73 protein-coding genes and 3 pseudogenes are annotated in these 83502 nt (G+C 58.6%); 45 read left to right on the forward strand and 31 right to left on the reverse strand.

Annotated elements, in window-relative coordinates; all coding sequences use genetic code 11:
• Together IP89_RS15060 and gmtX are read left to right on the forward strand one after the other, a co-directional pair.
• Positions 1-2567, forward strand: a 2567-nt coding sequence (locus IP89_RS15060) for a VPA1269 family protein (protein WP_043310414.1), incomplete at its 5' end; no start/stop codon positions are given.
• The gene (gmtX, locus tag IP89_RS15065; RefSeq protein WP_043310415.1) at positions 2560-3195 is read left to right on the forward strand and encodes a gamma-mobile-trio protein GmtX; all 636 of its coding nucleotides are present in this window, start codon (positions 2560-2562) and stop codon (positions 3193-3195) included. The genes IP89_RS15060 and gmtX, both read left to right, overlap by 8 nt.
• A 133-nt stretch (positions 3196-3328) precedes the next feature.
• Here the strand turns inward: gmtX and IP89_RS15070 are convergent, their stop codons facing one another.
• Positions 3329-4150, reverse strand: coding sequence for a hypothetical protein (locus tag IP89_RS15070; protein ID WP_081963263.1), 822 nt, complete (start codon positions 4148-4150; stop codon positions 3329-3331).
• Between the two features lie 261 nt (positions 4151-4411).
• Positions 4412-5371 carry a hypothetical protein gene (locus tag IP89_RS23390; protein ID WP_156115065.1) on the reverse strand — a complete coding sequence of 320 codons (960 nt, stop codon included), beginning with the start codon at positions 5369-5371 and terminating at the stop codon, positions 4412-4414.
• 541 nt (positions 5372-5912) lie between these two features.
• On the opposite strand from IP89_RS23390, the gene IP89_RS22810 reads away from it, so the two are divergent.
• Positions 5913-6464 carry a hypothetical protein gene (locus IP89_RS22810; RefSeq protein ID WP_156115066.1) on the forward strand — a complete coding sequence of 184 codons (552 nt, stop codon included), beginning with the start codon at positions 5913-5915 and terminating at the stop codon, positions 6462-6464.
• A gap of 539 nt (positions 6465-7003) precedes the next feature.
• Here the strand turns inward: IP89_RS22810 and IP89_RS15080 are convergent.
• A complete protein-coding gene (locus IP89_RS15080; RefSeq protein ID WP_052081100.1) occupies positions 7004-7429 on the reverse strand; it encodes an antitoxin Xre-like helix-turn-helix domain-containing protein in 426 nt (141 codons plus the stop codon).
• Positions 7430-7506: 77 nt separating this feature from the next.
• Positions 7507-8412, reverse strand: a complete 906-nt coding sequence (locus tag IP89_RS15085) for a LysR family transcriptional regulator (RefSeq protein WP_052081101.1) — start codon at positions 8410-8412, stop codon at positions 7507-7509.
• Positions 8413-8529: 117 nt separating this feature from the next.
• Here IP89_RS15085 and IP89_RS15090 point away from each other — a divergent pair, with 117 nt between their 5' ends.
• The 7 genes and pseudogenes from IP89_RS15090 (at position 8530) to IP89_RS15110 (ending at position 14322) form a co-directional block, all read left to right on the forward strand.
• The gene (locus IP89_RS15090; protein WP_043310417.1) at positions 8530-9228 is read left to right on the forward strand and encodes a CoA transferase subunit A; all 699 of its coding nucleotides are present in this window, start codon (positions 8530-8532) and stop codon (positions 9226-9228) included.
• Positions 9229-9256: 28 nt separating this feature from the next.
• Positions 9257-9913 carry a CoA transferase subunit B gene (locus tag IP89_RS15095; RefSeq protein WP_043310418.1) on the forward strand — a complete coding sequence of 219 codons (657 nt, stop codon included), beginning with the start codon at positions 9257-9259 and terminating at the stop codon, positions 9911-9913.
• A gap of 86 nt (positions 9914-9999) precedes the next feature.
• Positions 10000-11178: an acetyl-CoA C-acetyltransferase gene (locus tag IP89_RS15100; RefSeq protein ID WP_043310419.1), complete on the forward strand. Its 1179-nt coding sequence runs from the start codon at positions 10000-10002 to the stop codon at positions 11176-11178.
• A 1000-nt stretch (positions 11179-12178) separates the two neighbouring features.
• Positions 12179-12475 (forward strand): annotated as a pseudogene (locus IP89_RS23920) (HAMP domain-containing protein); the annotation flags it as partial.
• Entirely contained in the window at positions 12470-13333 is an 864-nt protein-coding gene (locus IP89_RS23925; RefSeq protein ID WP_371261954.1) for a methyl-accepting chemotaxis protein, read from the forward strand. The pseudogene IP89_RS23920 and the gene IP89_RS23925, both read left to right, overlap by 6 nt.
• 53 nt (positions 13334-13386) lie before the next feature.
• Positions 13387-13575 (forward strand): annotated as a pseudogene (locus tag IP89_RS23930) (LysR family transcriptional regulator); the annotation flags it as partial.
• A gap of 72 nt (positions 13576-13647) precedes the next feature.
• Complete coding sequence (locus IP89_RS15110; RefSeq protein ID WP_371261955.1) at positions 13648-14322, forward strand: LysR substrate-binding domain-containing protein; 675 nt, start codon at positions 13648-13650, stop codon at positions 14320-14322.
• Here the strand turns inward: IP89_RS15110 and IP89_RS15115 are convergent.
• Both IP89_RS15115 and IP89_RS15120 read right to left on the reverse strand, forming a co-directional pair.
• Positions 14307-14753, reverse strand: a complete 447-nt coding sequence (locus IP89_RS15115; protein ID WP_043310423.1) for a heme-binding protein — start codon at positions 14751-14753, stop codon at positions 14307-14309. The genes IP89_RS15110 and IP89_RS15115 overlap by 16 nt on opposite strands.
• A 1-nt stretch (position 14754) precedes the next feature.
• Complete coding sequence (locus tag IP89_RS15120) at positions 14755-16095, reverse strand: amidohydrolase family protein (protein ID WP_043310425.1); 1341 nt, start codon at positions 16093-16095, stop codon at positions 14755-14757.
• 283 nt (positions 16096-16378) lie between these two features.
• On the opposite strand from IP89_RS15120, the gene IP89_RS15125 reads away from it, so the two are divergent.
• Entirely contained in the window at positions 16379-16756 is a 378-nt protein-coding gene (locus IP89_RS15125; RefSeq protein ID WP_043310426.1) for a nuclear transport factor 2 family protein, read from the forward strand.
• A gap of 176 nt (positions 16757-16932) precedes the next feature.
• On the opposite strand, the gene IP89_RS15130 is transcribed toward IP89_RS15125, so the two are convergent.
• Both IP89_RS15130 and IP89_RS15135 read right to left on the reverse strand, forming a co-directional pair.
• The gene (locus tag IP89_RS15130) at positions 16933-18090 is read right to left on the reverse strand and encodes a S9 family peptidase (protein WP_043310427.1); all 1158 of its coding nucleotides are present in this window, start codon (positions 18088-18090) and stop codon (positions 16933-16935) included.
• Between the two features lie 116 nt (positions 18091-18206).
• A complete protein-coding gene (locus IP89_RS15135; protein WP_043310428.1) occupies positions 18207-19130 on the reverse strand; it encodes a LysR family transcriptional regulator in 924 nt (307 codons plus the stop codon).
• A gap of 280 nt (positions 19131-19410) precedes the next feature.
• Between IP89_RS15135 and IP89_RS15140 the strand changes: the two genes are divergently transcribed.
• From IP89_RS15140 to IP89_RS15220, 17 genes are all read left to right on the forward strand, one after another.
• Positions 19411-20352 carry a VOC family protein gene (locus IP89_RS15140; protein WP_043310429.1) on the forward strand — a complete coding sequence of 314 codons (942 nt, stop codon included), beginning with the start codon at positions 19411-19413 and terminating at the stop codon, positions 20350-20352.
• Positions 20353-20354: 2 nt separating this feature from the next.
• Positions 20355-20696, forward strand: a complete 342-nt coding sequence (locus tag IP89_RS15145) for a Rieske 2Fe-2S domain-containing protein (protein ID WP_043310430.1) — start codon at positions 20355-20357, stop codon at positions 20694-20696.
• Positions 20697-20838: 142 nt separating this feature from the next.
• Positions 20839-21963 carry an FAD-dependent oxidoreductase gene (locus IP89_RS15150; protein ID WP_043310431.1) on the forward strand — a complete coding sequence of 375 codons (1125 nt, stop codon included), beginning with the start codon at positions 20839-20841 and terminating at the stop codon, positions 21961-21963.
• A gap of 139 nt (positions 21964-22102) precedes the next feature.
• Positions 22103-23800, forward strand: coding sequence for a DUF1302 domain-containing protein (locus IP89_RS15155; RefSeq protein ID WP_043310432.1), 1698 nt, complete (start codon positions 22103-22105; stop codon positions 23798-23800).
• An 11-nt stretch (positions 23801-23811) separates the two neighbouring features.
• Positions 23812-25176, forward strand: coding sequence for a DUF1329 domain-containing protein (locus IP89_RS15160; RefSeq protein WP_043310433.1), 1365 nt, complete (start codon positions 23812-23814; stop codon positions 25174-25176).
• Between the two features lie 55 nt (positions 25177-25231).
• Positions 25232-26329, forward strand: coding sequence for a YCF48-related protein (locus IP89_RS15165; protein WP_043310434.1), 1098 nt, complete (start codon positions 25232-25234; stop codon positions 26327-26329).
• 4 nt (positions 26330-26333) lie between these two features.
• Entirely contained in the window at positions 26334-28781 is a 2448-nt protein-coding gene (locus tag IP89_RS15170) for an RND family transporter (RefSeq protein WP_043310478.1), read from the forward strand.
• A gap of 131 nt (positions 28782-28912) precedes the next feature.
• The gene (locus IP89_RS15175; RefSeq protein WP_043310435.1) at positions 28913-30109 is read left to right on the forward strand and encodes an MFS transporter; all 1197 of its coding nucleotides are present in this window, start codon (positions 28913-28915) and stop codon (positions 30107-30109) included.
• Between the two features lie 18 nt (positions 30110-30127).
• The gene (locus tag IP89_RS23070) at positions 30128-30718 is read left to right on the forward strand and encodes a malonic semialdehyde reductase (RefSeq protein WP_081963265.1); all 591 of its coding nucleotides are present in this window, start codon (positions 30128-30130) and stop codon (positions 30716-30718) included.
• A complete protein-coding gene (locus IP89_RS15185) occupies positions 30715-31491 on the forward strand; it encodes an SDR family NAD(P)-dependent oxidoreductase (RefSeq protein WP_043310437.1) in 777 nt (258 codons plus the stop codon). Before IP89_RS23070 ends, IP89_RS15185 begins: the two co-directional genes overlap by 4 nt.
• An 11-nt stretch (positions 31492-31502) precedes the next feature.
• Complete coding sequence (locus IP89_RS15190) at positions 31503-32075, forward strand: cupin domain-containing protein (RefSeq protein WP_043310438.1); 573 nt, start codon at positions 31503-31505, stop codon at positions 32073-32075.
• On the forward strand, positions 32072-33064 hold the full coding sequence (locus IP89_RS15195) for a fumarylacetoacetate hydrolase family protein (protein WP_043310439.1): 993 nt from the start codon (positions 32072-32074) through the stop codon (positions 33062-33064). The genes IP89_RS15190 and IP89_RS15195 overlap by 4 nt, the downstream gene beginning before the upstream one ends.
• Positions 33055-34044 carry an NAD-dependent epimerase/dehydratase family protein gene (locus IP89_RS15200; protein ID WP_043310440.1) on the forward strand — a complete coding sequence of 330 codons (990 nt, stop codon included), beginning with the start codon at positions 33055-33057 and terminating at the stop codon, positions 34042-34044. The genes IP89_RS15195 and IP89_RS15200 overlap by 10 nt, the downstream gene beginning before the upstream one ends.
• On the forward strand, positions 34041-34826 hold the full coding sequence (locus IP89_RS15205; protein ID WP_043310441.1) for a cyclase family protein: 786 nt from the start codon (positions 34041-34043) through the stop codon (positions 34824-34826). Before IP89_RS15200 ends, IP89_RS15205 begins: the two co-directional genes overlap by 4 nt.
• A 14-nt stretch (positions 34827-34840) precedes the next feature.
• Entirely contained in the window at positions 34841-36484 is a 1644-nt protein-coding gene (locus IP89_RS15210) for an arylsulfatase (protein ID WP_043310442.1), read from the forward strand.
• Positions 36485-36582: 98 nt separating this feature from the next.
• On the forward strand, positions 36583-37497 hold the full coding sequence (locus IP89_RS23075; RefSeq protein WP_256203152.1) for a formylglycine-generating enzyme family protein: 915 nt from the start codon (positions 36583-36585) through the stop codon (positions 37495-37497).
• The gene (locus tag IP89_RS15220) at positions 37487-38320 is read left to right on the forward strand and encodes a cache domain-containing protein (RefSeq protein WP_043310444.1); all 834 of its coding nucleotides are present in this window, start codon (positions 37487-37489) and stop codon (positions 38318-38320) included. Before IP89_RS23075 ends, IP89_RS15220 begins: the two co-directional genes overlap by 11 nt.
• 7 nt (positions 38321-38327) lie before the next feature.
• Here IP89_RS15220 and IP89_RS15225 read toward each other — a convergent pair whose 3' ends face one another.
• From IP89_RS15225 to IP89_RS15250, 6 genes are all read right to left on the reverse strand, one after another.
• Complete coding sequence (locus IP89_RS15225; RefSeq protein ID WP_043310445.1) at positions 38328-39677, reverse strand: MFS transporter; 1350 nt, start codon at positions 39675-39677, stop codon at positions 38328-38330.
• A complete protein-coding gene (locus IP89_RS15230; RefSeq protein ID WP_043310446.1) occupies positions 39674-40408 on the reverse strand; it encodes a hypothetical protein in 735 nt (244 codons plus the stop codon). The genes IP89_RS15225 and IP89_RS15230 overlap by 4 nt, the downstream gene beginning before the upstream one ends.
• A gap of 303 nt (positions 40409-40711) precedes the next feature.
• Positions 40712-42652, reverse strand: a complete 1941-nt coding sequence (locus IP89_RS15235; RefSeq protein ID WP_052081102.1) for a hypothetical protein — start codon at positions 42650-42652, stop codon at positions 40712-40714.
• 518 nt (positions 42653-43170) lie between these two features.
• A complete protein-coding gene (gene fdhA, locus IP89_RS15240; RefSeq protein ID WP_043310447.1) occupies positions 43171-44370 on the reverse strand; it encodes a formaldehyde dehydrogenase, glutathione-independent in 1200 nt (399 codons plus the stop codon).
• Positions 44371-44430: 60 nt separating this feature from the next.
• Positions 44431-45510: an aromatic ring-hydroxylating dioxygenase subunit alpha gene (locus IP89_RS15245; protein ID WP_043310448.1), complete on the reverse strand. Its 1080-nt coding sequence runs from the start codon at positions 45508-45510 to the stop codon at positions 44431-44433.
• A gap of 37 nt (positions 45511-45547) precedes the next feature.
• The gene (locus IP89_RS15250; protein WP_043310449.1) at positions 45548-46501 is read right to left on the reverse strand and encodes a PDR/VanB family oxidoreductase; all 954 of its coding nucleotides are present in this window, start codon (positions 46499-46501) and stop codon (positions 45548-45550) included.
• 268 nt (positions 46502-46769) lie between these two features.
• Here IP89_RS15250 and IP89_RS15255 point away from each other — a divergent pair, with 268 nt between their 5' ends.
• Positions 46770-47240, forward strand: a complete 471-nt coding sequence (locus IP89_RS15255) for a MarR family winged helix-turn-helix transcriptional regulator (protein WP_043310450.1) — start codon at positions 46770-46772, stop codon at positions 47238-47240.
• Between the two features lie 61 nt (positions 47241-47301).
• On the opposite strand, the gene IP89_RS15260 is transcribed toward IP89_RS15255, so the two are convergent.
• Positions 47302-48540: an NAD(P)/FAD-dependent oxidoreductase gene (locus IP89_RS15260; protein WP_052081103.1), complete on the reverse strand. Its 1239-nt coding sequence runs from the start codon at positions 48538-48540 to the stop codon at positions 47302-47304.
• Positions 48541-48833: 293 nt separating this feature from the next.
• On the opposite strand from IP89_RS15260, the gene IP89_RS22815 reads away from it, so the two are divergent.
• Positions 48834-49448 carry a TetR/AcrR family transcriptional regulator gene (locus IP89_RS22815; protein ID WP_052081104.1) on the forward strand — a complete coding sequence of 205 codons (615 nt, stop codon included), beginning with the start codon at positions 48834-48836 and terminating at the stop codon, positions 49446-49448.
• A 79-nt stretch (positions 49449-49527) separates the two neighbouring features.
• On the opposite strand, the gene IP89_RS15270 is transcribed toward IP89_RS22815, so the two are convergent.
• The 9 genes and pseudogenes from IP89_RS15270 to IP89_RS15305 form a co-directional block, all read right to left on the reverse strand.
• Positions 49528-51261, reverse strand: coding sequence for an amidohydrolase (locus IP89_RS15270; protein WP_043310451.1), 1734 nt, complete (start codon positions 51259-51261; stop codon positions 49528-49530).
• A 66-nt stretch (positions 51262-51327) separates the two neighbouring features.
• A complete protein-coding gene (locus IP89_RS23935) occupies positions 51328-52032 on the reverse strand; it encodes a methyl-accepting chemotaxis protein (protein WP_371261956.1) in 705 nt (234 codons plus the stop codon).
• Between the two features lie 153 nt (positions 52033-52185).
• Positions 52186-52962 (reverse strand): annotated as a pseudogene (locus IP89_RS23940) (cache domain-containing protein); the annotation flags it as partial.
• 99 nt (positions 52963-53061) lie between these two features.
• The gene (locus tag IP89_RS15280; RefSeq protein WP_052081106.1) at positions 53062-53622 is read right to left on the reverse strand and encodes a DUF3237 domain-containing protein; all 561 of its coding nucleotides are present in this window, start codon (positions 53620-53622) and stop codon (positions 53062-53064) included.
• A 97-nt stretch (positions 53623-53719) separates the two neighbouring features.
• Positions 53720-55591, reverse strand: coding sequence for a CocE/NonD family hydrolase (locus IP89_RS15285; protein ID WP_052081107.1), 1872 nt, complete (start codon positions 55589-55591; stop codon positions 53720-53722).
• A 68-nt stretch (positions 55592-55659) separates the two neighbouring features.
• The gene (locus tag IP89_RS15290; RefSeq protein ID WP_177326887.1) at positions 55660-56502 is read right to left on the reverse strand and encodes a TorF family putative porin; all 843 of its coding nucleotides are present in this window, start codon (positions 56500-56502) and stop codon (positions 55660-55662) included.
• A 207-nt stretch (positions 56503-56709) separates the two neighbouring features.
• Positions 56710-57171, reverse strand: coding sequence for a DUF3237 domain-containing protein (locus IP89_RS15295; RefSeq protein WP_043310453.1), 462 nt, complete (start codon positions 57169-57171; stop codon positions 56710-56712).
• Positions 57164-58267 (reverse strand): extracellular solute-binding protein, encoded by a 1104-nt coding sequence (locus IP89_RS15300; protein ID WP_043310454.1) that lies wholly within the window; start codon positions 58265-58267, stop codon positions 57164-57166. The genes IP89_RS15295 and IP89_RS15300 overlap by 8 nt, the downstream gene beginning before the upstream one ends.
• Before the next feature lie 24 nt (positions 58268-58291).
• The gene (locus tag IP89_RS15305; RefSeq protein WP_043310455.1) at positions 58292-59524 is read right to left on the reverse strand and encodes a serine hydrolase; all 1233 of its coding nucleotides are present in this window, start codon (positions 59522-59524) and stop codon (positions 58292-58294) included.
• Positions 59525-59654: 130 nt separating this feature from the next.
• Here IP89_RS15305 and IP89_RS15310 point away from each other — a divergent pair, with 130 nt between their 5' ends.
• Positions 59655-60260, forward strand: coding sequence for a TetR/AcrR family transcriptional regulator (locus tag IP89_RS15310; protein ID WP_043310456.1), 606 nt, complete (start codon positions 59655-59657; stop codon positions 60258-60260).
• 155 nt (positions 60261-60415) lie between these two features.
• Here IP89_RS15310 and IP89_RS15315 read toward each other — a convergent pair whose 3' ends face one another.
• On the reverse strand, positions 60416-61369 hold the full coding sequence (locus IP89_RS15315) for a PDR/VanB family oxidoreductase (RefSeq protein WP_043310457.1): 954 nt from the start codon (positions 61367-61369) through the stop codon (positions 60416-60418).
• Positions 61366-62424: an aromatic ring-hydroxylating dioxygenase subunit alpha gene (locus tag IP89_RS15320; protein WP_043310458.1), complete on the reverse strand. Its 1059-nt coding sequence runs from the start codon at positions 62422-62424 to the stop codon at positions 61366-61368. Before IP89_RS15320 ends, IP89_RS15315 begins: the two co-directional genes overlap by 4 nt.
• Positions 62425-62611: 187 nt before the next feature.
• On the opposite strand from IP89_RS15320, the gene IP89_RS15325 reads away from it, so the two are divergent.
• A complete protein-coding gene (locus tag IP89_RS15325; RefSeq protein ID WP_043310459.1) occupies positions 62612-63322 on the forward strand; it encodes a GntR family transcriptional regulator in 711 nt (236 codons plus the stop codon).
• Between the two features lie 19 nt (positions 63323-63341).
• Here the strand turns inward: IP89_RS15325 and IP89_RS15330 are convergent, their stop codons facing one another.
• Positions 63342-63812 carry a MarR family winged helix-turn-helix transcriptional regulator gene (locus IP89_RS15330; RefSeq protein ID WP_043310460.1) on the reverse strand — a complete coding sequence of 157 codons (471 nt, stop codon included), beginning with the start codon at positions 63810-63812 and terminating at the stop codon, positions 63342-63344.
• Between the two features lie 260 nt (positions 63813-64072).
• On the opposite strand from IP89_RS15330, the gene IP89_RS15335 reads away from it, so the two are divergent.
• From IP89_RS15335 to IP89_RS15350, 4 genes are all read left to right on the forward strand, one after another.
• The gene (locus IP89_RS15335; protein WP_043310461.1) at positions 64073-64903 is read left to right on the forward strand and encodes a p-hydroxycinnamoyl CoA hydratase/lyase; all 831 of its coding nucleotides are present in this window, start codon (positions 64073-64075) and stop codon (positions 64901-64903) included.
• Between the two features lie 54 nt (positions 64904-64957).
• Positions 64958-66406 (forward strand): aldehyde dehydrogenase, encoded by a 1449-nt coding sequence (locus tag IP89_RS15340; RefSeq protein WP_043310462.1) that lies wholly within the window; start codon positions 64958-64960, stop codon positions 66404-66406.
• Positions 66407-66538: 132 nt separating this feature from the next.
• A complete protein-coding gene (locus tag IP89_RS15345) occupies positions 66539-68401 on the forward strand; it encodes a feruloyl-CoA synthase (protein ID WP_043310463.1) in 1863 nt (620 codons plus the stop codon).
• Positions 68398-69645 carry a thiolase family protein gene (locus IP89_RS15350; RefSeq protein ID WP_043310464.1) on the forward strand — a complete coding sequence of 416 codons (1248 nt, stop codon included), beginning with the start codon at positions 68398-68400 and terminating at the stop codon, positions 69643-69645. The genes IP89_RS15345 and IP89_RS15350 overlap by 4 nt, the downstream gene beginning before the upstream one ends.
• Positions 69646-69651: 6 nt before the next feature.
• Here IP89_RS15350 and IP89_RS15355 read toward each other — a convergent pair whose 3' ends face one another.
• A complete protein-coding gene (locus tag IP89_RS15355) occupies positions 69652-70521 on the reverse strand; it encodes a helix-turn-helix domain-containing protein (RefSeq protein ID WP_256203153.1) in 870 nt (289 codons plus the stop codon).
• Between the two features lie 254 nt (positions 70522-70775).
• Between IP89_RS15355 and IP89_RS15360 the strand changes: the two genes are divergently transcribed.
• The 5 genes from IP89_RS15360 (at position 70776) to IP89_RS15380 (ending at position 77645) form a co-directional block, all read left to right on the forward strand.
• Complete coding sequence (locus IP89_RS15360; protein ID WP_043310466.1) at positions 70776-71504, forward strand: TorF family putative porin; 729 nt, start codon at positions 70776-70778, stop codon at positions 71502-71504.
• A gap of 37 nt (positions 71505-71541) precedes the next feature.
• Positions 71542-73407: a CocE/NonD family hydrolase gene (locus IP89_RS15365; RefSeq protein WP_052081108.1), complete on the forward strand. Its 1866-nt coding sequence runs from the start codon at positions 71542-71544 to the stop codon at positions 73405-73407.
• Positions 73408-73473: 66 nt separating this feature from the next.
• Positions 73474-74052, forward strand: coding sequence for a DUF3237 domain-containing protein (locus IP89_RS15370; RefSeq protein WP_052081109.1), 579 nt, complete (start codon positions 73474-73476; stop codon positions 74050-74052).
• An 88-nt stretch (positions 74053-74140) separates the two neighbouring features.
• Positions 74141-75322, forward strand: coding sequence for a 3-(3-hydroxy-phenyl)propionate transporter MhpT (mhpT, locus tag IP89_RS15375; RefSeq protein ID WP_043310467.1), 1182 nt, complete (start codon positions 74141-74143; stop codon positions 75320-75322).
• 604 nt (positions 75323-75926) lie between these two features.
• Positions 75927-77645 (forward strand): AMP-binding protein, encoded by a 1719-nt coding sequence (locus tag IP89_RS15380; RefSeq protein WP_043310487.1) that lies wholly within the window; start codon positions 75927-75929, stop codon positions 77643-77645.
• Here IP89_RS15380 and IP89_RS15385 read toward each other — a convergent pair.
• A complete protein-coding gene (locus IP89_RS15385) occupies positions 77631-78233 on the reverse strand; it encodes a Crp/Fnr family transcriptional regulator (protein ID WP_043310468.1) in 603 nt (200 codons plus the stop codon). The two genes, IP89_RS15380 and IP89_RS15385, sit on opposite strands and share 15 nt — an antisense overlap.
• Positions 78234-78474: 241 nt before the next feature.
• On the opposite strand from IP89_RS15385, the gene IP89_RS15390 reads away from it, so the two are divergent.
• Both IP89_RS15390 and IP89_RS15395 read left to right on the forward strand, forming a co-directional pair.
• Positions 78475-79527, forward strand: coding sequence for an aldo/keto reductase (locus tag IP89_RS15390; RefSeq protein ID WP_043310469.1), 1053 nt, complete (start codon positions 78475-78477; stop codon positions 79525-79527).
• An 18-nt stretch (positions 79528-79545) separates the two neighbouring features.
• Entirely contained in the window at positions 79546-80523 is a 978-nt protein-coding gene (locus IP89_RS15395; protein WP_043310470.1) for a quinone oxidoreductase, read from the forward strand.
• A gap of 241 nt (positions 80524-80764) precedes the next feature.
• Here the strand turns inward: IP89_RS15395 and IP89_RS15400 are convergent, their stop codons facing one another.
• Positions 80765-81691: a LysR family transcriptional regulator gene (locus IP89_RS15400; RefSeq protein ID WP_043310471.1), complete on the reverse strand. Its 927-nt coding sequence runs from the start codon at positions 81689-81691 to the stop codon at positions 80765-80767.
• A gap of 110 nt (positions 81692-81801) precedes the next feature.
• On the opposite strand from IP89_RS15400, the gene IP89_RS15405 reads away from it, so the two are divergent.
• The gene (locus tag IP89_RS15405) at positions 81802-82554 is read left to right on the forward strand and encodes a 3-oxoacyl-ACP reductase family protein (RefSeq protein ID WP_043310472.1); all 753 of its coding nucleotides are present in this window, start codon (positions 81802-81804) and stop codon (positions 82552-82554) included.
• A gap of 11 nt (positions 82555-82565) precedes the next feature.
• Positions 82566-83159, forward strand: coding sequence for an NADPH-dependent F420 reductase (locus tag IP89_RS15410; RefSeq protein ID WP_043310473.1), 594 nt, complete (start codon positions 82566-82568; stop codon positions 83157-83159).
• Between the two features lie 102 nt (positions 83160-83261).
• Here IP89_RS15410 and IP89_RS15415 read toward each other — a convergent pair.
• Positions 83262-83502, reverse strand: a 241-nt coding sequence (locus IP89_RS15415; protein WP_043310474.1) for an IS30 family transposase, incomplete at its 5' end; no start/stop codon positions are given.

An 83502-nucleotide genomic window follows, 5' to 3' on the forward strand; every position in this document is an offset into this window, starting at 1 on the left:
AGAACCATCCTGACTACTGCAAGCGCTACCGCGAAGACCCGAGGCTGCCGGCCAACCCCTATAAGGCCTATGCTGACGCCGGCTGGATCGACTGGTACGACTACCTCGGCAACGAAAACCCTAACGCTGCGCTAGCGGGCTACCCGGTTATGTGGGCAAGTGTTGAGAGGTGGCTGAAGACCCAAACGAACATCACCGGAAAGAAATCCGCGATCAGGGTTCTTCTGGGCGGTTTCTATCAGGATCAGAGGTTGCCCGACGAACCCAGGCACCTGCTGCTGCGGGCCAATCCATTCCCTACTGAGGCCTATCAGCTGTTCATTGAAGCCCAGGCTGAGTCCCTGAAAAGGCCTTATCACAGTGCGATCACGGCCTTTTTCGGCTGGCTCTTGGATGAACACTGCACCGATGCAGACGCGGACGAGCGCATTGTTCTTGCTGAGTACCGGAACCCCTTTCAGACTGTGCTGGCCGGCTTTGCCGATAGCTTGCAGGCCTACCGGTCCAACCAGTCCACCAAGCCGCCGCTCGGTTATGAATACATCCTCCGGTCGCGCAATTTCCTCGTGCCGAACGGCGAGCAGGTATTGCAGACACGGCCCAGCCTGAGGGATTTGCCCCACCTACGAGACTTCTTTGCGACCCGCGCCGACTGGATTTATGTGGACGAGTCGTTGATTGATCGCGACGATCCGAACTGCATCTGGCGCAAGGTCAAGGCTGACCGCAAGATGAAAGACAAGCGCGAAGTGGTAGATTGCTATCAGATTTGGTCGCCTGTTCGCTTCGTGGCGCTCTACACGCTGCTGCGTTTTCCGCTGCGCGGCCAACAGATTCTCTGGCTAGACAGCGGCGAAGCAGATGACGAAATTGCCGTTCTTGATCCTGAGCATGGCGGTGTTCGCTGGGAGAAGAACACCGCCCCTCTTGCTGGAAAAGGGAGCAAGAAACGCCGCCGGCAAGCTGCTGTGCAGCGTGGCGATAACGACGCCCCGAAGCTCTATGTGACTACCAATAAGACCGGACGCAAGGACGGCGGCTACGAAGTTCCGTGGATTCCTGATGACCTGCTCTATTGGTTCCTCTTGCTGCGTGACTGGCAAGCCAAGTACAACCCACTGAAAGAGCCGACGCGCTGGTCTGACATCAAACTTCGCGCCGAAACCAATGAGAAGATTTTGCAGGCGCGTGGCACCCAATGCTTTCTGTTCCGCACGGACGCCTCGGGTCAGCCGGCACTCACCACAACGGCTTTCACCCACACCTTGCCAGCATTGCTCTACGCGATTCAGCGCTCTGGCGAAAACCTTGCCAGCAAAAGCCCCAAATTCAAAGCCAACAATCAGCGCTATCTCAGTCCCTACACACCGCACAGCCTGCGCGTCAGCCTGATTACGGCGCTCATCGCAGACGGCGGCGCGCCTATTCACCTGATCTCTAAGCTGGTCGGCCATACCTCGCTGGTTATGACGATCTACTACACCAAGCTGAACAACGATCAGATGCGCCGCACAATGGGCGAGACTGAAAAGCGCACCGCTCATATCGCCACTCAGCGCCATGCCGAAACGGTAAGGACACAGGGATTACAGCCGCTTCTCAATCAACTGATTGCAACAAGCGGTAATCGCTCGCTGCTCGAATCTGACGTGCCCAACTCGGCCTGCATGGTGTTCGATTGCGGCATCTGCCCAATGTCAGGCGCCGCATGCCATATCGGCGGCGAGGCTATCGCTGACAGAAAGGTTGAAAGTCTCTATGCACCTGTCGAGGCAGGCTACCTCGGTAAGAGGAACTGTCCGCGCTGCCGCTTCTTCGTTACCGGGGTTCCGTTCCTCGGTGGGCTGGTGGCGCTGGCCAACGAAATCGCATTAGAGATTCACGCGGAAAGTGCACGTTTTCAAAAGTACACGGAAGAGGTTGAACTTTTGGAACAGGCATTTTACGACCTGTGCCAGGCGAGTCAGCTAGACACCCAACAGGAGCAGGCAGAGCTTAAGCGATCGAGAGCAATCCAAGAGCAGAGCGCTGGGAAGCTCGATGGCCTGCTGGCTGACTATGTAGCCGTCAATCACTACGTTCAGGGCTGCCTGAAACTCATCAATGAAGGAGAGCAGAGCGGCGAAGGTGAGAATGGCGTCAGACTGATGGCTGGTGGCGATCTTGCCGAGGTTGGTGTCGCCTTTGAAGATTCCAAGACGAATTACCATTTGCTGGCCGAAATCTGCCAGAACGCGACCATCTATCGTTCAGCCAACCCATCGCGTGCCGTACCTCTGATCGCCCAGGCTATCGATCGTATGGCCGAGAACAACGGCTTGGCACCGGCTATGTTCAGGCTCGACGACGAACAGAAGCTGGTCGTTGCCAACGAGATGAACCGGATTCTCTTTCAGCGTTTGGGTTCCTGGGAAATGATCGACAATGTGGTCTCGGGCAAACTGATGCTGCTCGACATTGACACTCACGAGCCGGAACTGACGAGCATTTCGACCGAGATCGGACAGCTTCTCTCCAATCCCAATCGCGTGCGCCAGTTGACCCACGAGGCTCCTATCAGTGAGTGACCAACTTGTTTCGCCGCAGGACACCTACGAGCGGCTGATGAGCGAGGCCAGCGATAGTCGTCGTAAGCGCAGCCTGGAAGCCATCAACGAAGCGTGCCGGCTGCTGCATGAGCGGCATTCCTCGGACTTCTCTTACAAGACCATCATCACCCTTGGCAAAGACCGTGGGCTGCCGGTTCCCGGCGAAAAGGCCATAGTCAATACGACTGGCGCGCATTACCGGGAACTGATCCAGTCTTGGAGACTCACGTCGCTGCCCAAGGCCAGTAAGACAAAGGCTGATCCAAATGATTGGATCGATCACATCCAAGACCCAGTGCTGCGTATGAGTGTGAGACTGCTCGCTAAAGAGTTGCGGGCGCTCAAGGCCAAGGAGTCGCGTAAGGCTAAGCACAGTGGCGCACCGATCATCCTGGGAAGCACAGCGTTGTCGGCCCTTACCACTCGGACGCTCCTCAATGCTGCTGAGTTGGCAGCATTGAAAGCTGCGATTGATCCCTCGTTGCTTGGTCAAGCGGGGCTGTCGATTGGCAGCAGGGGCGAATTGGTGGATGCGAAAGGAAGGAGAATCCACAAACCTGGCTTCCGAGATGCGATCGAGAAAATTCTAGCAGTGCAGGTGGAGTGATTACGGACGTCTAGGTCACGCGGCTCAACTTGCTAGCGAGTGTCGAGATGGGAGGGAAAAAGAGAAAACCCTACAGGGGGTCACAAGAAGGAGCGACTACGCAGGCGGGGGCGCAGTCGCGTTAGCTATTGATTCAATTTGGTAGCGAGTCGGCGTATTCGTAACCCGCGCTAGTCACCTCGAATATCGACCCCTTCACGCCTCTACCGAGCAAATAACCAGCTGCGACCAGTTCACGCAATGCCCCTTGCCATTTCGCAGCTTCGCGCGCTCCGCCATCACCCCCAAACGATTTTCTATTCGTCTGGATCGAACTGTCACCAAGGCTTGCAAGGCTCATAACGGTGCCACTTGAGTCCTGCGCCGCTTCTTTAATCAGAACGTTGGCCGCCTCGCTCAACCCTCGCGCCACACTGGGAACGCCAACAGCCGCTACCTCCCGAGTAATAGGCTGTGCGCCTAGCAAGGTGTTGATGTGGATACCCAGATGGCGATTTAGCGCCTCTATGAACTGCGACTCATCATCAAACTGGTGGTACAGCCCACGGGACTGGCAGGACTTCCTGAACTCTTGCAACCGGTCGTATTCATCCCGGTCCACCGACCCCAGAGCCACCGGCTGCTCGGAGAAGTACAACAGCGTTGGCTTTCCTGCCTGAATATGTCGCTCAATTTCCTCAACCGTTCCGCTTTCGAAATCGGCAGTTGGTGTTCCAAGACGAGTCCAAAACACACCAACAAGGAGATCAGCCTCCGACAATAGCGTCTGGTTAATGATCTCCTGTGCAGGGGCACCCATGTTAGGGGCCGAACTCGTCTCCCATCCTAGGGGAAAGAGAATTGCCTTGCGGTGCTTGGTATTCACCTCATTCCAGAGATGTACGGACTGCCGAATTTTTGCCCTCGCCCAAGCCACGTCGCCCGGAGAGGCGATGAACACGTTGTATAACGTCACTCCATAACTCACGACGACTACCTCTTCATGTGATAGGACGTCGCGGTTATAGCATCACGTCAATGCGAGCACTATCCGGTCATCACTAGATGTTATCGGAGACTTTGGCCGTCTCAATGCCTTTCATACCCGCCCTGCCTCCGCCGGAACAGCAGGCAACGCAGGACTGGTGTTCTCCCGCGGCAGAGTCACCTCGCCGGCCGACATGGGTCAAAGGATGTGGTGCAGTGAAAAGGCCCAGGTCGCACTGGGCCTCAGATATCAATCTTCGGACTCTCGTTCGTAATGGGCTTTAAGTTCAGCCTCAGCACCAACGGTAAGAGATTCCACGGCCGCTTGGATTTCAGCTTCCGCAACATCAGGATCACCAGCAACATCACCGATCTCGGACAGCACCACTGTTAGCTGCACCCCAACATTGGGCTCTGGTATAGCGATGATGTCCGAGGGGGCACCCACTGGCTTAGGCACCGCCGCCAATTGCTTTGGTTGCTGGCCACGCAGCGGTACTTCCTTCACGGTTGCAGTTGCAGTGCCAAGCTCTCGAAGCCGAATGTCCTGCAACGCAGTCGGAACAGCGGCAGTTGCCGTGATTGCAACCGCCATGTTTATTTTCCCTGCCTTCGCGTCTTTACTACTGCAAGCGCTTGTGCACTTCGTCATTGAAACGCTGTTCTTCGCGTAGGCGTATATCGGAACGAACCGAATCGCCTTGCCGTGGTGATCGACTCTCAGAACCACAACCGCTGCTGGGTAAACAGGTTTTGGCCTAACTACTTTCGCAGTGTCCTCCGCCTCCGGGCCTTTTTCACCATTCATTTCCAGCAGCGGGCCACGATAGGCCACTATGCAGCGGGCATCCGCCAATGTTTGGCCTGTAACAAAAGCTCTGAACTTCGTAGACTTTGAAGACTTTTCTTTTACCCCTTTCACATATTTACTTGCTGCTGCACCACCAGCTTTGATTGCCAAATTGACCACAATAGGCACCCATATCGCCTCAGTTAACGCCTCAACCTCTCCTTTCTGGGTGCAATGCTCTTCTAGAATCTTCCCACCTGCGCCCCATATTGGATTTTGAGCCTTCGGGTTTTTAAGCACCTGAAGTATCCCAACATCATCTTTCTCTGCTTGAGACTCAATCTTGTCTGTCATCGCGATCTTGAAAGTTTCACACCCTCCCAACGACAGCATCATTATCAAAGCCAATACCCTGCGCATATCTGCTCTCCTTGCATTGTGTTGGAGCGCTGAGCGTAGATTCCGTAGCGGCCATGTGCCACCTCGCCCTAGATTGTCCGCCGGGGTTGGCGTCTCAATGCCCCCCATTCCCGCACTAGGCGCCGCAGGCACAGGCGGCGACACTGGGCTGGTGTTCTCGCGTACCTGCGCCACCTCGCCCTGGATGTTCGGCGACTTGATGTTCATCGCCGTGGTTGTGACAGGCTGCGGAATGTTTAGGTCGTCACCAGGCTGGTTCTTGTGGCCGGCCTGCTGCTAGAGCACGTCCGCGATAGGCGCGATCATAGGCAGCATCCATCTAGCAGAAAGCGGTCCGTGCTGTGCTTAATGGACAGTGAAGGTGACGCCCAAATACTGGGCGTTAACCATTGGGAATGGGTACGCCTGCGTAAGCAAGTTGACGACTTTCCGCTGCTGGACGAGACGGCACTCGATGCCGTTAAATTCCCTGAATTCATGGCTGGAGAGCTCAGTAGAGCTCAAAAGCAATAGCCCTAGGAGGGCTATCTAAGGGAGCAAAGTGGAAGAAGACGAATACAGGGCGTATAAAGAAGTCGCCCGCGAAATGGCGGTTGGGGAAATTGCTGACGCAGCCGCGCCGTTCAACGCTCCTGAGTTGGTGCTGGGCGAAATCACTGAGGCTGCAATTGACCAGTATGATCGTTGGCTCTCCAGGTACGACTTTGGCTGGGAGCGAGTGATCAGATGGAAGGCCAAGCCCGCGCACTTACCTGCCTTGGACATCGCTGTTTGGCACAACAACACCCTAGCCGGTCTTTGCTGGGCCAGTCCTCGTGACAGCAGGGACAAGGTCTTTGTCTTGTATCTCGAAAGGAACCCCGACGACCAATTGGTGACTAAAGGGTATATAGCCCCGCTTTGCTTAACCGCTGTACGAAACTATGCAAGCCTGCTGGATATGAAATACGTGGTGATTAGCGATCCAATTCCAGAGGTTCGCAACACGTATCTCGCGCAGGGCTTTCAGCAGATCCATGGCATTGGCCTTGCCTACGATCTGTCGCAGGACTATGATCCGGCCGAAGAAGAGGGACTCCACGATGAAATCTAAAGTCAAGAGCGATCCTCGCGCTATAGCACGGGCAAAGATCATGCGGATTCAGCGTTCTAGCTGCTATCGCAGCTTTCTGACTCCAGAGTCCGTAGATGCGTTTGGCCGCGTAAAAAGCTCGGCGTACGCTGGTAAGTCTTTGTCGCCTGCCTGCGAGTCAGAGAACGCTCCGAGAATGTAATTCTGAATCGAAAAGAACCGGGCTTTGCCCGGTTTTTTTTTGCCTGCTTTTTCATGTCCACTGGCGGAGCAGACCGAGGTTCAACCGTGCGATGCATAGCCATGGCCAGGTTCGGGCCGTCGCTAACCGGTCATTAGGTGCCTCTCACGTGAAGCCTGGTAAATAAAAAGGGGCGGTTACCCAGGTCTTCAGAAACTGGAAAATATTTCCGCAACAGCACTGTTATGGCGGGCGGGAGCGGCGCTATACGAGTCGCGAGGGGATGAGGGAGGTGCGCCCAACTCAGCGAGATAAGGAGTTAAATCGGTGAGAAGAAAGGAGCTGTAGCCATCTGAGCCTCTCTGCTAGGGGGCTAGATCTAAGATACAGGGCTTGAAGCATCACCATGAAGAAATCGGAGCGCATCGATCTTTTCGAGCGTCTCATGCAGAGATCGCAAGTCACCTTTAGCCATGACCTCAAGCGGCGAGTGCCCGTTGAAGAACTCGTTGTGATTTGCCATCGAGGGGAAGCCGTAAGCGTTTTCAGGGTTGGCGAAGACCGTACGGAGCACTGCGTGAATGTTTAGCACCAGGCTGATCCGCTGCAACTGCTCGGAGTCTAGGGGAACAGACCATTCTGGTCCCTGTTGCTTCGCGCTCGTGTAAGTACTTTGCGAAATACCGAGGATGTGACAGGCCTGCTCTGACGAGCCTTTCCACTTGTCTAGGACGTTCAGCGCTGCGCGCAGCCCGATAACGCCTTGCTCTCTCGTCACACTGTGGAGTGGCACATCTGCGGCCATGTTCAAGTCTCGGATGAGGTCCTTTTGGACAGTGTCGGTCTAAGTCAATCCATTGATCAAGCAACCTAACTCCTGCCTTAGCTCGTTGCGCTACAGGCCCACCCACCATAGTTCGGGACGAACAATTGCTGCAGGGTCTCTGCCAGCGCCTGTGCCGCAGCTGACAATTCGATCCCGTCCTGCTTGATCAGCCCGATTCTCCGTTCGATTTGAGGATCGTTGATGGTAATGCAGCAGGCCCCCAGCTCTTGCATCTGCTGCTCACAGATACTGGGCACGATACTGACCCCCAATCCTTGCTGAACCATCCGTCCAATGGTTGTGAATTGATGGCTTTCAAAAGCTACCGGTAACTGCCCAACCTGAGACTCAATGACCCTTCGAACTGCTGAGGGTCTTTGCAAGGCAATGAATGGGTGCGCTTTCAAAGCGTGCCAGTTGATCTCTGTCAGTGCATGGAGGTCGCTGTTTGGGGGCACTACGGCAATGAATCGATCCAAATAGATCGATATGAACTCCAACCCATCCAGGTTATCTGGCTCTAGAACCACGCCTAGTTCGACCCTGCGATCGCGAACCATCTCCACCACTTGCTCGTTGATCACGTCATGCACGGTGACATTGATCCTCGGATGCCGGTCCCGAAACGCTTTGATTGCTTGAGGCAAGCAGTTGGCGGCGAAGGAGGGCATGGCTGCGATCGAGACACGGCCGAGCTGCAAGGTGAAGTGCTGACGCAGAAGGTCTTCGGTGTTCTCCCACTCTGCCAGCAGTCGCTGTGCGATCGGTAGCAGGGTCTCGCCCTCTGGCGTCAGCGCAACGCTGCGTGTTGTGCGAGACAGCAAAGGCCCACCCAACGAGGTTTCGAGGTTCTTTATTGCCAGGCTAAGTGCCGGTTGCGACATGTGCAGGCGCAAGCAGGCCTGCGCAAAGGACAGGCTCTGGGCAACGGCAAGAAATGCACGAATCTGCTTGATGGTCATTGTTCTGCTTTATAAATCAATTCAAATGAAAAACAAAATTAACAAATTAGTCTGAATTGCAGAAGCTACCGCCATCGCTGGCTAGGGGTCAGCAAGAACAAGAAGAGGCGCATAGCAATGGCTGGGCTGGACAAGCGGGTGGGTAGTTACGAAGAGGCTCTAGCCGGCCTCGAGAGTGGTATGACTCTATTGTCCGGAGGCTTTGGCCTGTGCGGGATCCCAGAGAACCTGATTGCCGAGATCCAGCGTCGAGGAGTGCGTGAGCTGACCGTGGTGTCGAACAACTGCGGTGTCGACGGCTTTGGGCTGGGCGTTCTGCTAGAAGACCGGCAGATCCGCAAGATGATTGCCTCGTACGTAGGCGAGAACGCTTTGTTCGAACGACAGCTTCTGGACGGGGAGCTGGAGGTCGAGCTGACCCCGCAGGGAACCCTTGCGGAAAAACTGCGAGCTGGTGGTGCAGGCATTCCTGCTTTCTTCACTGCAACCGGCTACGGCACTCCTGTCGCAGAAGGTAAAGAGGTTCGTGAGTTCAACGGCCGTCATTACATCCTGGAGCCAGCGATTACCGGAGACTTCGCCATAGTCAAAGGCTGGAAGGCAGATCACTACGGCAACGTGATCTACCGGCACACAGCTCAAAACTTCAATCCCCTAGTGGCTAGCGCCGGTCGAATCACTGTGGTCGAGGTGGAAGAAATCGTGGCTCCTGGCGAGCTCGATCCCACCCAGATTCATACCCCCGGGATTTACGTGGATCGCGTCATCCAAGGGCGATTTGAGAAGCGCATCGAGAAGCGCACCGTTCGCTCCTGAACCCAGAATTCGAAGAGGATCGCCCGAAATGGCTTTGACCCGTGAACAGATGGCTCAGCGAGTTGCGCGTGAGCTCCAGGATGGTTACTACGTCAATCTTGGTATCGGCATTCCTACCCTGGTTGCCAACTACGTACCAGATGATATGCAGGTGATGCTGCAGTCCGAAAATGGCCTACTTGGTATGGGCGGCTTTCCCAGTGAGGAAGAAGTAGATGCCGACATGATCAACGCAGGCAAGCAGACCGTTACCACAGTAAAGGGCGCGTCGATTTTCAGCTCGGCAGAGTCCTTTGCCATGATCCGCGGAGGCCACGTAGACCTCACTGTGTTAGGTGCTTTTGAGGTCGACGTCGAGGGCAACATTGCTTCTTGGATGATCCCTGGAAAGCTAATCAAGGGCATGGGGGGAGCAATGGACCTGGTGGCCGGGGCGGAGAACATCATTGTCACCATGACTCATGCCTCGAAGGACGGAGAGTCGAAGTTGTTGCCTCGTTGCTCTTTGCCTCTGACTGGTGCGGGCTGCATTCGCAAGGTACTTACTGATCTGGCTTTCCTCGAAATCGAGGGTGGCGCATTCATCCTGCGAGAGAGGGCGCCGGGTGTCAGCATTGCGGAAATCGCTGAGAAAACGGCAGGGCGGCTGATCGTGCCAGACGACGTTGTTGAAATGCAGTTCTAACCCGTTTCTGCCCACGCGAGCTCCTCTTATCTGGTGTTCGGAAAGGACGTGGGCACTTTCTTGCTGTTTGCTCAGGGGCTCTAGCCATGCATGAAGTCGTCATCGTTGCCGCCACCCGTACCGCCATCGGTAGTTTCCAAGGCTCCCTGGCCAGCGTGCCCGCCGTGGACCTTGGTGCCGCGGTGATCAAGCGCCTGCTGGAGCAGACTGGCATTAACGGAGGGGACGTCGATGAGGTGATCCTTGGCCACGTGCTGACCGCTGGCGCCGGGCAGAACACCGCTCGCCAGGCCTCGATCAAGGCCGGCCTGCCCAACGCCGTACCGGCGCTGACCCTGAACAAGGTCTGCGGCTCCGGCCTCAAGGCCCTGCACCTGGGCGCTCAGGCGATTCGCTGCGGCGACGCGGAAGTGATCATCGCCGGCGGCATGGAGAACATGAGCCTCACTCCTTACATCACTTCTTCCGCGCGAACTGGCCAACGTATGGGGCACGGCATCTTGGTCGATTGCATGATCCAGGACGGCCTGTGGGACGCCTTCAACGACTACCACATGGGCGTAACCGCGGAGAATCTGGTGGAGAAGTACGGTATCAGCCGTGAGGAGCAGGATGCCTTCGCTGCCGCCTCCCAGCAGAAGGCTGTAGCCGCCATTGAGGCCGGCCGTTTCGTCGATGAAATCACCCCAATCCTGATCCCTTCGCGCAAGGGCGATCCGGTCAGCTTCGCCAAGGATGAGCAGCCGCGCGCCGGCACCACCGCCGAAGCCCTGGGTAAGCTCAAGCCAGCCTTCAAGAAAGACGGCAGCGTCACTGCTGGCAACGCTTCCAGTCTCAACGACGGCGCCGCCGCAGTGCTGCTGATGAGCGCCAATAAAGCCAAGGCCCTTGGTCTGCCAGTGCTGGCCAGGATCGCTGCTTACGCCAACGCCGGCGTCGATCCGGCGATCATGGGTATCGGCCCGGTCTCGGCGACCAAGCGCTGCCTGGAGAAAGCCGGCTGGCAGCTGGCCGACCTCGATCTGATCGAAGCCAACGAAGCGTTCGCCGCCCAAGCCCTGTCGGTGGGCAAGGAGCTGGGCTGGGACGCGGCCAAGGTCAACGTCAATGGCGGCGCCATCGCCCTCGGCCACCCCATCGGCGCCTCCGGCTGCCGGGTGCTGGTGACCCTGCTGCACGAGATGATCAAGCGCGATGCCAAGAAGGGCCTGGCTACCCTGTGCATCGGCGGCGGGCAGGGCGTGGCCCTGGCAATCGAGCGCTAAACCCTCGAGTTTGTATCCGGCCATCGCATGGCCAGATACCTCGTAGCGGCAAATGCGATTAGCGAGTTGGGGATCTCATTCGCTAGCGTGCCAGTGCTCGCTATAACAACAAGAAAGGCTGTCGTATGAAGTTCCTGCCGCCATCTCTTTTTAGGCTCAATTTCTCTGCTGATCCGCGACTCCACCTTGGTCGCTCCTGTGCACCTGCCAGCTGGAGGTCACAATGAATCAGCTGGGACGTCTGCTTGGAAACCTGTCTGTTGGAGCCAAGTTGTGGGTCGGCTTTGGCTTGGTCCTGCTGCTAACCGCGGGGGTTGCTGCGACAGCTTTCAGTTCGATTTCTACGCTGCAACAGCGTAGCGAGCGTTTGCGTGGTGAGCTGCAAGTACAGGCTCGGGTCTTACAGGCTCGCATTGCTGAGAAGGATTTTGCGCTAGCACTGGATGCTCGCTCGGCTGAGCAAGTACGCCTGATCGTTGAGCAACTACAAGGGCAGCTTTCTGGTGATGGAAACGTCACTCATCAGGAGATGATCTCGGCGGCGCAGGCATACCTTAAGCAGTTCGAGCAGTATGCTTTGTCGTTGCGCCAGCTCCACGAGGCGCGGCTGCAGATGCAGCAAACGGCTCGTGTAGCTGCAGAGAGTTTTACTGCAGTCTTCCTCGATCAGATCGATGCGCTAACCACCGCGGCCGAGGGGCAGGGTGGGGAGGCCATGGAGCAGTCCGCTCTGCTGGAGCAAAGCGCAGCGCTGCGGGACAAGCTGACCCAAGTACGAGATAGCGAGCTGTCCTATAGCTTGGGGAGCGACCAGAGTCGTCGAGCCGACTGGGAGATGGGCATGAGTGACGTGCTTGCTGCCATAGACACTCTGGCGCTGCGAGTCGGGGAAGAGGGACAGACCTCGTTGCGAGAGGCTCGCGAAGCTCTTGCGGCCTATCGGAAAGCATTTACTCAGTTCGCAGATAGCCGTGACCGGATTAGCAAAGCCACCATCGGCATGCAGCAACAAAGCGAGCAGCTGGGCGACTTACTGGCTGCTCTGGAGCAGGAACAAGCAGGAGCAATCGCGGAAGATGGCAGCAGTGCCTACAGGCAGCTGAGCGTCATCACCCTACTGGCGTTAAGCCTTGGTATCGGAGCCAGTTTGCTTATTCGTCAAGCCATTCTGCATCCGCTGCGGCAGGCCGTAGCATTGGCGCAGCGTATTGCTGAGGGGGATCTGGGTGGCTCCCCTGAGAAAGCGATACGCAAGGATGAACTCGGGCTGCTTTTGCGTACATTCGGAGGCATGCTCGACAGCTTGAGAGGGCTGGTGGGGCGTATCAGTCAGGGAGTGGATCAGCTCAACGGGACGGCTGGCACCTTGGCCTCAGTGATAAGCAATACCCACGCAGGAGTAGAGCAGCAGCGCCAGGAAACTGAGGTCGCCGTGAGCTCTATGCAGCAGATGAGCGCAACTGCTCGCGAGGTTGCACGTAACACCTGTGAGGCCAACGATGCCGTGGTGCAGGCCAATGAGCAGGCGCGAGATGGCAATCGACTGGTCCAGCAGGCTGCTGACAGGACCGAGCTACTGGCGCAGGAGATGACTGGCTGTGCCGAGGTGATGAACGAGCTCCTCGGAGAGTGCTCGGCAATCAGTGGGGTGCTTGTCGTCATCAAGTCAGTTGCTGAGCAAACCAATCTGCTTGCATTGAATGCTGCGATCGAGGCTGCTCGAGCGGGTGAGCATGGTAGAGGCTTCGCCGTGGTCGCCGACGAAGTGCGAGGGTTGGCTCAGAGAACACAGGCTTCCACCGGTGAGATCCAGACACTCATCGAACGTTTGGGCCAAGTTGCACAACAGGCGGCTACGCGTCTGCAAGAGAGCCGAGTTCTGACCGACGAATCTGCAGGTCTTGCTGGGCAGGCGTCTGTCGCGCTGCAACGTATCACCCAGGCCGTTGCCACCATCGAACGGATGAATCAGCAAATCGCCACTGCTGCCGAGCAACAGAGCATGGTGGCGGACGAGGTGAATCACAGCATTACCCGCGTTCGCGCGGTAGCAGAAGAAAGCTCGCGGCAAAGTGTATCGCTGCAAGCTTCGACTTCAGATCTACAGCAGGTCAGTGGCGTACTCAATCTTGCTGTGGGCCACTTCCAGACCTAAGCACTGATGCAGCGTGTGATACTCGACTTTTCCAGATCGATCTTGAGCTCGACATGCGTTATCGACGGTTGAATCTAAACCTATTGGTCGCCCTGGATGCGCTGCTCGATGAAGGCAGTGTTAGTCGGGCAGCGGAACGTTTGCATCTTGGACAGTCTGCAACTAGCGCAGCCCTAGGACGGCTTCGGGAGCACTTTGGCGACCCTCTGCTTGCCCCAGTAGGTCGCCGGTTGGAGCCTACTGCTCTGGGGCGTAGCCTTCACCCGAAAGTCCGAGAGGCGTTACGCCTGGCGCGCGAGGTTGTGGAGGCTCCGTTGCATTTCGAGGCCGCTGGTTGCGAGCGGCATTTCACCATAGCTGCATCCGACTATGTCGCAGCGGTATTGCTGCCGGAGGTAAGCCGGCGGCTGTCGAGCGAGGCCCCCGGTGTTAGCCTGAGTATTCGGGATCTACCTCGGCCAAGAGACGGCGACGTGGTCAGTGAGGCACTCGAATACCGCCATTGCGATCTGGTTATCGTCCCGCCGCAGCGCAGCAACACCATTTACCCCCAAGCAGAGCTCCTGGCCGATGAGTTGTGCTGCATAGTAAGTGCTGATCACCCAGGGCTTGAGTTGGGGTTGAGCCTTGCGGACTACTGCGCAGCCGAACACGTGGTGCGCGAGTTTGCTGATGGGGAGCAATCAGGTGTAGAAGCTATGCACCTGCGCGAGCTAGGGATCGAGCGTCGCCGAAGCGTGGCTGTGGGCAACTTCGCATTGATGGCGGAGTTTGTGGTGGGAACGCCGCGGGTCGCTACGCTGTTTCGTCGCCAGGCTGAGGCGTTGGCGAGACGTTACTCAGTAAGAGTGCTTCCATCACCGTTGGCGTTTCCGCCGGTATGCCAGGTTTTGCAGTGGCATCAGCACCAGGACCTAGATCCGGCCCTGGCGTGGTTTCGCAGTTTGCTGATTGAGCAGGGCGCTCGCCTGGCTCAGTCCGATTGCTGACGCTCTCCGGTATCTGCTACTAGGCCGAGCTCTGCAATCGCGACTAGGGCGCAGTGCTCGTCGTTGTCTGAAGTGTCTCCGCTGACGCCGATAGCACCGAGTAAATTGCCCTCGCTATCGCGAAGCAGCACGCCGCCGGCCGCCGGAATCACCTCTCCATCCGTAAGGCTGTTAATGGCGTCGAAGAATGCAGGCATTGCTTGCGCTCGTCGTGCGAGTTCCCGCCCGCCAAAGCCCATACCGAGGCAGCCACGAGCTTTGCCAGTAGCAATGCGAGGGCGTAGGAAGCTAGCGTGTTCATCACGGAGTACGGCAAGCGGGTGACCGGAGCTATCCAACACTGCCGCCGCCATGGGCTTCAGACCAAGGCGGCGCGAAGCAAGTAGTGTTTGCTGAGCGAGCCGGGTGGCGATTTCGAAATCGATGGGCATCTCAGTGGCTCCATTTCCCGAGTTGGCTAACGCGATCCCGGGTGTAAAGGTCGGTCCACTTGAGCGAGTTGAAGTCGGAAACTTGCTTGGGGTTGTAGGCGCGTTTCTCGACGCTGATTAGCTGCCCACCCTTGATGACCTGTAGACGGCTTGGGTCCTGCAAGACACGGATATTCTCGAGCGGAGATCCATCCACAATCAAAAGGTCCGCATGCTTGCCGACCTCTAAAGTGCCAAGCAGGTGTCCCTGGGGCATGAAGCGTGCGCCGTTGGCCGTGGCACACAACAACGCTTCTGCCGGGGTAAACCCTATTAACTCAACCAGCAGCTCCAGCTCACGAGCATGCCACTCGCCGTATGGGGTGACGGCAAAGCCACTATCGCTGCCGCAGGCAAATGGAACTCCTGCAGCTTTGGCACGACGCAGTACGGAGGCGCCGAGCTCCAGAGTCCGTGCGCAGTAGCCGGCATAGCCCGTGGAGATGGCCGGATCATGTGGCTGGCAGAAATCCACGGTGTTTTTGGGGAACGTCATGGTGGGGGCCAGGGTGCTGCCTGACTCGAGAATGGCCTCGATGCAGTCGTCGTCCATGTAGAAGGCATGGAAGATCAGATCAACGCCGGCACGAGCGGCATTCATTACGGCTTCGCGACCATAGGCGTGGGTTGCCACTAAGCAGCCAAGACGGTGGATTTCCTCGACCATCTCGCGGGTTTCGTCAGCGGTGAAGGCAGCGATGATCTCGCCATTGGGGCGGCGGTGCGTGCCGTCCATTGCAATCTTGATCAAGTTCACGCCGTCTTTGGCTTGTTTGCGGATCTCAGCGATGGCGTCGCTGCGACTGGTGATCAGGGCCGCGGTGAAATACTCGGGCGCGCCGACACGGCTTGGAAACCAGTCATTGAGGCTTTGCCGGTTAGTTATGACACGGCTGCTGGCTGCGATTCTTGGGCCTTCAAAAAGTCCCGCATTGACCGCATTGCGAACAGCAATGCTGAGCTGTCCGCTGTCTCCTGGGCAAACCATGCTGGTGACGCCTGCGGCCAATACGTGTTGGGCGAAGAACATGCCGCGCAGCGCACGGAACTCGTCGCTAGTCCAGATATCGATGTCCTCCTCGCTCTGCGCGTTACCGAAGGCAAGGTGGGTGTGAACGTCGATCAGGCCTGGCATGACAAAGCCCGCATGCTGTTGACGATCATGTGAGCGCATAGCGGGGGCTTGGTTGCGGGGGCCGGCATAGGTGATCAGGCCATTTTCGATCACCAATGTTTGGTGCTGTGCAGCTTGCATCGAGGTGCTATCGAACAGGCTGGCGCAATGCAAATGGAGGGCGCTCATAAGGCGTTTTTCCTTGTTGTTATGGTGCTGGAGGCAGGCTAGGTCGCCAGCATTGGCCATAACCAGCAAATGTCCTCAATGCTCTGCTATCGATACGGTCGATACCTTCTGGAAGCCCCGTAGACGTTGGTTCTCAGGTCAATTGGGTGGCGACGAAGTACAGCATCGCGATTTGCGATAGCTAGCATGCTGAGTCGCGATTTTCCTGCCGGTCGGGCTGGAACTAGGGTGCGCGTGCCATCGACAGGATGGCGTTCGCATGTACCCAAAGGAGGGCCGCGTAATGAGTGAAGTTCAGGAGATTCTGCAGTTGGAGCAGCAACGCCAGCAGGCCTTGATGAGTGAAGATCAAGCCGCTATCGAGAGGTTGTTCGCCGAGGACCTGGTGTACGTGCATACCACAGGGTTGGTGCAGACCAAGGCCCAGTATCTCGAGTATGCCCGCACGGCAGTTCGGTACTTGGAGGTGCAGCGTGGGGAGTTGCAGGTGCAGAGTTTGGGGGAGGGCGTACTGCTGATGAGCGGCCCCCAATGCAATGTCCTACAGAAACGTTCAGGCGGAGACGCGATTCGGGCTGAGGGATTTGCATCCCAGGTCTGGGTGAAACGAGAGGAGAGCTGGCAGATGGTGCTGTTCCACGGCACAAGGACCATGTCGTAAGCCAATAGCTGGGGAGTCTTTTCAGTCAGGGGTTTGGTTGTTATGAGCCTTGCTCCATGACTGAAGCCTATCTGTTGGGAACTGATAACAAACAAAAAGCCAGACGAAAAAAACGGCAGGGCGTACGCACCTGCCGTGGGAACACCTCGTAGCGTCGATTCTACTTAGTGAGGAGATCAGGCAACACGACCGCCAAGGGTCTCTGCAATCCAGTCGGCGATGTACTGACCTGCGTTGATGCTGTTGTCGAAGCTAGAGTGCTGAACACCGCCTTCGCGGTCGGTGAAAATCTTCAGCTCGCGTTTTGGACTGTTGATCAGTTGCTCGTAGGTACGGTGTGCCCACTTCAGCGGAATCTGCGAGTCCTTCTCGCCATGGGTTACCAGGAATGGCACCTTGATGCGATCCAGAACGCCATCGAGATGGACGTTCTCGGCGATGGTCATGAACTCATCCATGTCCTTGGCGCCCCAGACCCATTGCACGTGAGCCCAGTAGTGCGGCACAGGTAGGCTGCCTTCTCTGTCCAGGCGACGCTTCTGCACGTCACGCCAGTCATGGTTAGCGCCCCAAACCACACCGCAAGCGAAGCGCGGTTCAAACGCGACAGCACGCGGGCAGTAATAGCCGCCTAGGGAAACCCCCTCCAGGCCGATGCGTTTGGCATCTATGTCGGTGCGGGTCTCCAGCCAGTCCACCACTCGGCTAGCCCAGTGCTCGCTGTCGTAACGAGCGGTGAGACCTTGCAGGCGGAGAGCCTCACCAGTGCCCGGCTGATCGATGATCAACGAAGAGACACCACGCTTGGCTAGCCATGCAGGCAGGCCGACGCGATATTTCATTTCCTTGGTGGAGTCGAGTCCGTTGACTTGAACCAGGATCGGCGCTGGACCTTCTACGCCTTCAGCGCGCACATACAGGCCGGAAATGTGCTTGCCCTCATAGGGAATCTCAACTCGCTCGCAGTTTTCCTTCGACAGCGCCACGCCACGAGCAAAGGTGTCGAGGAAGCGCTGATACAGTTCAAGCCGACCTGGAGCACCATGAGCTTGCAGGCGCTCGCATGTCAGGTAGTAAGTGGCCGCACGATTGTACTTCTCGCCGGCAGAAAGCAAGCGCCCGAGGCTCTCGTCTTCCTGCGCAAGGGAGCACAGCTTGTCGGCCATCTTCGACCAAGTCTCACGGAAAGCTTGGGTGCCAGCTGCATCGGGCTGCTTGGCCGCTTCGGCCAGCGGCTTGCACATCTCCTCAATTTCGCCAATACGGGCGCCCATCTCGATGGCAAGGTTTACAGACAGGTCCCAGACGTAATTAGTGGGGAAGTAGCGGAACATTCTTATTGTCCTTTTTGGTCGTCTAGACACGCCCGCAATGCGGGCGAAATGCCGAGCAACCTTAGGGACGGAGCAAGCCAGTTGGCCAATCGTTACGACGGATGCGAGGTATCGCGCTATGCGATGGCTGACTCGGCTGTATCTACGGTTGTGATGAACTCCAGGATGCGCTCGCGCAGCCAGCGATGCATGGGGTCGCCGTCCATGCTGCGGTGCCAGAACATGTACTCATGCATGACAGGAATTTTCACGGGCGGCGGGAGAATTCTTAGCGGTAAGTACTTGGTGTAAATGCGTGCCAGGCGGCGGTGCATTGTGGCGATGCGATGGGTACCGATTACCAGCTGGGGAAGGGTGTTGAAGTCATGGGTGATGACTTCAAGACGCCGGTTGAAGCCGTACTGCGTCATGAACCACTCCTCGATGCTTGGATGTCGGTTGCGGCCGAACCCCACCGAAACATGGCCCATTTCCATGTATTGCTCCAGCGAGAGCTGCTCGCCTACAAGCTCATTCTTATCCCAGACCACGCACACATGCTCTTCCTCGAAAAGCAGCTGCGAGGGATGCCCTTCAATGATGTATCTCTCTGGCGCGATCATCAGATCGACTTCGCCGCGCACGACTAGATCTGCATCGCTTGGAGCGATCAGTTCGAAGGTAATGGATGGGGCCAATTCGTGGATCTTCTGGATGACCTGTGCAAGGAGCACGCTGATCAAGTAGTCCGACGTCATGATCTTGAAGTGGCGCTTACTGGATTGCGGCTCGAATACCACCTTGGTCGTTATCGAAGAGCGGATAGTCAGCAGCACCTCCCGGACAGGGATGGCGAGTTCTAGGGCATAAGGAGTTGGCTGCATTTTTCGGCCAACCTGCACCAACAGGTCGTCTTCGAAAAAATTCCTTAGCCGACCCAGTACGCCGCTAGTGGCAGATTGGGTCATATGCAGTCGTTCAGCCGCGCGGGTGATGTTCTGCTCTTCAAGCAATACATCCAGCGCGACCAGAAGATTCAGGTCGAGATGGTTGAAACGCATGGCACGGTCCGGCTTGTTGTATTTATTTTCGAGATACCTTGGCCTCCAACCATTGAGTCGTCAACCAATCTTCGTCGCAACATTTGTCCATAGCGCGGGGAACTGGAGCTTCAAACTGGTATCGCGTTTGGCGATAGGTCGCATCCTGACACGCGATTAGTCACCTATATCCCCATCCTTCATCTTCCGCTCCCAAGTCGGGGCGGCTCATTGCTGCCCGACCTCCACCACCGGCGCTCTGCCAAGGCGCCGGCAGAACAATTTCAATGGAGTGGTAGCCATGAAAATCATTGGCCTTGACGCCTTGGTATTTGGCGTTGACGACATCCAGGCCTGCAGCGACTGCCTGCGCGACTACGGCCTGAAACCTTCCGAGCTGAGCGAGCGAGGAGGGCGGTTTGAAGCACTTGATGGTACCGCCATCATCATTCGTCGCAGCGACGATTCCTCGCTGCCTCCAGCTATGGGGCCTGCGCCGTCGCTGCGCGAAACCATTTACGGTGTTGGCTCCAGCCTCGACTTGGATGCGATTGCGGACGAACTCGGTCGCGATCGTGAAGTGCGGCGTGATGCTGACGGCGTACTGCATGCCTTCGACGATCTGGGCTTTGCGATCGCTTTCCAGGTCACCTGCCGTCGCCCATTCGAGGCAGAGGCAGATCTGACCAACGCCCCAGGATCCGCACCTCAGCGGCCGCTGAACAAGCCGGGAATCACTCTCGATATGCCGGCAGTACCTCGCACGCTTTCGCATGTGGTGTATTTCGTTCCGGACGCTGCTAAGGGTGAGGCGTTCTACCGTGACCGCCTGGGCTTTGTAACTACCGACACCTTTGTTGGAGTTGGTCCGTTTATGCGCACTAACGGCATGGACGATCACCACTGCCTCTTCATGATCCAAACCCCTCCGCATATGAAGGGTTGCGAGCACTTCACCTTCCATATGGGCAGTGGCACTGAAGTGCTACTGGCTGGTCGCCGTTTCGAACAGAAAGGCTGGACCAGCTTCTGGGGCCCTGGCCGCCATCTCTTTGGCTCCAACTGGTTCTGGTACTTCAACAGTCCTCTGGGTTGCCACATCGAGTACGACGCCGACATGGACAAGCACGATGACGAGTGGGCGGCACGCGTGGCGCCTATGTCCGCGGACAACTCGCAGCTGTTCCTGTTCTCGTCGAAAGAGAAGTGGGCGCCGGGCGGCCCGCCGCCCAAGCAGGGCTAAGCATGCTGATTGCGCTCTGCAGGCTCGATGAGCTGGCAGAAGGGCAGTCGCGCGGATTTGACCCGCTGCAGCAGGGAAAAGACAGCCTGTTTGCTCTGCGCAGCGAGGGAGTGGTTCGCGTGTATCTGAACAGCTGTCCGCACCTGGACGTGCCGTTGCAGTACCGCAAAGACCGCTTCATGTCTGCCGATGGGTCTCGAGTTGTTTGCTACGCGCATGGCGCGCAGTTTCTTCCTAGCAGCGGCCTATGCGTTTACGGGCCTTGTTTGGGGGAGCGACTGCACGCTGTGGGCTGTGTTGAGCGAGACGGTTGGTTGATGGTCGACAACGCGGATTTGCTCTGAGGCAGGTATCGCGTTTGGAGATACATCAAATCCGGACACGCGATTAGTCAGATTCCTCAAATGCCCGGAAGCTGCTGACACGAGGTGCTAAGCACCCTGGCCAGCTCCGGCTCGAAGACAAGAACAACAAGTGAGAGTTGCCATGAATGCAGAGAACAAGGTTCTGGTTGTAGGTGGTGGTATCGGTGGCCTGTGCAGTGCCATCGCCCTGCGTCGCAAGGGTATTGCCGTTGACCTGGTTGAGCTGAAGTCGGAATGGACCGTCTACGGCGTTGGCATCATTCAACAAAGCAACGTAGTGCGCGAAATGTCGCGCCTGGGCCTGCTCGATGCATACCTCGATGCCGCCTACGCATTCGAGGACGTGGCCATCTACACGACCGAAGGCCAGCAGCTGGTCCGTATTCCTGGTCAGCGTCTGGCTGGGCCTCAGTACCCGGCCAACGTTGGTATCTCACGTCGTGCCCTGCACAAGGTACTGAGTGAGACCGCTATTGAGCTGGGCGCTGGTGTGCGTCTTGGCCTTAGCGTTGAGTCCCTCGAACAAGACAGCAACGGTGTCGATGTCCTGTTCACTGATGGTACCCGCGGTCGATATGACCTAGTTGTCGGTGCTGACGGACTGTATTCGAAGATCCGCGGCATGCTTTTTGGTGACAAGTACCAGCCTCGATTCACCGGTCAATCGGTGTGGCGCTACAACTTCCCTCGTCTTCCGCACATCGACCACCTGGCTAACTATCAGGGGCCTGCGGGCAATGCTGGTCTCGTGCCGTTGTCCGACGACCTCATGTACATGTTCACCACCTCCCACGAGCCAGAAAACCCTTGGATGGCAGCAGATCAACTTGCTGCGCAAATGCGTGTGCGTTTGCAGGGTATGGGCGGCCTCATCGCTGAACTACGCGAGCAAATCGTCGACAACGAGCAGGTCGTCTACAAGCCGCTCGAGTCTGTGTTCGTCAGCGAGCCCTGGTATCGCGGCCGAGTAATGATCATTGGCGACGCTGCACACGCGACAACCCCGCACCTGGGGCAGGGCGCTGGCATGGCCATCGAGGATGCACTGGTCCTCAGTGAAGAGCTGACCTCTGCAGGATCTCTCGAGGAGCAACTTCAACGATTCATGGCGCGCCGCTTCGATCGCTGCAAGTACATCGCTGAGAAATCTCTCCTTGCTGGAGAGAAGGAGATGGCACGCGACCGCGAGTTCGACCGGATCGGCCTGATCAAAGAAATGCTGGAGCTCACAGCACAACCTATCTGACCCGGAGAGCTGCGGGGTTCGCCGTCCCTGCAGCTTTTCGTGACCTGCCCGAGGCGCACTGTAAAACCGCTATGCCTTGCCGCGGTTAGCAGTGATGAAAACTCACTAATGACAAGAACAACAAAAGAGGTTTGCATCGATGGCTAATCGAGAGCCTGTTGCACCCCGGCGTTTTGCTGACCGCTCGCGTCATGCTTTCCGCCTGTCCTTGGCTGCTGCACTGGTGGTGTGCGCCAATCAGTCCATGGCGTTTCAGATCGAGACCGGGAATTCCGACTTGAGTCTGCGCTGGGACAATACCCTCAAATACAGTTCCGCCTGGCGTGTAAAAGACCAGAGCAGCAAGCTCACTGAAGGGCAGGTCGCTCGCAACCAGGACGACGGTGATCGTGCCTTTGAAAAAGGCCTCATCTCCAATCGGTTGGACATCCTCTCTGAGCTGGACATGGGCTACCGTGATTTCGGTGCTCGTATTAGCGGCGCAGCTTGGTACGACACCGAGTACCAGAAAGATAACGACAACGACGATCCTACCCGCGCAAATCAGCGCTCGGTCGCCTACGACGAGTTCACCGACGACACTCGCGATCTTCATGGTGGCGATGGTGAGCTTCTCGATGCTTTCGTCTACTGGAACGGCGAAATGGCGGAGCGTGCGCTCTCTGTTCGCCTGGGACGTCATGGTCTGATCTGGGGTGAAAGCCTGTTCTTCGGTGCTAACGGTATCGCCGGTGGTATGGCACCGGTAGACGTGGTCAAGGCGATTTCCGTACCCAACACCCAGTTCAAGGAAATCACCCGCCCGGTCAGCCAGCTGTCCACCACCTACCAACTGACGGATGCAGTGTCTCTGGGGGCTTTCTACCAGTTCGAATGGGAAGAAACTCGTCTGCCGGCCGCAGGAAGTTACTACTCGGTCAGTGACACCATTGGCGAAGGCAATGAGCGCCTGGTTGTCGGTGCTCCGTTCCCTGCATTCCTGGGTGGTAACCCGGACAGCCCGGCTGCGTTTTTCCACGGCAAAGACAAGGATGCTAAGAGTTCCGGTCAGGGCGGCCTGCAGCTGCGGATTACCGATGACACCGTGGAGTACGGCGTCTACGCCATTCAGTACCACGACAAGACGCCAAAGCTGTATCTCAAACCTTCTGCTGGAGCCCCTGAGTTCAGTACCGGCAAGATTGGTGAGTACTACTGGGTCTATCCAGAAGACATCCAGGCGCTGGGTGCGAGCTTCATCACCACTGTAGGTGAGTACAGCTTCGCTGGTGAGGCCTCCATGCGCTGGAACATGCCTCTGGTCTCCAATGCTCAGACCGTCACTCCGGGCATGGTTGCCGATAACGATGACGATGCGCTCTACGCCGTCGGCCGCACCGCACACCTCAACCTGAACATGATCGCGTCCTTTGGACCGAACTTCATTGCTCAGGAATCGGGGCTGGTCGGTGAGATCGCGTGGAACCGCCTGCTCAACGTGACCGACAACCGCAACGCTCTGGATCCGAATGCAACCGATGATGCGATCGGCCTGCGCCTGGTTTACACCCCGACTTACCGCCAGATCTATCCCGGTGTAGATCTCAGCGTCCCGGTAGGCATCAGCTACTTCCCCATGGGCAAGTCGGCAGTGATTGGCTCCTTCGGTCCTAACAAGGGTGGCGATTTCAACGTCGGTGTAAGCGCTACCTATCTCGACCGAGTCACTCTCGGCCTGACTTACACCCACTACTACGGCCCCGAGGATACCAACCTCGATGCGGCGAACCACTTCACCTACAAGCAATCGCTGAAGGACCGTGACTACGTCGCCTTCTCCGTCAAAACCACTTTCTGAGGAACGTGCACATGACCATTCCGTTCACGCTCAAAACTTTCTGTCTGGCTCTGGCGGGTGTTGCCGCTCTGAGCCTGCAGCCAGCAGTGGCTGCCAGTGTTGATGATCTCGGCAAGAGTTTGACTCCCTTCGGCGCAGAGAAAGCAGGCAACGCTGACGGTACCATCCCTGCTTGGGATGGCGGCCTCACCAAGGTAGATCCGTCGTTCAAAGAGGGCGGCAAACGTAGTGACCCGTTTGCAGCTGAGAAACCTCTGTTCAGCATCACTGCTCAGAACATGGCTCAGTACGCTGACAAGCTCAGCGACGGGGTCAAGGAAATGCTCAAGCGTTATCCCGATACCTATCGACTGGATATCTATCCGACTCACCGTACTGCTGCCGCACCCCAGTGGGTGTATGACAACACCGCTAAGAATGCCCAGACCGCCACGCTGGTAGAAAGCAGCGCTGGTCTCGTTCCGCAGGGAGCTTTCGGCGGCATTCCATTCCCGATTCCGAAGAATGGTTATGAGGCTATGTGGAACCACATCCTCAACTGGCGTGGCACCTCAGTGGCGATGGACTTCCGCCATTACCTGGTCACTGCAGATGGTGCGGCAGTCATGACCACTGACGGTAAAGCGATTCAGGAGATGCCGTACTACTACCAGGACGGCTCTGCGCAGACCTTTGAAGGCGACTACTGGCTGTTCCGCCTGCTGAACGTCGGGCCACCCCTGCGTGCCGGTGAGCAGATCATGGGGCGTACCAACGTCAATGGCGATAAGAGTCAGGCGCATGTCTATCTGGCTGGCCAGCGTCGTGTGCGCAAACTGCCGAATGCCTGCTGCGACACTCCGACTCCGGCTACTGCTGGCGTTATGTCCTTCGACGAACTGAGTGTCTATCAGGGCCGTTTGGATCGTTTCAACTGGAAGCTGGTTGGCAAGCAGGAGATGTACATCCCCTACAACGCCAACAAGGTGCAGACCGCGACCAATGCTGAGGACGTTCTGGGCAAGCACCACATGAATCCTGACTACGTGCGCTGGGAGCTGCACCGTGTTTGGGTCGTTGAGGCCGAGCTGGCTCCAGGCAAACGTCACCAACTGCCGAAAGGTCGTTACTACCTCGACGAGGATACCTGGCAGGCAATGCTGGGCGATCGCTGGGACGCTAAGGGACAACTCTCGAAGAGCCTCTGGTCTCTGCCAGCAGTGATGCCGGATATCCCGGCGGTGGCTCAGTTGTCCTCGGGCTTCTATGACCTGACATCCAACACCTGGTTCATCCAGAACCTCTATGCCGGCAAGGCTCAGCAGTACGCGATCGTTGATCGCTACAAGACCTCCGAGTTCTCTCCGGCGGCAATGGCGGGACGTGGCGTGCGCTGATGCGTGATTGGGAGGGCCTTGGGCCCTCCCTGTTTTATGCAGTACGAGGTGAAAGATGATCAGATCGACATGGGCAGGTGGCCTTTTCCTGGCGCTTGCCATGCCCTTTTCTCTTACCGCTCAGGCTCAGCCGCTAGCGGTAGGTAATGTGCTTGAGAGTAAGGCGGTTCAAACGCCGCAAGCTGTTCGCTCCGTGTTCACCAGTATCGCGCGTGCGGGTGAGCGTTTGGTTGCTGTTGGTGAGCGGGGAGTGATTGTGTTCTCCGACGACAACGGCGAGCAGTGGCGTCAAGCCAGCGTCCCGGTGTCGGTAAGTCTGACCGCAGTGGATTTCGTTGACTCTCAGCATGGTTGGGCCGTCGGCCATTCGGGCGTGGTGCTTGCCAGCCGTGATAGTGGTGAAACCTGGGAGTTGCAGTTGAATGGGCTCGATGCAGCCCAGTTGGAGCTTGCCGCTGCCCAACAGGCGCTTCTTGATGCGGTTGATGCTGATGTAGCCCAAGCACGCTTACAAACCGCAGAGCGTCTAGTCGACGATGGCGCGGACAAACCTTTCCTCAATCTTCATTTCACCGACGCCCAGCATGGAGTAGTCGTTGGTGCGTATGGAATGGCATTTCAGACTCGCGATGGTGGAAAGAGCTGGCAGTCCATGATGGGGCAGATCGACAACGCGTGGAGCTTGCATATCTACGCGATCGCCCAGCACGGAGATGACTGGTATCTGGCCGGCGAGCAGGGGTTCTTGGCCCATTCTTCGGATGCTGGGCAGCACTTCCAAAAGCTGGAAAGTCCCTACGAGGGAACCTTTTTCACCCTAGTTGCAGATCGAAATGGAGAGCTGCTTCTGGGCGGTTTGAAGGGCAATGCCTTTGTCCTGCGCCAACAAGGTGCCGTGATCGAGCCCGTCGCGGTGCCGATGCCTGTGTCTTTCAGCGATGGCACCTTCCTGGGTGACGGTCGTGTGCTACTGGCGAATCAAGCCGGAGCCATCTTCACGGTCGACGCTGAGAGCAACCGCTTACAGCTACTTCTGCCACCTCAGGGCAAGCCCATAACGGCCCTGACTCAGGCTGCTGATGGCCGACTTGTCATCGCCGGCTTCACCGGTATCTCGCACATGCCTCTGCCCGCCGTGAAGGTTTCGGAGTGATTTCATGAAATACAAAGCGCCTGCCGAAAGTCAGGAAATCTTCGACCCGCGCTCTGGCTCACTCATTGAGCGGGCCTTGTTCAATCATCGCCACTGGGTGCTGATGCTTTGTCTGCTGGTCACCGTATTACTCGGCTGGCAAGCGACTCGCGTAGAGCTTAATGCCAGCTTCGAGAAGATGATTCCGACTGGCCACCCCTACATCGTCAATTACCTGGATAACCAGAAAGAGTTGTCCGGCCTAGGTAACGCCTTGCGTATTGCCGTGGCTAATCGCCATGGAGACATCTACGACGCGGATTACCTCAAGACCCTGCAAGCGCTGAGCGACCAGATCTATCTCCTGCCTGGTGTAGATCGTGCCTTCATGAAGTCGCTCTGGACACCGGCTACTCGTTGGGTCTCGGTAACCGAGGAGGGGCTTGATGGTGGTCCAGTAATCCCCGATGAGTACGACGGTAGCCCCGCGTCCTTGGCCGAGCTGCGCCGCAATGTGCAGCTCTCGAACGAGATTGGCCAATTGGTCTCGTTCGATCAGAGCTCCAGCATCATCTACGTGCCGCTGCTGTCGCGTACCGCCGATGGCAAGGAACTGAATTACGCAGAGCTATCCGCAGAGATTGAGCTGCTGCGTAGCCAGTTCCAGAGCGAAAGCATTGATATTCATGTCACCGGGTTCGCCAAGAAGATTGGTGACCTGATTGCTGGTCTGGAGCAGATCCTCCTGTTCTTCGCCGCTGCGATTCTGATTACCACTCTGGTCCTGTATGGCTACACCCGCTGCGTGCGAAGCACCTTGCTGGTGGTGATCTGCTCGCTTGTAGCGGTGATCTGGCAGTTGGGCCTTCTCCCGCTTCTCGGCTACGAGCTGGATCCGTATTCGATCTTGGTGCCATTCCTGGTCTTCGCCATTGGCATGAGTCATGGCGCTCAGAAGATGAATGGCATCATGCAGGACATCGGCCGCGGTATGCATCGGTTGGTAGCGGCCCGCTTCACTTTCCGACGCCTATTTCTTGCCGGCCTGACCGCTCTGCTGTGCGATGCGGTTGGCTTCGCGGTTCTAATGATCATCAAGATCCAGGTGATCCAGGACCTGGCGATCATTGCCAGTCTGGGCGTTGCGGTTCTGATCTTCACCAACCTGATTTTGCTGCCTGTACTGCTCTCTTACGTCGGGGTCAGTCCTAGCGCTGCAGAGCACAGTCTAAAGAGCGAGCGCGCCGAAGAAAGTGGCCGGGTGCGCCATCCGTTCTGGCGTTTCCTCGACCTGTTTACACGCCGCCCATGGGCAGCGGTCTGTGTGGCTGTGAGCCTGGCCCTGGCAGTTTTCGGGTTCATGGTCAGTCTGCATCTGAGCATCGGCGATCTGGATCCAGGCGCGCCGGAGTTGCGTGCGGATTCGCGCTACAACCAAGACGATGCGTTCATGACGCGTAGCTACGGTGCCAGCAGCGACTTGTTTGCGGTGATGGTGCGTACCCCAGCAGGGGCCTGTGCTCGCTACGACATTCTGCGCAAAGTTGATGAGCTGGATTGGCAGTTGCGCAGCCTGCAGGGTGTGGACTCGACCAATTCACTGGCTCTGCTTAACCGGCGCATGCTGGTGGGGCTCTCCGAAGGCAGCCCGAAGTGGTACGAGCTGCAGAACAACCAGGCGACTCTGAACATGATCACCGCCAGTGCTCCGCGTGGTCTGTACAACGAGTCCTGCAACCTGCTGACCCTCTACGTATACCTGACTGACCACAAGGCGGAGACTCTGACTCGCTTGGTCGATCACGTAGAGCAGTTCGCTGCTGCCAACAACACTGAGGAGGTCCAGTTCCTGATGGCTGCAGGTAATGCAGGCATCGAGGCGGCCACCAACATTGTGGTGAAGAAAGCCAACCGCGAAATGCTGTTCTGGGTGTACGGCGCGGTCATCCTGCTATGCCTGATTACCTTCCGGTCCTGGCGCGCGACTCTCTGCGCAGTGATTCCACTGATGCTCACCTCCATTCTCTGCGAGGCGCTGATGGTGTGGCTGGGTATTGGGGTCAAGGTCGCCACGTTGCCAGTGATTGCTCTCGGGGTCGGCATCGGCGTGGATTACGCCCTGTATGTCATGAGCATCATGCTTGGCCATCTGCGAGAAGGATCGAGCTTGTCTCATGCCTACTACCGAGCACTGGTCTCCACCGGAAAGGTGGTGATGCTGACCGGTGTCACGCTGGCTATCGGCGTTGGCACCTGGGCCTTCTCGCCCATTAAGTTCCAGGCCGACATGGGCATTCTGCTGGCCTTCATGTTCGTCTGGAACATGGTGGGCGCGCTGATGCTGCTACCTGCGCTGGCCTACTTCCTTCTCCCTGCCAGTCGGCGCCAATCGGCGTCGGCCGAGCCGCATACCGACAAGAAACAACTGGCTGTGGACTCCCACAAGGCGCAGGCGCGCATGGCGCACAGCTGAACGATCGACCACCACAAAAACAAAAATAGGTATCCCAATGAAGATGCTGACCTTGCTGTTAGATGGACTCTATACGGGACTGATCGCCTATGGCTCCGACTTCTGGTGCATTCCGCCGGAGGGGGTGAGCGATGAGCGCTGAACGTATAGCTGGACCGGCTCAGTCACTGCTCCTGCTGTTCGGCAGTTGCTTGCCGGTACTTGGTGCGGTCCTCATCGCGCCAGTCCTGCCACGAATGCAAGAGCACTTCGCTGATACTCCGGGTGTCGAGGTGCTGACGCCTATCGCCCTGACTATTCCTGCACTGGTTATTGCGTTGATCGCACCGTTCGCCGGTGTGATCGCAGATCGGGTCGGGCGCAAACCACTGCTACTGACCTCTTTGCTTCTCTATGCGCTGTGCGGTCTTTTGCCGCTTTGGCTTGAGTCGCTTCCCGGCATCGTTGCGAGCAGGGCCGGTTTGGGGCTAGCAGAGGCAGGCATCATGACCTGCTGTACAGCGCTTATGGGTGATTACTACCAGGGTGATCGTCGGGAGCGTCTGTTCGCCCTTCAGATGGTCGCAACGTCACTTTCGGCCGCGGTATTTATCGCCCTCGGTGGTGCGCTCGGCCAGAGTGATTGGCGTGTGCCATTCGTGCTCTACGCCTCGGGACTGATCTTCCTGCCGATTATGGCCTGGCTGCTGTGGGAGCCACACGCCAGCCATAGTGAGGCTGAAGTGAAGAGTGCCGAGCGATTCCCTTGGTCCGCGCTCCTTCCTCTGTATGCCTTGACCGTTCTTGCGGGGATCAGCCTGTTTATCGTCCCGGTGCAGGCAGGTTATCTGCTGACTCTCATGCACGTCGACTCGCCGCAGCAGATCGGCCTGACCATGGGGGCAAACCAGCTCGGCGTTCTGGCCGGTGCTTTGTCGTTCCGACTGCTGAGTGGCCTACAGCGCAAGAGTCTTTTGCTCATCGCCTTCGCCACGGCCGGGTTTGGCGGGCTGCTAATGGCCCAGGCTGGCAATCATGCAGTAGTGATCATTGCAGTGCTGGTTAACGGTTTGGGCATCGGTCTGATGCTGCCAACCCTGATCACCTGGGTGATGAGCCGAGTCAGCTTCGCTCAACGCGGCCGAGCCAGTGGCGGCTTTACCGCCGCTCTGTTCGCCGGCGAGTTCATAAGCCCCCTCGTGGTGATTGGAATCACTGGAGGTCAACTCGAGGCGCTCCCCGCAGCATTGACCGTTGTGGCCATCGCCCAATGCGTACTCGCATTTATCTGTCTGGGGCTCCATCGACTTTTCCGCGCGCTGGCTGAGCCAGTGCATGCGCTTGCCTGATATCTGCCGAGGCTTTGTATGGCTAATGCACTAAATCCGGAAGCGCTTGACCAGCTCTTCCTGAAAGCACGTTCCCACAACCAGTGGCAGGACCGGGATGTTCCCGATGCCCTGCTGGATCAGTTGTATCAGACCCTGCGACAAGGGCCGACCAGCAACAATTGCAGTCCGGCACGCTTCGTGTTCGTGCGAAGCGACGAGGCTAAGCAAAAGCTTCTGCCTGCGCTTAAAGGACATAACGGCGAGAAAATGTTGCAGGCCCCGGTGACAGCCATCGTCGCATGGGACAGTCGCTTCTTTGATCATTTGCCCCAACTGTTCCCGATCTACGATGCCGGTGCAGCATTCCGCGAGAACCCTGAGGCGGCGTTCGTCGCAGGGTTGCGCAATAGCAGCCTGCAGGGGGCTTACCTCATCCTCGCCGCGCGAGCGCTTGGCTTGGACTGCGGCCCAATGTCCGGCTTTGATGCAGCACAGGTAGACGCAGCCTTCTTCCCGGATGGACGCTGGCGCAGCAACTTCCTCTGCTGTCTGGGTTATGGAGATGAGACCGGCCTGCGTCCGTCCGGACCTCGGCTGTCCTTCGAGCAAGCGTGCCTTGTGCAATGACCCGAGCACTCTTTTCCCTTGAGGGGCAGGTTGCGCTGATCACGGGAGCCACTCGAGGTATTGGTCTGGCGATCGCACGCGAGTACGGCCACGCCGGCGCACGCCTGATCATCAACAGCGAGAGTGCCGAGGCTTGTGATCATGCTGTCACTCTGCTGCGCAATGAGGGATTGGACGCTGATGGACTAGTAGCCGACCTCCGCAAGGCCGAGCAAGTCCGCGGTCTGGCCAATCAGGCGCTTGAGCTTTATGGCCAGATCGATGTGTTGGTGTGCAATGCCGGAGTAGCTCCACATATGGGGCCGTTGGCTAGTGCTGATGATGCGCAATGGCGACTGACGATGTCCGTCAACCTCGAGAGTGCGGCTTGGTTGAGCGCCGAATTGCTGCCGCAGATGGCGCGCCGCGGAGGCGGCAGTGTGGTGTTCATAGCCAGCATTGCAGGCGTCCGAGGCAATCGAGGGCTTGGTCTCTACGGGTTGTCGAAAGCCGCGTTGGCTCAGTTGGCTCGCAACCTGGCAGTGGAGTGGGGCCCCTCCAATATTCGGGTGAACACCATCAGTCCAGGTGTGATTCAGACCGAGTTCGCCAGACCGCTCACTGATAACCCAGAAATTATGCAGCGTCGTTTGGCATTGACCCCACTACGCCGTGCAGGAATTCCCGAAGAGGTCGCTGGGCTAGCACTGCTGCTTGCTGCTCCCGGCGGGGCCTTTATCACTGGACAGAACTTGATAGTCGACGGTGGCACAACCATCGGCGACGGCAACTGAACGGAGCACCTATGCAAAGCCTTCCTTCTTTCAAGCGCGTAGTGACTGGTCACGACGCCCAGGGCGTAGCCGTAGTAGCTATGTCTGGCGAGACACCTAATAACTTCCCTCTCAAGGCGATCCCGGGAACGGTTTTCTACGAGGTATGGAAGAGTCACACAAGTCCGGCGCCTCTGAACAATGACGATGATCCCACCAACAGCCCACTTCAGCTCAGTCCAGAACTGCAAGGAAGTGTGATCCGCGTAGTTGATATCCCTCCGGACAGCGTACAGAACCAGATCAGTGCCGAGGATGCTGCTGCTGCATTCTCCGAAATTGGCGAATCGCATGCCGGTACTGGGAAGTCCGACTCGAAGCACAAGCTGATGCACCGTACTGAAACGCTTGATTACGGCGTGGTCACTGAAGGCGAAGTTTGGTTGGTCTTGGATGGCGAAGAAGTCCATCTCAAACGTGGCGACATTGTTGTTCAGCGCGGCACCAATCACGCCTGGAGCAATCGTACCGAGGCAATGGCCAGGATGGTGTTCATCCTGCTGGATGGCCGTTATGCGCCGGAGCTGCTGGAGGTGTTGAAATGAAACTGGCAACCCTGGCAGATGGTACTCGCGACGGTCGTTTGCTCTTGGTGTCTCGTGACCTAACCCGAGCAGTAGATGCCGCAGATATAGCACCAACCCTGCAAGTCGCTATCGACAACTGGTGGGGTGTTGAGGCAGATCTGCAGAGCCGCTATGAGGCGCTGAATCGCAATGAGCTAGCTAACACCTTTGTCTTCGAGACGACCAAAGTGATGGCGCCGCTTCCTCGAGCCTGGCAGTGGTTGGACGGATCCTGTTTCCTCAGCCACGGCGAGTTGATGCAGCGTGCCTTCAACATCGACCCGATTGAGGGAGTCGAACAGACGCCGCTGATGTACCAGGGCGCAGGTGATGATTTCATCGGGTCTTGCCAAGACATCCCTTTACCTAGTGAGGCTCATGGCATCGACTTCGAGGGTGAGTTCGCAGTGCTGGTCGACGAAGTACCAATGGGGTGCACTGCTGAGCAAGCCCTCAAGCACATTCGCCTGGTTCTGCAGGTTAACGATGTCAGCCTGCGTGCACTGGCTCCGCGTGAGATGCGTACTGGCTTTGGTTTCGTTCAGGCCAAGTCTTCATCTAGTTTTGCACCAGTAGCAGTTACCCCGGATGAGTTGGGGGAGGCCTGGCGTGATGCTCGTGTACATCTGCCGCTGAACGTTGAATGGAACGGCGAATGGTTTGGCCATCCGCACGGTGGCGCAATGCACTTCGGTTTCCATCAACTGATCGCCCACGCTGCACTAACTCGCCGCCTCAGTGCCGGAACCTTGATTGGCTCCGGTACCGTTTCTAACACTGATCGTAGTGTCGGCTCGGCATGCATTGCCGAGCGCCGTGCCATCGAGATGATTGCTCATGGCGCTCCTCAAACTGGGTTCATGCGCTTTGGTGATCGCATCCGAATGGAGGCACGGGCCGGCGACGGTAGCCCTGTGTTCGGCGCCATTGACCAGCGTGTTGTGCAAGAGGGCACTCCATGCGCGTGATGATCACTGGCGCTAATGGCTTTGTTGGAAGAGGGCTGGTACAGCGCCTTCTGGCTGATGGCGTTCTGCGCGGAAAGCGTATTGATGCACTTCTCCTGGTGGATCAGGAGCTGGTCGGTTTTCCAGAGGACAAACGCATTCGCCGGCACTCTGGCAGCGTGACGGATAAAGCTCTGATTCGCCGTGTACTGGCTGACGGAATCGATGTGGTTTTCCACCTGGTGAGCATCCCAGGTGGTGCTGCTGAAGCCAACTACGATCTGGGCTATGAGGTCAATCTGCAGGCCAGCCTGGAGTTACTGCATCAGTTACGCAATAAGTCCAAACCGCCACGTTTGGTTTACGCCAGCAGCGTGGCTGTTTACGGGGCAGATCTCCCCGGGCGGATGGATGAAGCTACAGGTGCTGTACCGAAGCTCTCCTATGCAAGTCATAAGCTGATGGTAGAGACCCAGCTTGCTGATCTTGCTCGGCGTGGAGAGGTAGATGGTATCGCTCTGCGCTTGCCTGGAATCGTGGCCCGTCCGCGCCAGCCCAATGGCCTGAAGTCAGCGTTCATGAGCGACCTTCTGCATGCTGTGGCGGCAGGTGATCGGTATGTATGCCCGGTATCAGCTCAGGCTACTGCTTGGTGGATGTCTGCGCGCTGCTGTGTCGACAACCTAGTGCATGCGGCTGAGCTAGAGGGAGAGCTCGGCTCACGTATTTGCCAACTGCCGGTCTTGCACCTGTCTATCGATCAGGTGCTGGACGCATTGTCCGCTTGCTTCGGTGAGCAGCACAGAGCCTTGGTCAGCTTCGCTCCTGAGTCGGAGCTGGAGGCGCTATTCGGCAATTATCCACCGCTGCGGACGCCGCAAGCTAAGGCGCTGGGCTTCCATCACGACGGTTCTGCCTCCGCGCTGATCCGCAACGCCCTCAATCTCTCATTCTCGCGTCGCCCTCGTTCAGCGGCCTCTATTGTAGGTACTCCGACATGACCCAGAAGAAGCGTCGTTTAGTCGATCTATCGGTGACTCTCGACAACAATCCCTACACCGATCCGCCACCCCTCCTGCCGAAAATCGATTACATGGACCACCAGCAAGGCTGGCCGGAAATGGCGGCGATGTTTCCAGGGTTGCGCAAGGATCAATTGCCCGGTGATGAGTCTTGGGCGGCAGAGCGCCTGAACATCACGACTCATAGCGGCACTCATATGGATGCGCCTTGGCATTACGCCTCAACTACCGATGGTGGCAAGCCGGCATTCGGTATTGATGAGCTTCCGCTGGAGTGGTGCCTGCAGCCGGGGGTGAAGCTGGACTTCCGTGATTTCCCAGACGGTCACGTGGTTACTGGCGCAGAGGTGGAGGCTGAACTGGCCCGGATAGGGCATGACCTTCAGCCGCTGGACATCGTGCTGATCAACACTCGTGCAGGAAGCCTTTTTGGTCAGCCGGGTTACTTGGAGGCAGGTGTCGGTATGGGCCGGGAGGCAACCCTTTATCTGCTGGAGCGAGGCGTGCGCGTAGTTGGGACCGATGCCTGGAGCTGGGATGCCCCCTTTAAGTACACCCGTGAGCGTTTTGCCGAGTCTGGTGATGCCGCAATCATTTGGGAGGGCCATAAGGCTGGCCGCGACATCGGATATGGGCAGATGGAGAAACTGGCCAACCTAGAAAGCCTGCCTGCTAGTGGTTTCCAGGTTTCCTGCTTCCCCTACAAGATCAAGCATGCCTCGGCTGGTTTTGTCCGCGCAGTTGCCATCTTCGAAGAATAAGAGAGAGGTACCTCATGCGTTTCCCTGCCTTGCTAGCAGCTTCCATGTGGTTGGCATCAGCCGGCCTGATGGCAGCCGAAAGACCGAATATTCTTCTGATCGTCGCCGATGATCTGGGCTACTCGGATCTTGGTGCTTTCGGTGGTGAGATAGAAACACCAAATCTGGACAAACTAGCCGAAAGTGGTTTGCAGTTGACCAGCATGTATGCGGCGCCTACCTGCTCGCCGACTCGCGCCATGCTGATGTCGGGCACTGACAACCACTTGGCTGGGCTGGGAACGATGGCTGAAGGTATGCAGCCATTCCAACGAGGCAAGCCAGGCTATGAGGGGTATCTCAACCAGCAGGCGCACTCCATTGCAGAGTTGCTGCGTGATGGCGGCTATCGCACTAGCATGGTCGGTAAGTGGCACCTGGGCTTGCAGCCAGAGCAAGGCCCGGATCAGCGTGGTTTCGAGCGATCCTTCACCTTGCTCGAGGGTGGTGGCGTGCACTTCAAGCCAAAGGCCGGAAGCACAGCAAAGATCGAGCAGCTGACCTATCGAGAGAATGGTCAGCCCGTGGAATTGCCAGACGATTTCTACTCGACGGACTTCTATACCGACAAGCTGATTAGCTATCTGAAGGCAGGAGAGGGCAGTGGTAAGCCTTTCTTCGCCTATGCGGCCTACACCTCACCGCATTGGCCTCTGCAAGCACCGGATGCCTGGCGAGACAAGTATCAAGGTCGCTACGAGGCGGGTTATGACGCTGTAAGGCTCGCACGCATCGATCGGATGAAGGCTCGTGGGCTTCTACCCGCCGATTTTCAGGCGGCAGCTCCACTGCCGGTAACTCCACAGTTGCCAGGATGGGCGCAGCTGAGTGGTGAGCAACGACACATCGAAGCGCGGAAGATGGAAATCTACGCAGCGATGGTGAGTAACCTCGACCACAACGTCGGGCGCCTATTGAGCTATCTGCGTGAAAACGGGCAGATGGACAATACCTTGGTGGTGTTCATGTCCGATAACGGGGCGGCAGGAGAGCGTCACGAGCAGTTTTATCCGGCAGGGCCAGGCACGGACAACAGCCTGGCTAACCTTGGCAAGCGTGGTTCCCAAATCGACTACGGACCGCGCTGGGCTGAGGTCAGCGCGGCCCCATTTCGTCTATTCAAAGGCACTACCGCTGAAGGCGGCATTAGTGTTCCGGCACTCGTAAAGCTGCCATCAAGCTTGCGTCGGAAAGGGCTGGAACGAAGCGTGGCGCGTGTAGATGATCTGGCTCCCACGTTCCTTGCATTAGCCGCATTGCCGGATCCAGGTAGCTCTTGGAAAGGGCAGGCTAAACACCCCATAACGGGTCGTTCGATGCTGCCAATGCTTGAGGGCAAGAAACAGTCCGAACCTGTGCTGGCGGGGGAGCTCTTCGGTAGCCGTTACTACCGTGAGGGGAATATGAAACTGCTCGGTCTTGTGCCATGGGCGAGACCTGGGGAAGCGCCGCAACCTCTGCGTTGGCAGCTGTTTGATGTGTCCCGAGATCGCGGTGAGCAGCAAGATCTTTCCACTCAGCAACCAGAAACGTTTGAACGGCTCAAGCAGGCCTGGCAGGGGTATGCACATCAAGTGGGTGTTGTTGTGCCTCCAGCGATGAAGACTGGGGCTCCATGAGGTGGTACTTAACAACTGGGGCACTGGCGGCCCTAGTTCTGCTTGTGGCCGGAGTGCTCCATCAGCCGAACCTTGAACTGGGCTCTCGCGAGGCTTGTTTGAGCTATAGCGGACTTCCTGCCAACTGGCAGGAAGATCCGCTGGCGGGAATGGTGCGGATTCATGGCGGTAAGTTTGTACCGGGCACTCAGGGGGGATACCCCGACGAGATCCCTTTGGATGTTGTCGAGGTTGCAGATTTCTGGATTGACCGCACCGAAGTAACCCGAGCTCAATTTGCCAGTTTCGTCACCGCCACCGGCTATATCACTGATGCAGAAAAGCAAGGTGGGGCTGCTCTGTTTCGGTCTCCGCTCGAAGCTGCTGCTGGAGATGCTCCCTTGTCTTGGTGGCATTACGTCCAGGGGGCTAACTGGCGCTATCCCGAAGGGCCGAGCCAGCCCGCAGCGGTGTTGGATGCCCATCCGGTTACTTTGGTAACTCTCGCAGATGCACAGGCCTATGCGCGTTGGCGAGGAAATGAGTTACCCAGTGAGGCTGAATGGGAGTACGCCGCACGAGCAGGCCAAGATTCCCTGCGTTTAGGGGAGGAACCGCTGGACTCTCACGGCAAGCCCTTGGCCAATTATTGGCAGGGAGTTTTTCCGATTCAGGATGCAGGAGAAGACGGGTTCGCTGGCTTGGCTCCGAGTGGGTGCTTTGCTGCCAACGCTAACGGGCTGTTCGACATGATTGGCAACGTCTGGGAGTGGACTGCGGACACCCAGCAGGGGCCGCTTTTCAGTCACGCTAATGGCGATCCTGGGCAGTTGCGCAGCGTCTCATTCTCCTCACGATACCAAGTGATCAAAGGCGGTTCATGGCTATGCGCTACTTCCTATTGCGCACGTTATCGCTCCGCCGCGCGTGAGCGCCAGGAGGAAGACTTGGCAACTTCCCACGTCGGCTTCCGCACTATTCGCCGAACTACAAACGAATTTTCCCCCGAACGGAGAGACTCAGATGCGTCTTAATCCATTGCTTCTAGGTGCCTTGATGCTCCTATCCGTTTTCGGCACCGCACGGGCCGATGACGAGGAGCAGTCTAGAGAGCTGCTGCAGCAGGCTGTCGACTACTATCGCGTACAGGGTGATGCGGCTTTCGCCGCGTTCAGCCGTCAAGGCGAATTCATCCAGGGCGATCGCTATGTGTTTGTCGTTGATGCGGCCGGGACCATGCTCGCTAGTGGCGGCCCTTCGGCGGTTTTGATTGGTCGTGATGTATCGGCGGTGCTGGACTCTGAATTGCGCCAGGCTTTCGAGCAGGCTTTACAAGCTACAGAAGGCGCTGGAGTGCAGGTCGCTGAGTATCGTTGGCTCAATCGCCGTGATGGTCGAGAGGAGCGCAAGCGTGTGTACTTTCAGCGCGTAGGTGATCGCTTCATAGTGGTTGGTCACTACCTGCCGCGGGCAACCCCAGATCAAGCGGAAGCGCTGCTGGCCCGGGCTGCAAAGGCCATTGCTGCCGATCCGGAGCAGAGCTTCGAGGCGATCAACAGCCTCTCGGCTAGTTTTCGTGAGGATGATTTGTATGTCTTCGCCATCGACCTTCGCTCGCGCCGCTATGTCGCTCATGGCTACAACAAACGCCTTCTAGGGGTGGACTTCTCCACTATCCGTGACCCAGATGGGAAACCTGTTGGCGAGCCAATTTTGCAACTGATGCAAAGGGCCGAAACAGGCGGCTTTGACTACCGTTGGAAGAACCCGGTAACCAGCAAAATTGAGGAAAAACATGCTCTGCTGCGTAAGGTCGGCAACTATCTGATCGCCGTGGGCTACTACCAGCCTCGCTGACAGTGCATCAGTGGCTGGGGATTTTCTCCGCCAGCCGCTGATCTTCCATACGCCAAGCGATCAGTAGTGGAGCCAACGCAAGGGCAGAGCACAGCAGCATCAAGTAGCCAAAAGCATGGCCTGGCTGCCAGGTATTCAAGGCAGTGAACAGGCTCATTAACAAGGCAGCTCCGAGCGCTCCTCCAAGGCCGCGAACCAACCCGCAGCAGGCTGTTGCAATGCCTAGCTGCGCGCGTGGAGCCGCGTTTTGTACGGCCACCAGTACGGTTGGAAACTGCAGGCCCAGGGCTATTCCTGTCAGCATTAGTCCTGGCAGTGCTAACCAGCTGGCCTCAACCCAGGCCACGCAGGCCAGAGTTGGTGGGAGAGCGCTACAGCCTGTAAGGATCAGAGGCTTGTAACGCTTCAGCTGAGCGCTCAGGCGGCCTCCGGTGTAGGCGCCAATAGGAATGCCAGCGGCCAGTGCAATCAGCAGCGAAATTGCTTGACCACTCTCGGCGTGAAGTGGGATCAACATCCCAAGACCAACGGAGAGGAAGCTACTGAATAGCATCAGTAGCAGACTTGCTCGCAGTGTTGGAATGCGTAGCAACGATGGTGGTATCAGTGGCTCACTGGCATGCCGTTGCCACGCGATGAAGAGCGCTGTCCCTAGCGTCCCCACCAGTAGCAACGCTGTGTCGATGGTGCTGCTCCAGGATTGCTCATGGCCGAAGCGGATTACCAGCATCATCACACAGCCCAGTCCCAGGGTTAGCAACATGCAGCCCAGATAGTCGACTCGACTGTTCATTCGGCTGCTAGCTAAACCTGCAAGCCCACGCTGGGCAAGAAATAGGGCAGCCAGACCCAGCGGCAGATTGATAAGAAAAATTCCACGCCACGACCACTGCCCGATAAGACTTCCGAGCAGCGGGCCGGCCAGGCTAGCAATAGCAAACATGCCGCTGAACCAAGCTTGGTAGCGCCCCCGCTCGGCCGGCGAGATCAGCTCGCCGATCAGACTCTGAATGCAGGTCATCATGGCCCCGGCCCCAATGCCCTGTAATGCTCGAGCTGCAACGAGCTCGCCAACATCTCGAGCCAGGCTGCAGAGTATCGAGGCGAGGATAAACGCGAGAAGGGATCCGTATAGCAATCGAGCTCGCCCAAATAGGTCGCCGAGCTTACCTGCGATAGGTGTGGCCACCGTCATTGCCAGCAGATACGCCGATACCACCCAGGGCAGATACTCTGCGTGCGGCAAATCGCGAGAGATGTCCGGCAGGACCACTGCCACTATGGTCTGGTCAAGCGCTGCCAGAAACAGCGCTAGTAAGAGACCACTGAGGATCTTTCGTAAACGGTGCTCGCTCATGACTGCCGGAGCTGCTCGGCAATCTGCTGGCTTTGCAAGCCGATCTGTTCCAAGTAGTAGGCCACGCTACCTGGTACAAACTCTCCTGTTTGCTGCAGTAAATGACGCCGAATGTAGTTGTAGCTGCGCTCTAGCTTGCTCAGCTCTGTCGCCTGCTGAGGAAGCATTTGTTGCAGTGTGGCGAGGTCTTGCCGAATAGCCTGATCAAGAGTCTCCGGTGCGCCCTGCTTGAGGTCATCGATGTAGACAGCCAGCGAGCCAAAGGCACGAGTCTGGTAGTAAAGAAGCAGGCGCTGACTGTTGAGCATCAGTCGATCAAGTGTCTGCAATGGAGAGCTGTCGTGGTCTGATTCCGGGTCAAGCTGCTGAGCGAGCGAATCGAGCCGCGCCTGAGATTCGAGGATTGGGTTAATCCAGATTGGGTAGAGATGAGCCTCGTCACCCCGGTGCTGTTCCAGCGTTTCAATTAGCGATTGGAGCCGTGCACCTTCCGCCTGCAGCTCAGGAGAGGGCGTTTGCTGCAGCAGCATATTCAGCTGCTGCATATCCGCACGATACTTTTCTGCGTGCTCTGGGTTAGCCGAGCTTGTTACTGGGTTGTAATGCAGGAGCAAGTGACTGGAGCTATTGAAGGCCAGGAACCGTATGTTCTGAATGTCTTCCTGAGGGGCTTTGGCGAATGCCAGGAATGGGCAGAGCAACAGCGTAAGCAATGCCTGTTTTAGATGCATGGCGTCTTCCTTCTTATTCTGGGGCTCATGCGGTAAGCGTCGTCCGGGCTCGTTTGAGCCCGGGCTAGGTACTGTATGACAGGTAGTCCACAGCCCTTGGCTGACGCGTTTGGAGAAGATCGAAACCCCTCTTGTGGAGGGGCTCCGAGGCCCATCGTGGCGAGCCGTGGGCACGATAGGTTTACGTGCTTCTTGGCTCAATATGCACGGGCGAGTTAGGGGCGATTAACGCCCATATTCATGCCGATTGAGACCATTGAAGGTAGGCACATTCGGTTAGAAAGATGCCTACGTATCAGGGCCTTATTTCTTGCGGTCTGGGCAGTTCTTTTGAGCCGTGGCGGGATACTCGGACAGCCTTTTCACTGCCGTCATTTTGTAGATGGCGTTGTCTGGTTCGGAGGCGAGGGCGGACGGGCCGAACTCGTTGACTACGTGACGAATGCCACCACCAGCAGCGATCACCGAACTGGTCATGGACTTCAGGCGAATGCCTGCCGAATTTGGTGCCTCGATGGCGCTGGAAGCGAATACGCCCGTAAAGAAGAGCGAGTAGACCGCCAGTCCAGTCGCCTCATGAGATTTGACGTTGCTGCCCACAACGTAAGAGGCGAAACCTTCCTTGGCTCCATTCATCCAGGCAGCTTGATAGGGCGGATCGTAGGGCATCTCACTTTGGTAGAAGATCGTACGGCCGCGCTCACCATTCCAGATAACCTGATGCTTCTGGAAGTGCTCTACGAATAGACCCAGAGCGTTGACATCGTTTCCATTAACAATCAGGCCATGATCAGCCTGGTTTTCGCCCCAAGCAGTGCCAGTGCCATGATCACCACGCCAGATCCAGCTGTGATCAAGAATCACATTGTGGTTGTTGACCTCGACACTGGTGGTCGCTTTGCCGAGCAATGGGCCGCCCACGCGAACGAAGATATCGCTCAGCGTGGTCGGGTCATGTGCTTCGCCGGCGTAGCTGCCGCGCTGTCCGACTTTCAGCAGGACATTGGAGTTGGTTGGGCCTGCGTCGATGATCAAACCAGAAAGCATGGCGCCGGTGATGTTGCCGACTTCAACAGCAGCCTTACCCGTTGCCGGAACCAGAGTCGGGAACCCGAGGCCGAGCACTACTGTGCCTGCACGGTTTACCTTGATCGGCTCACCCAAGACGTAGACGCCCGGGGTAACGATCAGGTTCTTGCCCTGTTGCAGCTGCGCGTTAATGGTGGAAGCCGAGTCGCTTGGTTTAGCGATGTAGAAGGTCTGAATTGGAAGCTGTTTGCCAGTCTGTGCTGACACCTCCCAGTCGTGGCCGGACCCGTGGCTTTTTACGCGGGGGACAAATACGTTGAACTGCTTCTGCGCGTCTACATAGAGAAACGGTGCTTCCCGTGTCACCGGCGTTGTTGCTTGGCTGGTGATGCTGCCCGGATCGAAGTTGCTTCCTGGAGCACCGAGTACGCCAGAGAACACGTAGTTGATCGCTCGGCCGTTCCACTGGTTGATTGTGCTGTTGCGCGTGTACCAGTGAGCTTGAGCTGCACCGACGGTACCGTCACCGCTGATGACTGAGCCCTGAACATTGCTGTTGGCAATGTAGGTGCCGAAGGCCATGGTGCCGTAGCGACCGTTGAGCTCAAGGTCACCAAGGATATTGATTCGACGTAGTGGGGCTGCCTGAGAAACAGCCCAGCGCATGGTGTGCGGCGGGGCTATGCCCTCTGGGTATGGCAGTTGAGCGTCATCACCAACCGGGCGCTGGATAGGGTTGATCGTCAGGTTCGACAGCGATCGCCAGAACTTGGTTAGCGAGTTGGACACCAAGGTCCCATCCTGCGGGTTGCCACCCGGATTCTCTTGCTTGGGCTCCACGTGAAGGGCGCCGTTAATGCGGACCTCCTGCGGAGTTTTCCCCAGCCCATAGATCGCCGTGTAGTAACCCACCTCCGAATTGACGATACCCGTTGCGGTCGCGGGATCATCCTGACCTGCATCACTGCCGTATACGCCCGGCATGAAGAACACAGCATGGCGGTTCTGGCTGAACTCTGGCTCGTTGGAAAAGCTCTGCAGAGTGGAGTTGATTTCAGCAACCGGAGTGGTAGGGGTGAAAATAGTTACATTTGGGCCGAAGTCGGGAAGGGCGGGAGTGCTCTTATTCGGCGCTGAACTGACAGCTGTTGGCGCCAGAGACAGGGCTATACAGGCAGCCCCGCTAATAGCAGTTGCAAGAAGGCTTGTCTTCATTTTTGAAATCCATCTTTTTTGAAGTTTTTGTTGTAGATGAAATCATGGCCAGCTGACTTGTTGGCCGAGTAATGGTTGTCAATGTCGTCAGCTGACTACTTTGCCATTTTCATTACGTTATATACGGCGATGAGTGCAGGTGCGGTTAGGCTCCGAGCTAATCGCTTGCCCAGCCGCATGCGCAGCTAAGGAGATGCACGCGGAAGGCCTGCCAAAGCTGCCCATCAGGAGTTAGGGTTACCAATCGATTTTTTATCTAACAGGTATCTTTCGGCGCGATATAGAGATGAGCCGAAATGGGCAGCGCATAGCTTCAGGGAAGAGTATTAAGTCAGATTAATTTGCGATGGCGATATTTGACGGGCCAATTATTGCAACTGGCTTATTGAGGGTGTTGAGTCAAATAATCTATTTGGCTAGATTTCGATGGATTATCCTTGCCGCAATTTATCTATAAGAGCTGATTTTTATTATGCATAGAGAAAGAGGGAAGTTACTTCCCCCTTTCTCTAGTGCGGTCAGGCAGCGCTGAACGATTTATGCGGGTCGATGACGAATTTCTTTGGCACACCGGCATCGAACTCGCCGTAACCACGAGGTGCATCGTCCAGGCTGATCACCTGCACGCCTACCACTTCGGCGATGTTGATGCGGTCCCACATGATTGCTTGCATCAGCGCACGGTTGTACTTCATGACTGGGGTCTGGCCGGTATGGAAGCTGTGAGATTTCGCCCAGCCCAGGCCGAAACGAATGCTCAGGCTGCCGATTTTTGCCGCTGCATCTACTGCGCCCGGATCTTCGGTGACGTACAGGCCGGGGATGCCGATCTTGCCGGCCACGCGCGTGACCTGCATCAGCGAATTGAGGACGGTGGCCGGAGCTTCGTGCTGCGCGCCAGCATGGCCATGACCGCGGGCCTCAAAGCCCACTGCATCCACAGCGCAATCTACTTCTGGCTCACCTAGCAGGTCTGCGATCTGCTCATGCAGCGGTGTGTCCTTGGATAGGTCGGCAATCTCGAAACCAACGGATTTAGCATGAGCAAGACGTACTGGGTTCACGTCGCCGACGATCACTACGGCTGCACCTAACAGGCGGGCAGAGGCGGCAGCAGCGAGCCCCACTGGGCCTGCGCCAGCGACATATACAGTGCTGCCTGGCCCAACGCCGGCGGTTACTGCGCCGTGGTAGCCGGTGGGCAGAATGTCGGACAGGCACGTCAGGTCACGAATCTTTTCCATAGCCTTGTCGCGTTCTGGCAGCTTGAGCAGGTTGAAGTCCGCATAGGGCACCAACACGTACTCGGCCTGGCCGCCGGTCCAGTCACCCATGTCGACGTAGCCGTAGGCCCCGCCAGCACGAGCCGGGTTTACAGTAAGGCAGACTCCGGTGTGTTGCTCCTTGCACGAACGGCAGCGGCCACATGCGACGTTGAACGGTACCGAAACCAGGTCGCCGATCTGCAGGTGCTCCACATCACGGCCTTTCTCGATCACCTCGCCCGTAATTTCGTGGCCCAGCACCAGGCCGACTTGAGCGGTGGTGCGGCCACGGACCATATGCTGATCCGAGCCGCAAATGTTGGTGGACACCACTTTCAGAATGACTGCGTGCTCGATTTTTTTGCCGCGCGGGTCCTGCATTTTGGGGTAGTCGATCTTTTGTACTTCGACCTTGCCCGATCCGAGATATACGACTCCACGATTGCCACTCATAGAACAACTCCTTAATGCGCCCCTATGGAGCGCAGGTGGTGGGTAGTCACAAACCGTTGGTTAAGCGCTGGTCGCCTGACGCAGGCTTTCGATGATCTTGCGTGCGCGGTTGGCTCCGACGTCGACGTGGATGTCGATCATCGGCTTCTCGCCGAAACGGCACATGTTCTGGTACTGCGCTTCGATCACCACTTTGTCTTCGTCGAAGGTCATAGCGGTTTGCTCGATGACCTTGGCCTTGACCTCGTCGTGGTTGCTCTCGGGGTTGGTGGCAATCGACCAGAAGTAGTGGCTGGTGGTATCCGTTTCTGGAGTGACCCCATGGAAACCGCGCATATGGAAGCCGCCACGCTCCGGGTCATTGAGTGACTCGGTGTTGGCGTCAACGGCGCCGGTCCAGATGCGCAGATGGCTGACGTGGAATTCGATTTCCTGCCAGCGGTCGACGGTGCCCTTGAACGGATAGGCCGCGACATAGGTGGGGGGCGGCGTCGAGTTGGGCATGTGACGTACGACCCTGACCATGCTGTCGTCGCTTTCTACGGTCATCTTCGCTTCCATGTGAATGGATGCGTTGCCGCCGATGGTGCGCAGGTGCACGTAACCCAGGTGGCTCAAGTCCATCAGGTTGTCGTGAATCAGCTGGTAGGGTGCGTCGTAGTGATAGACGTCGCCACCGAAGATGTACTTGCCGCTGCTATGCACGTTGTATTCCGGTGGCTCGCAGGTCGGCTCCGGGTGGGCACTGCTACCGAACCAGATCCATACGATCTGATCTCGTTCACGCACGTGGTACATCGGCACTTTGGCCTTGCTCGGAATCTTGTCCTGACCAGGAATCTCGATGCATTTTCCGGCGGCATTGAACAAAAGACCGTGGTAGCCGCAGCGCAAGCCTCCACTGTCCAGGGTGCCTGAGGACAGGGGCAGAGCGCGGTGGCAGCAACGATCTTCCAGCGCCGCCACTGATCCATCTGCCATACGGAACAGCACTACTGGTTTGTTCAGCAGGGTGCGACCAACAGGTTTGTCATTCAGCTCCCAGCCGAGCGCTGCGACATACCATTGATCAAGTGGGAATTTGGGTAGTGCGGACTGCGAGGACACCTCGTAGGCCAGGTTCTCGTTGGAAGCATTCATGGGCTTCTCCCGGTGTTGGTTTCTTGTGGTTGTCAGATCAGAGGTCGAGGACCAAGCGCGGACTCTTTGAGCGCGAACAGCAAGGAGTAAACCGATCATTCGCGGCGTGCTCTTTGTCTGTCATGAACTGGTCACGATGGTCCGGAGTGCCTTGCAGTACGCGGGTGACGCAAGAGCCGCAGATACCCTGTTCGCAGGAGGTTTCGATCTCGATACCAGCTTCGTCGAGCACCTCGAACACAGTGCGGTCAGCGGGGATGTGGAAGGTTTGGCCTGACTTGGCCAGTTCCACTTCGAATGGCTGATCTCCGTCGTGCTCAACCGGGGCAGCGGAGAAGAATTCGCGATGAGTTTGTTCAGCTGGCCAGCCCTGGGCCGCGGCGCTGTTCAGCACATACTCCATGTAGCCAATGGGGCCGCAGACGTATAGGTGTACGCCTGTCTCAGGCGTGGCCAACACTGCTGGGGCATCGAGCATGGCGGCGGGGGCCGCAGCGTTGTTGTAAAGCTTCACCTGACTCGCGAACGGTGCCTCGTTCAGCACATCGAGAAAAGCCGCGCTGGCGTTGGCCCGGAAGCTGTAATGCAGCTCGAAATCCACTCCGCGTTGCGATAGTTCGTAAGCCATCGCCAGCATCGGGGTGATACCAATGCCACCAGCGAAAAGCAGATGCTTCTTGCCTTCTGCCGCTAGAGGGAAAAGGTTGCGTGGCTCACTGATGGTCAGCGTCTGACCTTGTTCGAGCTGCTCGTGCATAGCTTGGGAGCCACCACGCGACTGCGGATCCTTGAGCACGCCGATCAGATAGCGGTGGCGTTCCTCTGGGTGGTTACAAAGCGAGTACTGACGAGTAACGCCAGCAGGGGTATGCACATCAATGTGCGCACCAGCGGAGAACTGTGGCAGCGGCGAGCCATCGAGTGATTGCAGCTCGAAACTGCAGATACCATCGGCCACGAGAACCTTGCGGCTGACTAAAACCTGGAGCATGACTTCTCCCTCCACAGTGAAGTGGTCAAAAAGCAAAAATGGGGTGTTTGGCCGGCTAGATCAGCGCAGCGCTATTTGCCTGGAGGGGAAGGCGGAAGGGCTATCGAACGGTTCATGACGCTACCTACTCATTGTTTTTATCAGGTCTGGCTGTCGCCTATGATGGCGAGCCATGCACGCAGAGCTTGCTTGACGTTAGAATTACGCCAATTAGTTGCGGTGTCAACTAATTGCCTCGAACCATTTCCTTCTTAAGGCGCTTTCCTTCATGCCAGAACCCACACAACTGGACCTGAGTCGCTACGTTCCGGCGATCATCAACCTGATGGCCAACAAGCTCGCGACGGGCGCCTCGCTGTGTTACCGCAAGCATTTCGGTGTGGGAGTGGTGGAGTGGCGGCTGCTAGCCATGCTCAAGGTGGAAGACAACATCACGGCTAACCGCATGTGCCAAGCCATCGGCCTGGATAAGGGGGCGGTGAGCCGCTCGCTACAGCAACTGGAGAAGGCCGGCTACATCAGCAGTCAGGTTGATAGCCAGGATGGACGGCGCAATACCGTAAGCCTCACAGCCGAAGGCCTGGCGCTGCACGATCGCGTGCTGAAGGTGGCTCTGGAGCGAGAGCGTCGGCTGCTTGGGGGGCTGAGCGAAGGGGAGGTGGACACGTTGATCAACCTGCTCGGGCGGCTGCAGGCGCAGGTTTCGTACGTGAATGAGTACGATCCGGTAGAGCCCTGAGTGAGCCAATTCCACTTGGCAATTGCAGATGTGCTGCCAAGTGGACGGCTCCGGAATTTGATCAGTTGTCGGCGGGTTCCAGCACTGCCCGCAGCAATGCCTGTGCTTCTTCGGTGACACCCTTACGAATCATCTTGGCTGGTAGGCTCGAGTGATCTAGGAACAGATCGCGCAGGCGATTCAGTGGTGCCGGTACGCCGTGATACATGCGGCCTAGGAAGCGGGCAAAAGCCGTGGTCTGATTGGTGTAGTCAACGCGCTGGTCATCATAGCGTCGGAGTCCATTTTCCAAAGTCAGGATGTCGGCTAGGTTGGAGCCAGCCAGGTATTTGGCGAGGAAGAAGCCATCCTCAATGGCCATGCCGGCTCCGTATGCGGCGTACGGTGAGGTCGGGTGAGCAGCGTCGCCCATGATGGTTACACGACCCTTGGACCACTGCTTCAGCGGCTTACGGTATTTGACCACCCAGCGGAACAGGTTGTGTTTGGTATCGGTCGCCTCAAGGATCTGCGGCACCGGATACGCGAAGTGTTGGATATGCTCACGCACATAACGAGCCGGATCGCTGGGCTCGACCTGATCCGCAGCGCACTTCTCAACGAACCACCATTCAAAGCAGTCTCGTCCCTTGTAGCGCAGTGGCGCATAGCCCATTTGCACCTGGTGGTCGTGGTGCAGCACGATCTTCTTGCGGTCAGGTCCCTGTAGTTCACACCAGCCGAGCCAGACGGCAATGCCGAGGTGTTTGAGTTCGGATGGCCCCCAGAGCTGCTCACGGACTTTCGACATGACGCCATCCGCACCTACAACCAGATCGGCGCTGTAGCTTTGGCCATTGTCGAAGTACACGACAACCTCGTCGCTGTTTTCCTCGTAGCGTTCAAAGCTATGACTGGTGCTGATCATGTCGGCAGGGGCGGCCTCTAGCAGGCGCTCATAGAGCTCTGAGCGCATCATTCCAGACTGCCAGCCAGTGACGCCGGCCTGCTCCATTAGCTTCATGTCGATGTCAAAGTTGACGCGCACGCGGCCGTCATAGCGGCGGAATTCAGGTAGGCCTGCGGCGAAGACGTCGTCGATACGTACACCCAGGCTGCGCAGGATCACAATCCCGGTTGCGTTGAGGATGATGGCCCCGCCGAGTGGTTGCAGCTCTGGATGGCGCTCAAAGACTTTGACTTGGAATCCTGCTCGATGCAGGGCAAGGCCCGCGAGAATTCCGCCGGGGCCGGCGCCGATAATCGCTACTCGTTTTCCGCGCTCACCCAGGCTCGTTACGTCGACAGACGTCTTGCTCATTGCTTACAACCTCGCTTGTTCTTGTTGTTTGGCTGCGGCTAGGACAGCTAGGCAGCCGACGTCGAAAACATAAGCCAGTGCCAGGCGCTCCCAAAAATCGTGAGTATCACTACTAGGTATCTCGTAGCGAGATACCTGGCATCTCGAATATCTATTTGACCAATAGTTGCTACTCGGTTAGCGAGAGTGCTTTCCAAGTGGCTGCAGAAACGGGAAGTGAAAGAAGTGAAATTTGATGTAAGCGCTGATAACATTGTGGCCATGTTCCACTGCTTGGGTCAATGGGGGAGCCGATGAGCTCTGCGCGTAATTACCACCATGGAAATCTGCGTCAGTCGCTGATAGACGCTGCCCTACAGGTCATTGAGGTCGGCGGCTATCAGGCGCTGTCGTTGCGTGATCTGGCTCAGGCCGTAGGGGTGTCCAGCGCCGCCCCGTATCGTCACTTCCCAGACCGAGACGCTTTGTTGCGTGCCTGTGCATGCGAGGGGTTTCGTCGCTTGCTGGATGCTCAGCAGAAGGTCGTTGAGCAGTTCGTTACAGCTGAGAGCAGGGCTCTGGCTATGTGCCAGGGCTTTCTCGCGTTTGCTGAGGATTTCCCTGGTCTGTTCATCCTGATGTACGACGCAGGGCTGATTCAGCAAGCTGGTGATGAGGATGAGTTGGGGCAGCTGCTACATCGCGTTTACGACGGTGTTGCGCAGACGCAACGACTAGGGCAGGAGAAGGGCGAGAGCGCCTTATTGCAAGCTAGGGTGATTGCCATGTGGTCGACGCTATACGGCTACGCCCGGCTGCGTCAGGGCAACATGCTCAAGAGCTACATGCTTGGCTCGGCCAGCAGGGAGCAGATAGAGCGGGCAGTGATTGTGGCTGCCACGGGAGTTTATCCACCCGAGATTGATTGATGGAGCCCTGCGATGCATTGCTTGCAGTTGCTATGCGGCCCCATCAATTTCATGGCCTGTAGTATGAACTGTTACTGCGTCAGTAGACCTTGCGACCTGCGAAGTAGGTCGACAGCACCTGAGTATCAGCCAGCGATTTTTCGTCCACGCTGAAAACATCGCGATCAAGGATGCTGAAGTCCGCCAGCTTGCCTTTGGCGAGAGAGCCAATCTGGTGGTCGAGACGCAGTGTCTTCGCGGCGTTCACGGTATAGGCATAGAACATCACCTCACGTGTGATGGTTTCGTTGGCATTGAGTACGCCTTTATTGCCCTGGCGAGTGGTGGCCTGGGCGATAGCCAGCCAAGGGTTGGCTGGAGAAACCGGCCAGTCGCTGGCTCCTGCGATAGTGGCTCCAGCTTTTAACAGGGAGCGAGCTGGGTATTGGTAGTGGTAGGCAAATGCACTGACATAGGGTTTCACCATGTCGATGGCGTACTCGTCTGCAGTGGCCCACAACAGTTGCATGGAAGCGATCACATTGAGTTTCTTAAAGCGGGCGAACTCACGAGGGTGAACCAGCTGTAGGTGGGTGATCGAGTGAGCAATACCGCTGTTTCCGGCTTCGCGAGCTTTTTCAAAGCCATTGAGAGATTCGCGCACAGCACGATCACCTACTGCATGGATGTGCATCAACCAGCCACGTTGGTCGACTGCGGTTACCAGCTCGCCGAAGTGCTTTGGATCGATGAGCAGTTCACCTTGCTTGTGGCTGTTGCTGTACGGGTCAATCAGCGCGGCGCTTTGTGCAGGGAACTCCAACACGCCGTCAGCGAAGATCTTAATGCCGGGTAGAGTCAGGTTGGGCACACCTTGGAACTGCTGGCGTACTTTCTCTAGTACTTCCAGATCCGTTGGGCGACTCTTGGGGTTGGCTACCAACAGGGCCGCTACATGGGCACTGAGATGGCCTTGCTCCGCTAGTGCCTTGTAGCCGGGAAGCACACCGAGGGTCTGTTCAGTTGGCTTGATATCAAATACCGCCTGGCCCGGAGAGGCGTTGGCCGCTGGATCCATCCAGCCTGTGACCCCAACGCTGTTGTAGTACCGCACCGCTGCTTGTGCACCCTTCATCAGGGTTGCGGTGTCAATCGGTGGTAGTACGGCGGATACCCGATCCCAGCCTGCATCTACTAAGAACCCGCTGGGTTGGCCATTGGGGAGCACGCCGATGGTCCCGCGCTCGGCTTCGGGGAGGCTGGTTAACAGGGCCTTGTCGATGCCTGCCAGCTGCATCATTCGGGAGTTAACCCATGCGGTATGGTGGTCGCTCCCCATCAGTACCAGCGGCGTGTTCGCCCATTCGCCGTGACTGAATCGCTTGCCCAATTCCTCAACTCGCGCCCAGTAGTCGGAGTTCATGCCTTGCACCTGAAGAATGTCAGGACCCAACTGAGCGCTACCATCTTTGCGCCATTGACGTAGGCGCTCTTCCAGTTGCTCCAGGTCGACGACTTCATCCTTCATATTGGCGGATGACAGCGATAGGCCGCCGTAAACAGCATGTGAGTGAGTGTCGATAAGCCCTGGCATTACTCGCTTATCGTTCAGGTCCAGTATCTCTGTGCCGCTATCTGCGAGTGCCAAGACTTCTTCATTACTGCCGGTGGCCAGGATTGAGCCGCCCTGGATCGCCATGGCCTGAACTTGTGGCAGTGTTTGCTCTGCTGTGAAGATCCTCCCGTTTACGAGGATCAGGTCAGCGGCTGCGTGAGCCGAGAATGTGACCTGCGTTAGGAGGAGGGCGGAGAGGGTGGTGGTGAGTTTTTTCATGGTTTTTATAGGCTCATGGCGATGCACATCGAGGCAAAGTGCCTCGATGGTGCTGGTTGTCGTTGGTTAGAACGTGAAGCGGTTGAGCGCGTGCTGGAGATCAGCGGAGTTCGCTTGCAAGCTGTCACTTAGGCCGCGAGTTTGCTCTGCGAAATGAGCGGCCTCTTGTGCCTGAACGGAGGCGGTGGCCAAGTTCTGGTTGATGTCTTCCACTGCTAGTGACTGCTGACGTGTGGCCTCGGCCACGCTGTGCCCCTGCGTGGTGATCGCTCGAAGTGATGAGACGATGGCCTGCAAGCATTGCCCGGCGAGCTTGGCTTGGTTGACAGTGCGTTCGGACAGCTTGTGAGTGTCTCCGATCATCGTTACCGCACTGCCACTGCTAACACGCAACTCACCGATCATCGTCTGGATTTCAGCGGTGGCATCCTGTGTGCGTTGCGCCAGTAGTCTCACTTCGTCAGCGACTACGGCGAATCCTCGGCCTTGCTCCCCAGCGCGTGCGGCTTCAATGGCAGCGTTGAGTGCGAGAAGGTTGGTTTGCTCGGCAATCGAACGGACGATGGCCAGCACCGAGCTGATGCGTTCGTTCTGCTCTGCGAGCGAGTGAATGGTATCCACGCCTTGGCTGATGAGCGTCGACAACGACCCGATTTCATTGAGGGTGAGCTCGACATTCTGCAGACCGTCGAGCGCTTGCAGTTCGGCATTGGCGACTTCCTTGGCCGAGGCTTCGGCATTGCCGGCGACGTCCTGGATGCTGTAGGTCACCTCGTTGAGCGCGGTGGCGATCAGGGTGACCTGCTGAGCCTGGAGTTCGCTCTGTGCCCTAGCCGAAGTTGCATTCTGCTGGATGGTTCGAGCTGCGCCATCTGTGGTGCCTGCAGAAACCAGAATCTCTCCGATCAGGCTGCGCAAGGTCCCGGTGAAATGGTTGAAGTCCTTAGCCAAGCCGGACAGTTCGTCATGACCATCGGTCGCTAATTGGCGGGTCAGGTCACCATTGCCACGGGAAATCTCAGCCATGGCCTGCACAGTGTTGCGCAGCGGCTGGGTGATGCTGCGCGAGATCATTGCGGTGACCAGGGTCAACAGCATTGTAATGCCCAGGCCTATGCCGCCCAGTCGGAGCACTTCGCCCCGGAAGATCGCCTGGATATCGTCGATGTAAGCGCCAGTGCCGAGAATCCAGCCCCAGGGCTCAAATAGAGTGATATAGGAAATCTTGTCGGCCGGCTGTACTGAACCGGGCTTCGGCCAGCTGTACTCGACGATGCCGTGGCCCAAGGCTTGGGCTACACCCACCATTTCTTGGTTTATCGCGCGGCCCTTCGCATCCTTGAGGTCGCTGACGTCGCGACCTTCGATCTCGGGATTCGTGGGGTGGAGCAGCATGCGTTGTTGCAGGCTCTGGATGAAGAAATACTCGTTGCCGCCATAGCGAAGGCCGCGAATCAACTCGCGAGCCTGGGTCTGTGCCTCTGCACGGCTCAGTTGGCCTTGCTGTTCCAGCTGATGAAAGCGCTGAAGGATGCCGCTGGTGTTCTCCACTGCAGTTTGGATTTGATAGACCTTGGCGCCATACAGCCCCTCGTGGATCTGGCGCAGGGCCAGTGCCATCAACAGGGCGATGGTCAGCAGGGCAACGAGCAAAATCAGCCATAGGCGTCGCTCGATGGCGACGTTTCTCAGGATGGACATGGCAAGTCTCTCGGTACGGCTCGAGTCGGTGAAAGCACAAAGCTTGGGAGGGAAAATTGGGCGCAAACCAAGGAGCGGAGCGCTTGCGCCCTGGCAGCATTACTCGCCGCCGATCTGGTACACGCTGATCAACACTTCATGCTCGCTGACGCCATCAATGGTGCCAGTGAAGATGTAGTCGTTGAGCCAAGCGTTGCTGCCCGGCTGGGTTTTGAACTTAGGTGTGGTGCGGCAGTAGAAGTCGCTTTCCTTCATATCTCGCAGCTCCAGCCCTTTGGTTTTCTTGGCCAGTCCAGACTCGTTGAGGCGCCAAATACCAGAGTTATCGATGATGATGATCTGGCCGTCGTCGGTCTTGAGGCGATACAGGGCGTTGATCATGGTTACACCGTCCTCACGAGCCACCGACATGTCGGCGCCACCAGGTACCACGGTGCCCTTCATGCCCTTGCCGACGAAGGTGCCGCCGATGATCGGGTAATTGATGCGCATACCATCCGGGCCCTTGCCCATCTCTTCGCGAGGGCCAAGCTTGACGCTGATCTGCATGACCAATTCGTCGGTCAGGCGATTGGGGATCTTTTCCTTCAGCTCGTTGGCTTGGGCTTGGGGGAGCCAAGCTGCAGCAATGGTCAGGCACAGAGCGCCGAATAGGTGCATGGTTTTGCACCGCACATTTGATTCATTCATGTACGTAGTCTCGAATCTGGATTGAGTAGCCACCCGCACTGGGCGCGGGCGGCGTTGTTTCAGAGCATCAGAGCGGGCGGCTGAAAGCCGAAAGCGGGTTGTGGCGGCAAGGCTGTTTAAGCAGTGTGTCGCAGGCCGGCAATGCCTCCGGTATGGACACGCCAGTCAGCTCGCCAAGCACCAGGCGTGAGGGGTGCTGTGCGTCATGGAACACGCTGTTGCGACTCTGCAGCGAGTAGTAGGCAAAGCCATAGCCGCCAGTGCGAGATGGCGCGTCGATCCAGATGCGCAGCTTGGAGCCTTTGCGGAATGGATGGGAGAACGGCGGAATTTCCACGCGGCCCAGAGTAGGAACGTTCGGCAGCATCGGCTGGATAGCGTCCGGCTCGTCGACCAACCAAGGGCGCAGTTCGGTGGACTTGCTCTCGTCCAGCTTGCGGTTGGACATGCGCAGCCAGCCACGCTGAACGAAGACTTCCTTATCGTCCGGACGCACTTCAGTGATGGTCACCTGAACGTCGGCATCGGGTGCCAGGAAGGTGGACAGCCAAATATCCGCACTGGCGGTGCCGTAGCTGAGGAAGTCACGCTCAAACGCAGCGCTGGTATAGGCCAGGCTGCCCTGTTTCCAGAGCGGGTGTTGCCAGCCCCAGGCGTTGTCCTTGAGGTAGGTATTCACGTCCGGGCCAGGGATCGGGTAGAGGTACGCATCCGGCTCGCCGGTGCCCTTACCGCCCTCGATCAGTTCACCATCCTCGCTCAGGGCGAAGCTCACTGGCTTGACCGCGAGTGGGTAGCTGTCACGTTCGATGGTCCAGCTTGGGCGAGCGGTCTCGTTCGGTTGATGGCGGCCCTCGCGGATGTCGGCCACGGTCTCTTGCCAGATCTCCAGGCGCTTCTCGCTCTCGAAGCCGTTCTGCTCACCCTTCACGAAATGGTCGAGGAATGGGTAGAGCTTCTCTTTGCGGAATCGCTCCGACTCGTAGAGGTTGTGTCCGCCGCTGGCTTGCACCATCCACAGTAGTTTCGGGTCGAGACGCTCCTGGTAGTAGCCTTCGCGAGCCAGCACAGCTTCGTCCTGCCAGCTCTGCATGGACAGCACTGGTACCTGTACTTCATTAGCACGGTTACGCGGTTCGCGTTGCTTGGTCCACTCGTCACGCAGAGGATGGCGAATCAGGTTGTACATCAGCGAGGAGCTGACCACCTTGGCCTTGTTCTGTTCGACTTGGGCTAGGCAGCGCTCGTCCTTTTCCGTCTCTGCGCTGGCCTTGACCGCATCCCAACGCATGTCGACGAACCAGTGCCAGGTAGTAGTGAACTCCTGGTTGGGCACGCCGCCCGGTGCCCAGCTGTCGCCGCGTGGGTCGCCGAGGATCATGCCCGGGGCAATGGCCTTCAGCCCCTGGGGGCGCTCGGTAGCGGTCATCAGCTGCGACATACCGGCCCAGGACCAGCCGAACATACCGACATTGCCATTGGACCAGTTCTGTTGGGCGGCAAATTCCACGGCGCTGCGACCGTCGGTTCCGTACTGCGGGCCAAGGAAGTCGAAGGTGCCCTGGGAGCAGCCGGTACCGCGAGCCTGTACACCCATCACGGCGTAACCGCGTTCGACCAGATCCTTGTCCATGGCCACGGAGAAGGTTTCGTTGTCAGCAAGGTAGGCCGAACCGCCTATGCTGCCAGAGTCGTAGCCGCTGTAACGGATCAGTACCGGGAATTTGCCTTCGCGTTTGGGCAGCAGGACCGAGTAGCGCAACTCGGTGCCGTCGGCTGCGGTGATATAGCCTGTGATGCGCTTGCCCCAGAATTCTTGGAAGCTGCGGTCGGCAGGTGGCGGGCCTTCCATCGGCGGTTGGGTGTTACAGCCGGCCATCAGCAGCGCTACGCAGAGGGCGCTCAGGCCAATGGCGTGCTTGATAGGGGTGATCTGCATAACTGAACCTCAGTGTTGGCTAGGTTTTTATCTAGGTCTGGAGGGCAGAAGATGTCTGCGGCTGTGCGTCAGAAGTTCTTCATTGCTGAGAACACCACGGTGGCCTGGCAGTCGCCGCCCGGGCCGAAGTTGTTCTGGCACTCGGCCTCGGACAGGTCGGTATCGATATAGGCGGCTTTCCACTCAACGTCCCACATGCGCTTGGTCAGGGAGACTCCCCAGTCGCTGTAGCCGCTGCGGGTTTTACCGCTGGCCGAACGCCATGCGTTCTCGTCAGGGGTCCAAGTGTGGCCATAGCGCACATTCAGCTTGGTCGCATAGGGCAGATAGAAGTCGTATTCGGCCCAGCCAATAGTGCGATGCGGGTCGCGCTCAGGAATGAGGCCCGGCAGTTGTACCCATGGTGGGATGTGGCCGGCTGCCTGGGCCGCGTGGGCAGCGGCAATTTCCTTGTTGGCATCCTCGATCGGCTTGGGTGTCTGCAGGTCCCAGGCGTACTTCACGCCGAGGGTTGTCTGGCGGTAGCTGAGAGTGCCGATGACCTCGTCGAAGTTGATCCAGCTGTCGCCGGGGTATTCGTAGCGAATGTAGGTCAGCGAGAAACGGGTGTTCTCGGTGATCGGCCGGCCGATGCCGACGTAGTAGCCCATCTCGCGGTTGGCTTCGGTATCCATGTCGACGGACACAGCGTAGGAACCTAGATACAGACCGCTCATTTTGTGTACCAGGGTCGCATTGCCTTGGTAGACAGGGGCGCCGCCCATGTTTAGTGAGAGACCACCTACACGCCAGTCACTGGCGATGCCGAGGTTGATGTCCAGCATGGTTTCCGGAGTCAGGTCGACGGCCTGAGCGGATAGAGAGAGGGCGAGCAGGCCGCTGGCCAACCCTCGGGTTGCAATCTTGTTCATGTACTTCTGCTCCATTGTTCTGATTTATTTGGCAGAGAAGAGGTCGATACGTATTTCTTGTTATTTGACCTGCTCACATTTTTGGGCATGACAACGTCCTTGGCGCGAACAAAAGTCGAACCGTAAAGTGGCTGGGCTGGTGTTGTTATGTGCTGGTGAGGTTGTTGCTTAAGGTGATTCTGGTTGTATGTGTTTCTCCGTGTGGGATTAATCGACTCGGTAGCACTCGATCCAAACTCCATGCTCTGTGGGGTAGGTGATAACCCCCAGGAAAAGGTGCTGCATCAGCCATTGGTAGCGAGGGCTATCGGTTGTGAACTGAGGGGCGCATCGGCAGCGATACTCGCTGTCTGGAATAGGCCAGGTATCTCTTGCCAGCTCATGGCCTTTTTCAGTCATGATCAACAATCCACAGTTGTGCACCTTGATCACGGCGCCGTCGTCGCAGAGCAGGCTGTACTGCGCATTCAGCACGCCGTTCCCATCGGTCCGTTCCAGATAGTAATCAGCACCTTCCGCAGGGATTTCTCCACTCAAGCAGGGGCCCGCGAAGCGTCCGCCGATAATTGGGTAGTCGATCCGCTGACCATGCGGTTCGGCGCCACGGTCTATACCGGGGCCGATCCACACGTTCAGGCTCATGGCCAGATGCAGCTTCGGTTCAAACATCGGAGCGCACCCGGTTCCACAAGCGAGTTAGCAGACGCAGCACCTGGCGATGGGGCGGTTCGACTTGGAACAGGAGGTGACGATCCGCCTCCGGGACAAACAGGTTTTTCTCGTTGAGCAACTCAGGAGCAATTAGCACTGTGCTTGCTGGGTTGGGGTTGGGATAGCCGATCTGGTTGGTCACCCTAGCAATCACTTCGGGGCGTAGCAGGTAGTCGATGAATGCATGAGCCTGTTTGATGTTCTGGGCATCCTTCGGAATGACCATGTCGTCCGACCACATCAAAGTGCCTTGGCGTGGCAGTGCCATGCGGATGTCGTTACCGTTGTTGGCGGCGATAGCCATGTTGCGTGCCGCCAACATGCCACCAGACCATCCCAGGGCAACGCAGATGTCACCGTTGGCCAGATCCTGTGGGTATTTGGCTGAGTTGAAGTAACGCACATGCGGGCGAATTGCCTTGAGCACAGTTTCAGCTTTGGCGTAGTCGTCCGGATCAGTGCTGTTGGGGTTTAGACCCAGGTAGTGCAGGGCGATGGGGATCACTTCGGTTGGGCTATCGAGAATGGCCACGCCACACTTACTCAGCTTGGCGATATTGTCGGGCTTGAAGATCAGGTCGTAGTCGCGCATGTCGACGTCTTTACCCAATACGGCTTCGACTTTGGCCTGGTTGTAGCCAATGAGTGTGCTGCCCCAGAGATAGGGCGCCGAGTAGCGGTTACCAGGATCCAGGCTTTCACGTTGCTGCATGAACTTCGTGTCCAGCTGGTGCCAATGCGGAAGCTGTTGGCGTTGCAGCGGTTGCAGTGCACCTACGGCGATCAAGTTCGGGATTTGGCTACTACTAGGAAACGCTACGTCGTAGCCGGCGGTGCCTGTCAGAAGCCGAGCCTCCAACGTTTGCGGGCTATCGAAGACGTCGTAGGTGACTTTGATACCGGTTTCCTTTTGGAAGTCCTGCAGGACGTCCTTAGGCAGGTACTCGATCCAGTTGTAAATGCGTAGCTCGCCCCCCATCGTCGCCGCTGAGGCGGTCAGGTTGGTAAGCCCTAACAACAGAGCTACCGCGCAATATCTCGTTGAGTGCTTCATTGATCGTCTCCTTCCTGTGTAGGGCTAGAGTGCGTTTGCCAGGCTGCGGATCAGACGCAGGGTATCGATATCCAAGATGCTTTCGGCAACCGGCATGGACGACTGTTTGACAATGACCACCTGCTGGGTGAAGTCCACATACAGGCATTGGCCGTGGATTCCGACTGCGAGCAACGCATTGCCTGGGTACACGTACCACTGGCTTTTGTAAGTGGCACCAGGGCTCCACTGGGAGAAGGTCTCGTTAGCGGCATAAACAGATGGATTGCCTCCCTCGAGCACTGCTGCAATGGCCTTGCGAGAGATCAGGGGCCGTCGTTGACAGCGACCCTGGTTAAGCAGCATCGATCCATAGCGGGCCATGTCACGCAGGGTGGCGTTGAATCCGCATCCAGTTACGTTGCGTCCCCAAGGGTCGGCCACAAAGAAGGCATCACGCTCGCAGCCGAGCCATTTCCAGATGTCGCCCAACATTGCGGCGCAACTGCGACCGCTGGCTCGCTCCATGACCCAGCCAAGGGCCTCGGTAGTGGCGGTGACATAGTGGAAGAAACCACCATGCTCACCGCGCTTGCGCGTCGAGGGTAGGTACTCATAGAGCGATTGGCAGGCGTCGATTCCGGGTGGAGGTGGCGTCAGGCCGCAGGCATATCCAAATTGAGAACTTCCAGAGTTGGGGTCGTCGTAGACCTCGTCGTAGTCAATCGACACCGCCATATCCAGTAGCTGACGTACGCTGGCATCGCCAAAAGCACTGCCGGTCAGCTCGGGCACATAGCGGGAGGCCAAGGCCTGGTCGTCCAGCAGTTTGTCCAGTATCAGTTGCTCCGCCATCAAGCCGATTAGTGACTTTGTCACAGAGAACATGATGTGGCGCTTGTGCACCTGATGGCCGTTGGCATAGCGCTCCTGCACAACTTTTCCATCTTTCATGACCAGCCAGCCATCTGTATGGGTAGCAGTGAGATGCTCATCCAGACTGACCTGATGCCCGGCCGCGCTTTGGAAACGGAAGTCGTCGATTGCATAGGGCGCAACCGGAAGCGGGCAAATCTGTCCGTCGCCACGCTCTACCGTAATGTTGGGACGGATACGTCCCAGATTGTGGAATGCCCAGCGGTTATGCGGAGGAGTCATGAAGTTTTGCCAGGTTACGCGCTGCTCCGGGGGCGGCGGATATCCTTGCATCAGCTCTGGTGCAGGTTCGCTGCTTTCTCGGTAGGCGCTGTGTAGCGCCTGGGCGAAATCGGTACTCATGGGGACAGACACTCCGCTGTTGGTGTCATTTTTTTATAATCATAAAATATTATAGTCAAATAAAATATTTGATCGAAATTGAAAATTTACTAGAATCAGGGCCTTAGCGGGGTCATCCGGAGGGGTAGATGTGAGCGGATTGCGACAAAGGCAGAAGGAACAGCGCCGAGAGGCCATCGTGAATGCAGCGCTTGAGCTGTTCGAGGTGCAGGGATTCTCCTCGACCACCGTGGAGCAGGTCGCGGTACAGGCTGGAGTGTCTACGCCAACGGTTTTCAATTATTTCGGCAGCAAGCAGGACATCCTGCTGGCCCTGATGGAGCGCGCAGACCAGCAAGCTCTGTCTGATGCGCGCCAGCAGATGCCGTCATTCGATAACGCTGTGGATGCCATGTGCCACTTGGAGTCGGTGATCATTCGCCAGGAGCTGGAAGCGTTACCCGCGTCGATCTGGCGCGAGCTGCTGCCGCTGGGTTTTCTGACGCCGCGACCGGAGGCCGCCTCCAGCCTGAACAGCCGGCTTGTGGAGGAGGTAGCGGCCCTTCTGCGCGAATTGCAGGGGCGCGGTCTGTTGCGCGAATCCTTCGACGTGGATTTCGTGGCCGACTTCCTAAACGATTACAGCTCGGTGCTGTTTATGCGTCTGGTTCAGGACGACGTCCCCGACTTGGCTGCCCACGAGAAGCGTATTCGCCAACTGACTCAGACTCTCTTCGATGGTTTGGCTCCTGGTTGACCATCGTGCTTAGCCTTCAGTTTCTACATCGCCGGGATCGCATCCATGGCCTGCCATTGTGCTCTACCCGGACTGCTGTTTGATCCTGTTGGCCAACCACCTTTCTTCATGCTCAGAGCTATCTTGCTGTGAAGCAACCAGTGGAAGCTGCAAGGTCAAAGATCCAGCACCAGGCAGCTGCTCCTGGCCCTGGAGCAGCAGGGCGTGAACTGGTCGTTGCGGGCATGTTCTGCGGCGTCGAGGAACAGGTCGCGGTGTTCCGGTTCGCCATCCAGTACACGAACCAGGCAGGTACCGCAGATGCCCTGGCCGCAGGCGCTCGGGATAGCGAACCCGGCTGCTTCCAGCACCTCCAGCGCCGAGCTGTGCGGCGGAACCTGCAGCAGCTGACCGCTGCTGTGGATGCGCAGAGTGAAGCTGCCGTCGTCGGCTGTGCTGCTGGTCGTGGCGCTGAAGTATTCGCGGTGCAGCTGGCTTTCCTCCCAGCCCTGGGCGCGGGCACTGCCCAGGATATGTTCCATGAAACCGCCGGGGCCGCAGACATACAGATGGAGGTCGCGTGCCGGCGCGCCGAGCAGGTGGCTGGCATCGAGCTTCTGCTGCTCGGGGCCCTCATCGAAATGCAGGTGCACCTGCCGGGCAAAAGCGCTGTGGCTCAGCTGCTCGACAAAGGCGGCCTGCTCGGCCGAGCGCGCGCAGTAATGCAGCTCGAAGTCGGCTCCCTGCTGGTGCAGGTGTTGCGCCATGCACAGGATCGGCGTGATGCCGATACCTCCGGCGAACAGCAGGCTGCGCCCGCTGCTCGGCACCAGGGGGAACAGGTTGCGTGGCGGGCTGATCCGTAGCTGCTGGCCAACTCTCAGCGACTCATGCACGCTGCTTGAGCCGCCACGGGAAGCGGGATCCTTGAGCACGGCGATGCAGTAGCGCTGGCGCTCATCCGGCGGGTTGCACAGCGAGTACTGGCGCACTTGGCCAGCGGGCAGGTGCAGGTCGATATGGGCGCCTGCCGCGAAGGCCGGCAAGGGCTCCCGGTTGGTTTGCACCAGTTCCAGGCTGATGATGTCCCGGGCTTCCAGGCGCATGGCGCGGATGGTCACGTCGATCATTCCGCGCTCCTGGAAACCAGGGCTTCAGCCGGTTGTTCCCGAGCGATGATGCGTTCGAGCACCCGGCGCGCCTGCACGCCACCGGCGTCGATATTCAGCTTCAGCAGGGCGCGCTGCGGGTAGGCCAGCAGGTTGCGCTGTTGCTGTTCGAGCATCTCCAGGTCTTCGCTGAAGATCTTGCCCTGGCCTTCACGGATGCTTGCCGTAAGCTCGGCATCGGCTGGCTTGAAGTCGCGGGCCATGCCCCAGAAGTACCAGATCGAGGTGTCGCTTTCCGGGGTGATGAAGTCGACCACTATGCTGCCGGCCTTGTCAGCCGCGGCCGCCTCGTAACCGCCTTTGCCGGCGTGGGCGACGCCCACTTCGATCAGTACATGGCTCGGTGGGCTGAAGCGGCAGATCTGCCAGCGATCCACCGGCACGTCGTCGGTCAGGCCGTTGCTGCGCAGCGCCGCGCGCCAGAAGGGCGGGGCCATGATGTTGGGCATGAAGCGGCTGGTGACCACCTGCTCGCCATCCACGCGAGTGGTGACAGGCACCTCGTCGATTTCCTTCTGGCCGATGCTGGAAGCATGCACGTAGGTCTCGTGGGTGAGATCCATCAGGTTGTCGATCATCAGCCGGTAGTCGCACTGGATGTGGTACAGGCCGCCACCATAGGCCCACTTGGGGTTGTCGGCCCATTCCAGGTGGGGAATCAGTGCCGGGTCGGCCTGGCTCGGGTCGCCGGGCCATAGCCAGATGAAGCCGTAGCGTTCCTCCACCGGGTAACTCCTGTTGCAGGGAAAACCCTGCACGCGCTGGCCAGGCATGGAAACGGTCTTGCCATCGCAGCCCATGGTCAGGCCGTGATAGCCGCAGACCAGCAGGCCGTCGCGGATAAAGCCGAGTGACAGCGGCGCGCCACGGTGCGGGCAGAAGTCTTCGACGGCGGCGACCCGGCCCCCCGGGCCGCGGTAGAACACGATCTTTTCGTTGCAGATCTGGCGACCCAGTGGCTTCTCGGCGATCTCGTTCGGGGTGCAGGCGACGTACCAGGTGTTTTTCGGAAACATGGCTTTCCTCAGGCTTTGTTTTTATTGGATCCAATTTATGGCGAATAGGCTTGGATTCCTATCCGCGTAGCCCTGAATGGATCCATGTTCGGGCGGTAATCGCACTAATCTCTGGGCGGGATGCCACTTCGAAGAACAGATCGAGAGCAGGTACACTGCCTGCATTGGATCCAATCAAGAGGTCGCCATGAGCGGTGCAGGGCAGCGGGTATTGAGCGTGTTGCGCAAGATGATTGCCGATGGCGAGCTGCCTGGCGGCGAGCGTGTTGCCGAGATCCCCACGGCTGAGCGCCTGGGGGTTTCGCGCATGCCGGTGCGCATGGCGTTCCGCGCGCTGGAGCAGGAGGGCTTGCTGATCCGCCAGGGTGCTCGGGGTTTTGCCGTGCGCCAGGTCACGGCCGAGGGTCTGGCCGGAGCGGTGGAGGTGCGCGGGGTGCTGGAAGGCCTGGCGGCACGACAGGCCGCCGAGCGCGGGGTCGCTCCGGCGCTAAAAGCTGTCCTGCTGGAGTGTCTGCTGCAGGGCGATCAGCTGTTCGCCAAGGGCCATGTCAGCGAAGAGGATCTTGCCGAGTATCACGACATCAACAAGCGCTTCCATCAGGCGATAGTCGAGGCCAGCGGCAATCCGGCCATCGCTGCGGCATTGGCGCGCAATGATCAGTTGCCGTTTGCCTCGGTCAGTTCCCTGGCGGTGAATCGCAACAACCTGGCCCAGGAATATCGCCGCTTCAATTTTGCCCACATGCAGCACCATGCGGTGGTGGATGCCGTGCTGGGCCAGCAGGGCGCGAGGGCCGAGGCGATCATGCGCGAGCACGCCAATGCGACCTTGGGCTATGCCCGCCTGTTTGGGGCGGCCAATGGCATGGCGGCCGAGGGGATGAAGATCATTCAGTGAGGCGGCTGCGCAACGCTGCTCAGGCGCCGCGGTAGAGCCGGTTGAGCAGCGACAGCAGTTGCTCGCGCTCCGCGGCGTTCAGTGCGCTGGTGGACTCCAGGTCGCTTTGCCGAACCACTTCCTTGAGCTGCTTGAGCAGCTGCTCGCCGCCCTTGCTGAGGAACAGGCCGTAGGAGCGCTTGTCCGGATTGCTGCGCACGCGCATGGCCAGGCCGCGGGCCTCCAGCTTGTTGATCATCAGCACGGCCTGCGGTGGCTCGATCGCCAGCGCCTTGGCCAGGTCTGCCTGCATCAGCCCCGGCGACTGCTCGATGATGCTCAGCGCGGTGAACTGCGCCGGGCGGATGTCGTGCTCCTCCAGCCGGCTGGTGAGGTGCTGGGTGAGCTTCATCTGCACGCGCCGCATCATGTAACCCACCAGGTTGTTCAGCGCGCTGTCGAGTGCCTCCGAGGCAACCGGGGGCGGCGTGGTTTTGGGCTTGCGCGGCATGGGACTGTCCTGTTCCTGTCGATATGATTAAGCATTGTAATGATTTGCCCGGCTTATGCCCAGCCGCTGCACGCCGGAAAAGCGTGGTCTGCGCCGCGCCCTTGGTTATTCACGCGCCAATCCTGTCTGGCTATGCGCGGTATGGTCCGGTCTGCGCTGCGCTCTTTGATGGATGTCGGATTTTAAAATAATAGTTAATTGACATAACTAAATTGACCGCTTAGTTTGACACCACCAAACAGACAAACGAGGCGTGTGACATGAGTAGCTACGAAGGCCGCTGGCAAACCGTGAAGGTCGAAGTGGAAGCGGGGATTGCCTGGGTGATCCTCAACCGACCGGAGAAGCGCAATGCGATGAGCCCGACCCTCAACCGCGAGATGGTCGAGGTGCTGGAAACCCTGGAGCAGGACGCCGATGCGCGCGTGCTGGTGCTGACCGGCGCCGGCGAGTCGTGGACTGCCGGCATGGATCTCAAGGAGTACTTCCGCGAAGTCGACGCCGGCCCGGAAATCCTCCAGGAGAAGATCCGCCGCGAGGCCTCGCAATGGCAGTGGAAGCTGCTGCGCATGTACACCAAGCCGACCATCGCCATGGTCAACGGCTGGTGCTTCGGTGGCGGCTTCAGCCCGTTGGTGGCCTGCGATCTGGCGATCTGCGCCGACGAGGCGACCTTCGGCCTGTCCGAGATCAACTGGGGCATCCCGCCGGGCAACCTGGTGAGCAAGGCCATGGCCGACACCTGCGGCCACCGCGAGTCGCTGTACTACATCATGACCGGCAAGACCTTCGGTGGGCAGAAGGCCGCGGCCATGGGCCTGGTCAACCAGAGCGTGCCGCTGGCGCAGCTGCGTGAAACCACCATCGAGCTGGCCAACAACCTGCTGGAGAAGAACCCGGTGGTGCTGCGCGCCGCCAAGATCGGCTTCAAGCGCTGCCGCGAGCTGACCTGGGAGCAGAACGAGGATTACCTGTACGCCAAGCTCGACCAGTCGCGCCTGCTCGACACCGAAGGCGGCCGCGAGCAGGGCATGAAGCAGTTCCTCGACGACAAGAGCATCAAGCCCGGCCTGCAGGCCTACAAGCGCTGAGCCTCAGGGCTGGGCCGCGGGCCTAGCCCTCAACATTTTTATCCGAGGTGTTCCATGTTCGACGTGCCCCTGCTGATCGCCGGCCAGGCTTGCCCGGCTGCCGATGGCCGTACCTTCGAGCGGCGCAGTCCGTTCACCGGTGAGGTGGTGTCGCGGGTTGCCGCAGCCACCCTGGAAGATGCCGATGCGGCAGTAGCGGCGGCCCAGGCTGCTTTTCCTGCCTGGGCCGCGCTGGCGCCTGGCGAGCGGCGCCTGCGCCTGCTCAAGGCCGCCGAGCTGATGGAGGCGCGCTCGGCCGAGTTCATGGGCGCTGCCAGCGAGACTGGCGCGGCGGCCAACTGGTACGGCTTCAACGTGCAACTGGCCGCCGGCATGCTGCGCGAAGCGGCGGCGATGACCACGCAGATTCTCGGCGAGGTGATCCCCTCCAACGTCCCCGGCAGCTTCGCCATGGGCCTGCGCCAGCCGTGCGGCGTGGTGCTCGGCATCGCGCCGTGGAACGCCCCGGTGATCCTCGGCGTGCGCGCCCTGGCCATGCCGCTGGCCTGCGGCAATACCGTGGTGCTGAAAGCCTCGGAGCTGAGTCCCTTCACCCACCGCCTGATCGGCCAGGTGCTGCACGAGGCCGGGCTGGGCGACGGTGTGGTCAACGTCATCAGCAATGCTCCGGAAGATGCGCCGGCCATAGTCGCGCGGCTGATCGCCAACCCGGCGGTGCGTCGCGTCAACTTCACCGGCTCCACCCATGTCGGGCGTATCGTCGGCGAGCTGGCCGCGCGTCATCTCAAGCCGGCGCTGCTGGAGCTGGGCGGCAAGGCACCCATGCTGGTGCTGGACGATGCCGACCTGGACGCCGCGGTGGATGCGGCGGTGTTCGGCGCCTACTTCAACCAGGGGCAGATCTGCATGTCCACCGAGCGCCTGATCGTCGACGCCAAGGTGGCCGATGCCTTCGTGCTCAAACTGGCCTTCCGCGTTGCCAAGCTGCGCGCCGGCAACCCGCAGGATGGTGGTGCGGTGCTCGGTTCGCTGATCGATGCCGCCGCCGGCCAGCGGATCAAGGCGCTGGTGGATGATGCTGTGGCCAAGGGCGCCTGCCTGGTCGCCGGTGGCGAGCTCGACGGTAGCATCATGCAGCCGGTGCTGCTCGACGAGGTAACCACCGAGATGCGCCTGTACCGCGAGGAGTCCTTCGGCCCGGTGGCCGTGGTGCTGCGCGGCGAGGGTGACGAAGAGCTGCTGCGCCTGGCCAACGACTCGGAGTTCGGCCTGTCGGCGGCGATCTTCAGCCGCAACGTGTCGCGCGCCCTGGCGCTGGCCCAGCGGGTCGAGTCCGGTATCTGCCATATCAACGGGCCGACTGTGCACGACGAGGCGCAGATGCCCTTCGGCGGGGTCAAGTCCAGCGGCTACGGCAGCTTCGGCAGCCGCGCTTCGATCGAGCATTTCACCCAGTTGCGCTGGGTGACGGTGCAGAACGGGCCGCGTCATTATCCGATCTGATGGCGTGTAGCGGGGCGCTGCGCAAGCGCCCCGGTTGGATTAGAACAAGAACAATCCGTGCGCCCGGAGCAGGATGCGAATATCCCTCCGCAGGCGTCGCAACAGAGGAAAGGCGAAGTGAATGTTGAATCCATGGCGCAGCGGCCGGAGCCGGTGCGCTATCGCCAGGTTGCCATCGGCCATCCGCCGGTGACCATCAGCCCCGGCGCCGACGGGGTTATCTACCTGCGCCCCGAGGAGCCGTTGCAGGCCATGCCCGAGCGCCTGCTCGAGCGCCTGCTGCAATGGGCCGAGGTGAAGCCGGAGGCGACCCTGGTGGCCGAGCGGGCTGCCGATGGCAGCTGGCGGCGCATCAGTTATGCCGAGATGCTGCGCAACGTGCGCGCGCTTGCCCAGGCGCTGCTGGGCTACGGGCTGTCCGCCGAGCGGCCGCTGGTGATCCTCTCCGGCAATGACCTGGAGCACCTGCAGCTTGCCTTCGCCGCCCTGTATGCCGGCATTCCCTATTGCCCGGTGTCGCCGGCCTACGCGCTGCTGTCGCAGGATCTGGCCAAGCTGCGGCATATCTTCGACCTGCTGCAGCCGGGGCTGATCTTCGCCGCCGATGCGCAGCCGTTCCAGCGCGCCATCGAGACGCTGACGCCGGTCGCCACGCCGCTGATCTTCACCCGTGGTGAACTGCCGGGGCGCAGCAGTCTGGCCTTTGCCGAGCTGCTGGAGCAGGACGACTGCAGCCAGGCCGATCAGGCCTTCGCCGCAACGAACGCCAACAGCATCGCCAAGTTCCTCTTCACCTCCGGTTCGACCAAGCTGCCCAAGGCCGTGCCCACCACCCAGGGCATGCTCTGCGCCAACCAGCAGATGCTCCTGCAGACTTTTCCCGAGTTCGCCGTGGAACCGCCGGTGCTGGTCGACTGGCTGCCGTGGAACCACACCTTCGGCGGTAGCCACAACGTCGGCATCGTCCTGTACAACGGCGGCAGCCTGTATATCGATGGCGGCAAGCCGACCCCGCAGGGCATGGCCGAGACCCTGCGCAACCTCAAGGAAATCGCGCCGACCGCCTACCTCACCGTGCCCAAGGGCTGGGAGGAGCTGGCCGGCGCGCTGGAACGCGACGCCGAGCTGCGGAGCAATTTCTTCAGCCGCATGAAGCTGTTCTTCTTCGCCGCGGCGGGCCTGTCGCAAAGCGTCTGGGATCGTCTCGACCGGCTGGCCGAGCAGCACTGCGGCGAGCGCATCCGCATGATGGCCGGGCTGGGCATGACCGAGGCTTCGCCGTCCTGCACCTTCACCACCGGGCCGCTGTCGATGGCTGGCTACGTCGGCCTGCCGGCGCCGGGTTGCGAGGTCAAGCTGGTGCCGCTCGAGGGCAAGCTGGAAGCGCGCTTTCGCGGGCCGCACATCATGGCCGGCTACTGGCGTTCGCCACAGCAGACCGCCGAGGCCTTCGACGAGGAGGGCTTCTACCGCTCCGGCGATGCACTGAAGTTCGCCGATGCCCAGCAGCCGCAACTGGGGCTGATGTTCGACGGGCGCATCGCCGAGGACTTCAAGCTTTCTTCCGGCGTATTCGTCAGCGTCGGCCCGCTGCGCAACCGCTCGGTGCTGGACGGTTCGCCCTACGTGCAGGATGTGGTGGTGGCCGGGCCGGATCGCGAATGCCTGGGCCTGCTGGTATTCCCGCGTCTGCCTGAGTGCCGGGCGCTGGCGCAGCTGGAGGCGTCGGCCAGCGATGCCGAGGTGCTGGCCAACGACGTGGTGCGAACCTGGTTCGCCGAGTGGCTGCAGCGCCTGAATCGCCAGGCCACTGGCAATGCCAATCGCGTGGAATGGATCGTCCTGCTGCAGGAACCGCCATCCATCGACCGTGGCGAGATCACCGACAAGGGCAGCATCAACCAGCGCGCCGTGCTGCAGGTGCGCGCCGCCCAGGTGGAGGAGCTGTACCGTGGCAGGGAAGAGCAGGTGATCCGCTATGAGGTGGCGCCATGATCCAGCCGGGCGGGCTCTATTCGGCATTTGCCGATACGGCGCTCCTGGATGCGGTGCGCACGCCCTGGGTCGATTGTGGCGGGGCGTTGGCGCAGGTCTCGCCCATCGACCTGGGGATCAAGGTCGCGCGCGAGGTGTTTGCCCGCGCGGCTGTCGATCCGGCCGCGGTGCAGTGCGTACTAGCCGGTTCCATGGCCCAGGCCAGCTTCGATGCCTACATGCTGCCACGCCATATCGGCCTGTACAGCGGCGTGCCGCAGGCAGTGCCGGCGCTGGCCGTGCAGCGCATCTGCGGTACCGGCTTCGAGCTGCTGCGCCAGGCCGGCCTGGAGCTGGCCGGCGGTGCCGAGCTGGCGCTGTGCGTGGCGGCCGAATCGATGTCACGCAACCCCATCGCCGCCTACACCCACCGCCAGGGCTTTCGCCTGGGCGCGCCGGTGGAGTTCAAGGACTTCCTCTGGGAGGCGCTGTACGACCCGGCGCCGGGGATCGATATGATCTCCACGGCGGAGAACCTGGCCCGTACGTACGGCATCAGTCGCGAGCGGGTCGATGCCTTCGCCCTGGCCAGTTTCGAGCGGGCCCTAGTGGCGCGTGAGCTGCCCTGGTACGCCGAGGATCTGGTCAGCGTGGTGGCCGAGCGCTTCGAGCTGCCCGGCTACCAAGCACGCGGTATCGAGCTACCGCGCGGCGTCGAGGCGGTCACCGCCGACAGCCATCCGCGTGGCACCAGCCTGGAGTCCCTGGCGCGGCTGCGCCCGGTGCATGCCGGCGGCGTGCAGACGGCCGGCAACAGCTGCGCGGTGGTCGACGGTGCGGCGGCCGCTCTGGTCGGGCGCGAGTCCACTGCCACGCGCCCGCCATTAGCTCGTCTGCTGGCGGTCAGCGCAGTGGGTGTGGCGCCCGAAGTGATGGGCATCGGCCCGGTCGACGCGATCCGTCTGCTGCTGAGTCGCAGCGGCCTGCAGTTGGACGACATCGACCTGTTCGAGATCAACGAGGCCCAGGGCGCGCAGGTGCTGGCGGTACAGCAGGAGCTGGGGATCCGGGATGCGCGTCTCAACCGCTGCGGCGGCTCTATCGCCATCGGCCATCCGCTGGCGGCCACCGGCCTGCGCCTGTGCATGACCCTGGCTCGCCAGCTGCAGCAGGGCAGGCATCACTATGGTGTGGCCGCAGCTTGTATCGGCGGCGGGCAGGGCATGGCGGTGCTGCTGGAGAACCCGCAGTTCATCAGCCGCTGAGCGCCATCAGGGGCGTCGTTGCAGGGTGCAGCGGGGCGATTCGCCGAACAGCTCGCGGTAGCTTTCGGCGAAGCGTCCCAGGTGCCAGAAGCAGCGGCGCATGGCGATTTCCGCCACGGTGGTGTGTTCCGGCGAGGCATTCAGCAGGTCGCGATGGGCGGCGTTGAGGCGGCGCAGGCGCAACCAGGCCGTGGGCGCGAGGCCGGTGTATTGAAAGAACGACTGCTGCAGCTGGCGAACCGACACGCCCGCTGCCTTGGCCAGTTGCAGGACGTTGAAGATGTCTTCCGGGTAGGCGTTAGTCAGCTCGAAGACGCGGTTGATGATCTTGCGGTTCTGTGTGAGGCGCCGCTGCTGGCGCTGATCGGAAATGGGCAGCGAGCACTCGAGCACGTATAGACAATCTTCGACCAGTTGCTGCGACAGGTCCTGCCCCCCCGAGGGCGCTTTCGCGTCAGCCAGTTTGTTCAGGGTCTTGCTTAGCCAGGAGCCGAACAACTTGGCCTGCGGCGACCGTAGCGGAAAGAGCGCAAGCTCTTCCAGCACCTCCTCCGGATAACGAGTGCCGAGCCGATCGAGGTCGATCACCACAGCGGTTTCCCGATAATTCTCCGGAGTGATCCAGGTATTGCGACTCTGGCTGTCGAGCAGATAGAGCGTGTCGCCGCTCAGGTCGAAGCTGAACACCAAGGCATTGGCGGGAGCTTGGAAATACTGCTCCACGCGCGTGTTCATGCGCTCTTCATAGGCGGCGATTCCGTCCATCTGAGCATGCACGATGCGGCCTTGGAAGCGCCCGGCAGACATTTGCGCGTACTGCTGATCCCAGCCACCAATGGCTGTGCGCTGCTGCTCGACATCGAGGGTGTCGAACACCTGGACCGATACGGGAGCGTCCACGGCTCTTCCTCTGCAATTAAAGTTAATACAGTTAACTATAATGCACAATATCAGGGCGTTTACCTATGCGCAAGATGGATAGAAATAGCGGCGGGCAAGGATAATCATCGGTTCCGTAGGTGCTTACGGACATGCTCTCGGCATATCGGTTGCACATACAGATAATTTAAATAACAAAAATGAAAGCGGCTTTTCTGCCATTCCAACGAATAAGAACGGAGCGGAAGTGCATGAACAAGAGAGAAGGGTATCTGCTCGGCGGGTTGCTGCTGGGCCTGTCGTTACCGGCCGGCGCCATCGAGCTGAATGATGATTTTTCCCTGGGTCTGGTCGTCACCGCCTTGAGTGACTACCGCACCGGTGGCGTCTCCCAGACCTTGGGTGATCCGGCACTGTGGGTCGATGCCAGCATCAATCACTCAAGCGGACTGTACGTCGGCGTGTTCACCTCCAACGTCGATTTCGGCACCGACACCAATCGCGAGTACGACTACTACGTGGGGATCGCCCGCGACCTGACCGAGGACATCAGCGCGACGTTGACCTACTACGAGTACGACTACCCCAAGGACAGTGAATTTAACTACGGGGAGTGGATCGGTACGCTGAGCGCATACGGCGCCACTGTTGGCATGAAGTACACCAAGGAAGTGAAGCCGTTTAGCGATGATCGCAACGTGCTCTGGCTCGGCTACAGCTTCGACCTGCCCTACGAAACCAGCCTTGACCTGCGTTACGGTTACAGCGACGCCAAGGACGACATCTATGTCTCCGGCGACGGCTCTGCACGTAGCACCTACTACGACTGGGAAGTGGGGCTGAACAAGTCGCTGCTCGGCCTCGACTGGCGCCTTGCCTATATCGATACCGACCTCTCCAAGGCCGAGTGCGCCTCGGTGAACGGTTACGACGATCTGTGTTCGGCAACGCTCGTGGCGTCGGTGGCCAAGTTCTTCTGACCTCCTTCCATCTCGACCTGTATTCAAGGCACGACTCATGTACAGACAACGCTTCAACAGAGCAATCAAGCTCGGCACCTGCGGCCTGACTTTGCTGGCAGCGACCGCCGCGATGGCAGCCCAGGACATTCCCGGCCAGGAAGTCAGCGAGGCGCCAGCGCGCACCTGGCAACCTTTCTGGGGCAAGCGCCTGACAGGCTACGTGAAGGCCAAGGACGGCACCGAGCTGCGCTATTCGGTGCTGCTGCCGAAGGGTGAGGGCAAGTTTCCGGTGCTGGTGCGCTATAGCGGCTACGACTCCGGCAGCATCGGCGGCGCGGCCTACCTGGCCGACGACGAGACCTTCTCCGTCGACCTAGACAAGCAGTTGGTGGCGCAGGGATACGCGGTTATGGGCGTGCAGGCGCGCGGCACTGGCTGCTCCCAGGGCACCTTCGATTTCCTCGGCCCGGCCTATGGTACCGATGGCCGCGATGCCATCGAATTCGCCGCCAGTCAGAGCTGGTCCGACGGCAATGTCGGCATGTTCGGCTGGTCCTGGTCGGGCATGTCGCAGCTGATGACCGCCTCAGAGCGTCCGCGTGGCCTCAAAGCCATCGCACCGGGCATGGTACTGGGTGACGCGCGTGGCGACAGCTGGGCGCCGGGCGGCGTACCTGCACCGGAGTTCGTCAGCGGTTGGCACTGGTATCTCGATCAGCGCTGGGCTGCCGTGCGCACCAGCGCCGAGAGCGAGAACGACCAGCGTTGCCTGGCCCAGCTGGCCGAGAACCAGGCTGGCGTGCTAAAGCACTCGCTGATGTACAACCTGATCCGCCACCCGCTGCGCGACGACTGGACTAAGCTGCGCAGCCCGCGCGACCGCACGCACCTGATCCAGGTGCCGGTGCTGTCCTTCGCCGCCTGGCAGGACGAGGCGGTGATGGCGCGCGAGGGCTACTACCAGGAAACCCTTGACCCCGAGAAGCTATGGCTGGTGCAGAGCAACGGCCCGCACGATCTGTACGAGTCGCTGCAGTTCCGCGACAAGCTGGTGGCGTTCTTCGACCACTTTGTTAAAGGCCGCGACAACGGCTTTGAGCGAAATCCGCATGTGGAAATCTGGCAGGAGACGGCGTCCAGCCAGCGCGACGATCCGCATCAGCTCAACGAGCAGGCCAAGCCCGGCTGGGTGATCACCCGCCAGCGCTTCCCGGTGCAGGTCGAGCCGGTCTCCTTCGCCCTCGGCGCCGGAGGCACTCTGGTGGAGGGTGGCAAGTCCAGCGGCGAGCCGGACGAGTATGACTACCCGGTGGCCGGCCCGGACGTGAACACCTACGAGGTGGACAACGCCTGGGGCGAGCTCAAGCACGGCTGGAAGAATGGCAGCCTGGCCTACACCAGTGCGCCGCTCAAGCGCGACCTGGTCACCCACGGCCCGGGCAGTGCTGATCTGTGGCTGTCCACCCCGCTGGGCCCGGATCTGGATGTGCAGGTGACATTGACCCAGCTGCTGCCCGACGGGCAGGAGGTCTACGTGCAGCGTGGCTGGCTGCGCATGTCGGCGCGTGCCCTGGATGAAGAGCGCTCCACGGTGCTGCGCCCCTGGCTGCAGGACGAGCCCGATGGCGTGTTGCCGATGCAGCCCGACCAGCCGGCACTTGGGCGCGTGGAACTGTCGCCGTTCGGTCATGTGTTCCGTGCCGGCTCGCGCCTGCGCATTTGGATCGATGCGCCGGGCCGTACCGGTGGCTACGGCTTCGACACCTTCTCCCTGGCGGCGCGAAACAAGGTGCTACATGACGCCGAGCACCCCTCGCAACTGGTGTTGGGCGAGCTGACGGGCGTCAAGGTGCCGGTGGCGCAGCCGGCCTGCGACAGCCTGCTCAAGCAGCCCTGCCGGCCCGATCCATTGCAACAGTAACTTCAGGCAGTCGGGCCTGGTGGCCCGGCTGCAACCCTTTCAAGACAGTCTGTAGGAGTACAACCCATGAAAATTGGTACGAACAATCATCGCAGCACCCTGTTGGGTCTGGTCGGCGCCGCGGCGCTGCTGTGCATCGGCCAGAGCGCGCTGGCTGCGGAGCTGAAAGAAACCAAGGCGAACCGCATCAACAGCGAGCTGGTGATGCAGATCAACGTCAAGCTGGGCCCGGAAGAGGACATGGGCAAAGGGCCCGACGGCCATCGCATTAACTACCCGATCATTGGCGGCACCTTCGTCGGCAAGGGCGTCAAGGGCACGGTGGTGTCTGGCGGGGCTGACATGTCGGTGGAACGCAACGACGGCGTGACCCTGATCAGAGCCCTGTACCGCCTGAAGACCGACGACGGCCAGATCATCATCATCGACAACGCCGGCATCTGGCGCCCGACCGCCGAAGGCCTGGCAAAGCAGGCCAAGGGCATCGAGCTGGTGGAGAGCGACTACTACTGCCGCACCTCGCCGAAGTTCAACACCCAGCCCGGCAAGCATGCCTGGCTCAACGACTATGTCTTCGTTGGCACCATCGACGACGTCAGCGCGGACGAAGTGTTGATCGGCGTCTACAAGATGGACGGTCTGTAAGCGTTGCTCCTGGCCAGCCGGGCGCAGCCCGGCTGGCTGCTTTCTGTGTGTCGTGCATTGCCATTACAAGAATAAAACCGAGGTTCAAATGTCCAGTTCACCTGCCTCTTCGCACCGCTCGCTGCGGACGATCGGGCTCTGTTTCATCGTTGCTCTGCTCGAAGGCCTGGATCTGCAGGCGACCGGCGTTGCCGCGCCACACCTGGTACGCGAGTTTGCCCTGGACTCGGCGGCACTGGGTTGGGTGTTCACCGCCGGCCTGATCGGGCTGCTGCCCGGTGCCGTGGTGGGTGGGTGGCTGGCCGACCGCTTCGGACGCAAGTGTGTGTTGATCTCCGCCGTCGTCCTGTTTGGCTTGTTCTCCCTGCTCACTGCGCACAGCTCCTCCTATGAGCAACTGATTGCGGCGCGCTTGATCACTGGGCTGGGTATGGGCGCTGCGCTGCCGATTCTGATAGCGATGTCATCTGAGGTAGCCACTGCCGACCTGCGCAATATGGCGGTCAGCTTGACGTATTGCGGTGTTCCCTTAGGCGGAGCCTGCGCAGCGCTGATCGGTATGTTCTCCGTCGGTGGCGAATGGAGGCTGGTGTTCTATGTTGGTGGCATTGTTCCGTTGTTCGTTGCTGTGTTGCTCTTGATCTGGCTGCCTGAGTCGAAGACCTCTGGCCTGCAGAGGTTGACGCTGGCAGAGAGTGCCAGTGAACTGTTCGGCCGCCGTCGTGGTTTCACCACTCTTCTACTATGGTGCAGCTGCTTCTGCACGTTAACGATCCTCTACATGTTGCTGAACTGGCTGCCAACATTGCTGACCGAGCGCGGTCTTAGCCGTCTCGATGCTGCGGCCATTCAAGTCCTCTTCAATCTTGGTGGGGTAGGTGGTTCGTTGGTTGCGGGCCGACTCATGGATAAAGGGCGCTCCATGTTGGCTGTATTACTGGCCTATCCGGGCATGCTTGTAGCTCTCGCTGCATTGGGCCAAGCCGAGTTGCTGCAAGCTATGTACTTTGCAGGTCTTTTGGCTGGTGCTTGTGCTGTGGGGGGGCAGCTAATTCTCTATGCATTGGCCCCGCGTATTTACCCTGGCGACGTTCGGGCCACAGGAGTAGGTGTGGCTGTGGCCGTAGGGAGATTGGGTTCAATGAGCGGGCCGCTATTGGCGGGGCAGATGCTTGCAGGTGGAGCGGGGGTGAGTGGTTTGCTGCTTGCTGCTTCACCGATAGTGCTGCTGGCGGCTGGTGCGGCAGCGACGGTGCTACAGCGAGATTAGGCCGTCGTAGTGTAAGAGTTGCGCGGCTGGCTAATTCGGTTGGTTGCGCTCGCAGCCCTCAGCGGCTATTTGGATCTCCCCATTGCTGCGTCTTGCGTCAGAGACGGCGATGGCTAAGAGCTGGAGCAGTCATACTGGAGTCAAGCTGACTCATATTCGGTATCACTAAACCAGGATGGCTTAGTCATCCTGGTTCGCGTGTCGACATGGATGTGTGGGGCTCCATTCAGCGCGTCCTGTTTGTGTCGGGACCTCCCGTTCACCAAGAATCGCCTGCCGCTTACGTTGCTATGCCTCTGGTCAGGATCTGCTGATGCTCTAGACTTCTCGCACCGCCCGCCGGCCGTGCATCGGGCAAGGAATCGGTCGGGCAGGGTAGCCTTTAGTGAGCCGCGGGCCTCAGTCGGCCTCAGCTCTGTTGAGGATTTTGCTGAACTCTGGCGAGACGGCTTGTCTTGAGTGGCTATTAACGGCCAATAGGCGACGCTCATCAGGATGTGGTCACTGACCAGGTTGAATCCTCTCGCGCCATTGATAAATGTGAATGAGCCCTTCACGAAGGCGGATCATCATCCAGCCTTCTGTTCCGATGAGGCTCATTACCATGCGCAAAAGTAGCCCCCAAACCACCTATGAATTGCTTTCTGCGGCGGCAAGAAGAGCCCCTCAGGCCATAGCCATCCGGTTCATTGACGACCTCCATAACATTGGTGCTTCGTCGGTTCAGACGTTTGAGCAGCTAATGCACTGCTTGCACAAGTCCATAGACATGATGAGAAGCCTCTCGGGCAAGGAAAAGCCTGTGGTCTCGCTTCTCCTTCCGAACATCCCCCAAGCTCAGGTGATTCTCTGGTCTGCCGAAGCAGCGGGGATCGCCAACCCTCTCAACCCCCTCCTAAATGAGGAGGCGCTTTTCCAGCTTATGTCGCGGGCAGAGACAGATCTGATCTTTTCCGTTGGCCCGATGTCAGGGAGCGACGTGTGGGAGAAGACTCAGCGGGTGTCTGCTCGACTACCCAATCGGCCTCTCTGCATTTCCGTTAACACTCGTGGTGGTGAGTTGCACTATGACGCTGATGTTCTGAGCTATAGCGACCTGCCTCCGACCGAGGGAAGCTTGCCGGTGCCTCATGATAGCGCCGCTTACTATCACACCGGAGGCACGACAGGTACGCCGAAGCTCGCTTGCCATACACATGCGAACCAGACAGCGGCGGCTCTTGCGGTGATTGAAAGCTTGCAGATCACAGGGGGCGATATCGTGATAAATGGTCTTCCCATTTTTCACGTGGCTGGTGCCATCGTTAATAGCTTGGCCATCCTGGGGGCTGGAGGCCAACTGGTGTTACCCACAATGGCGGGCTTCAGAAATCCTGCGGTCATCCAGAGTCATTGGCGTTTGATTGACGAACTAGATGTAACCATCAGCAGCGGCATTCCTACATCTATGGCATCGATGCTGGATGCCCCGCTCGGGATGGCTGATATCAGTACTCTACGTTTCCTGCTTACTGGTGGTGCCCCTGTCCCATATAGGCTTCATGAGCTGGCTCAAGAGAAAGTGGGGCGGCAGCTCTATCAGGCATATGGAATGACTGAGAGCAGTGGGGTGATTGCATTACCTAGGCTAGACCGAGCACCTGTATGGGGAAGCGTTGGCCATGTCGTGGCTCCCGTGGAGGCTCGGATCGAGGGTGGTGAAATATATGTCCGAAGCCCGATGGTGTTTCCCGGCTACCTTGGAGCTAACTCCCCATTAACACCTGATGGTTGGCTTCGAACTGGTGATTTGGGACATCTGGATGAGGAGGGCAACCTGTTCATCACTGGACGGGCTAAGGATCTGATCATCCGCAGTGGGCATAACATTGATCCTGCGCTTATCGAGGGCTGCCTGGAGCAGCATCCTGCTGTAAGCATGGCAGCGGCAGTTGGCATGCCTGATGAGTATGCAGGTGAGTTGCCGGTTGTTTTCGTGCAGCTGAGAGTAGGCGCAGCGGTTTCTGGCGAGGATCTGCAAGACTATGCAATGACACATATTGCGGAGCGTCCTGCATGCCCCAAGAGGGTCGTCATCCTAGATGCTTTGCCGGTGACTGCGGTCGGCAAGGTATTCAAGCCGAAGCTGCGTGAGGAAGTCACAGAGACGCTGCTATCTGAGCTGCTGATGCGGCAGTGCGAGCGCATTGGCATCAAGGCAAGTCACACTACCAGTGGCCAGTTGGTCGTCCAACTATGGGATGTCCCCGCAGGCGAGGAAGAGTGGTGCCGCGACCAGGTTCAGCGGCTCAATTTGCATGTGGAAGAGCTACTGTTGAGCTGACAAGGGTATTTGCTTCTTGATGCGAGATAGAGATGCCGGCTCTATACCCAAGTAACTTGCTAGGTGGTACTGCGGCACGCGTCTAGCCAGCCATGCTTGGTGCTCCAGCAGCCAGAGATAACGCGCTTCGCTGTTTAGGGTCAGCAGCATGGCCTCGCGCTCCTCGTTGCGCAGCATGATCTCTCTGATGTAACGGTTGAGGAGCATTTGTAGTTGCTCGCCGAGGCCATGGTGTTCATCAAATATGCTGAGTGGCAGAGCTGCTAATTGGCACCTCTCCAGCGCAGCAATTGTGTAAGCACATGGCTGTTTCTTGAGAAAGGAGCTGAGTGAGCCGACTAGCTGTCCCTCATGAAAGAACGCCTTATTCCATTCTTTGCCGCTAGGTGTGGAGTAGTAGTAGCGGGCCAACCCTGAAAGCAGGACATAGAAATGGGTGGGGAGTTGGCCCGCTTTGATAACACATGCGTCTTTTTCGACCTCGCTGTACCGGGCAAGCGCGAGGAGCCGCTCATGCGTGGCGGGCTCGGAGATTCCTAGGTTCATCAGTTGCTCTCGAAGGGCAAGCTTGCCGTCGATTGGCTGCATGTTGAGTCACCTGTGTATTGAGCCGTTTATGAGCGCGTTTGTATGGCTGAGCATGGCTCTCAATGTGATGGCTCGCATCGTGTCGGCCGGCAGGCAGGCAGCTATGAGGTTGCAGCACGGAGAACCTGCTCGATAGACATCCTCAATCTGGATCATCGACTAAATTCAGATGACAGTCGATCTCGATGATATGATGATGATCATATAAAGATTTCTACCAATCACTCCGGAGGAGATTGTCATGCGTTACACCACCTTGGGCCGCCGAACCGGCCTCCGCGTATCTCAGCTGGCACTGGGCACTGGCAATTTTGGTACTGGCTGGGGGCATGGCGCAGAGCGTGCCGAAGCGCAGAAAATTTTCGACGGCTATGTGGATGCGGGCGGGAATTTTTTTGATACCGCGAATGGCTACCAGGCGGGGCAGGCCGAAATTCTGCTCGGCGAGTTCATCGCATCTCAGCGCGACGATTTTGTAGTGGCAACCAAGTACACGATGGGTACGACGCCGAGCGATGGTATTGGGCGCACGGGCAACAACCGCAAGAACATGATTCGCTCGGTGGAGGAGAGTCTCAAGCGTCTCAACACCGACCATATCGACCTACTTTGGGCGCACATTTCTGATGGCGCTACGCCAATCGACGAGATTATGCGTGCGTTTGATGACCTCGTTAGCGCTGGCAAAATCCACTACGCCGGACTTTCCAACTTCCCAGCCTGGCGAATTGCACGTGCTGATCTGCTGGCAGAACTGCGGGGCTGGGCGCCCCTTGCAGGAATTCAGGTCGAGTACAGCCTTGCTGAGCGCACCGCAGATCGTGAACTACTGCCGATGGCCGAGGCTCTCGGCCTTGCAGTTACCCAATGGTCACCTCTCGGTGGCGGTTTCCTTACTGGGAAGTACCGCGCCACGACTGAAGAAACACGAGCAAGCAAGCTGGGCATCCTGGTTCATGGGGAAAAGAGTGCGCGGGAAACAGCAATTCTGGATGCGCTCTTTACCGTGGCGTCCGAGCTTGGCAGCACCCCGACTCAAGTGGCCGTTGCATGGCTTCTCCACAAGGCGAGTCGTTCCAGCACAGCCCTAATTCCGATTCTTGGTTCGCGCACCCGTGAGCAGTTCGACGCCACCCTTGGTGCGCTAAGTGTGGAGATGAGCGACGAGCAATTCGAGCGCCTCAATGCAGCAAGTGCCGTTGAGCTTGGCATTCCTCATCAGCAGGTCGTCGAGATGTTGCCTGCACTGTCCGGCGGGCGTGACATTCGCTCTTCCATCATTCCGGTTATTTGATTTCTTAAGGAGACTCCAATGAAAGCTGTACGTTTTCACCAGACTGGTGGCCCTGAGCAACTGATTTATGAAGATGTTCCGACTCCTCAACCAGCAGCCGGTGAGGTGCTGTTGCGAGTCAAAGCTGCGGGCGTGAACTTCGCAGACGTCATGCGCCGCCGTGGTGAAAATTATCCTGAGCCCACGCCGCTGCCTTTCATTTTGGGTTACGAGATGACTGGGGTGATTGAGGCGCACGGAGAGGGTGTTACCACCCCGCCTGTAGGCACAATGGTATTCGTGGCTTCTGCTAACGGGGCCTATGCGGAATATGCAGTGGCAAGTGCTGATCAGCTCATCCCCGTGCCGGCAGGGATCACGCCAGAGCAGATGACAGCACTGTTTGTGCAGGGCGTGACTGCATATCGGAGTCTTGTAGATGCTGTTCGGCTCCAGAAGGGCGAAACCATCCTCGTTGAAGCGGCGGCGGGTGGGGTAGGGTCACTTATCGTGCAACTGGCTAAGAGCATGGGTGCAGGCAGGGTGATTGCCGCCGCCAGTAGCCCAGCTAAGCGTGAATTGGCGCTGAGCCTTGGTGCTGACCACGCGGTTGATTACACGCTCCCAGGTTGGGATGAGCAGGTCAGAGCGCTGACTGATGGGCGCGGCGTCGATGTGGTCATGGAAATGGTGAGCGGCCAGGTCTTGCCGGCAGCACTCAGATCTCTTGCACCATTTGGTCGGATGGTAGTTTTCGGCGGTGCCGAGAGCGCTCTCAGCACTATAGATACGGGCGATCTGGTGTTCTCCAACCGAAGCATCCAAGGGTTTAGCATCGCTCAATACTTCGAGCGCCCCGACATCCTGGGAGAGACTTTGGGTGAGCTAATCAAGCTGGTTCTCGGTGGCAAATTGCAGATCCAGGTGGGCGAGGTGTTGCCCTTGTCAGATGCGGCTGAGGCTCATCGTCTGATCGAGGCAAGAAAGACCACAGGAAAGGTTGTTCTGAAGCCATAAAGGTGTCTCCCCAGGCGCAGTGAAGCCCCAGCCGATTGTCTGGGGCTTTTTTGTGTGCGGGGATAGGAGCCGGCACCAGTGTCTGCTCCCGGCCATGTTCGACGAGGCGAACCCAATGCTTGAAAGATTGCTGAGCCGTAGGCCCAAGGGCCTGGATGAGATGCTCCAAGATGCCTTCTTGAGTTGATCGCTAGCGCCTGGCAGACGTGCTTGCTAGGCCAAGCGAGGAGAGCGAGGCTAGCTACGTTCTCGCATCAAAGCGCTTTGCCCACTGTTGCTTGCGGGCATGCTCCACCAGTAGGTCAACAAATACTCGGGTCTTGGCTGGTAGTAACTTCTGGCTAGCGAAGTACAGCGAGATTGGCCCTGCGTCGACATACCAGTCGGGAAGGACGCGTTTCAGGGCGCCGCTCTCCAAGTGCCCGAGTACATCAGGTATCGCCAACAACGCGACACCTAAGCCCATAAGGGCGCTCTGACAAAGCGCCTGTGGGTCGTTGACCAGTAGGCATGGATGCAACTCCAGAGCGGCCTGCTGTGACTTTAGGCCTTGTAGTGTCCAGCTACGTACTTTGCCGCTTCGCATGGAGCGCATGGCTAGATGATCAAGGCTATTCAGTTGCTCAGGGCGGCGCACCTGTGGGCGCCCCGATAGGTAATCCGGCGTCGCTACTAACACGAGATGAGCGGGAGCAAGATCCCTGGCTACAACTCCAGGTGAAAGCTCAATTCCTCCGCCGATGGCGGCATCGAAACCACCGGAAATCAGCTCCACCTGACGATTATCGAAATGCCATTCAGGTGTCACGGCCGGGTACTTTTTCATGAACTGCGGCATCAGCGGCATTAGGTAGTCGCGACCAAATGCTGGGGCAGCTGAAATGCGGAGTACACCAGCAGGCTCCCCTGCATTGCTGGTTAGATCTGCAATGGCAGCCTGAATGGTCTCCAGCCCACCTCCTACAGTGTTGAGGAAACGCTCACCTGCTTCAGTCAGAGTGAGACTGCGTGTGCTACGTAGGAACAGGCGAACGCCAAGGTTGCTTTCCAGCTGGGCAACATTCCGGCTTACCGCAGCGGGAGTAATGCCAAGGCGTCGTGCTGCGGCAGAAAAACTGCCGTCCTCTGCGCTGCGCACAAAGGATTGCAGATTGGCCAGCGTTTCCATGGCTTTACCTTCAAGTAATAGTTGAAAGTGATTCTAGCTACTACCGACTACTGGGTGAGAAAAGAAAAGGGCTTCATAGGCTCACCAATCACCCACTTGAGGTACTAAGCATGAGCCACACAATTCTCCCTCTTACCGGAAAAGTCGCCATCGTCACTGGCGGCTCTCGCAGCATTGGTGCTGCGATTGCCAAACGTCTGGCCGCCGATGGCGCCACCGTTGCCATTACCTACAACGCTTCAGCGGATCGAGCCACAGCTGTGGTTGATGCAATCAACGCCGCAGGTGGAAACGCCATTGCGTTGGCTGCTGACGCAGGCAACCCAGAGGCTGTGCGTGCAGCCGTGCAGCAAGTTGCCACGCTCTTCGGCAAGGTCGACATTTTGGTCAATAATGCCGGCATCAGTGTTCTGGGCGCACCTGAAGACATCTCTTTCGAAGACTTCCAGCGCATTCTGGCGGTGAATGTCACTGGTGTATTCGTGGCCACCCAAGAGGCTCTTCAGTACATGGGTAAAGGCGGTCGAATCATCCACATCGGTAGCTCCATGGTGCAGCACGCTGCTTTCGGTACTGCCTCTGCCTACACCCTGACGAAGGGAGCTGTGGCTGGCTTCAGCCGTGGGCTGGTACGGGATCTTGGGCCTCGCGGTATCACAGTGAACACTGTGAATCCTGGGCCTACTGACAGTGACATGAACCCGGCTGACGGCCCGGTTGCTGACTTCGTTCGACCCAACATTGCCGTGGGTCGATATGGAGAAGGCAAGGACATCGCCAGTGCTGTCGCATATCTGGCTAGCTCGGAAGCTGGATTCGTAAGCGGTGCTGAGCTGCTTGTCGACGGCGGCTTCACCGCTTAAGGAGGCACAGCATGAGCATCGGAATCATCGGAGCAGGCGGCATTGGTAGCGCCATCGCTCGACTGCTTGTAGGCGCAGGATTGAAAGTCGTTATCTCTAATCGCCGTGGCCCTGAAAGCCTCAAGCAGCTAGTGGACGAGTTAGGGGCCAATGCGCGAGCTGTCAGCACCAAGGAGGCGAGCGAGGCTGAGGTTGTATTCCTAGCAGTGAACTGGTCGAAGATACCAGCCGCTGTCGAGGAACTGGGGCCGTGGAACGGTCGCATCGTCATCGATACCAATAACCCAATCGAGGCTCCGCTATTCAAACCATTCCCGTTGAATGGCAAGCCTTCGACGCAGTTGATCGCAGACATGCTGCCGGGTGCCAAGGTGGTGAAGGCATTCAACCATCTGTCTCCGGCCTTGCTGGAAAGCCCTGGCTCCGAAGGTGGTAAGCGCGTGCTGTTTCTATCTGGCGAGCATGTCGATGCGAAGCGGAAAGTTGTTGAGATGATTAATCTGCTTGGGTTCCACGGCATTGATCTCGGTGACCTGGAGCAAGGCCAACTTGCTCAATTCCCTGGCGGGCCGCTTCCTGGTCTTAATCTGGTAAAGCACGGCTGAGATATGGTGAACGCCTTACCGGTGCTGGTCGTAAATCAGCACCGGCAGGGCTTCCTCCAGGCAAAGAGCAGGTTTCCCCAAAGGCAGCTATTGGCTGTGGACTCAACCGGTCGACGCAACAGCGTGGTTAAAGCACTCGGCAGGGGTCGAGTATCCCAGAGTCTTTCTGGGGCGCTCGTTCAGCTGCCGAGCGACTACATCCAGCTCATCCTGCGAGTAGAGCGAGAGATCCATTCCCTTCGGAAAGTACTGCCGTAGCAGGCCATTGGTATTTTCATTCGTCCCTCGCTGCCAGGGATTTTGCGGATCGCAGAAATAGACCTGGATGTCCGTCGCCAGGGTA

It is taken from the genome of Pseudomonas sp. ML96, from assembly GCF_000761545.1.
In the GTDB taxonomy this organism is placed as follows: Bacteria; Pseudomonadota; Gammaproteobacteria; order Pseudomonadales; family Pseudomonadaceae; genus Aquipseudomonas.

Bases quoted from the DNA above. Each gene is read 5' to 3' on its own strand.
- IP89_RS15385 (WP_043310468.1), bottom strand. From the start codon at position 78,233: ATGCAGCCAATCGACGGCAAGCTTGCCCTTCGAGAGCAACTGATGAAC.
- IP89_RS15085 (WP_052081101.1), bottom strand. From the start codon at position 8,412: ATGACCATCAAGCAGATTCGTGCATTTCTTGCCGTTGCCCAGAGCCTG.
- IP89_RS15185 (WP_043310437.1), top strand. From the start codon at position 30,715: ATGACCCGAGCACTCTTTTCCCTTGAGGGGCAGGTTGCGCTGATCACG.
- IP89_RS15255 (WP_043310450.1), top strand. From the start codon at position 46,770: ATGCCAGAACCCACACAACTGGACCTGAGTCGCTACGTTCCGGCGATC.
- IP89_RS15295 (WP_043310453.1), bottom strand. From the start codon at position 57,171: ATGTTTGAACCGAAGCTGCATCTGGCCATGAGCCTGAACGTGTGGATC.
- IP89_RS15320 (WP_043310458.1), bottom strand. From the start codon at position 62,424: ATGTTTCCGAAAAACACCTGGTACGTCGCCTGCACCCCGAACGAGATC.
- IP89_RS23070 (WP_081963265.1), top strand. From the start codon at position 30,128: ATGGCTAATGCACTAAATCCGGAAGCGCTTGACCAGCTCTTCCTGAAA.
- IP89_RS15390 (WP_043310469.1), top strand. From the start codon at position 78,475: ATGCGTTACACCACCTTGGGCCGCCGAACCGGCCTCCGCGTATCTCAG.
- IP89_RS15170 (WP_043310478.1), top strand. From the start codon at position 26,334: ATGAAATACAAAGCGCCTGCCGAAAGTCAGGAAATCTTCGACCCGCGC.
- IP89_RS15395 (WP_043310470.1), top strand. From the start codon at position 79,546: ATGAAAGCTGTACGTTTTCACCAGACTGGTGGCCCTGAGCAACTGATT.
- IP89_RS15340 (WP_043310462.1), top strand. From the start codon at position 64,958: ATGTTCGACGTGCCCCTGCTGATCGCCGGCCAGGCTTGCCCGGCTGCC.
- IP89_RS15260 (WP_052081103.1), bottom strand. From the start codon at position 48,540: ATGAGCAAGACGTCTGTCGACGTAACGAGCCTGGGTGAGCGCGGAAAA.
- IP89_RS15410 (WP_043310473.1), top strand. From the start codon at position 82,566: ATGAGCATCGGAATCATCGGAGCAGGCGGCATTGGTAGCGCCATCGCT.
- IP89_RS15130 (WP_043310427.1), bottom strand. From the start codon at position 18,090: ATGTTCCGCTACTTCCCCACTAATTACGTCTGGGACCTGTCTGTAAAC.
- IP89_RS15380 (WP_043310487.1), top strand. From the start codon at position 75,927: ATGCGCAAAAGTAGCCCCCAAACCACCTATGAATTGCTTTCTGCGGCG.
- fdhA (WP_043310447.1), bottom strand. From the start codon at position 44,370: ATGAGTGGCAATCGTGGAGTCGTATATCTCGGATCGGGCAAGGTCGAA.
- IP89_RS15230 (WP_043310446.1), bottom strand. From the start codon at position 40,408: ATGCATCTAAAACAGGCATTGCTTACGCTGTTGCTCTGCCCATTCCTG.
- IP89_RS23390 (WP_156115065.1), bottom strand. From the start codon at position 5,371: ATGCGCAGGGTATTGGCTTTGATAATGATGCTGTCGTTGGGAGGGTGT.
- IP89_RS15245 (WP_043310448.1), bottom strand. From the start codon at position 45,510: ATGAATGCTTCCAACGAGAACCTGGCCTACGAGGTGTCCTCGCAGTCC.
- IP89_RS15250 (WP_043310449.1), bottom strand. From the start codon at position 46,501: ATGCTCCAGGTTTTAGTCAGCCGCAAGGTTCTCGTGGCCGATGGTATC.
- IP89_RS15370 (WP_052081109.1), top strand. From the start codon at position 73,474: ATGAAAATTGGTACGAACAATCATCGCAGCACCCTGTTGGGTCTGGTC.
- IP89_RS15200 (WP_043310440.1), top strand. From the start codon at position 33,055: ATGCGCGTGATGATCACTGGCGCTAATGGCTTTGTTGGAAGAGGGCTG.
- IP89_RS15150 (WP_043310431.1), top strand. From the start codon at position 20,839: ATGAATGCAGAGAACAAGGTTCTGGTTGTAGGTGGTGGTATCGGTGGC.
- IP89_RS15350 (WP_043310464.1), top strand. From the start codon at position 68,398: ATGATCCAGCCGGGCGGGCTCTATTCGGCATTTGCCGATACGGCGCTC.
- IP89_RS15325 (WP_043310459.1), top strand. From the start codon at position 62,612: ATGAGCGGTGCAGGGCAGCGGGTATTGAGCGTGTTGCGCAAGATGATT.
- IP89_RS15305 (WP_043310455.1), bottom strand. From the start codon at position 59,524: ATGAGTACCGATTTCGCCCAGGCGCTACACAGCGCCTACCGAGAAAGC.
- IP89_RS15315 (WP_043310457.1), bottom strand. From the start codon at position 61,369: ATGATCGACGTGACCATCCGCGCCATGCGCCTGGAAGCCCGGGACATC.
- IP89_RS15290 (WP_177326887.1), bottom strand. From the start codon at position 56,502: ATGAACAAGATTGCAACCCGAGGGTTGGCCAGCGGCCTGCTCGCCCTC.
- mhpT (WP_043310467.1), top strand. From the start codon at position 74,141: ATGTCCAGTTCACCTGCCTCTTCGCACCGCTCGCTGCGGACGATCGGG.
- IP89_RS15145 (WP_043310430.1), top strand. From the start codon at position 20,355: ATGCTGATTGCGCTCTGCAGGCTCGATGAGCTGGCAGAAGGGCAGTCG.
- IP89_RS15165 (WP_043310434.1), top strand. From the start codon at position 25,232: ATGATCAGATCGACATGGGCAGGTGGCCTTTTCCTGGCGCTTGCCATG.
- IP89_RS15330 (WP_043310460.1), bottom strand. From the start codon at position 63,812: ATGCCGCGCAAGCCCAAAACCACGCCGCCCCCGGTTGCCTCGGAGGCA.
- IP89_RS15405 (WP_043310472.1), top strand. From the start codon at position 81,802: ATGAGCCACACAATTCTCCCTCTTACCGGAAAAGTCGCCATCGTCACT.
- IP89_RS15080 (WP_052081100.1), bottom strand. From the start codon at position 7,429: ATGGCCGCAGATGTGCCACTCCACAGTGTGACGAGAGAGCAAGGCGTT.
- IP89_RS15095 (WP_043310418.1), top strand. From the start codon at position 9,257: ATGGCTTTGACCCGTGAACAGATGGCTCAGCGAGTTGCGCGTGAGCTC.
- IP89_RS15365 (WP_052081108.1), top strand. From the start codon at position 71,542: ATGTACAGACAACGCTTCAACAGAGCAATCAAGCTCGGCACCTGCGGC.
- IP89_RS15090 (WP_043310417.1), top strand. From the start codon at position 8,530: ATGGCTGGGCTGGACAAGCGGGTGGGTAGTTACGAAGAGGCTCTAGCC.
- IP89_RS15225 (WP_043310445.1), bottom strand. From the start codon at position 39,677: ATGAGCGAGCACCGTTTACGAAAGATCCTCAGTGGTCTCTTACTAGCG.
- IP89_RS15235 (WP_052081102.1), bottom strand. From the start codon at position 42,652: ATGAAGACAAGCCTTCTTGCAACTGCTATTAGCGGGGCTGCCTGTATA.
- IP89_RS15285 (WP_052081107.1), bottom strand. From the start codon at position 55,591: ATGCAGATCACCCCTATCAAGCACGCCATTGGCCTGAGCGCCCTCTGC.
- IP89_RS15360 (WP_043310466.1), top strand. From the start codon at position 70,776: ATGAACAAGAGAGAAGGGTATCTGCTCGGCGGGTTGCTGCTGGGCCTG.
- IP89_RS15335 (WP_043310461.1), top strand. From the start codon at position 64,073: ATGAGTAGCTACGAAGGCCGCTGGCAAACCGTGAAGGTCGAAGTGGAA.
- IP89_RS15270 (WP_043310451.1), bottom strand. From the start codon at position 51,261: ATGAAAAAACTCACCACCACCCTCTCCGCCCTCCTCCTAACGCAGGTC.
- IP89_RS15100 (WP_043310419.1), top strand. From the start codon at position 10,000: ATGCATGAAGTCGTCATCGTTGCCGCCACCCGTACCGCCATCGGTAGT.
- IP89_RS15205 (WP_043310441.1), top strand. From the start codon at position 34,041: ATGACCCAGAAGAAGCGTCGTTTAGTCGATCTATCGGTGACTCTCGAC.
- IP89_RS15135 (WP_043310428.1), bottom strand. From the start codon at position 19,130: ATGCGTTTCAACCATCTCGACCTGAATCTTCTGGTCGCGCTGGATGTA.
- IP89_RS15120 (WP_043310425.1), bottom strand. From the start codon at position 16,095: ATGAGCGCCCTCCATTTGCATTGCGCCAGCCTGTTCGATAGCACCTCG.
- IP89_RS15175 (WP_043310435.1), top strand. From the start codon at position 28,913: ATGAGCGCTGAACGTATAGCTGGACCGGCTCAGTCACTGCTCCTGCTG.
- IP89_RS15195 (WP_043310439.1), top strand. From the start codon at position 32,072: ATGAAACTGGCAACCCTGGCAGATGGTACTCGCGACGGTCGTTTGCTC.
- IP89_RS22815 (WP_052081104.1), top strand. From the start codon at position 48,834: ATGAGCTCTGCGCGTAATTACCACCATGGAAATCTGCGTCAGTCGCTG.
- IP89_RS15345 (WP_043310463.1), top strand. From the start codon at position 66,539: ATGGCGCAGCGGCCGGAGCCGGTGCGCTATCGCCAGGTTGCCATCGGC.
- IP89_RS23925 (WP_371261954.1), top strand. From the start codon at position 12,470: ATGCTCGACAGCTTGAGAGGGCTGGTGGGGCGTATCAGTCAGGGAGTG.
- IP89_RS15210 (WP_043310442.1), top strand. From the start codon at position 34,841: ATGCGTTTCCCTGCCTTGCTAGCAGCTTCCATGTGGTTGGCATCAGCC.
- IP89_RS15300 (WP_043310454.1), bottom strand. From the start codon at position 58,267: ATGAAGCACTCAACGAGATATTGCGCGGTAGCTCTGTTGTTAGGGCTT.
- IP89_RS15115 (WP_043310423.1), bottom strand. From the start codon at position 14,753: ATGCCCATCGATTTCGAAATCGCCACCCGGCTCGCTCAGCAAACACTA.
- IP89_RS15140 (WP_043310429.1), top strand. From the start codon at position 19,411: ATGAAAATCATTGGCCTTGACGCCTTGGTATTTGGCGTTGACGACATC.
- IP89_RS15220 (WP_043310444.1), top strand. From the start codon at position 37,487: ATGCGTCTTAATCCATTGCTTCTAGGTGCCTTGATGCTCCTATCCGTT.
- IP89_RS15160 (WP_043310433.1), top strand. From the start codon at position 23,812: ATGACCATTCCGTTCACGCTCAAAACTTTCTGTCTGGCTCTGGCGGGT.
- IP89_RS15190 (WP_043310438.1), top strand. From the start codon at position 31,503: ATGCAAAGCCTTCCTTCTTTCAAGCGCGTAGTGACTGGTCACGACGCC.
- IP89_RS15400 (WP_043310471.1), bottom strand. From the start codon at position 81,691: ATGGAAACGCTGGCCAATCTGCAATCCTTTGTGCGCAGCGCAGAGGAC.
- IP89_RS15155 (WP_043310432.1), top strand. From the start codon at position 22,103: ATGGCTAATCGAGAGCCTGTTGCACCCCGGCGTTTTGCTGACCGCTCG.
- IP89_RS15280 (WP_052081106.1), bottom strand. From the start codon at position 53,622: ATGCACCTATTCGGCGCTCTGTGCCTGACCATTGCTGCAGCTTGGCTC.
- IP89_RS15125 (WP_043310426.1), top strand. From the start codon at position 16,379: ATGAGTGAAGTTCAGGAGATTCTGCAGTTGGAGCAGCAACGCCAGCAG.